65 protein-coding genes (1 of these 65 running past the window's edge) are annotated in these 112,760 nt (G+C 38.7%); 46 read left to right on the top strand and 19 right to left on the bottom strand.

The window, feature by feature from the left end; all coding sequences use genetic code 11:
• Positions 1-341 precede the first annotated feature (341 nt).
• The 6 genes from HCR01_RS16050 to HCR01_RS16025 all read left to right on the top strand — a co-directional run bounded on the left by HCR01_RS16050 (position 342) and on the right by HCR01_RS16025 (position 7,584).
• Positions 342-1,394 carry a glutathione S-transferase family protein gene (locus HCR01_RS16050; RefSeq protein WP_226889372.1) on the top strand — a complete coding sequence of 351 codons (1,053 nt, stop codon included), beginning with the start codon at positions 342-344 and terminating at the stop codon, positions 1,392-1,394.
• A 52-nt stretch (positions 1,395-1,446) separates the two neighbouring features.
• Positions 1,447-2,328, top strand: coding sequence for an aspartoacylase (locus HCR01_RS16045; protein ID WP_193197139.1), 882 nt, complete (start codon positions 1,447-1,449; stop codon positions 2,326-2,328).
• A gap of 456 nt (positions 2,329-2,784) precedes the next feature.
• On the top strand, positions 2,785-5,262 hold the full coding sequence (locus tag HCR01_RS16040) for a dynamin-like GTPase family protein (protein ID WP_193197138.1): 2,478 nt from the start codon (positions 2,785-2,787) through the stop codon (positions 5,260-5,262).
• Positions 5,263-5,795: 533 nt separating this feature from the next.
• Positions 5,796-6,992 (top strand): alpha/beta hydrolase, encoded by a 1,197-nt coding sequence (locus tag HCR01_RS16035; RefSeq protein ID WP_193197137.1) that lies wholly within the window; start codon positions 5,796-5,798, stop codon positions 6,990-6,992.
• A gap of 68 nt (positions 6,993-7,060) precedes the next feature.
• A complete protein-coding gene (locus HCR01_RS16030; RefSeq protein WP_193197136.1) occupies positions 7,061-7,306 on the top strand; it encodes an HNH endonuclease in 246 nt (81 codons plus the stop codon).
• Between the two features lie 35 nt (positions 7,307-7,341).
• Positions 7,342-7,584, top strand: coding sequence for a hypothetical protein (locus HCR01_RS16025; protein WP_193197135.1), 243 nt, complete (start codon positions 7,342-7,344; stop codon positions 7,582-7,584).
• 41 nt (positions 7,585-7,625) lie between these two features.
• Here HCR01_RS16025 and HCR01_RS16020 read toward each other — a convergent pair whose 3' ends face one another.
• From HCR01_RS16020 to HCR01_RS16010, 3 genes are read right to left on the bottom strand one after another with little or no spacing between them, the layout of a single operon-like run.
• Positions 7,626-8,450 carry an ABC transporter permease gene (locus tag HCR01_RS16020; protein ID WP_193197134.1) on the bottom strand — a complete coding sequence of 275 codons (825 nt, stop codon included), beginning with the start codon at positions 8,448-8,450 and terminating at the stop codon, positions 7,626-7,628.
• Positions 8,450-9,151, bottom strand: coding sequence for an ATP-binding cassette domain-containing protein (locus HCR01_RS16015; protein WP_193197133.1), 702 nt, complete (start codon positions 9,149-9,151; stop codon positions 8,450-8,452). The genes HCR01_RS16020 and HCR01_RS16015 overlap by 1 nt, the downstream gene beginning before the upstream one ends.
• 17 nt (positions 9,152-9,168) lie before the next feature.
• A complete protein-coding gene (locus tag HCR01_RS16010) occupies positions 9,169-11,274 on the bottom strand; it encodes an acylase (RefSeq protein ID WP_193197132.1) in 2,106 nt (701 codons plus the stop codon).
• Between the two features lie 504 nt (positions 11,275-11,778).
• On the opposite strand from HCR01_RS16010, the gene HCR01_RS16005 reads away from it, so the two are divergent.
• From HCR01_RS16005 to HCR01_RS15985, 5 genes are all read left to right on the top strand, one after another.
• The gene (locus tag HCR01_RS16005) at positions 11,779-12,810 is read left to right on the top strand and encodes a FecCD family ABC transporter permease (RefSeq protein ID WP_193197131.1); all 1,032 of its coding nucleotides are present in this window, start codon (positions 11,779-11,781) and stop codon (positions 12,808-12,810) included.
• Positions 12,807-13,847, top strand: a complete 1,041-nt coding sequence (locus HCR01_RS16000; protein WP_193197130.1) for a FecCD family ABC transporter permease — start codon at positions 12,807-12,809, stop codon at positions 13,845-13,847. The genes HCR01_RS16005 and HCR01_RS16000 overlap by 4 nt, the downstream gene beginning before the upstream one ends.
• Before the next feature lie 5 nt (positions 13,848-13,852).
• Complete coding sequence (locus tag HCR01_RS15995) at positions 13,853-14,671, top strand: ABC transporter ATP-binding protein (RefSeq protein WP_193197129.1); 819 nt, start codon at positions 13,853-13,855, stop codon at positions 14,669-14,671.
• 134 nt (positions 14,672-14,805) lie between these two features.
• Complete coding sequence (locus HCR01_RS15990) at positions 14,806-15,816, top strand: methyltransferase (RefSeq protein WP_193197128.1); 1,011 nt, start codon at positions 14,806-14,808, stop codon at positions 15,814-15,816.
• Positions 15,817-16,030: 214 nt separating this feature from the next.
• The gene (locus tag HCR01_RS15985) at positions 16,031-17,842 is read left to right on the top strand and encodes an ABC transporter ATP-binding protein (protein ID WP_193197127.1); all 1,812 of its coding nucleotides are present in this window, start codon (positions 16,031-16,033) and stop codon (positions 17,840-17,842) included.
• A gap of 181 nt (positions 17,843-18,023) precedes the next feature.
• Here the strand turns inward: HCR01_RS15985 and HCR01_RS15980 are convergent, their stop codons facing one another.
• From HCR01_RS15980 to HCR01_RS15970, 3 genes are read right to left on the bottom strand one after another with little or no spacing between them, the layout of a single operon-like run.
• Positions 18,024-18,401: a DUF1636 family protein gene (locus HCR01_RS15980; RefSeq protein WP_193197126.1), complete on the bottom strand. Its 378-nt coding sequence runs from the start codon at positions 18,399-18,401 to the stop codon at positions 18,024-18,026.
• Positions 18,402-18,406: 5 nt separating this feature from the next.
• Positions 18,407-19,354 (bottom strand): ABC transporter substrate-binding protein, encoded by a 948-nt coding sequence (locus HCR01_RS15975; protein ID WP_193197125.1) that lies wholly within the window; start codon positions 19,352-19,354, stop codon positions 18,407-18,409.
• A 14-nt stretch (positions 19,355-19,368) separates the two neighbouring features.
• Positions 19,369-22,200 (bottom strand): TonB-dependent receptor, encoded by a 2,832-nt coding sequence (locus HCR01_RS15970; protein ID WP_193197124.1) that lies wholly within the window; start codon positions 22,198-22,200, stop codon positions 19,369-19,371.
• 1,080 nt (positions 22,201-23,280) lie between these two features.
• On the opposite strand from HCR01_RS15970, the gene HCR01_RS15965 reads away from it, so the two are divergent.
• From HCR01_RS15965 to HCR01_RS15850, 24 genes are all read left to right on the top strand, one after another.
• Entirely contained in the window at positions 23,281-24,189 is a 909-nt protein-coding gene (locus HCR01_RS15965; protein ID WP_193197123.1) for a cupin-like domain-containing protein, read from the top strand.
• Between the two features lie 49 nt (positions 24,190-24,238).
• Positions 24,239-29,785, top strand: a complete 5,547-nt coding sequence (locus HCR01_RS15960; RefSeq protein WP_193197122.1) for a non-ribosomal peptide synthetase — start codon at positions 24,239-24,241, stop codon at positions 29,783-29,785.
• A gap of 78 nt (positions 29,786-29,863) precedes the next feature.
• Positions 29,864-35,806, top strand: a complete 5,943-nt coding sequence (locus HCR01_RS15955) for a type I polyketide synthase (RefSeq protein WP_193197121.1) — start codon at positions 29,864-29,866, stop codon at positions 35,804-35,806.
• Positions 35,807-35,858: 52 nt separating this feature from the next.
• Positions 35,859-41,465, top strand: coding sequence for a non-ribosomal peptide synthetase (locus HCR01_RS15950; protein ID WP_193197120.1), 5,607 nt, complete (start codon positions 35,859-35,861; stop codon positions 41,463-41,465).
• Positions 41,466-41,523: 58 nt separating this feature from the next.
• Positions 41,524-44,784 carry a non-ribosomal peptide synthetase gene (locus tag HCR01_RS15945; RefSeq protein WP_193197119.1) on the top strand — a complete coding sequence of 1,087 codons (3,261 nt, stop codon included), beginning with the start codon at positions 41,524-41,526 and terminating at the stop codon, positions 44,782-44,784.
• Positions 44,785-44,798: 14 nt separating this feature from the next.
• On the top strand, positions 44,799-50,852 hold the full coding sequence (locus HCR01_RS15940) for a type I polyketide synthase (protein ID WP_193197118.1): 6,054 nt from the start codon (positions 44,799-44,801) through the stop codon (positions 50,850-50,852).
• Positions 50,852-52,255, top strand: a complete 1,404-nt coding sequence (locus tag HCR01_RS15935) for a condensation domain-containing protein (protein ID WP_193197117.1) — start codon at positions 50,852-50,854, stop codon at positions 52,253-52,255. The genes HCR01_RS15940 and HCR01_RS15935 overlap by 1 nt, the downstream gene beginning before the upstream one ends.
• A gap of 134 nt (positions 52,256-52,389) precedes the next feature.
• Positions 52,390-53,271 carry a cupin-like domain-containing protein gene (locus tag HCR01_RS15930; protein ID WP_193197116.1) on the top strand — a complete coding sequence of 294 codons (882 nt, stop codon included), beginning with the start codon at positions 52,390-52,392 and terminating at the stop codon, positions 53,269-53,271.
• Between the two features lie 50 nt (positions 53,272-53,321).
• Positions 53,322-54,578 carry a diaminobutyrate--2-oxoglutarate transaminase gene (ectB, locus tag HCR01_RS15925; RefSeq protein WP_193197115.1) on the top strand — a complete coding sequence of 419 codons (1,257 nt, stop codon included), beginning with the start codon at positions 53,322-53,324 and terminating at the stop codon, positions 54,576-54,578.
• A 54-nt stretch (positions 54,579-54,632) separates the two neighbouring features.
• Positions 54,633-57,395, top strand: coding sequence for a non-ribosomal peptide synthetase (locus tag HCR01_RS15920; protein ID WP_193197114.1), 2,763 nt, complete (start codon positions 54,633-54,635; stop codon positions 57,393-57,395).
• A gap of 24 nt (positions 57,396-57,419) precedes the next feature.
• Positions 57,420-62,072, top strand: coding sequence for a type I polyketide synthase (locus HCR01_RS15915; protein WP_193197113.1), 4,653 nt, complete (start codon positions 57,420-57,422; stop codon positions 62,070-62,072).
• Between the two features lie 152 nt (positions 62,073-62,224).
• Positions 62,225-63,901: a pyridoxal-dependent aspartate 1-decarboxylase PanP gene (panP, locus tag HCR01_RS15910; protein WP_193197112.1), complete on the top strand. Its 1,677-nt coding sequence runs from the start codon at positions 62,225-62,227 to the stop codon at positions 63,899-63,901.
• Positions 63,902-63,935: 34 nt separating this feature from the next.
• The gene (locus HCR01_RS15905; protein WP_193197111.1) at positions 63,936-68,306 is read left to right on the top strand and encodes a type I polyketide synthase; all 4,371 of its coding nucleotides are present in this window, start codon (positions 63,936-63,938) and stop codon (positions 68,304-68,306) included.
• Between the two features lie 33 nt (positions 68,307-68,339).
• The gene (locus HCR01_RS15900) at positions 68,340-72,926 is read left to right on the top strand and encodes a type I polyketide synthase (protein ID WP_193197110.1); all 4,587 of its coding nucleotides are present in this window, start codon (positions 68,340-68,342) and stop codon (positions 72,924-72,926) included.
• A 140-nt stretch (positions 72,927-73,066) separates the two neighbouring features.
• Complete coding sequence (locus HCR01_RS15895) at positions 73,067-73,825, top strand: class I SAM-dependent methyltransferase (RefSeq protein ID WP_193197109.1); 759 nt, start codon at positions 73,067-73,069, stop codon at positions 73,823-73,825.
• A gap of 209 nt (positions 73,826-74,034) precedes the next feature.
• Entirely contained in the window at positions 74,035-78,147 is a 4,113-nt protein-coding gene (locus HCR01_RS15890) for a non-ribosomal peptide synthetase (protein ID WP_193197108.1), read from the top strand.
• Positions 78,147-79,532: a cytochrome P450 gene (locus HCR01_RS15885; RefSeq protein ID WP_193197107.1), complete on the top strand. Its 1,386-nt coding sequence runs from the start codon at positions 78,147-78,149 to the stop codon at positions 79,530-79,532. The genes HCR01_RS15890 and HCR01_RS15885 overlap by 1 nt, the downstream gene beginning before the upstream one ends.
• 68 nt (positions 79,533-79,600) lie before the next feature.
• Positions 79,601-80,488, top strand: a complete 888-nt coding sequence (locus tag HCR01_RS15880) for an SDR family oxidoreductase (RefSeq protein ID WP_193197106.1) — start codon at positions 79,601-79,603, stop codon at positions 80,486-80,488.
• Between the two features lie 55 nt (positions 80,489-80,543).
• Positions 80,544-81,575, top strand: a complete 1,032-nt coding sequence (locus HCR01_RS15875) for a sucrase ferredoxin (protein WP_193197105.1) — start codon at positions 80,544-80,546, stop codon at positions 81,573-81,575.
• A gap of 25 nt (positions 81,576-81,600) precedes the next feature.
• Entirely contained in the window at positions 81,601-82,974 is a 1,374-nt protein-coding gene (locus tag HCR01_RS15870) for an MATE family efflux transporter (RefSeq protein ID WP_193197104.1), read from the top strand.
• Positions 82,975-83,075: 101 nt separating this feature from the next.
• On the top strand, positions 83,076-83,303 hold the full coding sequence (locus HCR01_RS15865; RefSeq protein ID WP_193197103.1) for an MbtH family protein: 228 nt from the start codon (positions 83,076-83,078) through the stop codon (positions 83,301-83,303).
• A 129-nt stretch (positions 83,304-83,432) separates the two neighbouring features.
• The gene (locus HCR01_RS15860; protein WP_193197102.1) at positions 83,433-84,320 is read left to right on the top strand and encodes an oxidoreductase; all 888 of its coding nucleotides are present in this window, start codon (positions 83,433-83,435) and stop codon (positions 84,318-84,320) included.
• 1,069 nt (positions 84,321-85,389) lie between these two features.
• Positions 85,390-87,363, top strand: coding sequence for an AMP-dependent synthetase/ligase (locus HCR01_RS15855; RefSeq protein ID WP_193197101.1), 1,974 nt, complete (start codon positions 85,390-85,392; stop codon positions 87,361-87,363).
• A 40-nt stretch (positions 87,364-87,403) separates the two neighbouring features.
• A complete protein-coding gene (locus tag HCR01_RS15850) occupies positions 87,404-87,853 on the top strand; it encodes a YlqD family protein (RefSeq protein ID WP_162394967.1) in 450 nt (149 codons plus the stop codon).
• Between the two features lie 141 nt (positions 87,854-87,994).
• Here the strand turns inward: HCR01_RS15850 and HCR01_RS15845 are convergent, their stop codons facing one another.
• Positions 87,995-88,516: a hypothetical protein gene (locus HCR01_RS15845; RefSeq protein WP_193197100.1), complete on the bottom strand. Its 522-nt coding sequence runs from the start codon at positions 88,514-88,516 to the stop codon at positions 87,995-87,997.
• Between the two features lie 773 nt (positions 88,517-89,289).
• On the opposite strand from HCR01_RS15845, the gene HCR01_RS15840 reads away from it, so the two are divergent.
• Positions 89,290-90,588 carry a dihydrolipoamide acetyltransferase family protein gene (locus HCR01_RS15840; RefSeq protein ID WP_193197099.1) on the top strand — a complete coding sequence of 433 codons (1,299 nt, stop codon included), beginning with the start codon at positions 89,290-89,292 and terminating at the stop codon, positions 90,586-90,588.
• Between the two features lie 113 nt (positions 90,589-90,701).
• On the opposite strand, the gene HCR01_RS15835 is transcribed toward HCR01_RS15840, so the two are convergent.
• From HCR01_RS15835 to HCR01_RS15825, 3 genes are read right to left on the bottom strand one after another with little or no spacing between them, the layout of a single operon-like run.
• Positions 90,702-91,514 carry a class I SAM-dependent methyltransferase gene (locus HCR01_RS15835; protein WP_193197098.1) on the bottom strand — a complete coding sequence of 271 codons (813 nt, stop codon included), beginning with the start codon at positions 91,512-91,514 and terminating at the stop codon, positions 90,702-90,704.
• 36 nt (positions 91,515-91,550) lie between these two features.
• Positions 91,551-92,432 (bottom strand): ATP-grasp domain-containing protein, encoded by an 882-nt coding sequence (locus tag HCR01_RS15830; RefSeq protein ID WP_193197097.1) that lies wholly within the window; start codon positions 92,430-92,432, stop codon positions 91,551-91,553.
• 54 nt (positions 92,433-92,486) lie between these two features.
• Positions 92,487-94,634 (bottom strand): RtcB family protein, encoded by a 2,148-nt coding sequence (locus HCR01_RS15825; protein ID WP_193197096.1) that lies wholly within the window; start codon positions 94,632-94,634, stop codon positions 92,487-92,489.
• 98 nt (positions 94,635-94,732) lie between these two features.
• On the opposite strand from HCR01_RS15825, the gene HCR01_RS15820 reads away from it, so the two are divergent.
• A complete protein-coding gene (locus HCR01_RS15820) occupies positions 94,733-94,948 on the top strand; it encodes a hypothetical protein (protein ID WP_193197095.1) in 216 nt (71 codons plus the stop codon).
• Between the two features lie 28 nt (positions 94,949-94,976).
• Complete coding sequence (locus tag HCR01_RS15815; protein WP_193197094.1) at positions 94,977-95,729, top strand: SDR family oxidoreductase; 753 nt, start codon at positions 94,977-94,979, stop codon at positions 95,727-95,729.
• A 119-nt stretch (positions 95,730-95,848) separates the two neighbouring features.
• Here the strand turns inward: HCR01_RS15815 and HCR01_RS15810 are convergent, their stop codons facing one another.
• Together HCR01_RS15810 and HCR01_RS15805 are read right to left on the bottom strand one after the other, a co-directional pair.
• Complete coding sequence (locus tag HCR01_RS15810; protein ID WP_193197093.1) at positions 95,849-96,100, bottom strand: RNA-binding S4 domain-containing protein; 252 nt, start codon at positions 96,098-96,100, stop codon at positions 95,849-95,851.
• Positions 96,101-96,367: 267 nt separating this feature from the next.
• Positions 96,368-96,913 (bottom strand): hypothetical protein, encoded by a 546-nt coding sequence (locus HCR01_RS15805; protein ID WP_226889370.1) that lies wholly within the window; start codon positions 96,911-96,913, stop codon positions 96,368-96,370.
• 62 nt (positions 96,914-96,975) lie between these two features.
• Between HCR01_RS15805 and HCR01_RS15800 the strand changes: the two genes are divergently transcribed.
• The 6 genes from HCR01_RS15800 to HCR01_RS15775 all read left to right on the top strand — a co-directional run bounded on the left by HCR01_RS15800 (position 96,976) and on the right by HCR01_RS15775 (position 102,502).
• Positions 96,976-97,896, top strand: a complete 921-nt coding sequence (locus HCR01_RS15800; protein ID WP_193197092.1) for a class I SAM-dependent methyltransferase — start codon at positions 96,976-96,978, stop codon at positions 97,894-97,896.
• Positions 97,893-98,621, top strand: a complete 729-nt coding sequence (locus tag HCR01_RS15795; protein ID WP_193197091.1) for an HAD family hydrolase — start codon at positions 97,893-97,895, stop codon at positions 98,619-98,621. Before HCR01_RS15800 ends, HCR01_RS15795 begins: the two co-directional genes overlap by 4 nt.
• A 240-nt stretch (positions 98,622-98,861) precedes the next feature.
• Positions 98,862-99,440, top strand: a complete 579-nt coding sequence (locus HCR01_RS15790; RefSeq protein WP_193197090.1) for a hypothetical protein — start codon at positions 98,862-98,864, stop codon at positions 99,438-99,440.
• A gap of 185 nt (positions 99,441-99,625) precedes the next feature.
• Positions 99,626-100,111: a TIGR00725 family protein gene (locus HCR01_RS15785; RefSeq protein WP_193197089.1), complete on the top strand. Its 486-nt coding sequence runs from the start codon at positions 99,626-99,628 to the stop codon at positions 100,109-100,111.
• 974 nt (positions 100,112-101,085) lie between these two features.
• The gene (locus tag HCR01_RS15780; RefSeq protein ID WP_193197088.1) at positions 101,086-102,273 is read left to right on the top strand and encodes a glycosyltransferase family 4 protein; all 1,188 of its coding nucleotides are present in this window, start codon (positions 101,086-101,088) and stop codon (positions 102,271-102,273) included.
• Positions 102,274-102,328: 55 nt separating this feature from the next.
• Positions 102,329-102,502: a hypothetical protein gene (locus tag HCR01_RS15775; RefSeq protein WP_226889368.1), complete on the top strand. Its 174-nt coding sequence runs from the start codon at positions 102,329-102,331 to the stop codon at positions 102,500-102,502.
• Positions 102,503-102,873: 371 nt separating this feature from the next.
• Here HCR01_RS15775 and HCR01_RS15770 read toward each other — a convergent pair whose 3' ends face one another.
• Together HCR01_RS15770 and acsF are read right to left on the bottom strand one after the other, a co-directional pair.
• Positions 102,874-103,185 (bottom strand): RNA recognition motif domain-containing protein, encoded by a 312-nt coding sequence (locus HCR01_RS15770; protein ID WP_162394977.1) that lies wholly within the window; start codon positions 103,183-103,185, stop codon positions 102,874-102,876.
• Positions 103,186-103,551: 366 nt separating this feature from the next.
• Positions 103,552-104,628, bottom strand: coding sequence for a magnesium-protoporphyrin IX monomethyl ester (oxidative) cyclase (gene acsF / locus HCR01_RS15765; RefSeq protein ID WP_193197087.1), 1,077 nt, complete (start codon positions 104,626-104,628; stop codon positions 103,552-103,554).
• A gap of 440 nt (positions 104,629-105,068) precedes the next feature.
• Here acsF and HCR01_RS15760 point away from each other — a divergent pair, with 440 nt between their 5' ends.
• A complete protein-coding gene (locus HCR01_RS15760; protein ID WP_193197086.1) occupies positions 105,069-105,563 on the top strand; it encodes a TM2 domain-containing protein in 495 nt (164 codons plus the stop codon).
• Positions 105,564-105,635: 72 nt separating this feature from the next.
• On the opposite strand, the gene HCR01_RS15755 is transcribed toward HCR01_RS15760, so the two are convergent.
• Positions 105,636-106,313, bottom strand: a complete 678-nt coding sequence (locus tag HCR01_RS15755) for a DUF2996 domain-containing protein (protein ID WP_193197085.1) — start codon at positions 106,311-106,313, stop codon at positions 105,636-105,638.
• A 445-nt stretch (positions 106,314-106,758) separates the two neighbouring features.
• Between HCR01_RS15755 and HCR01_RS15750 the strand changes: the two genes are divergently transcribed.
• The gene (locus tag HCR01_RS15750) at positions 106,759-107,889 is read left to right on the top strand and encodes a hypothetical protein (RefSeq protein ID WP_193197084.1); all 1,131 of its coding nucleotides are present in this window, start codon (positions 106,759-106,761) and stop codon (positions 107,887-107,889) included.
• A gap of 264 nt (positions 107,890-108,153) precedes the next feature.
• On the opposite strand, the gene HCR01_RS15745 is transcribed toward HCR01_RS15750, so the two are convergent.
• From HCR01_RS15745 to HCR01_RS15730, 4 genes are all read right to left on the bottom strand, one after another.
• Positions 108,154-109,203, bottom strand: a complete 1,050-nt coding sequence (locus HCR01_RS15745) for a low specificity L-threonine aldolase (protein ID WP_193197083.1) — start codon at positions 109,201-109,203, stop codon at positions 108,154-108,156.
• Positions 109,204-109,312: 109 nt separating this feature from the next.
• Complete coding sequence (locus HCR01_RS15740) at positions 109,313-109,588, bottom strand: MoaD/ThiS family protein (protein ID WP_193197082.1); 276 nt, start codon at positions 109,586-109,588, stop codon at positions 109,313-109,315.
• Positions 109,589-109,706: 118 nt separating this feature from the next.
• Positions 109,707-111,011, bottom strand: coding sequence for a threonine synthase (gene thrC / locus HCR01_RS15735; protein ID WP_162394983.1), 1,305 nt, complete (start codon positions 111,009-111,011; stop codon positions 109,707-109,709).
• Positions 111,012-111,196: 185 nt separating this feature from the next.
• Positions 111,197-112,760, bottom strand: partial view of an adenylate/guanylate cyclase domain-containing protein gene (locus HCR01_RS15730; RefSeq protein ID WP_193197081.1) — the 3' portion only. 767 nt of this gene lie beyond the right edge of the window; the window shows 1,564 of its 2,331 coding nt (coding positions 768-2,331); the start codon falls outside the window, past its right edge; the stop codon is at positions 111,197-111,199.

Below are 112,760 nucleotides of genomic sequence, written 5' to 3'. Positions count from 1 at the left end.
ATTTCAAAGTTTTTCGATGTACCACCGAGACTTGAGATCCCCCCTAACCCACGCCAGTCGCTCCACTTGGGGAGACCCCATCGCATGATTGCGTCTCTCCTTCTCTACGAGACGCTACTTCGCGTTGGGAGAAGACCGCGCTGGCTCCCCTTTTTAAGAGGGGAATTAGAATCGAATGCCCCCTTTTGAAGGGGGTTGGGGGATCTAAAACTACTGTAAATTGAGTGTTTGAGCTGAAGTTGACACCAATGGGGCACTGCCCACTCCAGTAATTTATCATACAAGCCTGCTATTAGCGGGGCGTTTAGCCCATCCTGAGTCCTGTAAGGGAGACTGTCGCCATGACCAACTCAACTCCAATGGATGACGGCAAAAATTTTAGAAAGAAAAAGGGTAAGTCACTTCCTCCAAAGCTGATAATCTGGCTGGGGAAGTTTGTCTGGACTACTCTCTGGCACATAATGATGTCAAACCTGGCTCCCCGCAATCAATCGGGAGCGTACATCCGTCCCAACAGCCAGTTCCGAAAGTTTATCGGCGCAGAAGTAGGAAATCCGTATCCACCAGCCGCGGGGCGCTATAAACTTTATGTTGGGCTAGGCTGTCCCTGGGCGCATCGAACCTTGGTTGTGCGATCGCTCAAAGGACTCGAAGCTGTAATATCGGTATCAGTTGTGTCTCCTTCTTCAACAGAAGGAGGTTGGGTATTCGACCAAGAAGACGAAGGTTGTCGCACACTTGCGGAGTTATATCAGCTAGCAGAACCCGGCTACAGTGGACGCGCTACAGTTCCAGTATTGTGGGATGACCAAACCAAAGCGATCATCAACAATGAGAGTGCAGAGATTATCGTCATGCTAAACTCTGAGTTTAACGAGTTCGCAAACAATCCTACACTAAATCTCTACCCAGAAGAACTTAAAGAGAAGATTGACTGGTGGAATGAGAAAATTTACCACACAGTGAACAACGGCGTTTATCGTTGCGGTTTTGCCCAAACCCAAGAGGCATATAACCAAGCTTGTAATGAACTGTTCGTAACTCTTGATGAGATTGACACAGCATTGCACACTAATCGATATTTGTGTGGTCAAAATCTTACACTTGCAGATATCCGTTTATTCACAACGTTGTTTCGTTTTGACAGTGCCTATTATGGGTTATTTAAGTGCAACCGTCAGCGAATTCGAGACTACGAAAATTTAGGAGCTTACTTACGTGACTTATATCAGCTTCCAGGTGTGGCTGATACTTGCGACGTAGAGAGTGTCAAGCGGGACTACTACGGTAACTTGTTCCCACTGAATCCCGGTGGAATCATCCCTAATGGGCCTAATATGGCATACCTTTATGAACCACACAATCGCCAAAATGTCGGCGTAGAGGCTTCATAAGTTATCTTGAGAACATATTCCTCGATAGCTGATGTCCGAAGTGGGTGCAATTGTGAACCAAATTAATCGAGTGGCAATTGTCGGCGGAACTCACGGTAATGAATTCACAGGGGCTTATCTAGTCAAAAAGTTTAACCAGTTTCCTGACTTGATTGCTAAGCCTAATTTTGAAACTGTGACTCTGCTAGCAAATCCTAAAGCTTTTGCAGTAGGAAGACGATACATAGAGAAGGATTTAAATCGCTGTTTTCTTAAGCAAGAACTGCAAAATCAGACTCTTGAAAGTTACGAAGAATTACAAGCTAAATCAATTCAAAATATTCTAGCTTCGAGTGCAAAAAAGGTAGATTTTATCTTGGATTTGCACAGTACTACAGCCAATATGGGTCTAACGATTATTCTGGTAAATAATCATTCTTTCAACTTGAAATTAGCTGCTTATCTAAACTATATCAACCCTTTAGTTAAGGTTTATCGCTGCTCTTTTCAATCATTTGAAGAAAATCCATTTCTCAATGCTCTGTGTGAATTGGGCTTTGCAATTGAGGTTGGCCCCGTTGCTCAAGGCGTCTTAAAATCGACACTGTTTCAACAAACAGAAAAACTTGTTCATGAGATCTTAGATTATCTAGAACGATTCAATCAGGGTGAAATTCCCTCAACCAACGAAACGTTAATCATGTATCAGCACTTATCCGTTGTAGACTACCCAAAGAAAGAGGATGGCGCAATCTTTGGGATGATTCATCCAAAGCTACAAGATAGGGATTATCAAGCCCTAAACCCAGGAGATCCGATATTCTTAACTTTTGATGATGAAACAATTTTTTATCAGGGTAAATCTACCGTTTGGCCTATTTTTATTAATGAAGCAGCTTACTACGAAAAAGGGATTGCAATGTGTTTGACACAAAAGCTGCGAGTCAATCTCTAAGACTTTTTTGTATTCCCGGTAACTATAATAATTAACCTTGACCAATCCTATAGATGGAGGGAATAAGTTTACGAATAAAGATAAATTTATTTCTAGAATGGTCTATTATTCCAATGTCTTTGCTAATATCCTTCGGGAGTACCCCATCCCCGGAGGGTATTTTTTTGCGATTACCATGTCTGATATCAGTTATCACTTAAAAACAGTGGCTTGGGACACTGGTAACTGTTCATTGTTCGCTGATTTGGTATTGTCTTTTTTGGTAAAGTTATTGAAGCCTTGCATCAAATATTTGTTGAATTTTAATCTGATATTAATGACTTTCATCTGTCAATAGTTAGAAAGTTAGTTAATAGCAATACTCTAATTAAAACTAATTATTTTGTGCGTGATATTACGGTACTCAAAATAATTTAATAGTCAATAAAATATACAGTAATATTTTGGGTGCTAAATATGTCAGATATGCTACCTCAGTGCAAAAATTTGAAAGAGCAAGTTGAGTTCATATTACAACTTTTACAGCAAGAAGCAACGCTACGTTCCCAAGACATTACATCTGTACAAACTTCCCTTAGTAAAGCGATTGCTCCCAAGTTTGAGATTGTGTTTGCAGGTGCATTTAGTGCAGGTAAGTCAATGTTAATCAATGCACTGTTGGAGAGGGAGTTACTATACAGTGCAGAGGGACACGCTACAGGTACAGAATGCAAAATTGAGTATGCAGAATTAGATAAAGAACGTGTTGTTTTAACATTTTTAAGTGAAGCAGAGATTCGAGATCAAGCAGTTTTGTTGTCTCAGCAGATGGGATTTAAGACAGTAGCTAATATCAATCAATATGATGTAATTAATTTGCTACGTCAAGGTTGTGAAACTATTATCCAGCAGGAGGGTGGTGAGAGTAAATCGGAACGGGCAAAACAAGCGAAAGCGTTGATACTGTTATTGAAGGGGTATGTAGCAAACCGCGATCGTATCCACACGGTTAATAATGCTACATATTCAATGGAACAATTTAACTTTTCCAATCTCAAGGAAGCGGCTGGGTATGCACGTCGTGGTAGCAATAGCGCTGTTTTAAAACGGATAGAATATTACTGCAACCATCCTCTATTGCAAGATGGCAATGTAATTATTGATACTCCTGGAATTGATGCACCTGTGGATAAGGATGCACAATTAACTTACGCCACAATTCAACATCCCGATACTTCAGCGGTGGTATGTGTGTTGAAACCTGCTTCGGCTGGGGATATGACAAAGGAAGAAACGGAACTTTTAGAAACGATGCGGGAGAATGGGGGAATACGCGATCGCGTTTTTTACATTTTCAACCGGATTGATGAAACTTGGTACAACACCCAGCTACGGCAACGATTGGATGATTTAATTACTGGGCAGTTTCACAATACTAGCAGAGTTTATAAAACTAGCGGATTATTAGGATTTTACGGCAGTCAGATTAAACAGACAAGCGAACAAGACAGATTTGGTTTAGATTCTGTCTTTGCAGAAAGTATTAAAGGTTTGGATGGTAGAGAAGAAACACCACAATTTATTAACGAATTTAATCGTTATTGTGCTAACTCAGGTAAATTGTCAGCTAGTAAATTCCGCATTTCGGTAAACAGCTTTGAAACCTCAAATGAGAACTATGTACGGATTTTAACTGAACAAGGAACGCCATTAGTTAACCAGCTAATTCAAGATAGTGGTATTGAGGAATTCCGCACAGCTATTACTCGCTATCTTACCGAAGAAAAGCGTCCGCAATTATTTAAAAATCTTGCTGATGATTTGGAAGATATTTGTATTAAGTTGAAAAAACATTATCAGGAAGTGCTGCGAAATTTATATAGTCAACCGCGAGAAATTGAGGCGATGAAGGCGCAAGAATTACAGCGCCTCAACCAACAACTCCAGGAATTTGGTAAAGATTTTAGCCAACACATCACAGAAGAAGTTAATCAATTAATTAATAATTCTTGTGAGGTTTTTGAAACAGACTTTCGGCAATTACAATCACGAATGATTCGCCGTTTAGATGAGTTGTTAGACACTTTTTCTGTTGCTTATGCTTATCGACGTGCAACCCTCAGCCATCCGCGCAATGCTACTGCGCCTTTAATTGCCATTTTAGTAGAGGCATTTTATTACTTAGCAAACCAATTAGAAGATATCTTAGTTGATTCGTCTCAGCAAATTATTGTGAATTTTTTCCAACGATTAATCGAAAAGGTTCGTAAGTCAGAGTACTATCGTCAATTGTATCGCTTATTAGGTAATGATGGCGGAATTGAACAAGAGATCAGAATTGTAGAAAAACAAGTTACTCAGACGTTAGTGAGTGCGGCTAGTGTAGAGTGCGATCGCTTTGTACGTGAAAGTCCCAGATTTTACGATGAAGGCACTTTTTCTATATATCAATTTCGCCAGACTTTGCTACAAACTTCCCAAGGTTACGACTGCGAAAGCATAGTGGAAGCAGAACCCGCAATAAGGCAATTATTGAAGTTAGATTTTGAGCCAAAAGTTTCCCAAACCATTCGTAAATCTTTCCGTCAAACTGTTAACCAAACCCTCAAAACTCTATTGTTGCCAATGGCTGATAAGCAAACAGACGAAATTTTGCAGCAGTACTCTCATGCACGTACTTTTTTAGAGAAAATACTAGAAAAAGAAGCTGAAGATAAGATTGCTCATAATCAGCGATCGTTGAATGTTATTGAGGAGAAGATTGAGATATATAATTCAGCAGCATCTAATATTAATAGTTGTTTGCAAGCAATGCAATTGTATGACCACTTGCTACCTGTAATTGGCGATGCAGACTCTCTGAATTTAGCAACTGATTCACAACTCGATAATATCTTGTCAAATAACGGTATTGTTATTTCAGATGGTTTATTGCGTGGAATAACACAAAGTTAATGTCTATGGTTCTAATACGGTTTGGATTAGCACTGTTCTACTTTTTTTGTCTGGGTAAAAGGTAAGGGAGAAAGAAGAAGGGTAAATTCAAACATTTCCTCTTTAACCGAACCGTATTATAAAGATCGCGCACAGAAAAGCTTAAAAAGTGAACTCTAATTCTAACTCAGTCTTCTAAAGAAGACTTTAGCTATTAGCCTGAGAATGAATTCTCAGGCGGTTTTGTAACTAGGTAGGTATAATTAAATATAAAAACATCTTAGTTCGTAGTGAGCGATTCATCGCTCAAGACAAGGATGATCAGGACTAAAGTCCTTACTACAAACTTTAATTTATTTACGCCTAGCTACTTAAATAATGCCAATTATTAGATAACAATTTTTGTTTATTTATTAGGTATTGGCAATTACTAAACTTTTGATAAAGGGAAAAATTAAAGAGTAAAAGAATTTCTTCTTCCCTTTTCCCGTTCCTCCTTTCCCTTTTCCCAATCCTAATCTTTAGCCCTAAATACTGTGCCCCTTTTATCGTCTATGTCCTATAAAAGAGTTTTATCATGGCTTGCATTATTATTAAGTTTTATTAGTCTGTTTTTCAGCTCTTGGATTATTATTCCTGCTCCAAACATGCTTTTACTTAGGCTAGCAGTGGGAGCGCCAGAAATGAGTCCTTGGTTATTTGGATTAAATTTGCTTTGTTTGCTGCTTTCTTTTTTCTGCATCCGCCAGCATCAACTAAAACGTCTAGTCTGCACTTTAAGTCTAATTGGATTGCTAATTTGCGCTTCGGTGCTAGTGAATATACCACTAACTCAAATGCAAATGGCGAAAGCTATGAAACAAGGATTAGGTAAAGATTATCTAGAGCAAATTCCAGTCCAAATAAGCGCTAAGATGCAAAGCGATCCCTTTTCCTTAGTTAATACTTTTCGGGGTATTCCATCAGGTAAAACGCGTCATCAAACAGGTATTATCTTTGCTACTTCTGCGGGAATACCATTAAAAATGGAAGTTTACCAACCCCCAGCAATGGGGAAATATCCAGCAGTGATTGTAATTTATGGTGGAGCTTGGCAATATGGGAATCCTCGCGCCAATTCTGAGTTTAATCAATATATAGCAAGTCGGGGATATACGGTATTTGCAATTGACTATCGACACGCACCAAAATATCGGTTTCCGGCTCAGTTAGATGACGTACGTACAGCCCTCAGCTTTATTCACAAACACGCAGTTGAATATGAAGCTGATCCAGAACGCATGGTACTGTTAGGGCGTTCCGCAGGCGCACACCTGGCAATGCTGGCTGCTTATCAACCAGATGCATTACCTGTCCGTGCTGTGGTGAACTATTACGGGCCTGTTGATTTAACTGAAGGATATAAAACACCACCACGTCCTGATCCCATCAATTCCCGCGCTGTTTTAAAGGCATTTATCGGCGGTTCTCTAGAAGAATTACCTAATCGGTATCAAATTGCTTCGCCGATAAATTACGTGACGCGCTCTTTACCACCAACTTTATTAATCTACGCCAGACACGACCATTTAGTACAAGCACGATTTGGTAGGCAAATGTACGAACGGTTACGTAACTCTGGAAATACTGCGGTTTTTTTAGAAATTCCTTGGGCAGAACACGCTTTTGATGCCATTTTTAATGGTGTCAGCAATCAATTAGCGTTATATTACACCGAGAGATTTTTGGCTTGGGCATTGTTTAGTCAATAATTTCATCATTATGAATTATTAATTATGAATTACTTTGACCTTCGCCGCATAATCAACGAGGAAAACTCATGACTAAAACTCCCCGCATTCGTATCCCGCCTGAAGTGAGAAAATATGTCTTTCAACGTGATAAATACCAATGCCAAAGCTGCGGTAAAACAACTTTAGAAACTGACCTCACTATTGACCACATCATCCCCCTCGCTCAAGGTGGTCAAAACGATATCAGTAACTTACAAACTCTTTGCTTCACCTGCAACCAGCAGAAAACAGATAAAACTGACCACCGCTTCCGGCGATATTTTGATCTTTAGGTTAGGTTAGGAGCGACTGTTAGTTTCTAAGGTCTATGTCTCCAAACGTCAACAGCAATTCCCGAAGATTCGCCCAAGTTAAAACTAAGATGCTGTACCTCTCTGCTGCGATCGCTATTTTAGTGGCAGCCTTTCCCTGGCTATATGAAGTTAAAACGAAAGCTGGAATCAACATATCACGTAGCCGCCACGCTGGAACCTTTTTAGAGAAACACACCCACGGACTTTTTAGGTGTGAGTGGCTTTATCCCTACCGTTGCGATCGCCCTCAAGGCTAGATATTTAGAACCACAGATAAACACCGATAATTTATTAGTGTTTATCTGTGGCTGCTTTTTAGTTTTGTCGAACTCGCGTGACGTAATAAATCTGTGAGCTGGTGATCTCGATTAAAGAGAACAAGAAAAGCCAGAATAACAACTCCCATTGTGGCGATCGCAACTCCTGCTGCCTGTGCAAAAATAATTACAATCTGGTAGCGTATAGCATCATTAGGATTTGCTCCAGCGAGAATTTGACCAGTCATCATTCCCGGTAAGCTAACTAATCCCATCACCATCATTGAGTTTATAGTCGGAATCATTCCTGTTCTCAGAGCTTCTTTAATAGTTTGATGTGCAGCTTCCCAACGGGTTGCACCTAGAGTCAGTAGGGCCTCTATTTCCCCCCGATGACTAATTAAGTCCTCCATAAACCGATCCAAACTCAAAGAAGTACCCGTGAGGGCATTACCCAACACCATACCCAACAGAGGAATAAGATACTGTGGTTCGTACCACGGCTCTACGCGTACAATGCCAGTAACTATTATCCCTGTAACTAAAAAGGAACCGCTGAAAAGGGAAATGAAATTGTTCCAATAAATACTTGTAAACCGTCTACGCGTACGGTTGACACTAGATACACCAGCTATAACCGTCATGCCCAAAGCCAAAAGTATGATCAATAGAGGGTTGCTGAGAGTAAACACCCACTGCAATATGTACCCTACCAGCAACAACTGTACTACCATGCGTAGCGAGGCTATCCCCAGACTTTGCTCTAGTCCCAACCGCAAAACCAAGGAAAGCCCTATATTGATCAGAATAAACAAAGTCGCCAAAGCTAGTTGTCCATAACTAATCTGGATATAATTGGCTTCCATCAGTCTTCTTCCTTCAAGGTAATTTGGCGGCTGGTAATGCGTTTTAACTGGGTTGAGTCATGACTTGTCCACAGATATGCTCGTTGTGGGTCTTGATGTTGCCAAGCTGCAACTAAAGCCTCTAAACTTTGGGCAGTTCCACCATCCAATGAGGCAGTAGGTTCATCCAGTAGTAGTATTTTTGGTGAAAGTTGTAAAGCTCGCAAAAAGGCGAGAATCTGCGCCTCACCACCAGAAATAGCGCTCACCGGACGCTGCAAAAAGTCAGCCGTTTTATGCAAAAGATGCAGATAGTCTAGAATTAACTGACGGTTGTAAACTTGATGGCGGTGAACTGCTAATCGATAAACTTTCTGGAGATTTTCCTCTACAGTTCCTTCCCACAAGGCTGGTCGCTGATGTAAGTAGATAATTTGGGAACGATAGCTGGGTATAAACCAGGAATTCATCGGCTGCCCCTGAAAAATAATTTGCCCTGCTTGTACTGGATCTAGACCAGCTAATGCTCGTAGCAGTAAGCTTTTACCAGATCCAGAAGCACCGATCACTGCTACTCGTTCCCCTGGAAACAATTGAAAACTTAGGTGATTCCAGATCCAGCGTTTCTCAACTGTTCGACCTAAGTCTTGTACAGAGAGAATAGGGTTGTTGGGAGACAATTTTAGCTCACTAGTCTGGCTTTGGGTAAGGTGATTTTTCATGTGTCTCCCCAGAATCCTCAGAATATTTTACGTTGTTCTAAATGGGCAAGAATATCTGAGCGATCGCGCCACACAGGACGTAATTTTTTGTTGGCAAACATCTCTAACTGGTCGCTAATGTGTGACGATCCAGGTTGAGTCGCATTCCCGTAACTGGTAAGTGCCATTGCTCTTACAGGGTTGGAAAATTCAATTGCAGCAACATAGGAATCACCTGCAACGGCTTGGAATTGACCGCTTTCTCCTGGAGCAAAATTGAGTACACGAAAAATTCCCAGGTCGTCATCCCCACCATTAGCAGGCAAATCCACATCACCCAACTGAATCCGAAAAACCTTACCCCACGGTACATCAAGCGCCCCATAAGTTTTTTCTACCTGTGCGGCTACTGCTTCGAGTGTTGCAACTGCACTTTTGGGATTTGCTAAGCCATCGGGTGTGGTACGGGGAGAATTTTCATTCCAGGGTTTACTAAATGCTTTATCTAAGTCCATCTGTTCTACCCAAAAAGCAAATAATACCGCCCCCCGACTATCTGCATTGGCTTGCCGATCCCAGGCTTCTAGGACACTAGCTGCTTGTCGCCCTATGTCCTGACCATACTTGCGTGCAGCCGGAATTAAATCATCCAACAAGCGATCAGCCAATTCCATGCGGGTAGAATGCTTGTATGCAACCATTTCATCAAAAGAGATTTTGTCATCCTCAGCCAACATCCTTGCAGAACGTTGTGAGCGGAAATCCATGAAACGAGGTGCTATGTAAGGCGGGTAATTATCTGCTTTAATGGCGGATGGAAATGTAGTTGTCCAAGGTGGATCATTGGTATTTTGCAACCAGCCGCTCTTAGGGTCAACTATGCGCGGTAAATCTTGATAAGGATGAATTTTTGTCCACAAGGTTTTAGATGTATTTCCTGGGATCAGTCCTTCCCAGTATGCAAAATCACCATTTGATCGCACTGGAACTTGACCGTTGAATAGGTGCATAATATGCCCTTCTCTATCTGCATACATCACCGTAAACATCGATAGTTGTAGGCGCTTGAGTGCGGTTTCAAACTGGTTAAGGTTCTGGGAACGTGCCATATCCCACCACTGTTGGAGTACACCAGGTTGGTCAAGACCTGCAACTCTCAGGGCTACAGCTTTATCATTTTTCTCGGCTACTACAGGCCCGTGGACAGAACTTTTCACTACTAATGGTTGCTCTTGTAAGGAGCCATCTTTTTGTTTCACCTTTAAGGAAAAAGTTTTTGTGTGGAACTTACGAACTTTGTCATCAAAGCGATAACCATTACCTGCAAGTGTGAGTTCATAAACATCCCAACCATCATAAGTATTAACGGTGTGAGTCCAACCTAAGTTGTTGTTAAATGCGATCGCTAATACGGGAATACCTACAAGTGTTGCTCCATAAGCATCAATTCCTGGTGCGGTGATTTGGGCTTCGTACCACAAAAATAAATCTGACCAAGGTAGGTGTGGGTTTGCTAGCAACATTGCTTTCCCACTAGCAGAATGATTTGGTGCGATCGCCCAACCATTAGATCCCGCTTGCAACTTTTGTTTACTCAGGTCTAATACTTGCTCTGGATTGACCACAAAGGTGAAATTGAGCACCCGATGTAAGTGAGCCATGACATCTTCTGCCTTGACTGGTAGCACCGCTTCAACTTGATCATCAATCAAGTTAGAATTTTGGGAAGCATAAGCATTGATCCCACTAGCAAAAGCATCGAGATAGCTACGAAAAGTTGGACTCTGTGCTTTGTACCAAGAACGAGCGCGTTCTGGTACTCCGGTAGTTTGTACCCAACGATCTGACTCTAAATACTCCTCTCCCCAATATTCGGCCGCGCGTCCCCGTGCTTGACCATAGAGACGTAAAAGCAAATCTCCATGACTTTGCATTTGTGCCCAACCGAAGGCGTAAAATGCACTCCGGTCATCTTTCCCGTATATATGCGGTACACCGTATGTATCCCATAATATCTCTGTAGATTTTGTTGGTGTGGCTACAGTGTGGCTTCCTACAAACAAAACCATTATCAAACTGAGTATTAAGGGTAAAACACGTATTGATTTTCTTTTACAAACCCTGAGTAAAATATCAATCCTCATTAACACCACCATGTACAGATGCAACGCCTGGTGACTGAAACTGCTATTTGTCAAAGAAGAATCAAGACAGAATCTTGACTCTGCCTCCCACCTCCTGAAGCAAGTGACTTTGACACAGCAGATTTAAGTTGATCTCACAATACCACTTTGTTGAGAAATTATATCAAGGCTGAAACCGTATCCTTGATTCTGATTAAAAATAATGAAATAGCTACAGGATCATGTAATCTATATAGTTATTAAGAAAGATTATCAACTCTTATGATTAAAAACCTGTTAAATGTTAAAAAACAGGTGTTGCTGAATTTGAATATGGAGTTTAAAAATCAACTCTTCTCAACTCTTACTCTCTGCGGCTCTGTCTTGAAAAGTTTCCTACGGCGGGAAACCCGCCTACAGAACTTTTCGCTGCGCCTCTGCGTGATACAAATTCATATTTCTACTCAGCAACGCTAAAAAACAAATAACCAGCAAAGCGTAATATTTTCAAGTGACAGCAGGATCATGACAAAAGCGACCACAATGTCACCTAGAGGATTGAAAAAGCCACAAATGTCAACCTTATTTGGTCTGGTTTTGGGACTGTGTATCCTGGTAATTTGCCTGGTATACAGTGTGATGTTAGGTGCAGCAGAAATACCTCTAGGTAAGACTTTGACATCTTTTATAGCCTTTGATGGTTCATACCAACACTTAGTTATTCAGACCGTGAGATTACCGCGATCGCTAGTTGCTATCCTAGTAGGTTCAGCCTTGGCTGTCTCTGGAGCATTGATGCAAGGTTTGACACGCAACCCCTTAGCAGATCCAGGTATTTTGGGTATCGAGTCAGGAGCAGCACTAGCTGTTGTTGCAACAATTTTTGTTTTTGGCAGCTCGTCCTTAAGTGTTTTAACCATTGTGGCCTTTTTAGGTGCAGGAGCCACAGCGATGTTAGTCTACTTTCTTGGTTCTCTGGGACGAGGAGGAGCCACCCCATTGAATTTGACAGTAGCAGGTGCAGCACTCACGGCTTTGATTTCTTCTCTAACCACTGCTATTCTGATCGTCAGTCAACGAACATTAGAAGAAATTAGATTCTGGTTAGCTGGTTCATTGGCTGGTAAAGATATCAACATATTCTTCCAAGCATTACCTTTCGTCGTCATTGGATTAGTGGTGGCTTTTACTCTTGGTAGACAAATTACCACCATGAGTCTTGGTGAAGATGTGGCCAAAGGTTTAGGTCAGCAGATAACCTGGATTAAAATCATCACAGCCATCAGCGTTGTTTTACTGGCGGGGAGTTCAGTATCTCTTGCAGGGCCAATCGGCTTTATCGGCTTAGTCGTTCCCCACATTGTCCGATTTTTTATTAAAGCTGATTATCGTTGGATTTTGCCTTATTCCGCAGTTGTGGGCGCAATTTTACTGTTAGTTGCAGATATTGCCGCGCGTGTGTTGCTCAAACCCCAGGAGTTACCTGTAGGTGTAATGACAGCAATAGTTGGCGCTCCATTTTTTGTGTACCTGGCTAAGTCAAAGGTGAAAAAATGAAGGTTGATTGGCTAGTCGTCCGTTCGCAGGCGATATCTTTTCGTATAGACCGACGTGTACCAGTCATGCTGCTGTGTTTGGTAGTAGTGATTGCAGTGGCGATGGTGATGAATGTAGGCCGAGGTGAATATCCAATCTCGCCTTTAGATATCGTCAAAACTGTATTGGGTTTAGATACGGGAAACCCAGACCATGCCTTTGTGATTCACAATCTGCGTCTACCCCGCACACTTGTAGCTTTTATGGTGGGAGTAGCGTTTGCAATTTCTGGCACTATCTTTCAAGGGCTGACACGTAATCCCTTGGCAGACCCTAGTATTATCGGCATCAATGCTGGGGCTAGTCTAGCAGCAGTTGCAGTAATTGTACTATATCCATCAGCACCAGTTTACACTTTGCCCTTAGCTGCTTTTGCTGGTGCTTTGCTGATGGCGGGTTTAATTTACTCGCTGGCTTGGAACAAAGGTAGTTCTCCGATTCTATTAATTTTGATGGGTATTGGCTTGTCTGCGATCGCCAGTGCTTTCACGAACTTGATGATTACTTTTGGGGAAATTTATGACGTTAGTGCTGCTTTGGTTTGGTTAGCTGGGAGCGTCTACGGTCGTACCTGGGAGCAAGTATTTTCCTTATTACCCTGGTTAATTATCTTTGTACCAATGGCTTTGACACTAGCGAGACATTTGAACGTTCTTAACTTAGGAGATGATGTCGCCAAAGGCTTGGGTACTAGTGTGGAATGGCAACGTGGTTTACTAGTGCTGGTGGGTGTAGCCTTAGCAGGTGCAGGAGTCGCTACCGCCGGCAATATTGGTTTTATTGGTTTAATCGCACCCCATTTAGGACGACAGTTGGTAGGTACAACCCATGAAGGTTTGATTCCTACTTCCGCGCTTTTGGGGGGAGTGATTGTTGTAATAGCAGACTTGCTAGGAAGAACACTGTTTGCACCTATCGAACTTCCTTGTGGGGTAGTAACTGCTGCTATTGGCGCTCCTTATTTTCTTTACTTATTAATTCGTAATCGTAAAAAATAAAGCTTATGAAAGGACTGTCAACTAAAAGTCTGTCTTTAGCTTATGATGGTGCGCTGATTATCCGTGACCTGAATTTGACAATCCCCACCGGACAAATTAGTGGTTTAGTTGGTGCTAATGGTTGTGGTAAATCAACGTTATTGCGAGGTCTAGCTAGATTGCTTCAACCCCGTAGCGGTACGGTCTATCTTGATGGAACGTCTATTTTTAATCTTTCCACCAAAGAAGTAGCTCAACAGTTGGGAATTTTGCCCCAAGGACCAGTAGCGCCGGAAGGTTTAACAGTGCGAGATTTGGTCGCACAAGGACGTTACCCTTATCAAAATTGGTTGCAGCAGTGGTCAGCCAAAGATGAAAAAATCGTACAACAAGCACTCTTAATTACAGATTTATTGGAGTTGGCAGATAGAGCATTAGATACTTTGTCTGGTGGACAACGACAGAGAGCTTGGATTGCAATGGCGCTGGCGCAAGATACAGATATTTTACTTCTAGATGAGCCGACTACTTTTTTAGATTTGGCGCACCAAATAGAGATTTTGGATTTGTTGTATGAGTTGAACCAAACTCAGGGACGAACAATTGTGATGGTGCTGCATGATTTAAATCATGCCTGTCGTTATGCTGATTGCTTAGTTGCTGTCAAAGATGGGCGAATTTTTGCTGCTGGCGAACCAAAGCTAGTGATGACTCAAGAAATGGTTCAGGAGGTTTTTGGGTTGGAATGTCGTATTATTCCTGATCCAATTGTAGGGACACCGATGTGTGTGCCGATAGGACGTAAAGCGAAAGCAAATAACAAACAAGTTTCTTTAAATTCCTGATTTGATTTAAAATCCTCGACTTCTAAAAGAAGTCGAGGATTTTGTAAAATTCGACAGCAGTATGCGTCAATAAATCCGTCGTTAATGATAAGTTGAGTTGACCGTCATATCTTGTTAACTTTTAAAGCAAAATTATGGATACTAAAATAACTCCTGACGCAATTATGCAGATAGGAATGGGTTTTTGGAGCGCAAAAACCCTGTTAGTTGCAGTTGAACTCGGTTTATTCACTCTGCTTGATTCATCGCCTCTTGATGCTCAAACCCTGGCTGAACGCTTGGGAATACATCCACGTTCAGCGCGAGATTTCTTTGACGCCTTGGTAGCTTTGGGTTTGTTAGAACGACATAACGAGCAATACTGTAATACTCAAGAGACTGAGCGATTTCTCGTTCGTGGTAAGCTTGAGTATGTCGGCGGCTTCTTAGAAATGGCAAATGCACGGTTATATCCATTTTGGGGTTCTCTAACTCAAGGATTACAAACTGGACAACCTCAAAACGAAGCCAAGAATGGCGAAAACTTTTTTACTGCACTTTATGCTGATAGCGATCGCTTAAAGACTTTTCTTAAAAGTATGACTGGTTTGAGTATAGGAGCAGCGAAGGCGATCGCCGCAAAGTTTCCTTGGAGTGAATACAAAACTTTTATCGACATTGGAACAGCTCAAGGTGGCTTACCAGTGCAAGTAGCATTGGCGCATCCTCATCTATCTGGGGGTGGGTTTGATTTACCTGTTGTGCGTCCAGTTTTTGAGGAATACGTTAATTCTAATGGTCTGAGCCAACGGTTACAATTCTTTGCGGGTAACTTTTTCTCTGACTCACTACCTGTTGCTGATGTCTTAGTTATGGGACATATCTTGCATGACTGGAATCTTGACGAAAAACTGATGCTACTAACTAAGGCCTATGGGGCCCTTCCCTCTGGTGGTGCGCTGATTGTTTATGACGCTATTATTGATGACAATCGATGCGAAAATGCCTTTGGACTTCTGATGAGTCTGAATATGTTAATTGAGACTCCAGGAGGGTTTGATTACACTGGCGCTGATTGTATTGAATGGATGCGTTCCGTGGGATTTTGTGAACTGCAACAGCAGCATTTAACTGGCTCCGAGTCGATGGTTTTTGGTATTAAGTAACAAGAAGCAAGAAATAGGTTTGGTTTTCTCATATATGAATACTAAACTAATTAACTTTTTTGTTTTCTATTAGATTTTGCTCATCTGAAAGTAATTAAATATTAGTTTTACTATGTAATCTTTGTTGGCATTTTTAGTTTTGTCAGTAGTATCAGTTCTTGAGTTGTCCGTTCTTAATATCGCATCAATCACTTAACTACAAACAATACCAGTCGTGACAATCACATCAAAATCTCCTAGAGTATCTGAAAATCGGAGAAATTCAGCCCATCCTTTGCAACGTTTGCTAAACTATGGAAGCCAATATCGCCAACAGATTTGGCAGGCTACATCATTTTCTATCATCAATACGATTTTAGACTTAGCACCACCGTGGTTAATTGGTATTGCGGTAGATATTCTCGTAGAGCAGCAAAATTCTGTATTTGCCAAGTTGGGTGTCAAAGAGATATTTTGGCAATTTTTACTGCTTTCATTGATCACTATCATTGTCTGGATACTAGAATCAACTTCTGAGTATGCATACAATAGACTTTGGCGTAATTTAGCCCAAAATATCCAGCATAATTTACGCTTGGATGCCTATAATCATGTACAAGAATTAGATTCAGCTTACTTTGAAGAAAGCAGTACAGCCGGTTTGATGTCTATTTTAAATGATGATATCAATCAGCTAGAAGATTTTTTGAATTTTGGAGCTAATGAAATTATCAACATTATCACTTCATTGCTCATTTTAACTGGTGGTGCTTTCTTCATTTTACCTGCCTCTATCACCTTGGCAGCAATGTTGCCAATGCCATTTATTGTTTGGGGTTCCTTTACTTATCAAAAGCGTCTGGAAACTCGTTATGCTGAGGTGCGAGAAAGGGTAAGCTTTCTGAACTCGCGACTAGCAAATAATCTCAGTGGTATTACCACAATTAAAAGTTTTACTGCTGAAGATTATGAAAGTGCTAGATTGGCAGGAGAAAGCGAAGCATATAGAAAAAGTAACATCAAAGCAATAAAACTTTCCGCTGCATTTGTGCCCTTAATCAGAATGCTAGTTTTAGCAGGGTTCACAGCCTTATTGTTTTGGGGAGGTATGGCAACATACGCTGGTAAGATATCTATTGGTAATTACAGTGTTTTACTAGTTCTAGTACAGAGATTATTATGGCCTTTAGTAACATTAGGAGAAATATTTGACAAATATCAAAGGTCAATGGCTTCTACTAATCGTGTCATGGATTTATTAGATGCTCCTATCAATATTACTGGAGGAAACAAATTTTTATCTATTGATAAAGTGCGTGGTGAAATTGACTTTAAACAAGTTACTTTTGCTTATCGAGATAGAGAGCCAGTAATTAAAAAATTATCCTTACATATCCCCGCAGGCAAAACGATCGCTATTGTTGGTTCTACGGGTTCTGGTAAAAGCACTTTAGTGAAATTATTATTGCGATTGTATGATATTTCTTCTGGAACGATCGCGATTGATGATATTAATATTCAAAAATTAAATCTACGTGATTTGCGTCGTAGTATCGGCCTGGTCAGTCAAGATGTATTCTTATTTCATGGTACTGTTGCTGAAAATATCGCCTATGGTACTTTTAATGCTACCGATGAACAAATAATTGAAGCTGCGAAAATTGCTGAAGCTGATGATTTTATTATGCGGCTACCCCAAGGTTATGAGACGATAGTCGGAGAACGAGGTCAAAAATTATCTGGTGGACAACGCCAAAGAATTGCGATCGCTAGAACTGTTTTAAAGAATCCGCCAATTTTGATTTTAGATGAAGCCACCTCAGCAGTGGATAATGAAACTGAAGCTGCTATTCAGCGTTCTTTAGAACGGATTACTGTGAATCGAACCACAATTGCGATCGCTCATCGTCTTTCCACTGTCCGTAACGCTGATTGCATTTATGTGATGGAATATGGAGAGTTAGTTGAGTCGGGAACCCATGAACAATTGTTGGATAAAAATGCAATTTATGCTGGTTTATGGCGGGTGCAATCGGGGGTGAGATAAAAAGTAGAATCTTGCTTAATTTGGGTATGAATTATTTATTATTTTTAGAGTAAATTGATACCCCAATAATATGCTTCATTTAAGAAATAGATTTAGGTAGAGGGTTTTATTTTCCTGTTACCTATTGCTTGTTAAGCCAAGTAAGTTCAAAAATCAAAGCGATTTTTATGTATTACCGAAACTATAATTTTATAGGTGGAATTTGTGCGAAAATAGCAGACTGCAAAAGTTCGGGAAGCTGTTTCCAAAGAATTGCCCCTTTGCTACTGTTGATATACATTTTTAGAAATTCTAGTAATGCTACTGCGCTTGGTTCTGGAGTAAGGTTAGTAAATAAATAAGTGGGTTTCTCTGAGCAACAAATAGATACAACACAACCCTGACTGCAAGCCCAAAGGCATCCAACTGGCTGAATTTCTAGTTCTTCAGGTGAGAAATTTTGGATGCATAAACCGTTTAGTTGGTCAATAAAAAAATCGCCATCGAAAGGCGGATTTTTGGGTCGTTCTTCAGATGAACGGTGACAAGATTTACAGACGAATAAGGTGTGTTTGATCATGAAAATTAAGGAGTGTTAACGAGATATTTGTAGAGATCATCAATTACTGCATCAGTTCCGAGCATATTTGTCGCACCCCATGACATAAATTCAACATAATAAACATGATTTTCTTTAACAGCTTTCAGGTTTTTCCAAAGTGGCTCTTGTTGTTTTTCTTTAAGAAATTCATTGCCACCACTTGAAAAAGTTGTCACAAATAAAATATCGCCATCTGCTTTTTCTAATTCCTCTAAGGAAATTTTTACTGAACCATAGGGTGCGTCGATGTTTTGTGAAGCTGCACGCTGCAAAAGAGCATCGCTAATAATGGAGCCAGCGAATGAGTTTCTAGTGTCAATTGATATTTGCCCACTCCCAACATATATGAATGATATTTTTTTGTTCTGATAGCGAGTTCCTAATGCTAGTTTTAGCTGTTCTATTCGCTGATAGTAGCGATCCCAAAGTGCTTTTTCAGTCTCTTGTTTTCCTAATGCTTCAGCAACAAAACTCAAATGCTTTTCCCATGTAGGATAATAAAGTTCACCCAATACCGTAGGGGCAATTTTAGATAGTAGAGGATAAATTGGTTTGAACCAATCTACCCCTATAATCAAATCTGGTTTAAGTAGTAATATTGCTTCTAAATTGGGTTGAGACAGTCCAATTAGTTTTATTCTCTCTGTTTGATCTTTAACAGATGTCAATTTGCCTTTATGATGAACTTCGTTTGTAGTACCGATGGGTTGAACACCGAGTGCAAGGACATTGCCTAAAGTAGATAAAGATAAGGTGACAACACGCTGGGGGTTAATCGGAACACAGCTTTCCCCCATTGTGTGTTTAACTATGCGACATTCTGCGGCTGGCATAGAGGCAGAGGATATATTTTGAGATGCGTTATGATTGCAAGCCGTAACTAAAGTAAATCCTAAGATACTCAATATTAGCCAACAGAAAAAATTTCGCATTCTTGTCTCAATTATTAAAACTGCCAGGAAACCGTTCCTTGAACTGTAAAAGGCTGTCCGTAGTTAACACGAGTAGCGCTAGAGCCATTTTCAAAATATTCTACGTCAAATAGGTTCCTGAAGTTAAGTGCAACTCTAAATCTATCTCTGTTATAAAAAATAGCTGCATCAGTCCGAACATAACTAGGTATCTCGTAAGTATTACCCAAATCTCCAGCGCGATCGCCCACAAAAAATAAGCCCAGTCCAGCCCCTAAACCTTGTAATTCACCTTGTTGAATTTCATAGGCTGTCCATAAGTTGAAAGAATGGTATGGGGTATTTGGCAATTGGCTCCCAACATCAAGAGTACCATCTTCCGTAATGCGTGCGTCGGTATAAGCATAGCCTGCATAAATATTCCATCCCGGCAAAATTTCGCCCGCAATATTCAGTTCAATACCTTGGCTTTTTTGTTCACCTGTTTGGATTTGAAAACCTGAACGATTGGGATCGGGATCATCTACCAAGACATTGGTACGAGTTAAATCATAGAATGCAAGCGTTGCTGAAAGGCGATCGCTTAAATCTGCTTTCACCCCAACCTCATATTGACGTCCGCGTTCTGGCTCAAAGGAGTTGTCCAAACTGCCACCAAAAAGAAATACACCGTTTGCTGGAGTAAATGAACTGATATAGCTGGCATACAAAGAAATTGCAGGGATGGGTTGATAGACAATCCCAAACCGAGGACTCAATGCACTATCTGATTGGCTAGTTTCTGTGTTAGAAGAGAAATCTTCAGATGTTTGGTCAAAAGTATCAAACCGCGCACCCAACAGCACCTTCAAACTATCTATCAGTGTAATTTGATCTTGAAGATAAATTCCTAATGAGTTTGTGACTGTTGTATTACTAATTTCTGGACTAAGCGTACCTCGTGGTTGACCGTAAACAGGATTAAAGATATCAATTTGTGCAGCACTAGTAGAAGTAAATTTTGGTACTCTATTTTCATAACTGTTCAAATCAATCCCAAATAGTAGCTGATGCTGAATTGAACCAGTAGAAAAATTGCCAACAACATTTGTACTTAGATTATAAGACGTGCTTTCAAAGTCGAATTCTCGGTAAGAACGATTAAGCAACGTTAGATTGTCTGGATCTAACCTTAAAGGAAGCGTTCTTTTGTCACTGGAAGCACGAAAATTGAACGCAAAAGCATTACGTAACGACCAGTTGTCATCAAATTTGTGTTCTAGTTGGTATCCAAGCCTTGTAAGAGTTGTGTTTATTTCATCTGTCGGTTCACCAACGTTGCGATTACGGGGTATTTTACCATTGGGGTTAGGTAATACAGAGCCAATGATAGGTACAAAAGGTGTAAATCCAGAATCTCTTGTCTCAATATAGTCTCCCTCTATGATTAGGTTAGTTGTCTCGCTAATTCCTACACTGATAACAGGCGATATACTCAAGTTTTCACTATTGTAGAAATCGATAAAACTACCTGAATTTCTGTAGGCTGTATTGAGACGATACAATACTGTTTTCGAGTCATTTAACGGCCCCGATAAGTCAACTGCACCTCGATAGTAACTATAACTGCCAACAGTTGCATCAATGGCATAAAAAGGTTCACTTAAGGGGCGTTTAGTAACTATGTTGATGCTTCCGCCTGGATTACCCAAGCCAAATAGTACTGATGCAGGCCCCTTGAGGACTTCAACTCGCTCAACACTGGAAAGTTCAACTGATTCCCCAGCCCCCGCGTCAACTTGCCCATTCCTGAGCAAATTATTATTCAATGCCTCAAATCCACGAATTCTATAGGTGGCGTATGGGCCAGAGTTAAAATCTTGAGTTACACCAGGAACATTTCTGAGCGCATCATCTAAGCGAGTCACCTGTTGGTCGCGCAACACTTGTTGTGGTACTACTTGAATCGATTGAGGAATGTCACGCAAAGGCGTATCGGTTCTTGTCCCAGTCGTAGTATTTGGTACGCGATACCCATCTTGCTCACCCGTCACCACCAACTCAATCGGCTCATCCTGCTGTGCTGCTGGTTCCTCTTGCGGCGTCTCACTTGCTGGCTTCTGTGCTTCTGGTGTTTGGGGCTGCTGTGATGGCTGCGTCGCTGTTGCAGTAGAATTTATCCCAAAAACCAGCCCTGCATTATCATCAAATAACTCAACTGTCGGCAACTGTGCATCACCTACCACCGTCACTCGAACAGTTTTCGCATCAATGTTTGTAACAGTGATTTCCGTAATTCCTGCAAGCGGTTTTTCTGAACGAAATGTAAAAGCATCGCCGTTAGGCAAACGCAATTGTCCGCCTGAAACATCAACAATAAAATTATTACCTGTACTACGATTTGTAACTTGCAGTTGTTCTCCAAGAGCCGTTTCTAAAATTACCTCTACACCTTTGTCAGTGGGATTTGCCTTTACTCCCGTGATTGGTATGACTTGTTGATCTCCAATTCCTTGTTCTGGGTTAGGGGAGTTGGTTGGTGTTGGTGACTGTACCAGCATTTGGGCGCTAGTAGCGGGAAGTTCAATTTCGCTCAGTTGACGAATATTTTTACTTTTATCCGACTTTGCCCTTTGCAGTGAACTTGCAATTTGAGACTTAAAGAGTCGGTATTTTTTAGTACTGGGAGTTAATTTCAGAGATTTGCTGCTTGTAAATTTTTTATCTGTAACTGCAACTGTCTCATCTAATGCAGACTTCCCTATCCTCTGGCTAGAAAATTTACTTTGAACATCCTCTTGTACTTCTTTACCTTTAGCAGGAGTGTTCATAACAACAACAACTGCACTTGTCAGCAGCAGGCTTTGAAAAAATTTATCTAACTTCATTTATCCGCTTACACTCAATCACACTACTTGGTCGTACCCGAAGACACAACGACAATCTTTGAAATAAATTGTCATTTAGATTTAAGTTAGTTGAATCATATTATGAAGTGATGCAAGACACAAGATAATTAATAATCTTTTTTCTTTAATTAAGAATACTAAGCAATAATTATTCTTATAGGCAGGTGTTTGCTTGATACATAACCAGAGATTGCACTAGTAGCTAAAACTACTTTACTAATAAGTATTTCCAAAAGCTAAAATAGCCTTTTTAACTACGGAGTTAACCGAAATAGGACGGAATTTATATTATGTAGTTATATGCAAAACTTATATATCTGCCTTAAAAAGAGACTTCAAAAAACTATATTGCTGGTTATCTACCTAAAGATATAAAGAAAATTAGATAATAAAACCTAATGCTTAGTACTTCTTTTAATAAAGACTATCTATAATTACTCTATTGCTAAAGCGAACAATTCTCGTTAATCTAATCAAGGATAAATAAAAATTAATTGCAATAACGGAGATGTTTATCCAAATAAACCACGATTAATTAGCATTTAGACAATCTTAAAGGATGTTTGTAAAGTATCAAGTTGTATCAATATCTCCTTAACCCACACTACTTGCTCTACTTGAAGAGAAGTTGGAGCGGCGGCTCCTCTTTTTAAGTTGAAAGCGGGAAGATAGATTAAAATTCCTGTTTTTAATGAAAGCCAGCCCGTTGTAAATTTTAACAACGTTGCCGTACCTCTGACCTTGAGAGCTTGCTACACGCAGCGTCTTTGCCAGGAAAAGCGTAAGAATCAGTGTAGTTTAGGGGGTTATGGAAGTATTTAATACATTACAAACAACTTTTAAAATATGCTATTGGTTAACTAAATTAATTCAGCGGAAATAGAAAATCATTAGATACGGCTCAATAAAACGAGGAGAGCCAACACTATCGCCAATGTAATTGAACTTAAAACTGCTTTAATAATTCCTAAATGAATGAATATTGAATTCATTCTATGTAGCAAGATTTTTAAAAAATGCAAAACTTCCAGTTCAAAATGTAAGCATATTGGAGTTTTTATGCAAATCCAAATTAGTAGTTCAATTTTAAAAATCAAGAATCCTAGTATCAAAGAGTTTTCAGAGATGTGTAAACAATATCAGCCTTTTATAATTGAAGATGTTGCTAAAAATTGGGATGCTTGTAAGAATTGGTCTCATGATTATCTGATAAACCACTGTGGGAATAATATTGTTCCAGTAAGGTTTTATAAAAAAGATTTTTGGGATGATCATAAAAATTTTTCTTACGAAGATGGTTATAATCCTAAACAAGAAATGAAATTTAAGGAGTATATAAATAACCATATAGAAAATAGAGTTAATCAAAATGACAATGCTCAGTATTTAGAATGTTATTTATCTGAAGCGCATTTTGAAGAACGTTTTCCTGAAATTGTTGGAGATGTAGCTTATCCAGAATACTTCAACAGGAAAGCATTTGTGACATTATGGTATGGTTTTTCAAGTAAAAACTTTTCTTCAACTACTACCCTTCACTTTGATCCATTACATAATATTTTTGCTCAAATTCGAGGTAGAAAAAGAATACTCTTATTTCCACCTTCAAATTATTTGTCATTCTATCCACCTCTTGAAGCGAGTTCTGGCGCAGCATATAATAGCAAAGTAAAGCCAGACATCTTCAATTTGGAATTATTTCCGAAGTTTCCTTGGCAAGAAAGAATAGAAGTTATACTTCAACCAGGAGAAATACTTTATATACCACCTTTTTGGTGGCATCATCTTACCGCAGTCGATGAGAATATATCATTATCATTTTGGTATGATCTAAAAATTCAAGATTTTTGGTGGCAGAAAAATATGTTATCAGTTTTTTTTAACATTGCACCTCATTATTTATCTCATACAATTTCTGCGGGAAATCTCAAAGATTTTATAGGATTTTTTAAAAGTATGTTTAATTGAAACTGTTGTAAACATATAAGTTGCACATTGCCTTGAGTTGAAAATAACAATGAATGGTTTTTATCATAACTTATCTGACATTGATGGCGACTTTTCAACAGTTGTCGAAGTCCTGCGTTTAAGAAGCTTTACGCAGCCAAATAGAGACGCTTTTACCTTTTTGTTAGATGGAGAAACAGAACAAACAACGCTAACATATCAAGAATTAGATAGGCGATCGCGTCAAATAGCTGCTCAATTACAAGCATTGGGTTTGACTGGAGAACGCGCTTTACTACTTTATCCAGCCGGACTAGATTTTTTAGTTGCTTTTTTCGGTTGTTTATATGCGGGAGTTGTGGCTGTAACTGCATATCCCCCCAGAAATGAGCGCAACACACCGAGAATAAAAGCTATTTCTATCGATGCACAAGCAGCGATCGCTCTGACGACAACAGAAATCCTCTCTACAGTGCGGTCTTTAATGTCACAAAAGACTGACTTAGAATCCTTACAGTGGTTAACTACCGACAATCTTGTAGAGGGAATAGAAGATACTTGGCAAGAACCCTCTATTGATCAAGATACCTTAGCTTTTCTGCAATACACCTCTGGTTCTACAGGGACACCCAAAGGTGTAATGATTAGTCATGGAAACCTACTGCACAATGCTGACACAACTTACCAATTTATGGAGCATTCTCCAGAAAGTAAGTTCGTGACGTGGTTGCCGATGTATCACGATATGGGTCTGATTGGGGGAATACTACAACCTTTGTATGGAGGTTTTCCTTGCATTATTATGCCTCCAACTTCCTTTCTCCAACGTCCTTATCGTTGGTTGCAGGCCATATCTCACTACAAAGGTACAACAAGTGGGGGCCCTAATTTTGCTTATGAATTATGTACTCAAAAAATTACTCCTGAACAAAAACAAACTCTTGACTTGAGTAGTTGGAGTGTTGCATTTAACGGCGCTGAACCGATTCGGTATGATACTCTGGAGCGGTTTGCAGCAGCTTTTGCAGATTGTGGCTTCCGTAAAGAGGCATTCTATCCTTGTTACGGAATGGCTGAAACAACTCTGATGGTTTCTGGTGTGCAGAAGGCAACATCACCGATTATCAAGACAGTCCAGAAGCCTGCATTAGAATCTAATCGGGTAGTAGAAGCATCTGTTAACGATGAGAATATTTCTTATTTCATCAGTTGTGGTCGAGTCATACCACAACAGGAAGTAGCGATCGCTCATCCAGACACATTCAGTAGTTGCAAACCTAATGAAATTGGTGAAATCTGGGTATCTGGGCCAAGTGTTGGTCAAGGTTATTGGAATCGTCCTCACCAGACAGCAGAAACCTTCGATGCTTATCTATCAGACACAGGTTTAGGCCCTTTTCTACGGACGGGAGATTTAGGGTTTTTACAGAATGGCGAGCTTTTCATTACAGGTAGAGCCAAAGATTTAATAATTATTCGCGGTAGAAATCTTTACCCACAAGATATAGAATTAACCGCAGAACGCAGCCATTCATCTTTGCATTCCGGTGCTAGCGCAGCATTTACAGTCGAGGTTAACAACGAAGAACGGCTGGTAATCGTACAAGAATTGAAGTTTCGCGCCAAGCCAAATTTAGAAGAGGTTATATCTGCAATTCGCCAAGCTGTTACTGAAGAACATGAGGTACAAGTTTATGCTGTGGTTTTGATTAAACCAGGTAGTATTCCCAAAACTTCCAGCGGTAAAATTCAACGTCGTGCAATTCGCACCCAGTTTCAGAATGGTGAATTAAATGTAATTGGCAGTGATATTTTCAAAATTAGCAATATTGTCAGAAAAGAAACTCGATTAAAGCGTTCCGAACTTTTGACGCTTTCCCCAACGCAATGTCAACCGCTTTTAGAAGCCTATCTGATTGAACAAGAAGCCAGAGTACTTGCGATCGCACCAGATAATATCAATCCTGAAGAACCATTAAGCGCTCTGGGGTTTGATTCTTTAAAAGTATTTGAGTTAAAAAACCGGATTGAGGTTGATTTAGAAGTAGAAGTATCGATAGCAGATTTCTTTGAAAGAATAAGTACGCTCAAGCTTGTCACCAAGATACTGGCTCAAATAACAACAGATGTAATACCATCAATATCCCTTACCCAATTAGAAAAAACTACATCCACTCAGCCTCTATCTTATGCCCAGCAGGGATTGTGGTTCATCAATCAGCTAAATCCACATACTCCTACATATAATATTCCTATAGTTATGAGCTTAAAAGGTTACATTAACTTAGTAGCCTTACAAGATAGTCTTAATGAAATTATCAGACGACACGAAGTTTTACGGACAAGCTTTGTAGTAATTGAGGGGCAACCAGCCCAAATTATAAATCAAGCGACACCTTTAACTTTAATGGTTGAAGATTTACGTGTCCTATCAGAAAATGAACGCACTCAAGAAGCACAACGTTTGGCTATAGAATTCGCACAGCAGCCGTTTGACTTATCTTGTCAATCGCTTTTGCGTGCTAAAATTTTGCATTTAAATGATAAAAATTATCAATTTTTGGTCACTCTGCATCATATAATTGCGGACGGCTGGTCTATTAGTATTCTGATCAAAGAACTAACTGCACTATACGAAGCATTTTCTACAGGCAAACTCTCTGTGCGTTCGCGCAGCGTTTCGCAGACAGACACTACGCGAAGCTTGCTTCCCCAAAGGGGTACACCACTTCCAGAATTACCCATTCAGTATCAAGATTTTGTCAATTGGCAACGACAATGGCTTGATTTTGAGCGCATTCAATCTTTATTGACTTATTGGAAACAAAAGTTAGGCGGTGATCTGACTGTATTAAATTTACCAACTGACCGTCCGCGTAGAAGCTTTACTTCTTGTCATCAGACATCGCCAGTTCAGACCTTCAAAGGCGCTCAAGCCAAATTAGTTCTTTCTCAAATTCTGATAAAAGAACTGAAGAATTTGAGCAATCGGCAAGGAGTAACTCTGTTTATGACCTTGCTTGCAGCCTTCAAAGCCTTGCTGTATCGTTACACAGGTCAGACTGATATTTTAGTCGGTTCGCCAATAGCCAGTCGTAACAGAGCAGAGATTGAGTCGTTAATCGGATTCTTTGTCAATGTTTTAGTACTGCGTACAGACCTTTCTGGCGAACTGAGTTTTCAGGAGTTATTAGCGCGGGTAAAGTCAACAGCTTCAGAAGCATATATTCACCAAGACTTACCTTTTGGAAAGTTAGTACAGGAGTTACAGCCAACCAGAGACTTGAGCTATCATCCACTGTTTCAGGTAATGTTCGTTCTTCAGAATCTTCCAAAACCCAATTTAAGTCTATCGGATGTATCAGTGACTTATGAAGAAGGTTACAACGGAACATCAAAGTTTGATTTGACATTGTTTATAGAGGATTCAGCGCAAGGATTTATTGCAACTTGCGAGTACAACACGGATTTATTCAATGCAGATACTATTACCCGGATGCTTGGACACTTCCAGACTTTACTAGAAAGCATAGTTAGCGATCCCAAACAATGTATTGCAGACTTGCAATTACTGATGCCATCTGAAGTACGACAGTTATTAGTTGAGTGGAATAACACCAAGACAGACTATCCACAAGATAAATGCATTCATGAGTTATTTGAGGCGCAGGTAGAGAAAACGCCGTCTGACATTGCTGTTATCTTTGTAGACGCGCATAGCGGAGGCAGCCACGGGGGCGGGTTCCTCGCGCCACTTGCTACAACGGGGGGAACCCCCGCAAGGCAGCGGCTTGACTTAAGTGGACTGCCGTCGGCTTCTCGCAGAGTAAACCAACAATTAACCTACCAAGAATTAAACAGCCGAGCAAATCAGCTGGCACATTACTTGCAGCAGCTAGGCGTGAAGCCAGATGTTATGGTTGGTATCTGTGTGGAGCGTTCTATTGAAATGGTAGTAGGATTACTAGCCATTATGAAGGCAGGGGGTGCTTATATGCCCTTAGATCCAGCCTATCCTAAAGAACGCTTAGCTTTTACCTTGGCTGATTCTCAGGTGTCAGTATTGTTAGCAAATGCTCATTTAGTTAATGATTTGCCACTACATTCGGCACAACTAGTATGTATTGACATCGACAGTACAGCGTTTGCTGATTACAGCGCAGAAAATGTAGTCAGTAATGCCAGCCCAGAAAATTTAGCCTATGTAATTTATACATCTGGTTCTACGGGAAAACCCAAAGGAGTACAAATTCCCCACAGCGCTGTGGTTAACTTCTTAACCACCATGCATCAAATTCCAGGGCTAGCTAAGGAAGACATCCTTCTATCTGTCACTACTTTATCTTTTGACATTGCAGCACTAGAATTGTATCTACCGCTGATTGTTGGCGCTCGTTTAGTATTGGTCAATCGGGAGGTTAGCACCGATGGCATCCAGTTATCAAAACACTTAGTCTCCAATGGCATAACAGTTATGCAAGCCACCCCTGCTACTTGGAGAATGCTAGTAGCTGCTGAATGGCAGAGCAAGAATACCATGAAAATTCTTTGTGGTGGTGAAGCCTTAGACTCTTCACTTGCTTATCAGTTGTTAGAACGAGGTCAAGAAGTGTGGAACTTATATGGCCCTACAGAAACCACTATTTGGTCGGCAGTACAAAAGGTAAACTCTCAAGAGCAACAGCACGGTATTAACTCTATTGGTCGTCCCATTGCTAACACCCAATTCTATATTTTAGATCCACATCAGGAATTAGTTCCTATAGGAGTTCCAGGTGAATTGCATATTGGCGGTGTTGGGCTAGCGCGAGGTTATTGGAATAGACCTGAGTTAACTGGAGATAAGTTTATTCCTAGTCCTTTTGAATCAGGAAAACGCATTTATAAAACTGGAGATTTAGCGCGTTACCAAACAGATGGCAAGATTGAATTTTTGGGTAGAATTGACCATCAAGTGAAAATTCGCGGTTTCCGTATTGAACTAGGAGAAATTAAAGCTTTATTAGAGCAACATCCAGATGTACAAGAAACGGTAGTAGTAGCTAGGGAAGATATACCAAATGACTATCGTATAATTGCATATCTAGTTACTCATAAAGAAGTTACTCTTTGTGTCAATCACCTACGGGATTTTCTCAAAGAAAAACTACCTGAGTATATGCTTCCTTCTGCCTTTGTTGTGTTAGATATTTTACCTTTAACACCTAACGGCAAAGTAGACCGTCGTGCATTACCTGCACCTGAAAATCTGCGTCCAAAGTTGGCAACAGCTTTTCAGTCACCTCAGTCTGAAATAGAAAAAACAATTGCTCAGATTTGGCAACAGGTATTACATTTAGAGAAAGTAGGCATTCATGATAACTTTTTTGATTTAGGTGGACATTCATTACTAATGCTGCAAGTAAATAATCAATTGCATACAATTTTGCAGCAAGATATACCAGTTGTCACCATGTTTCAAAATCCAACTATTTACTCTTTAGCTCAATATTTAAATCAAACAACAGAAGAAAAATCTATGTTTGAACCAGTGCGCGATCGCGTGCAAAAGCAAATAGAAATACGTCAGAAACAAAAACAATTATTTATGAAACAACCCAGGAATAATTCTCGTTGAACAAGGCTGATTGTGTAATGTATTTCAAGTATAGTTAGAAAATCATTAATAGGTAAAAAAACTAAGTTTTACAATATTATGGATAGCCAAAAACATTACGAATCAATACAAGGAATAGCCATTATAGGAATGTCAGGACGTTTTCCTGGAGCTAAAAATATAGAATTGTTTTGGCAAAATTTGCAATGTGGTGTAGAGTCAATATCTTTATTTACGGATGAAGAGTTAATAGCTGGTGGTATTACTTTGAATTCTCTAAATGATAATAATTATGTCAAAGCTAGCGGTGTCTTAGAAAATATAGATTTATTTGACGCTGCATTTTTTGATATTAATCCGAAAGATGCAGAAACCACAGATCCCCAACACCGTCTGTTTTTAGAATGTGCTTGGGAGGCTTTGGAAAATGCTGGATATGACTCCACTAAATGTGAAAGTCGTATCGGAGTTTATGCTGGTGCTAGCTTAAATAACTACTTATCTATTGATTTGAATGATGACCAACTAGGGTCAGCGCAGTTATACCAAAAGTTAATTGGTAATGATAAAGATTTTCTCTCTACCCGTGTATCTTATAAATTAAACCTGAAAGGGCCAAGTATTACAGTTCAAACGGCTTGTTCTACATCATTAGTTGCTACCACCCTGGCTTATCAAAGCTTGCAAAGCTACCAATGTGACATAGCTTTGGCAGGAGGAGTTTCCATTCGAGTGCCACAGAAAACGGGTTATTTGTATCAACAGGGAGGGACACTATCTCCTGATGGTCATTGTCGAGCTTTTGATGCCAAAGCACAGGGAACAACTATTGGTAATGGTGTGGGGGTTGTTGTTCTGAAGCGGTTGGAAGATGCGCTCGCAGATCGTGACCACATCTATGCAGTTATCAAAGGTGCAGCAATCAATAATGATGGTGCTGTAAAAGTTGGTTTTACAGCGCCTAGCGTAGACGGTCAAGCAGAAGCGATCGCAGAAGCGATAATGTTAGCAGAGGTAGAGCCTGAGACAATCAACTATATTGAAGCCCACGGTACTGGGACAGCTTTAGGCGATCCAATTGAAATTGCGGCACTGACGAAAGCCTTTCGTACTAGTACAGAAAAGAAAGGTTTTTGTGCGATTGGTTCAGTCAAAACAAATATTGGTCATTTAGATGCGGCGGCTGGAATTACCGGATTAATCAAGACAGCTCTAGCCCTTAAACATGAGTTAATTCCACCTAGTCTCAACTTTGAACAGCCTAATCCTGAAATTGATTTTGCTAATAGTCCCTTTTTCGTCAATACAAAACTAACAGAATGGCAAGCAAATTCTACTCCACGTCGCGCTGGTGTTAGTTCTCTCGGAATAGGGGGAACCAATGCCCATGTCGTTCTAGAAGAAGCTCCAATACTTCCAGCGTCTAGTCCTTCTCGTTCTTGGCAATTATTACTACTCTCTGCTAAAACCGAGTCGGCGCTACAAACTGCTAGGCAAAATCTTGCCCAACATCTAATGTTGCATCCTCATGAAAACCTTGCAGATGTGGCTTATACCTTGCAAGTGGGGCGCAGAGACTTCAATCATCGCCAAATACTGGTTTGCTCTGATATCCAGGATGCAATTCATGAATTAAGTCAACTAGCCTCAAAACGAGTTTTCACTCAATTTCAAGAGCCAGGTAACAATCGCTCCATCGCTTTCATGTTTCCTGGACAAGGCTCCCAGTATGCAGACATGGGTAAAGAACTCTATGAAACTGAGCCGATATTTCGTGAGCAAGCAGAGCGGTGCTGTCAGATACTAACACCCTATTTAGGTTTAGATTTGCGATCGCTCATTTATCCCAATCAGTCTGAAAAAATAGCCGCAGCAGAGAAACTTAAACAAACCTGCTTTACTCAACCTGCATTATTCGTCATTGAGTATGCCCTGAGCCAGTTGTGGATATCGTGGGGTATTTCTCCCCAAGCAATGATCGGACATAGTATCGGAGAATATGTAGCTGCTTGCCTTGCTGGAGTCATGACTCTTGAAGATGCTTTAGCTTTAGTTGCTATACGTGGACAACTCATGCAGCAATTACCCTCTGGAAAAATGCTCTCTGTACCTTTAAAAGAAGCAGAAGTTGAACCTCTTGTTGATGAAAACTTATCTATAGCTGCTTGCAATGCACCTAACTCGTGTGTGGTTTCAGGAACCGATGAAGCGATAAGTGCATTTAAAGAACAACTGGCACAAGGTGTAGAATGTCAGCTTCTACATACCTCCCACGCCTTTCATTCTCAAATGATGGAATCTATTTTGGAACCATTCATTACAGAAGTTAAAAAAGTCAAACTTAATCCTCCCCAGATTCCTTTTATCTCCAACCTGACTGGAACTTGGATAACAACCCAAGAAGCAACAGATGCAAATTATTGGGCAAAGCATTTACGGCAAACGGTGAGGTTTACTGCGGGTATATCTACATTGTTAGAACAGCCAAATCTTATCTTACTGGAAGTTGGCCCAGGGCGTACTTTGTGTGCTTTTGCCAAACAACATATCCAACAAGAGCAGCATATTATACTTTCTTCTTTGCGCCATCCTAAAGAAGAACAAGCTGATATTGCGTTCTTGCTGAATACTCTGGGTCGTCTATGGCTAACTGGAATTGCCGGATCATGGGAAAATTTTTATACTTTTGAGCGCCGTGATCGCCTTCCTTTACCGACGTATCCATTTGAACGAGAAAGATATTGGATTGAAGCACAAAAAATATCCAGAAATTCTCTTGCAACAAACCACAAAAAGCTAGATATTGCAAACTGGTTTTATATTCCAGTTTGGAAACAATCCACTACACCTCAATCTACCCAACTTAGAAAAAAGGTACTAATTTTTATAGATGCTTGCGGAGTAGGGGAAGAAATAGCGAAACACTTGGAAAGTAGTGGATGTGATGTTATTTCTGTAGATTTAGGAGAACAGTTTAGTAAAAAGAGCGATCGCAGATACACCATAAATACTCAATCCCTCGAAGATTACGATGCCTTAATTGCAAATTTACACGAGTTGGATCAAGTTCCAGATTTAATATTACATTTGTGGAGCATTACGCCAAGTGAAGAAACACAATCAGAAATTGAGTTATTTGAAAATTCCCAAAATCCGGGTTTTTACAGTCTCTTATTCTTAGCAAAATCCTTTGATAAAAATGATATTACTAAGTCTATAGATATTTTGGTTGTAACCAATAATTTATACGATGTCATAGGTAGTGAAAATTTGAATCCCGAAAAGGCTACTGTTATGGGGATGTGTAAAGTTATTCCTCAACAATATCCAAACATTACCTGTCGTAGTATTGATATTGTAACTCCCGCTTCTCATACTTTCTTAAAAAACCAACTGATACAGCAACTACTGACAGAATTCAATACTAAGTCTTCTGATATTACTGTTGCATATCGTGGGCATCATCGCTGGGTGCAAACCTTTGAATCATTCGACTATGAACCTGCTACATCTCCATTACAGCAAGAAGGGGTATATTTGATTACTGGTGGTTTAGGAGGTATCGGGCTTGAACTGGCAGAATACTTGGCTCAGACAATACGAGCAAAATTAGTACTTACAACTCACTCAATTTTTCCCGCAGCAGAAACATGGGACGAGTGGTTAGCTACTCATGACGAAGAAGATAAACACAGCCGTAAAATACTAAAAGTGCGTTCTCTTGAACAACTAGGCGCAGAAGTTTTGATATTGAGTGCTGATGTTAGTAATGAATTACAAATGCAAGCTGTTATTGATGAAACTTTGCAGCGTTTTCTTCAAATTAATGGAGTCATCCATGCAGGCGGGATAAAATTATTCAAAACAATTTCTGAAATAACTAGGAGTGAATGTGAACAGCAACTAAGAGCAAATGGGCATGGACTTTTTATATTAGAAAAAGTTTTGCAGGGGATAGAACTTGATTTTTGTATATTAATATCCTCGTTATCATCTGTTGTTGGAGCCTTGGGGATGGCGGCTTATCCAGCAGCACATCTTTTTGCAGATGCCTTTATTTACAAGCATAATCAGAGAAATATTATTCCTTGGATAAGTGTCAACTGGGATAACTGGTTAACCAGTGAATTAGCCGCTGAATTAGCGACAAAACCCGAAATTTCTACTGATTTATTTATGACAAGCAAACAAGGATTAGAGGTATTTGAGCGTATTTTGTCTATCAAAAAAATTAATCAGATAATAGTTTCAATCACAGATTTACAAGCTAGAATTGAACGATGGATTCAGCCAAAAAAAGTTTTTCATAAAGAAAATTGTCAACAGCTTTATTTGCGACCAAATTTAAGCAATAATTATATTGCTCCTCGCAATAAAATTGAACAAAAAATAGCCGATATCTGGCAAGAAATTCTTGGTATTCAACAGATAGGTATTTATGATAATTTTATTGAGATAGGAGGTGATTCTCTTTTAAGTATTCAGATTGCTGCTAGAGCGAACAAAGAATGCTTGCGATTTACTAATCAGCATTTATTGGAATATCCAACGATCGCACAATTAGCAGAGATTGCAAGTAGTACAAAAGCCGTGGTTGCTGAACAGGGAATAGTCCAAGGTGAGCTAGCTCTAACACCTATTCAGAAATGGTTTTTTGAACAAAATATTCTTGACTCTCACCATTGGAATCAAGCTATTTTATTGGAAGTACAACAACCTCTTAACCCTGTATTTTTAGAGCAGGTAATACAGCAGTTGCTAGTACATCACGACGCTCTGCGTCTGCGTTTTGAACTCTCAGAATCTAACTGGAAGCAGATTAACACAGATATCAAAGCAGTCATACCGTTTTCACAAGTAGATTTATCGGCGCTTTCACCGCAATTCCAAGAAACTACATTTGAAGCATCTGCTAACGAGTTACAAGCAAGTTTAAATCTATCAGATGGGACACTTGTCAGAGTTGCTTATTTTGACATGGGAGAACATCAGCCAAATCGTTTGTTGTTTATTATCCACCACTTAGCTGTAGATATTAGTTCTTGTCAGATTTTATTAGATGATTTGCAAACAGCATATCAGCAAATAAGCCAAGGACAAGCTATTAAGTTACCTTCAAAAACCACATCTTTCAAACAATGGTCACAACGTTTAATTGAATACGCGCAATCAGTTGAGTTAGAACGCGAGCAAGTTTATTGGTTAGCTGCATCTCGTGAATCGGTATTACCGTTACCAACAGATTATCTAGATGGTACTAACATTATTGGGTCAGCTCAAACTATATCAGTTACACTAAGTGCTGAAGAAACCAAGGCATTACAGGATGAAGTCACAGCAACTTATCGAGTGACAATGGATAATGTATTGCTGACCGCCTTGACTCAAGCTATTACCAAATGGACTGGAACTTCATCGTTATTAGTTGACTTAGAAGGTAATAGTAGAGAAGTAATTTTTGATGATGTAGATTTATCAAGAACCGTGGGCTGGTTTACTAATATTGCTCCTATACTTTTAGAAATAGGGGATGTATGTGAGCCTGTGGAAGCGCTTAAGGTGGTTAAAGAGCAACTGCGTAACTTTCCGAATCAAGGGCTTGATTATGGTGTTCTAAAGTATCTAAATAATGATACATTAGTTACAGAGAAAGTGCGATCGCTACAGCCAGCAGAGGTTATTTTTCTTTACCTGGGAAATCTTGAGCAAACCTTACCTCAATCTTCTTTATTTAAATTCTCCAAACAATCAAGCGGTTTATCCCGAAGTGTGCGTGGACAGCGAAGCCATTTATTAGAAGTTAATGCTTTAGTTATCCAAGACCAATTAAAAGTCGATTGGATTTACAGCAATAATGTACACCGACAAGAAACTATTGAGTTGTTGGCTAACAATTTTGTAGCAGCACTGCGGTCAATAATTAAAGACTACGAGTTGTCTTCAGTTCAAAAGTTTACTCCTTCAGACTTTGCTGAATTTAAATCTAGTCAATGGAATCAAGATGATATTGATAATATCCTGTCATCTCTGAACAAATATTAAGGCTTTCTAAGTCTTACCAAGTTGGGATTATGTGAAAAGGTTTTGCAGCGTCATGAAAAATAGCGTCCAAAAAAACATCGAAGATTTTTATCCACTTTCACCGATGCAGCAGGGCATACTATTTCACAGTCTTTATGCCCCAGAGTTAGCTGTCTATTGCGAAGTTTTAAGCTGTAATCTTCAGGGAGAACTAAATATTTCAGCATTCAAGCAAGCTTGGCAACAATTGCTAGAGCGCCACCCGATTTTACGAACCTCATTTGTTTGGAAAGGTTTGAAAGAAGCGGCTCAGGTTGTGCATAAACAAGTCAAATTGCCCTGGGAGCAACAAGATTGGTGTGGAATTATAAGTATTACGCAGCAAGAGCGTATAAAAGCTTTTTTAGTCGCAGAGCAACAGCAGAGTTTTGAAATTTCTCAAGCTCCGTTGATGCGTTTAACTCTGATCAAATTAGCCGCAAATAACTATCAATTTGTTTGGAGCCGTCATCACTTGCTACTAGATGGATGGTCTTCATCTTTGCTGATGGATGAAGTTTTTGCGTTTTATAAAGCATTTAGCCAGGATAAAGATTTATGTTTGAAACAACCTCGTCATTACCGAGATTATATAGCTTGGTTGCAACAGCAAAATCTTTCTCAAAGTCAGGCTTTCTGGCGACAGCGTTTGCAACAATTTACTGCAACTACTCCTTTGAGCATAGACCATACATCCAATCATTTGCCCGATGAAAACAAAGACTATAAACAACAACAAATTAAGCTATCAACAGCGGAAACATTAGCATTGCAGTCTTTTGCAAGGCAGCAACAGTTAACTTTCAATACTTTAATACAAGCTGCATGGGCTATTCTCTTGAGTCGTTACAGTAGTGAGAATGATGTTGTTTTTGGATCTGTTGTTTCTGGTCGAGGTGGTTTAGCAGGAAGTGAATCAATGGTAGGAGTGTTAATTAACACTGTGCCAGTACGAGTGTATGTCAATTCTGAAGAATCTCTTGTCTCTTGGTTAAAGCAACTGCAAGTACAGCAAAATCAAACACGTCAGTACGAGCAATGTCCATTAATAGAAATTCAAAAGTTGAGTGATATACCAGTTGGTCAACCTTTATTTGAAAGTATAGTTAATTTTCAGAATTATCCAATAGATTTTTCTAAATTACAGCAAGTCAACAACTTAAAAATATCTAATATCTATAGTTTTATGCATCCTCATTATCCACTTACGGTATCGGTGAAAGTGGATTCAGAATTATTGTTAGAGGTTTTCTATGAAAGCTACCGATTTGAATCAACTACAATAGCTAGGATGTTGGGACACTTCCGTACATTATTATTAGGTATGGCAGCCAAGCAACAACAGCGTGTTAAAGATTTACCATTGCTGACTGCACAAGAACAACATCAAGTGTTGCTAGATTGGAATGATACCCAAGTCAATTATCCTCAACAGTGCATTCATCAGTTATTTGAAACGCAAGTAGAAAAAACACCTGATGCGATCGCATTAGTATTTGAAAATCAGCAATTGACTTATAGTGAACTCAACACCAAAGCAAATCAACTAGCGCATTATTTGCGATCGCTGGGAGTAAAACCAGATGTATTAGTAGGGATTTGTGTAGAGCGAAGCTCTGGAGGAGCCGCTTCGCTAACGCTCGATATGGTCATCGGACTATTAGCCATCCTCAAAGCAGGTGGTGCATACATCCCACTAGACCCAGCATATCCTCAAGAGCGATTGGCATTTATTTTAGAAGATACCCAAGCACCAGTATTACTAACTCAAACGTCCCTCTTACAAGCAATACCACAACATCAAGCTCAAGTCGTTTGTTTAGATGCACATTGGCATTATATTGCCCAACAAAGCCAAGAAAATTTATTATCTGAGCTAACTCCTGACAACCTAGTTTATGTCATCTATACCTCTGGTTCAACAGGCAAACCCAAAGGTGTACAAATTCCCCACAGTGCTTTGAGCAACTTTTTGTACTCCATGAGGGAAACACCAGGGTTAACTCAGGAGGATACTTTACTAGCGGTTACAACTTATTCCTTTGATATTGCGGCGTTAGAAATTTTTCTGCCAATCATAGTTGGTGGTCGTTTAGTAATCGCTAGTCGTGAAGTAGCCTCAGACGGAACGCAGTTATCAGCTTTACTGACAGATTCCAAAGCGACAGTTATGCAAGCCACACCAGCGACTTGGCAGTTACTTCTAACAGCAGGCTGGAGTGGCAATAAACAATTAAAAATCCTTTGTGGTGGAGAAGCTTTACCTGGACACTTAGCCAATCAATTATTGCATCGGTGTGCCTGTTTGTGGAATATGTACGGCCCGACAGAAACTACTATTTGGTCAGCAGCATCCCAAGTAGAAATAGACAGCGCGATTGTACCAATTAGTCAGGCGATCGCAAATACGCAACTTTATATCCTAGACCAATATACTCAGTTAGTTCCTGTAGGTGTAGCAGGCGAATTACATATCGGTGGGGATGGACTCGCAAGAGGCTATTTCAAGCGTCCTGACTTGACAGCAGAGAAATTTATCCCCAATCCATTTAGTCAAAAGGCTACGCGTCTTTATAAAACAGGAGATTTAGCCCGCTATCTACCAAATGGAGAAATCGAGTACATTGGTCGCATTGACCACCAAGTAAAAGTCCGTGGTTTCAGGATTGAACTCGGTGAAATTGAAGCACTCATCAACCAATACCCAGCAGTCCAAGAAACTGTAGTTGTAGTACGCAAAGATTCAGTAGATTCTCAACGAATAATCGCCTATTTAGTCCCTAAAATCGAGCAAGCACTGACAACTACTGAACTGCGTGGCTTTTTGGAGTCCAAGTTGCCAAGCTACATGATGCCAACAAGTTTTGTAATATTAGAGGCACTCCCACTTACACCCAATGGCAAGGTTGACCGCAAAGCATTACCTGCACCTGATAGAGTAAGTCCAGAATTTGAAGAAACCTTTGTTGCTCCTCAAACGCTTGTTGAAAAACAGATGGCGATGATCTGGATGCAAGTACTTGGCTTAGAAAAAATAGGAATAAACGATAACTTTTTTGAATTGGGTGGACACTCACTGTTAGCCACCCAAGTTATATCCCGCATTAATAAGATATTTGATGTTGAATTACCATTGCGCCGAATTTTTGAATTACCGACGATAGCAAAATTAGCCAAAGTTTTTGAGAATAAACAGCAAATCACTAAGTCAATTCCACCAATTGAACGAGTTTCACGAGAGATGGAATTACCCCTATCTTTTGCCCAAAAAAGATTGTGGATTCTAGATCAATTGGAAAAGGAAAATTCTACATATAATATGCCAGCTGCCGTTTACCTGAACGGAGATTTAGACATAAATGCTTTAGAGCAAAGTTTCAAAGAACTTTTGCAGCGTCAAGAAGCATTACGTACTAATTTTAGGAAAGTAAATGGAGTTCCTGTACAAATAATTGCTCCATTTACTTCAATGTCTCTGCCAATAATAAATTTAAGTGAAATTTCAAAAGAAAAACAGTTTGTTAAGGTACAGGAGTCAATCCAAAAAGAAGCTCAAAAACCTTTTGACTTAGCTAATGATCCATTGCTGCGAGTTAGTTTATTGCGCTTAGATGAAGAAACTTACGTATTGCTGTTAGTGATGCATCATATTATTTCTGATGGCTGGTCAATTGGTATACTTATTCGTGAATTTTCTGCGCTTTATACAGCTTTCAGCAAAGGAGTACCTTTACCTTTACCAGAATTGCCAATTCAATATGCAGACTTCGCCTATTGGCAAAATCAGTGGCTACAAAAAGAAGTTATGGAGAAACACTTGTCTTATTGGAAACAGCAACTTGCTAACTTACCTGTACTAGAATTACCTACCGACTATCCGCGTCCTGAAATCCAAACTTTTCGTGGTACTAAACAACATCTAGAACTGCCAAAAGAACTTTGTGAAGAAATTAAAACACTTAGCCACAGGGAAGGAGTCACTCTATTTATGACTTTAGTGGCAGCATTTAAAATCTTAATGCATTACCACACAAAGCAGGATGACATCGTTATAGGTACTGATGTTGCTAACCGTAATGTTCCAGAAACAGAAAATATTATTGGTTTTTTTGTTAATCAGTTAGTATTACGTACCTACCTTGGAGGTAATCCAACTTTTCAAGAGTTTTTGAAGCGTATTTGTGAAGTGACATTGGCTGCTTATGAACATCAGGATATGCCATTTGATCAGTTGGTATTAGCTCTGAAACCAGAACGGGATTTGAGCCGTACACCTCTGTTTCAATCCAAATTTGTTCTACAAAATGCCCCAACACTTCCACTGGAATTAGAAGGTTTGAAGTTGAAAATTATCGAAGATATTGATAATGGTAGAGCTAAATTTGATTTATTGCTTACTATGTGGGAAAGCAAACAAGGTTTGAGTGGTAGTTTGGAATATAGCACAGACTTATTTAATGCTTCTGCGATCGCTAAATTTATTACAGATTATGAAATAATTTTACGTGCCGTTATTGCTCAACCTCAGATTAAATTTATAACCATAAAAGAAATATTGACAACAGCAGATAAGCAAAGACAAGATGCAAAGCAACAGGAATTTCAACAAGCCCGGCGCCAAAAATTTAAAGCATTTAAGTCACAACCAAAACCTACAGTAATTAACTTATCCCAACAAGAATTAATAACAGAATCTTTTTTGCAATTAGAAGGAAATGTACCTTTGGTTATTACGCCTAAATTTAGTGATTTGAATTTACCAATTTGGGCTGAGAACAATCAAGCATTCATTATCAATAACTTGTCGAAATCTGGAGGAATTTTATTTAGAGGTTTTGCTATTAATCAAAAAGAAGATTTTGAACAATTCGTTAGTGCCGTATGTCCTCAATTAATGCCTTATACAGAATCTTCTACACCTCGTACTAAGTTAAGCGAAAAAGTTTATACGTCTACCGAATTTCCCGCTGACCAAACCATTGCTTTACATAATGAATCATCCTATGCCAGTACCTATCCAATGAAGATATGGTTTTGCTGCATTGAACCTGCAAATCAAGGAGGAGAAACTCCAATTGCTGATGTGAGAAAAGTATTTCAACGTATTCACCCTCAGATTAGAGAACGCTTTCAAGAAAGAGGGTGGATGTTAGTTCGCAACTATGGTCATGGATTTGGTTTGCCTTGGCAAAAAGCTTTTCACACAACAGATAAAGCTGTGATGGAAAAATATTGTCGTAACGCTTGCATTCAGGTTGAGTGGAGAGATAACAACTGTTTAAGAACTCGTCAAGTTCGCCCAGCCATAGCGCAACATCCAAAAACAGGTGAAATGGTTTGGTTTAATCACGTTGTTTTTTGGCATGTGTCGAGTTTACAAACACAATTTCGAGAAAAATTTTTCAACGAGTTTACAGAAGAAGATTTACCCTACAACACTTTTTATGGTGATGGTTCTCCAATTGAAAATTCGGTTATTGCAGAAATTCGTGAGGCTTATCAACAAGAAATTATTATTTATCCTTGGCAGAAAGGGGATATATTAATGCTGGATAATATGTTGACCGCTCACGGACGTAATCCTTACTCTGGTTCTAGAAAAATTTTAACTGCAATGGGTGAGCCTCAGCATTATTGTTAAATAATTATAGGTAGGACAAATAATTATTAAATAATTAATACTCTTCAAATTACATATCATGAATAATACATCAATTTACGGTTTTCAACTTTCGCCACAACAAAAACATTTATGGCTACTACAACAAAATAAACATAGTCTTGCCTATCGTTCATTTTGTCTAGTGGAAATTACAGGTAATCTAAATATCGAAGCATTAAAAATTGCTTTACAAAGTGTTGTAAATAGACATCAAATTCTTTGCACCAGTTTTCGTTGTTTGCCAGGGATGAATATTCCACTGCAAACGATTGAAAGTGATAGCAATCTATTAATAAAAGAATACGACTTGAGCGCACTTAAATCTGAAGAACAAAAAAATGCTGTTGAATTAGCTATTGAATCAGCTAAACAGCAAGTTTTTGATTTTGAGAAATCGTCTTCATTACAGGTATCTCTAATTACTCTATCCGTATCTCAGTATGTTTTACTATTAAACTTACCTGCTTTATACGCAGATGCAACTTCACTTAGTAACTTAGTGCTAGAAATAAGTCGTGCTTACACTGAAGATTTGCATAATATTAGTATCAAAAAGGAACCAGTACAATATAGTGTTTTTTCAAATTGGCAAAATGAATTATTGGCATCAGAAGAAGCGGAAATTGGTAGAAAATATTGGCGAAAAAAAGATATCACTCATATTTTCAACTTGAAACTGCCAAATGAAAATCTATTTCCTAAAAAAACTCAATTTCAACCTCAAATTTTTACTCAGATAATTCCACCTCGATTAGCAGCAGAAATAACCGCGATCGCCAAAAATTTTAATACTACAGAATCAACATTTTTACTAACATGTTGGCAAATATTACTATGGCGGTTGACCAATATATCAAATATGGTTGTTGGTAGTAGTCGCGATGGTAGATCAGAAGAAGAACTTCAAGAAATGCTAGGACTTCTTGCTAAATATGTACCAGTGGATTGCCATCTCCAAGGTAGCTTAAAGTTGAGTGAAGTTTTAGAACAAATTACTTTTACTCAAAATCAAGCAGATGAATGGCAAGATTGTTTTAATTGGGAATTAAGTTCAAGACTAGATAAAGTTATCAACGAAGTACCTTTCTTCCCCTTCTGTTTTGACTTTATAGAGCAAAATTGTAAATTTTTGACTACAAACGCAGTCATATTTTCTCTCTCACAGCAATATATTTGTTTCGATAAGTTCAAAGTAAAATTATCACTTAGACGTACAGAAAGCTTTCTTAACGCCGAGTGGTACTATGATTCAGAATTATTTTTACCAGAAGATATTGAACGTTTATCTGGACAATTTTTTACTCTCTTACAAAGCGCAATTAATCATCCAGATGCATTGCTAAGTGAATTAGAAATACTCAGCGATATTGAACGACAAGAACTGTTAGTTGAATTGAATCAGACACAAACTATTTTTCCAAGAAATAAATGTTTTCATCAACTTTTTGCAGAACAGGTAGATCGCACGCCAGACAACATTGCTATTATTTATAAGAATCAGCAATTTACCTACCGAGAATTAAACACCCGTGCTAACCAACTAGCTCATTATTTACAACAATTTGGTGTGAAACCCGATGTAATGGTAGGACTTTGTGTTGAGCGATCGCCTTTAATGCTGATTGGACTTTTAGGTATCTTAAAAGCAGGTGGTGCATACATACCCATTGACCCTAGCTATCCCTTAGAAAGAAAAGCTTTTATACTAAACGATTCTCAAATGCCAGTGCTGCTGACTCAACAGCATTTAATTGCAAATTTAGCTACAAATGGAATTAAAGTAATTTGTATAGATAGTGATTGGCAAGCGATCAACCAACAAGAAATTGAAAATCTAATTACTAAAACAACCGCGCTAAATCTAGCCTATGTTCTTTACACCTCCGGTTCCACTGGTAAACCTAAAGGAACTCTAATTCCCCATCAAGGATTAGTTAACTACTTAAGGTGGTGTACTAAAACCTATCCAGTAGAACAAGGAGTAGGAACTTTAGTTCATTCACCTTTGGGTTTTGACTTAACAATCACTAGTCTTTTTCCACCTTTATTAGTTGGTCGTACAGTAGAATTACTATCAGAAGAACAAGGTATTGAAACCCTTTCTCAAGCTTTAAGTAAAAGCTCGAATTTAAGTTTAGTGAAAATTACCCCCGCTCACTTGGATTTACTTAAACAACAGTTATCCAAAGAAGAGATTGCAAATAAAACTAGAGCTTTTATTATTGGTGGAGAAAATTTATTAGCCCAAAGCATTACTTTCTGGCAAGATGTAGCTCCAGATACGATATTAGTAAACGAATACGGCCCTACAGAGACAGTGGTAGGCTGTTGTATTTATCAGGTTCCAGTCGGGAAACATTCTACAGGTTCTATACCAATTGGTAAGCCGATCGCTAATACCCAGTTGTACATTTTAGACCAATATTTGCAACCAGTACCAATGGGAGTAGCAGGTGAATTGCACATTGGCGGACTTGGATTAGCTAGGGGTTATCTAAATCAACCGGAATTAACAGCCCTTAAATTTATCCCCAATCCCTTTAGTAAAAAAGCAGGCGATCGCCTTTACAAAACAGGTGATTTAGTTCGCTTTTTAGCGAGTGGAGATATTGAGTATATAGGCCGCATTGACAACCAAGTTAAAATACGAGGTTTCCGTGTTGAACTAGGAGAAATTGAAGCAGTTATTAATGAACATCCATCAATATCGACAAGTGTAGTTATCCTTCGGGAGGACAAATCTGGAAATCAAACTTTAATAGCCTACACAACTCTCCACCCAGATAAAACACTAACAATTCCTGAACTACGCCGCTTTTTGCAAAATAAATTGCTTGACTATATGCTACCAAATGCTTTTATGATATTAGAAGTATTACCATTAACATCTAATGGCAAAGTAGACCGTCAAGCATTACCGATGCCCGATGCCCTGCGCCCAGAATTAGAAGTTGCTTATGTAGTACCGCAAACTGAGGTGGAAAAGACAATAGCCTCAGTTTGGCAAAAAGCTTTAAATCTTGAAAAGATAGGCATTCACGATAATTTCTTTGAAATTGGCGGTCATTCATTACTTTTAGTTACAGTTCACAGCCAATTGCAGGAAATATTAAAAGCAGAACTGTCAACTCTTGATTTGTTTAGATATCCTACCATCAATTCTTTAGCAGAGTATTTAACATCTCCAAATACCACAGAATTCTTACAGGAGAATAATACTCAAACAGAGAAAATTTCAGCTGGTAAAGCGCAACAAAGAAAACGCCTACAAAAAATGAAATCAGTTGAAAATAATTAAGGAATTAATAAACAATGAATATTCCAACTGGTGCATATCCTACTAACGGTTCAGAAATAGCAATTATTGGATTAGCAGGAAAATTTCCTGGGGCTAAAAATGTTGACGAATTTTGGCATAATCTCAAAAATGGCATAGAATCAGTATCTTTTTTCAGTGATGAAGAACTACTGAAAGCAGGAGTAGATGCAGAACTTCTAAGTAAACCAAATTATGTGAAAGCTAATGCTGTAATAGAAGATGCAGAACTTTTTGATGCTAACTTTTTTGGTTTTAATCCCAGAGATGCAGAAATGACTGATCCGCAACACCGGATTTTTTTAGAGTGTGCTTGGGAAGCGCTGGAAAAAGCAGGGTATGATTCCGAAACATACAATGGTTCCATAGGTGTTTTTGCTGGTTCTAACTTGAGCGGCTATTTATTAAACATTTATTTTAATCAAAATATTAGAAACTCAGTAGACGAACGGCAAATAGCGATCGCTGGCGATAAAGATTACCTTGCTACACGTACTTCTTACAAACTTAATTTGACGGGGCCTAGCTATACAGTTCAAACAGCTTGCTCAACCTCATTAGTAGCTGTACATTTAGCCTGCCAAAGTTTACTAAACGGTGAGTGTGATATAGCTTTGGTTGGCGGTGTTTCGATCAGTGCATCAAGAAAAACTGGCTATCTTTATCAAGAAGGAGGTATCAATTCTCCTGATGGACATTGCCGTGCCTTTGATGCGAAAGCGCGGGGTACTGTGTGTGGAGAAGGTGTAGGAATCGTTGTTTTAAAAAGATTAGAAGATACTTTAAATGATAGAGATTTTATTCATGCTGTTATTAAAGGTTCGGCTATTAATAATGATGGTTCAAACAAAGTTAGTTACACAGCACCGCGCATAGAAGGTCAAGCAAAAGTTATCAAAACGGCTCAAGTTGTTGCAGAGTTAGAACCAGAAACAATAACTTATATTGAAGCTCACGGGACAGGGACATCTTTAGGAGATCCGATTGAAATTGCGGCACTGACGCAAGCATTTCAAAGCAGTACAAAAAAGAAAGGTTTCTGTGCAATTGGTTCCTTAAAAACAAATATTGGGCATTTAGATGCGGCTGCTGGTGTTGCAGGTTTAATTAAAACAGTGTTAGCTCTTAAACACAAACAAATTCCCCCTAGCCTGCACTTTGAGCAACCAAATCCTCAAATTGATTTCGCTAACAGTCCCTTTTATGTCAACAACAAACTTTCCGAATGGAAAGCAGACAAATATCCTAGACGGGCAGGCGTCAGTTCTTTTGGAATTGGTGGTACGAATGCTCATGTGATTTTAGAAGAAGCTCCAGTTTTTACAACCAAAGAGAGTATTTCTCGCCCTTGGCAGTTGTTAGTTATTTCTGCAAAAACTCAAACGGCTCTAGAATCTGCGACAACTAACCTTGTTAATTATTTAACACAGCATCCTAATACCAATCTTGCTGATGTAGCTCATACTTTGCAAGTTGGTCGCCGAAATTTTAGCCATCGTCGAGTGTTGCTATGTCAGGATATTCAAGATGCTATCGAGGCACTAACAGCGCCAAACCAACAAAGGGTTTTGAGTAATTTTTCAGAAATCCGTAACCATTCAATTGTGTTTATGTTTCCCGGACAAGGAGCACAGTATGTAAACATGGGACGGGAATTATATGAAATAGAACCGATTTTTCGACAACAAGTTGATGAGTGTTGTGAATTACTTAAACCATATTTAAAATTAGACCTCAGAGATATACTTTATCCCTCGACGGGAGAAACCACACAAGAACAACTTAAACAAACTTCCTTAACGCAAGTTGCATTATTTGTGATTGAATATGCTCTTGCTAAACTTTGGATGGCGTGGGGTGTGCATCTGCAAGCAATGATTGGTCACAGCATTGGTGAGTATGTAGCCGCTTGTATTTCAGGTGTCTTTTCTTTAGAAGAAGCATTGACTTTAGTGGTAATTCGCGGACGACTGATGCAACAAGTCGAATCAGGGGCGATGCTTTCCGTTTCTCTTTCTGCCAAAGAAATACAACCTATGTTGGGTTCAGAACTTTCTTTAGCAGCTAGCAATGCACCATCCCTGTGTGTGGTTTCTGGTGCAACTAATGCAATAGAACTATTACAGAATCGATTGACAGAGCAAGGTGTTGATTGTCGCTGTCTGCATACATCTCATGCTTTTCATTCCCAGATGATGGAGCCGATTTTAGAGCCATTTGTACGGCATCTTAAAGAAGTCAATCTGCAATCACCTCAAATTCCTTTTGTTTCCAACGTTACGGGAACTTGGATTACGGCAGAGGAGGCGACTAATCCTGACTACTGGGCTAGACATTTACGACAACCCGTATTGTTTAACGAGGGCATCGCCGAACTGCAACAGTCAGAGCGAATACTATTGGAAGTTGGGCCAGGACGAACATTAACTACCTTAGCTAAACGACAGTTAGTTTCACAGACTGTAGTTTTAACTTCGTTGCGACATCCCCAAGAGCAAATTTCTGATGTAGCATTTTTGCTTAATACTCTCTCCCGGCTTTGGCTATCAGGATTGCAAATAAATTGGGCAGGTTTTTATGCAAAAGAGCAACGCAGACATATTCCTTTGCCTACCTATCCTTTTGAGCGTCAGCGTTACTGGATTGAAGCTGACCCCGAAACTGCGTTATCAGAAGCATGGCAAAAATCATTAGGTAAAAAGTCAGATATTGCAGATTGGTTTTATATCCCAATCTGGAAACAATCTACACCACTTGAGTTTTTCCAAGGGAAGGAATTAGCAACTGAGCAAAATACTTGTTGGTTAGTTTTTATCGATGAATATGGAGTTGGAAGCGAAGTTGCTAAACGACTGAAACAGCAAAGCCATGATGTTGTTACAGTTAGGGTTGCAGATAAATTTACTAAGCTGAACGAGTATACATATACCATTAATCCCCGGCAAAGCGATGACTACGATGCCTTGCTTCAAGAACTCCGAAAACATAGTTTGATTCCAAATGCATTAGCTCACTTTTGGAGTATTACGCCCAATGATACGTTACCTTGCAAGGAGTTAAAAGAACAAACTTTTGAAGATTGTCAGAATCTTGGCTTTTGGAGTCTGTTATATTTAACACAGGCATTAGGAAGGCAAAATATTAGCGATTCTCTGAAGCTGAGGGTTGTAACTAATAATCTATATCATGTTATCGGCGATGAAAATTTATACCCAGAAAAGGCAACGATATTAGGACCGTGTAAGATAATTCCCAAGGAATATCCAAACATTAATTCTTGTATTATCGATGTAGTAATTCCTGCTTCTAACATTGCGCCAACACAAAAGTTTATCGACTATCTGATTACGGAACTGACAACACAGCAAACTGATAATATAGTTGCTTACCGTGGATATCATCGCTGGATTCAAACCTTTGAAACTGTCCGCTTGGATGAAAGTACCCCCGGTAAAACTAAGTTAAAACCAGGAGGAGTTTACTTAATTACTGGTGGACTTGGTGGTATAGGTTTGGTGCTGGCGGAATATTTAGCGAAGACAGTACAAGCCAAGTTAATTTTAATTGGAAGAAAGGGATTACCGGAGCGATCGCAGTGGGAGCAATGGCTAGAAACTCATGATAGTCAAGATAATGTTAGCCGCAAAATCCAAAAAATACTAGCGCTTGAAGAGTTGGGGTCAGAGGTTGAGGTTAAAAGTGCCGATGTAGCCAGTTACGAAGAAATGCAGGTAGCTGTTGCTGAAGCCGTAGAAAAATTTGGTCAAATCAATGGTGTCATCCACGCAGCAGGTATTGCTGGTGGTGGTATTGTTCAACTAAAAACACAGGATATAGCAAACAGCGTATTAGCACCAAAAGTAAAAGGCACATTAGTATTAGAGGAAATTTTAAACTTACAAAATATTAATTTAGATTTCTTAGTACTTTGTTCATCGCAAAGTTCTATATTGAGTGAATTTGGACAGGTTGATTATTGTGCAGCTAATGCATTTCTGGATGTTTATGCACATTATCGCACTTTGAAATCTGAACAATTTACAGTGGCAATCAACTGGGGTACTTGGCAAGAGGTAGGGATGGCAGTAGAGACAGCACTACCAGAACAATTAAAGCTCCAACGTGAAGAAGATATCAAAAAAGGAATATTATCTCATGAAGGTGCTGAAGCTTTTAATCGCATTTTGCTAAGTAGCTTGCCTCATGTTGTTGTCTCCCCGCAAGATTTCCAAACGGTAATTGAGCAGAACAATTCTTTCAATTATTTAGAACAAGAATTAGCGCTTTTGTCAGAGACATCAAAAACCAATTCCCAGCTAAGCCATCCACGTCCAAACTTGGCAAATGCTTATGTTGCTCCTCGTAACGAAGTTGAGCAGACTCTTACTGACATTTGGCAACAATTCTTGGGAATTGAGAAAGTTGGTATTCATGACAACTTTTTTGAGTTGGCGGGAGATTCAATTGTTACGATTCAAATTGTTGCCAAAGCTAACCAATTAGGTTTAAAGTTAACTTCTCAACAAATGTTTTTGCATCAGACTATTGCTGAATTAGCAACAGCAACAGGTATGATTGAAACTAACCAGGCTGAGAATAGTTCAATAACTAAAGAAGTATATCTGACACCTATTCAGCATCGTTTCTTTGACCAAAATCAATCAGATGAACATTCTTTAAACCAATCTTTAGTACTAGAAATGCAACAAATATGCAATCCCAAAGTATTAAAGCAGGCTGTAGAATATGTGATAGACCATCACGATGTATTCCGTCTACGTTTTCTTCAAAAAGAATCTGGCTGGCAGCAAATTAAAGCTAATACCAATGATATAATGGTATACAAGCATTTAGATTTGTCTTCACTTTCAGAGAATAAGCAAAAATCTGCTTTTGAGTCTGCGATCGCAGAACTACAAAGTGACTTAAACTTAAGTGAAGGGCCGCTTGTAAAAGTTGCTTTTTTAGAATTGCGATCGCAACAAAATAGCTATCTAGTAATTACTATTCATCATCTTTTAATAGATGCTATTTCCTGGCAGATTTTGCTAGAAGATTTACAAACAGCTTATCAGCAACTCAGCCAAGGTAAAGCGATATATTTATCTGAGAAAAGCACTTCATTCCAGCGGTGGACACAGTATGTCCAAGAGTACGCTCAGACTTCAGAAAGAATTCATGAGCAAGATTACTGGTTAGCAAAAGCCCAAAAACCTTTCCGCAGTCTACCTGTTGACTATTCTACAAAGGCAAATACAGTAGCTAACGCCGAAGTAATATCAATTTCTCTAGATAAAAAGGAAACGCAAGCTTTATTAAAAAACATCAATAAGGCTTATAATACGCAGATAACCGATGTTCTACTAACAGCATTAGTCCAATCTTTTGCTAAATGGACGGGAGAAAAACAACTATGGGTAGATATAGAAGATAATAGCCGAGAGGCAATTTTCAAGGATGTAAATGATATATCCCTATCCCGTACAGTTGGTTTATTTACAACTTGCTTCCCAGCCATTTTAGATATCACAGAGGCTTCCGAGCAAGGAAGTGCATTGATAGCAGTCAAAGAGTATTTACGAAGCATTCCAAATAAAGGAATTGGGTACGATATACTGCGTTACATAACTAGCAATCCCGAAATCAATTCAAAGCTAAAATCTTTTCCACAGCCTCAAGTAAGTTTTAAATACTTAGGTGATTTTGACCGTGTTAAATCGCACTCATCTTTATTTAATTTAACCAGCCAGCCTATTAAATTTAGTCAAAGTCCCGGCGTCAATCGATTTTACCTGGTGGAAATAATTGGAATTATTGCTCAAGAACAACTGCAATTGAATTGGACTTATAATGCAGCGGTTCATCGTCGAGAAACAATTAAGACTTTAGCCATAAGCTTTATTAAATGTCTGCGAAATATTATTGCTCACTGTCAGTCTCTTGAAACAGAAAAATATACACCTTCTGATTTTCCTAGAGCTAACTTGAGCCAACAAGACTTAGATAAATTCCTGTCAAAAATTAATCGAGCAAGTGAGAAAAAAGCATAATGAAAGCAGAAAATGTCGAGGACATTTATGAACTTACACCCGTACAAAAGGGTATGCTCTTTCATTGTTTGTATGCCAGCGAGTCAGCATTATACTTTTTTCACCATACCTTAACTTTGTATGGTAATCCAAATGTAGAGGCTTTTGAACAAGCATGGCAACAAGTAGTAGATAGACACACAGTTTTGCGGACAGGATTTTATTGGGAAGACATTGATAATCCGTTACAAGTTGTCTATAAAAAAGTCAAAATTAACTTAAATCAATACGATTGGCGTGATGTTGAAGAAGCAGAACAACGACAGCGATTCAAATCATTTTTAGAGAGCGATCGCAAATTATGTTTTGACTTTTCCCAACCATGTCTAATGCGTCTAACTTTAATTCGTCTTGCTGACGAACGCTATGAATTTATTTGGAGTAACCACCATATAACCACAGACGGATGGTCTGGCCCGATCATACTAGAAGAATGCTTACAAATTTACAAAGCACTGTGTGAATGCAAAGAAGTGACCTTAGCGCCAGCACGTCCTTTTAGGGATTACATTGACTGGTTGCAGCAACAGAATATAGCTAAGACCGAAAATTTTTGGCGTCAAGCATTACAAGGAGTTAAAACACCAACTCCCCTAACTTATATAGAAAATAATCAATTATCTAATCAAGGAGAAAGGTACGATGAAGAAAGAATTCAGCTATCAGAAGCAACTACCAAAGCACTGCTAGCTTTCGCAACAAAAAATCGTCTAACTCTTGCCACATTAGTTCATGGAATCTGGTCTATTCTTCTAGGTCGTTACACTTGTCGTAACAATATAATCTATGGATGTACTGTCACAGGAAGACCAGTTGACTTAGCCGAAGTAGATTCAATAGTTGGTATGTTTATAAATACCTTACCAATTAATGTCAAGTTAAATCCTGAGCAACAATTGTTGTCATGGTTACAAGATTTTCAGACTCAATTAGTAGAAGCTCGTCACCATGAATATACTCCCCTTACGCAAATTCAAGGTTGGAGTGAAATACCTCGAAATTTCCCCATATTTGAAACCATTGTTGTAGTTGAAAACCTTCCAGTCAGTCAATTTGTGCAAAACTGGAAAGGAAATATAAAATTCAAACAAACTGGAACTTATTACAGAAACAACTACCCTTTGAATTTAGTTATATATCCAGAAGCCGAAATTATAGTAGCAATTTCTTACGATTCTCGGAGATTTGATATTACTACAATTACTGGGATAATTAGAGATTTTCAAATTTTGTTACAAGAAATAATGATTAATCCTTCTGTTCAAATTAAGGACTTATCATTTTTGACACCACAACAACAGCAAATATCAATAACTTTAGAAAAAGCAGCATCATTTGATTTGGAATTAGCTCCAATGTTGTAAGTAACTGATAACACGCCACATTCATCTCATGAAAATAATGATTTAGTGATTCGATTTTTAGAGGAATTCAATGCTAATGCGTAAAAGTATTTATCACCTTTATAAGAATTGACAATAATTAAAAGGATAAAACTATGATTGTTTCATCTGCAATAGAAAGAAGATATAAACTTTCAAGTGACGAATTCAAGAAAGATTATGTTGCGTTAGGAAAACCAGTCATAATTTCTGGAGTAATTTCAAGCTGGAATGGTTTCGATAAATGGTCTTTAGAGTGCTTTAAAGATTTATCCCCTTCTCTAAATATTTACGCAAAGAAATTTAGCGATCAGGGAATTGAAGTATGTAGTTTAACAATGGAGAGATATATAGAATTAATAGAAAATTATGAAGAATATCCTCAAAATAATGCTCGACCGCCATATTGCCATGACCTACCTTTATTTAGCTTAATACCTTCTTTAGTGGAAGATGCTCAACCATTTCCTTTTGATTATTTGCCAGAATGGTATTGGTATAAATGGTGGCGTTACTGCCAGTTTTTCTTAGGTTCTTCTAATAGTATTACACCACTACATTTTGATTGTCTTCTGACTAATAATATTTTTTTTCAAGTTGTTGGACGTAAACAATTTACTATTTTACTGCGTGAAGATGCTAAATATTGTTATCGCAAAGGCTGGCGATGGTTTCTTGTTAATCCAGAAAATCCAGATTTAAATAAATATCCTGAATACAAAAATGCTAAACCAATTAAATTTATTGTAAATCCTGGGGATATTGTCTATATGCCTCCCGGAACGCTGCATCATGTTCGGAGTTTAGATAAGTCAATTTCATTTAATATCGATTGGCATACTCAAAAAAGTTCACTGAATGCTATAGCAGCTATTAGAAAAGGTATGCCAGTTCAAAATTTATACTATAACTTTTTATTAGCTATGGGTTTAGTATTAAAAATACCTCCTCAAGTAATTTTTAAATTCTATAAGTCTTATCTAAATTATGTTTCTTAGAAAATATGCAGCGTCCATAATTCAGTTTGTAATTCAAATAAAAGCATCTCATGAATATATTTGAAAAGTGTGAATCCAATGTCAGAAGCTATTGCCGTAATTTTCCTGATATATTTCATAGAGCCAAAGGTTCTATAATTTATTCAGACTCAGGCAAAGAATATATTGATTTTTTTGCAGGGGCAGGTGCTTTAAATTATGGACATAACCATGACTATATAAAACAAAAGGTTATGTCATATTTAGATGCCGATGGGATTGCACATGGTTTAGATATGTATACTTCGGCTAAAGAGAAGTTTTTAGCTAAGTTTGATGAGGTAGTGCTAAGTTCAAGAAAACTAGATTATCGGATTCAGTTTTGCGGGCCAACAGGAACAAATGCAGTTGAAGCAGCTTTAAAGTTAGCCAGAAAAGTCAAACAAAGATCAGGTATATTCTCCTTCATGGGAGCATATCACGGCATGACTTTGGGTAGCCTATCGATTAGTGGTAATGTTGGAATTCGAGCCGGGGCAATTGGGACATCAAATAATGTAACATTTATGCCTTATCCCTATGGCTTTATGGAAAGTTTTGACACAATACAATATATAAAATCGGTTTTAAATGATATCAATTCTGGAATTGAAAAACCAGCAGCAATAATTTTTGAAACAGTGCAAGCTGAAGGTGGAGTTGTTATAGCTCCTATTGAGTGGATGCAAAGACTAAAGAATTTATGTGAAGAGAATGATATTTTATTAATTTGTGATGATATTCAAGTTGGCTGTGGTCGAACAGGGCCTTTCTTTTCTTTTGAAAGAGCAGACATTGTTCCTGATATGGTAGTACTCTCTAAATCTATTAGTGGGTATGGTTTTCCAATGTCACTATTATTAATCAAGCCAGAATTGGATATATGGGAACCAGGCGAACATAATGGTACTTTTAGGGGTAATCAATTAGCATTTGTAGGGGCTACAGCTGCTTTAGAGTATAGAGAAAGTTGTAATTTTGAACAAGATGTTAAAGCTAAAGAGATTTTCCTGAAAAATTTTCTAAATCAACAAATATTACCAATTAGTGAAAAAATAGCAATTCGTGGAATTGGGATGATTTGGGGGATTGATGTTAAAAACTTTGGCGGTAGCAGTTTAGCTAAAAGTATTACATCACGTTGCTTTGAACTGGGGTTAATAGTTGAACGAGCCGGCAGAAATGATACTGTGATTAAAATTTTGCCACCTTTAATAATTGATATGCTCACTTTAGAAAAAGGATGTTCAATTATCAAAGAAGCTTTTAAAGATTGCATATCAAAGTAGATTGACATACTAGTATTGATAACTCGGTAAGCAATTGGTCATAAGGAGAGAACTATGGGTATATATCTATCGAATGATTTATTTTCTCAAAAAATTTATTGGATAAATAAACTATCGGGAGAACTACCAGAAACAAATCTGATGCTGGATTATGTCAGACCTTCGTTATCTAGTGGTAAAAACAAATCTCTGAGTTTTGATTTATCAAATGATTTATCTCAAGCAATCATTAAGCTAGCTAAAGGTTCTGATTTTTCGATTTACTTGATACTTGTATCTGCATTGAATATATTGCTACAAAAATATACTAGAAATAATGATGTTATTGTCGGAATACCAGTATATGAGGATATTGGTATAGATTGCGTAAATACTAAAGTTATTCCTTTGCGTACTCAAGTCACACCTCAACTTTCATTCAAAGATTTTCTTCTTCAAGTCAAAGATGCCGCGATCGCAGCTTATACCCATCAGAATTACAATTTTGATGAACTAATTGATTTATTGGAGTTACCAACAAGTCCCAATCGCCATCAAATTTTTGACATAGTAGTTTGTTTAGAAAATATTCATCTCAAAAGTGATTTAAATCAACTCAATAATGACATCACAATTTCTTTTACAGTTAACGGTGAAAATATTAGTGCTGATATAGACTATAAACAAGATTTATTTCAATGTGAAAATATAAAGTTGATGGGTAGATATTATACTAATGTTATTGAAAATGTTATAAATAACGTCAATACTAAAATATTAGATACTATTTTCTTAAAAGAGTTTGATAAACAACAGTTATTAAAACAATTTAATAACAATATTAAAAATTATCCAGTTGAACAAACAATAAATAGTTTATTTGAAAAGCAAGTATCTCAAACTCCAAATAATATTGCTGTCATTCATCAACAAACTAAACTGACGTATCAGGAACTCAATCAAAAAGCTAACCAGCTAGCTGGAATCTTGCGTAAGTTAGGAGTCGTTAAAGGAGAATTTGTAGGTATTTTTAAAGACCGCGATATTAATTTTTTGATTGCTATTCTTGCTATATATAAAGCAGGTGGTGCTTATGTACCTATTGATAGTACTTACCCACCAAATCGAATTAAATATATGCTATCTAATAGCGAAGTTAGATTTCTATTAACAGATTTTTCGCTATTTAATGTTTTATCCGAATTAGTAGAAGGCTGTTCACAGCTATCATTTGTTATTTGTTTAGATCGCATTGCTCATGAGAATACACTACTTGCCAAACAAACAAAATTAAAAATATATAGTCGATTTGATTTTGAACAGTTGCCTAATGAGAACTTAGAACATATTAATGATGCTGTTGACCCAGCTTATATGCTTTATACTTCCGGGTCTACAGGGCTACCAAAGGGGGCAATTGTCAGGCATGATGGTGCAATTAATCATATTTATGCCCAATTTGATGAGTTGGAGTTAACGCAGGAGTTTTGTTTTCTCCAAAGCGCTCCTTCTTCAACGGATATTTCTGTATGGCAATTTTTAGCACCACTTTTAATAGGTGGAAAAACAGTAATTGTAGATATAGAAACTGTTGCTATTCCTGATAAACTATTTAAGGCACTGAAATCACAAAAAATTACAGTTGTTGAATTAGTACCAGCATTATTTGGCGGCTTACTGGAATATACTTCTCAGCTAGCGATTCATGAAAGAGAATTGCCTGATTTAAAATGGATGATGGTTGTAGGGGAACCAGTATCGGTAAATTGGGTAAATAAGTGGCTCCAGATATATCCCGAAATCAAAATTGTTAACGCTTATGGCCCTACCGAGGCTGCTGATGATATTACCCAGTTTATTGTTAACAAGCCTTTGCCAGAAAATCAGCGAGCAGTTCCAATTGGTAAACCATTAGCCAACTTAAATCTCTATATTCTAGATGAGGAAATGCAACTATTACCTATTGGTGTTCCTGGAGAAATTTGTGTATCAGGAATTGGTGTAGGTGATGGATATTGGAAAAATCCCGAAAAAACTAATTTAAGCTTTGTTCCCAATCTGTTCACAGATGTTAGTCAGAATTTACCAGAAAATCGTGAAGATTTAATTTATAAAACTGGAGATTTAGGAAGATGGCTTCCTGATGGAAATATGGAATTTCTCGGACGTATTGACCATCAAGTGAAGATTCGTGGCTTCCGGGTTGAACTTGGGGAAATTGAAACATTTCTGGGTCAGCATCCGAATGTACGTGAAAATGTAGTCGTGGTTCATCAGGATGAACCAGGTAACTTACAATTAGTTGCCTATGTTGTTGCTAAGACACAAGCAGTTCCTACTATTAGTGAATTGCGTAGCTTCTTAAAAGAAAAGTTACCTGACCACATGTTACCTTCTGCATTTGTGATGCTAGAAAATTTACCACTAGCACCTAGCGGTAAGGTAGACCGTAAAGCTCTGCCCAAACCAGATAATCTTCGCCCGAAATTAGAAACAACTTACGTATTACCGCGAAATGAGATGGAACATGCAATTGCTGACATTTGGCAAAAAATACTTAAGGTGGATAAAGTCGGCATTCAAGATAACTTTTTTGACCTTGGTGGTCATTCGCTAAATGTGCTTCAGGTTTACAGCAAATTGCGGGAACTCTTTAAATCGGACTTAGTAATAACTGACCTATTTAAATATCCAACAATTAGTTCAATATCACGGTATTTAAATCAAGAGGATGATGATAGCTTTGCAAATCAAAGCAATGAATTAAATGAACAGTTAGAAGCTGGTAAAGCACGATTAAAACAACGCTTTTTACAAAAAAGACAACAGAATGTTTAACAGTTTCAAGAGTTAAAATTACTTATGGAAGACTCAGAATATTTAAGTAATAAAAATGGTTTGGAAATAGCTATTATTGGCATGAGTGGCTGTTTTCCTGATGCTGATAATATTGAGCAGTTTTGGCAAAATATCCGAGACGGGGTAGAATCAATACATAGATTTAGTGACCAAGAATTAAAAGATTTAGGTGTAGATGCGGCTTTATTGAGCGATATCAATTATGTTAAAGCAGAGGGTGTAGTCGCAGATATAGACTTATTTGATGCTTCATTTTTTGACATCAGCCCCAGAGAAGCTGAAGTGATGGATCCTTCACTCCGTTTTTTCTTAGAGTATTCATGGAAAGCACTTGAGGATGCTGGCTATAGTTCAGATATCTATAGAAAACCTATTGGGGTCTACGCTGGAACAAGTTTTGGCAGTTATCTACTTAACATTTATTCTAATTATGATCTGATAGCCTCTGTGGGTGATAAGCAGATAGAAAAGGGAACTTCTCCAGATTATGTTACGACACTTGCTTCTTACAAATTAAATTTGCAAGGGCCAAGTTATGCGGTTCAAACTACTTGCTCAAGCTCATTAGTTGCTGTACATTTAGCCTGCCAAAGTCTGCTCAGTGGTGAGTGTGATATTGCTTTAGCAGGAGGAGTTTCAATATCCACAGCAGATGGTTATTTGTATCAAGAGGGAGGTATTGAATCTCCTGATGGACATTGCCGTGCTTTTGATGCTAAGGCTGCGGGAACAGTAAAAGGAAGGGGTTTAGGTCTTGTAGTTTTAAAGCGTTTAGAAGAAGCGATCGCAGATGGAGACTGCATCCATGCTATTATCAAGGGCTCTGCGATTAATAACGATGGGTCAAACAAAGTTAGCTACACAGCACCCAGCGTCGATGGTCAAGCCAAAGTAATTAGAGCCGCTCAGGTTATGGCTGAGGTCGAACCTGATACCATTAGCTACATTGAAGCGCATGGAACCGGGACTTCTTTAGGTGATCCCGTCGAAATTGCTGCCTTAACACAAGCTTTTCGTACTAAAACTCAAAACAAGGGATTTTGTGGCATTGGTTCTGTAAAAACCAACATTGGGCATTTAGATTCAACTGCTGGTGTCGCAGGTTTGATTAAAACCGTACTAGCCCTAAAACATCAACAAATTCCCCCTAGTTTGAACTTTGAAGAACCATCGCCCCAAATTGATTTCGCTAATAGTCCGTTTTATGTCAACAACACACTATCTGAGTGGAAAACTAACGGCACTCCTCGCCGTGCGGGTGTTAGTTCCTTTGGCTTTGGTGGGACAAATGCCCATGTGATTTTAGAAGAAGCTCTGGTAATTAAATCCTCTAGCCCTTCTCGAACTTGGCAATTATTATTACTTTCGACAAAGACGAATACAGCACTAGAAACTGCTACAGAAAATCTAGTTAATTACCTACAAAAAAATCCAGATTTAAACCTTGCTGATGTTGCTCATACCTTACAATTAGGTCGGTGGACTTTAAACCATCGCCGAATGGTAGTTTGCCAAAACCAAGAAGATGCAATTAATGCATTGCAAGACCCTCAAAGAGCTTTCACCCATTACCAAGAACCTTGTAATCGCCCGATTGTATTTATGTTTTCTGGACAAGGTTCGCAATATGTAAATATGGGTCGAGAATTATACGAGAGTGAAAGCGTATTTAGAAAGCAAGTTGATTACTGCTGCGAACTACTCAAACCTTACTTAGAATTAGACCTACATACAGTTCTCTATCCCAGCGCCGAAACAGCTTTAACAGCAACACAAAAGTTACAGCAAACAGCAATTACTCAACCAGCATTATTTGTGATTGAATATGCTCTAACTCAGTTGTGGATGGCATGGGGTGTGTACCCTGAAATGATGATTGGTCACAGTATAGGGGAGTATGTAGCTGCAACTATAGCTGGAGTTTTTTCTTTAGAAGATGCCCTGGCGATCGTTGCAATGCGAGGAAAACTCATGCAGCAGTTACCTAGTGGTGCTATGCTCTCAGTTCAGCTTCCAGAACAAGAGGTACAACAACTACTAGAAAAGGAAATATCTCTAGCTGCGAGTAATGCACCTTCTTCCTGTGTGGTGTCTGGTTCAAAAGAAGCAATAGAGAAATCGCAACAGAAGCTACAACAAATCGGTGTAAATTGTAGGCGTTTGCATACTTCTCATGCCTTTCATTCTCTAATGATGGAACCCATCATTGAGACATTCATCCAGTCATTACAAAAAGTAAAACTCAATTGCCCAAAAATTCCGTTTATTTCTAATGTCAGCGGAACTTGGATTACCGCAGCCGAAGCAACAGATCCTAACTATTGGGCTAGACATTTAAGGGAACCAGTACGCTTCAGTTTAGGAATCGCTGAATTACTCCTCCAGCCAGAACCAATACTGTTGGAAGTTGGGCCAGGACGCACACTAAGTAGTTTGGCTAAACAACATCAAACAGATAAACTCATAGCACTAACCTCCATACGACATCCTCAAGAGCAACAATCAGATGTAGAATTTTTACTTAACACCTTGGGTAGACTTTGGTTAGTAGGAATTCAAATTGATTGGTCGGGTTTTTATGTAGACGAAAGGCGTCATCGCATACCCTTACCTACTTATCCTTTTGAGCGCCAGCGTTACTGGATTGAGGTAAATCGAAATGCGACCTTGGCCATGATGTCGGCAAAAACTTTAGATAAAAAGCCAGATATTGCTGACTGGTTCTACGTTCCTCGTTGGAAAGAATCTACACCACTTGAGTTTTTCCAACAAGACAAATTGGTAGAACAATCACGCTGGTTAGTGTTTGTCGATAACTATGGAGTTGGATCAGAAATTATCGAACGACTCAAACAACAAGGTCATGATTTGATTGTCGTTAGAGTTGCAGATAGATTTGCAAAACTTAGTGACTACACATATACAATTAATCCCCAACAAAGGGATAACTATGATGCCTTGCTGCGAGCACTACAAGAACAGAATTGTACTGGATGGCATCTTGCACATTTTTGGAGCGTTACCCCTGACGATATCTTACCTAGTCAACAGCTAGAACCACAAACACAACATCAGTTTTTTGAAGATTGTCAAAATCTTGGTTTTTATAGTCTGCTATTTTTGACACAAGCATTGGCAAAACAGAATATAATTGAGCCAATGAAGCTGATGGTTGTTACTAGTAATTTACATGATATAACTGGTAGCGAGAATTTATGTCCTGAGAAAGCAACTATATTAGGCGCATGCAATGTAATTCCACAAGAATATCTCAACATAACTTGCTGTTGCTTTGATATCGTTCTGCTAAATGGAACTAAGCCATCACAAACACTCATAGACTCACTGCTTACAGAATTTACAGCACCAATAACTGATAACTTAATTGCTTATCGTGGCAATCATCGCTGGGTTAAAACTTATGAAGCCGTACATTTAGATGAAGGCATTACCAACAAAACTAAGTTAAGAAAAGGAGGTGTTTATTTAATTACTGGTGGGCTTGGTCGCATTGGTTTAGCAATGTCAGAATACTTAGCAAAAACAATGCAGGCTAAGTTAATTTTGATCGGCAGAAAAGGCATACCAGAAAGACATAAATGGTTTGAATGGCTACTCACTCATGATGAATCTGATGAAGTTAGCCAGAAGCTTAAAAAAGTGATGATACTTGAGGAATTGGGTGCTGAAGTTCAGGCGATCGCAGCTGATGTAGCTAATGAACAACAAATGCAACAAGCTATAGCATTAGTGAATGAACGCTTTGGTGAAATTCATGGTGTAATTCACGCAGCGGGAATTAATGACGATGCCTATTACACTATTGAAGAAAGTTCTAAAACTCAAAGTCAATCACAATTTCATCCCAAAGTAGATGGACTATTTGTATTAGAAAAAGTTTTGCAAGGTCAAAAGTTAGATTTTTGTTTATTCACATCTTCCTCATCATCTGTTTTAGGAGGTTTAGGATTAACTTCCTATTCTGCTGCTAACATTTTTATGGATGCTTACGCTCACAAGCACAACCAGATAAACTTTCCTTGTATTAGTGTGAACTGGGATACCTGGCAATCTCAAGAAAACGACATGGAAGATCTGACCGTGGGAGTAGCGTTAGAAAAATTACGCATGACATGGCAAGAAGGGATAGAAGTCTTTAGCCGTGTATTATCCATAACTAAAACTCCTCAAATTGTTGTTTCTGCGGGAGAATTACAACCAAGAATTGAGCAATGGATAAAACGAAACTTTTTACGAAACAAGGAATTATCAAATAATCGAGATAGTTTATCGCTCCATTCAAGAGCAAACCTACAAAGTGAGTATGTCCCAGCTAGCAACAATGTAGAGCAAATAGTTGCTAAAACTTGGCAAAAAGTTCTGGGAATTGAAAAGATTGGTATTTATGATAACTTTTTTGATTTGGGAGGTAGTTCTCTAATTGGTATTGAGATAATCTCACAGCTTCAAAAAGAACTAAATGCCCATATTCCGATAATCAGTATTTACGAAAGACCAACTATCAGTTCGTTGTCTGAATTTTTAAGTAGCGATGAACAAGCTTATTTGCAAAAAGATTCTTACCGGACTCAGACGAGATCTGCCTCAATTAAGCGCCGTAAACAAGCTAGGCAAAATCATCGAAGAACATCATAACTTTTCAAAGCTAGTGAAGGGTTTGTAGTAAGCACTTTAGGGCTTAGAAAATAATGAATAAAGTCATTACTACAAACTTGCTTAAATCTAGTATTGTTGGTGGTAATTAGCAGCAAGGCAATTAATAGCTAAGATATATTCGGGAGTATAAAATGGCATTAAGTCAGCAAAGACAAGAAAAAAATAAGCAAAATTTCTTCTTTGAGAATGAGCTAACACCACAGTATGCAGTTGCAAATGAAGTTATGCAATTATTTGCACCATCTAATAACTTATCTGTAGAGTCGAAGATGGGTGTTAAAACTGACACTTTGGTTGATGATTTCTTAAGTGCAATTAACACTAACTCGGATATTAATTTTAATGACTTGGTAGAAACCTTTGGTGATAGTCAAGTTCCCATTAATCCTGCTAATTTTGATAGCTACCTTGATTATTTAGCAAATAATGTTATTAATCATTCAATACATACATCTTCACCACGATTTATCGGTCACATGACCTCTGCACTGCCTTGTTTTGTGCGACCGATCGCTAAACTAATGACAGCAATGAACCAAAATGTTGTCAAAATAGAAACAGCCAAAGCTTTTAGCCCTTATGAACGTCAGGCTTTGGCAATGATGCATAGATTGATTTATGACTTTTCTGATGAATTTTATAGCGAACATATCCAAAATAGCCAAAGCACTTTAGGTATATTGGTTTCTGGAGGTACAGCAGCAAACATTATCGCACTATGGTGCGCCCGTAACAAGTCCTTGGGTGCAAAAAATAATTTTGCTGGTGTAGAGAAAGAAGGTTTAGCAGCAGCTTTAGATTACTATGGTTATCAAGGAGCGGTGGTAATTGGCTCTGAATTGATGCATTATTCTTTTGATAAAGCCGCAGATTTATTAGGTATAGGTACAAATGGTTTAATAAAAATTCCTACTAATGGTAATAACCAAGTGGACTTACCAGCTTTACGTCAGACTGTTGCAGATTGTCATGCCAAAAATCTGCATATTATTGCGATCGCAGGCGTTGCTGGTACTACGGATTCTGGTAATATAGACTCACTTTCAGACATAGCAGAGATTGCCCAAGCTGCAAATGTCCATTTTCACGTAGATGCAGCTTGGGGTGGGCCATTAATATTTTCCGAACAACATCGACAAAAGCTTGTTGGTATTGAACACGCTGATTCAGTCACCATTGATGGACATAAACAGCTGTATTTACCTATGGGTATTGGTATGGTATTCATGCGCGAACCGTACTTAGCTTCATCCATTGAAAAAAACGCTAGCTACACCATGCGTAAGGGTTCATTCGATTTAGGTAAACGCGCTTTAGAAGGTTCTCGATCTGGTATGGCATTATTTTTACATGCTGGGCTACATCTGATAGGACTTAAAGGTTATGAATTTTTGATTGATGCAGGTATTGAAAAGACACAATATATGGCTGCTCAAATCACTACCATGTCCGAATTTGAATTACTATCTCAACCAGATATAAATCTCCTTCTTTATCGCTACATCCCGGAATCTTTCAGAGAACTTGCAGTTAAAAAGCAGTTAACCGAAACTGATAATCAACAAATCAATATATTCAATGAGCGTCTGCAAAAAACTCAACGTCAAGCTGGTCGTACTTTTATCTCACGGACGACAAAAACAATTACCTGTTTAGAAAAAGAAATTTCAGTTACGGCGCTGCGTGCAGTAATCGCCAATCCGCTCACGACTAAAGATGATATTGATGCAGTACTGAATGACCAAATTCAGATTGCTTTAGATTTATCAATATCAGATTCTTTAGAAGCTACTCAGAGCCTAGCATAATTGCTGTAAATAACTGTATTTAGGTATTTTTCCTATGAATAATTCTCAGGAATTTAATAACTTTGATGATAACGATGAAATAGCCATCATTGGCATAAATGGCCGCTTCCCAGGCGCAAACAATGTTGACAAGTTTTGGGAAAATTTGCGAGATGGAGTAGAATCAATTTCTCATTTTACAGATGAAGAACTGTTAGCTGCGGGTATAGAGCCAACTTTGCTGAATGACCCAAATTATGTGAAAGCAGGCAGCATAATGGAAGGTATTGAGTTATTTGATGCTGCATTTTTTGGATTTACTCCTAGAGAGGCTGAAATCACAGACCCACAACATCGCATCTTTTTAGAATCTGCCTGGGAAGCTTTAGAATCGGCGGGCTATGATTCCGAATCTTATAACGGTAAAATTGGGGTTTACGCTGGTGTAACTAATAGTAATTATTTATTTACAAACTTATATTCAAATCAAGACTTAATGCAGTCGGTAGATGCTTTAAATATTTTTATTGGTAATGAAAAAGACAATTTAAGCACACAAACTTCTTACAAGTTAAATCTTACCGGGCCAAGTATAAATGTTCAGAATAACTGCTCTACATCATTAATAGCTGTACATTTAGCCTGTCAAAGTTTACTAAATGGTGAAAGTGATATAGCTTTGGCTGGTGGTGTTTCCATCGCCAAGTTACCCCAAAAATCTGGTTATCAGTATCAAGAGGGAGTTCTTTGTTCGCCTGACGGACATTGTAAAACTTTTGATGCTAAAGCTAAAGGAACAGTGTTTGGCGATGGCTTGGGAATTGTTGTATTAAAAAGATTAGATGATGCTGTTGCTGATGGAGACTTTATTCATGCTGTAATTAAAGGTTCAGCTATCAATAACGACGGTTCTTTGAAGGTTGGTTATACAGCGCCCAGTGTTAATGGTCAAAGAGAAGTAATTTTAGAAGCTCTTGCCTTAGCTAATGTTGAACCCGATACTATTTCTTATATTGAAGCTCATGGTACTGCAACTCCCTTGGGAGATCCGATTGAAATCAAGGCTCTTACACAAGCTTTTCGTGCTAGCACAAATCAAAAAAACTTCTGCGCTATCGGTTCAGTAAAAAGCAATATTGGGCATCTAGATACAGCAGCGGGTGTGACAGGTTTAATTAAAACTGTGCAAGCATTAAAACATCAACAAATACCCCCTAGCTTACACTTTGAAAAACCCAATTCAGAGATAGACTTTGCTAACAGTCCCTTCTACGTCAACACCAAATTATCAGAATGGAAAACTAACGGTTTACCTCGTAGAGCAGGTGTAAGTTCTTTTGGGGTTGGCGGGACTAATGCTCACGTAATTTTGGAAGAAGCTCCAGTAATAGAAGCATCCAGTACCTCTCGGCCTTGGCAATTACTGTTACTTTCAGCCAAAACCAGCACAGCTTTAGAAAGCGCAACTGCAAATTTAGCGGCTTACCTCCAGCAACATCCCGATATCAACTTGCCTGATGTTGCTTATACCTTACAAGTTGGTCGTCGAGTTTTTGATCATCGGCGGCTAGTAGTTTGTCAAGACTGGAATGATGCTGTTAAATTACTTGAAAATAAAGACCCACAACGTGTTTTTAGTTACCATTGGAAACCAAGCCGTTGCCCTATCATTTTCATGTTTTCAGGACAAGGATCACAATATGTAAATATGGGTCGGGAACTATACGAAGTCGAACCGACGTATCGCAGACATATAGATAATTGCGCTGAAATTTTGCAACCTCACCTCGGTCTTGATATTCGTCATCTACTCTTTCCCTCAGCAGAAATTGCAGCGGCTAGCCAACAACTACAACAAACAGCGTTATTTGTGATTGAGTACGCCTTGGCTGAGTTATTGATGTCATGGGGAGTACTTCCAGAAGCGATGATTGGTGACGGTATCGGTGAATATGTTGCAGCTGCGATCGCAGGTGTATTTACTCTCGAAGATGCTTTAGCAATCGTAGCAAACAAGGGACTGCGATCGCTCAAAAAAGTTCAACTCAATCCACCACGCATCAGCTTTATTTCCAATGAAACTGGTAAGTGGATTACAGATGCACAAGCTACAAATCCCAACTATTGGAGTAAAAATTTACAACAAACTGTGAAATTTTATGATAGTATTTCTCACCTGTTAGAGCAGTTTGCAGGCGTTTTTCTAGAGGTGGGGCCAGGACAAAATTTAAGCACATTAACCAAACAACATTTAGATATCAATGCTGAACAACATATACTGACTTCCTTACCCGATGTTAAAGAGCAATCAGATGTGAGCTTTTTGTTGGAAACATTGGGGCAGTTGTGGCTTTTTGGTGTCGATATAGATTGGTCAGGATTTTTCACCCACGAACAGCGCCATCGTCTACCTTTACCTACCTATCCTTTTGAACGACAAAGGTATTGGATTGATGCTAAAAAACAAAGCAAAGATGATAATCAGACTCCAGTATTATTGAGTAAAAAACCTGATATTGCTGACTGGTTTTACATTCCTTTTTGGAAGCCTTCTTTACCTCCAGCACAAGTCGATAGTCAAGACTTAGCAACTAACAAATCTTACATAGTATTTATCGATGAGTGTGGCTTGGGTATTAACTTGGTTAAACAACTAGAAAAACTCAACCACAATGTAATTACCGTAAAAGTCGGTGAAAACTTTACCATACTAGGCAATGAATATACTATTAATCCTAAGAATCATCAGGATTATGATATTTTATTCCAAGAAATTTTCAGGCACAAGTTGCCAAAAAAAATAGTTCATTTATGGAATGTCACACCTATATGTAACCAAGAATTAGAAATTGAAAAACTTGACCAAGCCCAAGAAACTGGATTTTATAGTTTACTATATATTGCCCAAGCTTTGGGAAGGCGAGAAACTACTGATAATTTTCAAATCACAGTTATTTCTAATAACTTACAGCCAGTGACCGGAACTGAAGTACTTTGTCCAGAAAAAGCCACTTTGCTTGGGCCAATTAAAGTTATTTCTCAAGAATATGCAAATATAAATTGTCGTAGTATTGATGTTATCCTTCCTACTAAAGGCAGTTTGCAAGAAGAGAAACTTATAGAAAAATTACTGGCAGAACTAACGCTTGATAATTCTGAAAAGTTAATTGCTTATCGAGGTTTGAATCGTTGGGTGCAGAGTTTTGAGCCAGTGCGCTTTGATGAAGCTAAAATTGAAAAGCCGCGGCTACGAGACAGAGGAGTCTATTTAATTACAGGTGGACTCGGAGGTATTGGACTTGTTTTAGCAGAATATTTAGCTCGAACTGTACAAGCAAAACTACTGTTAGTAGGACGTTCTGCTTTGCCTAAAAAAGATGAGTGGTGTCAATGGCTTATCACTCATGATGAAACTGATAGTATTAGCTGCAAGATTCGCAAAGTTCAAGAACTTGAAGACTTGGGTGCAGAAGTTTTGGTGATTAGTGCAGATGTTAGCAATACAGAACAGATGCAAAGTGCGATCGCTCAAGCTCAACAACGATTTGGTAAACTAAATGGCGTTATCCACGCCGCTGGAATTCCTGGAGGTGGTGTAATACAGCGAAAAACTTCAGAAGAAGCAGAAAGTATTCTAGCTCCAAAGGTAAAAGGGACAATAGTTATTGATGCAATTGTCAAAGATATTGAGTTAGATTTCTTTATTCTAGTATCATCAAATAGTTCAATTATCGCGGAATTTGGACAGGTAGACTATTGTGCAGCCAATGCTTTTCTCGATGCTTTTGCTCACTATAATGCTACGAAAGGTCGATTTACTACAAGTATCAACTGGGATACTTGGCAAGAAGTTGGAATGGCAGTAAACACAGAATTGCCGCAACGACTCCAAGAATTGCGAAAAGAAAATCTTAAACAAGGTATATTACCTAACGAAGGTATAGATGTTTTTCTTCGTACTTTGGCAAATACAATGCCTCAAGTTGTAATATCCACCTCTGATTTATTAGAGGGATTAAAGCAGTACAATTCTGACAACAAAACACAATCACTAGAATTTTTAGAAACTGTCAATTCATCCAAATTTAAATATCCTCGACCTGAACTAAATAACGATTATATTGCTGCTCGAAATAAAATTGAACAAAAGTTAGTTGACATTTGGCAAGAAGTTATTGGGATTGAACGGATAGGAATTTATGATAACTTCTTTGAGCTTGGTGGTGATTCTCTTATAGGTATTCAACTGATTACTATTGTAAATAAGGCATTTAATTCAAATCTGGCGATCGCCAAACTTTATGAATGCCCAAATATTAGTTCTATGGCGAAGATTTTTACTCCTGAAGACTCTCAAGAAAAGACTTTTGAACAAAGGCTAAATCGAGGACAAAAAAGAAGACAGATGAAAATGCAAACTAACTAAAATCCAAAATTAATTTATCTGGTTAATAAAATCATGAGTACCGAAGTACAAAAACAAATAGCAAATCCAGATATTGCAATAGTGGGGATGTCTGGTCGTTTTCCTGGTGCAAAGAATATCGATGAGTTTTGGCATAATCTCGAAAACCAAGTTGAGTCTATCTCATTCTTCTCCGACGATGAGTTAGCAGATTTAAATCTGGAAGAGGAGATTTTACACGATCCAAACTATGTTAAAGCAGCACCGATATTAGAAGATATTGAGCATTTTGATGCTAGGTTCTTTGGTTATACTCCTAGAGAAGCTGAACTAATTGACCCCCAACATCGCCTATTTATAGAATGTGCCTGGGAAGCTCTTGAAAATGCTGGATATGACCCAGAAACATACAATGGTTTGATTGGGGTTTATGCTGGTGTTAGCACAAATACTTACTTTTTTAACAATGTATATAAAAATGTGAGTTCAAGAGATATTTCTAATAACTATACTTTTAATAAAGACTTTTTAACCACAAATATTTCATATAAATTAAATTTAAAAGGGCCAAGTGTAGGAATTCAAACTTATTGTTCTACTTCATTAGTTGCTTTACACTTAGCTTGCAAAAGTCTACTAGATCAAGAATGTGATATTGCTTTGGCAGGCGGGGTAACGATTATAGTTCCCCAAAAATCAGGTTATTTATATCAAGAAGACGGAATTTTATCACCTGATGGTCATTGTCGAGCCTTCGATGCTAAAGCACAGGGTACTGTTTTCGGTAGTGGACTGGGAATAGTCGTTTTAAAAAGATTAGAAGATGCGATCGCAGATAAAGATTACATTCATGCAGTTATTAAAGGTTCAGCAATTAATAATGATGGTTCATTAAAAGTTAGCTATACAGCACCTAGTGTAAATGGTCAGGCGGAAGTTATTGTAGAAGCTCTGGCAAATGCTGGAATAGATGCTGATGATATTTCCTATATAGAAACTCATGGAACTGGAACTGCTGCTGGCGACCCAGTAGAAATTGCTGCGCTAACTAAAGCTTTTCGTGCTTTTACACAAAGAAATGGTTTCTGCGCTATTGGTTCAGTCAAACCGAATATCGGACATCTAGATATAGCAGCGGGTATAGCAAGTTTAATCAAAACTGTACAAGCATTAAAATCTAAAAAAATACCTCCGAGCATCAATTTTAAAGTTCCCAATCCTGAGATTAATTTTGCAAAGAGTCCCTTTTATGTTAATACTAAACTAACTGATTGGAAAACTAATAATACTCCCCGGAGAGCAGGAATTAGTTCGTTAGGCTTTGGGGGAACTAATGCTCATGTGATTCTAGAAGAAGCTCCTGAAATCAAATATTGTGATGATTCTAGACCTTGGCAATTGTTGTTACTTTCAGCAAAAACTAATACAGCCTTAGAAACTGCGACTACAAATTTAGTTACGTATTTAAAACAACAACCAGATATAAATTTAGCTAACGTTGCTCATACTTTAAAAGTTGGTCGTAGAGCTTTTAATCATCGTCGAATGTTAGTGTGTCAGAGTGTTCAAGATGCTGTTAGCGTTTTAGAGACACATGAGCCACAACGAATTGTTACTGTATGTCAGGAGCATAGAGAACAGCCTGTCATTTTCATGTTTTCAGGACAGGGGTCACAATATGTAAACATGGGTCGGGAACTATACGAAGTTGAACCAACCTATCGCAGACATATAGATACTTGCGCTGAAATTTTGCAACCTCACCTCGGTCTTGATATTCGTCATCTACTCTTTCCATCAGCAGAAATTGCAGCGGCTAGCCAACAGCTACAACAAACAGCGCTCACCCAACCAGCATTATTTGTGATTGAGTACGCCTTGGCTAAGTTATTGATGTCATGGGGAGTACGTCCACAAGCGATGATTGGTCATAGTATCGGGGAATATGTTGCAGCTGCGATCGCAGGTGTATTTACTCTCGAAGATGCCCTATTTATTGTGGCAAAAAGGGGGCAACTAATGCAGCAGTTACCTCCAGGGAGTATGCTGGCGATTCCGCTTCCAGAAAAAGATGTGCGATCGCTAACTCAAAACTCTTTAGAAATCGCAGCGATTAACACTCGAACTTCATGCGTAGTGTCTGGGACAGTTGAGGCGATCGCAACCCTACAAAACCAATTATCCTCTCAAGGTGTTGAATGTCGGCTGTTGCATACATCTCATGGGTTTCATTCTCAAATGATGTCACCAATATTAAATGAGTTTGTGCAGTTGCTCAAAAAAGTTCAACTCAATTCACCACGCATCAACTTTATTTCCAATGTAACTGGTAGTTGGATTACAGATGCACAAGCCACAAATCCCGATTACTGGAGCCAACATTTACGACAAACTGTAAAATTTTTCGATGGTATATCTCAACTTTTAGAGCAGTTTGAAGGCGTTTTTCTAGAGGTGGGCCCAGGACGAACTTTAAGCACATTCACCACACAGCATTTAGATATCAATACTAAACAACACGTACTAACCTCCTTACGCCATATTAAAGAGCAACAATCAGATGTGAGCTTTTTGTTGCAGACATTAGGTAGGTTATGGCTTTTTGGTGTCGATATAGATTGGTCAGGATTTTATACCCACGAACAGCGTCATCGTCTACCTTTACCTACCTATCCTTTTGAGCGACAAAGGTATTGGATTGATGCAACTCCATCACCTTCTTTAAAGAGTAAGCCAGCAACATTAGATAATAAACAAGATATTGCCGACTGGTTCTATGTTCCTTCATGGAAACGCTCTTTCCTAACTCATTCATCCTCTGTTAAAACAGAATATACTCAAAAACAATGGTTATTTTTTGTTGATGATTTTGGATTAGGTGAAAAACTAATTAGTACATTGAAAATCCAAGGTGAAAATATCATTATAGTTAAGCATGGAAAATGTTTTGATAAACTAGCTGAAGGCATTTATACAATTAATCCATGCATAAGCGAAGATTATAATATATTATTTGAAGACTTAATTTCATTCGGTAAAACACCGCAAAATATAGTTTACCTATGGAGCATAAGCCAACTTGAAAATCATCAAATAGGGAATTATTTAGAGTTCAATAGTCTGTTGTTTTTATCACAAAGCCTCAGAAAACTGAAAACTAACGAAAGCTTGCAACTCTGGGTTGTGTCTAATCATATTCAAGAAGTTAGCGGAAACGAGATTATAGACCCAGAGAAAGCAGCAGTGTTAGGTTTATGTCAGGTAATTCCTCAAGAATATCCTAATATAACCTGTCGGAGTATTGATATCGCTTTAACTAATCACCTAGATGTAGAGAAAGAATATTACAAAATTAATATTACTAACAAGCTTTTAAGTGAGTTAACATCTGCATCCTCAGACTTAGTTGTTGCTTATCGTGGTTCCTACCGTTGGGTACAAACATTTGAGCCAGTTTGCTTAGAGTCAGTAGTTGAAGAAAAAATCCCGTTAATCAAACAAGGTGTTTACCTGTTTGCTGGTGGGTTAGAAAGTATTGAAATTATACTTGCAGAATATTTAGCGAAAACTTTCCAAGCAAAACTCATATTTATCGAGAATGTAGCTTTTCCAGAAAAGAATTACTTTTCACAATGGCTTGAAACTCATACTCAAGAAGATGAAGTAAGTTGCAAAATTAAACAATTGCTAGCCTTAGAAAAATTAGGTGCAAAAGTTTTAGTCATGCGTGCAGATTTAACAAATTATGAACAAATGCAGCAAAGCTTTTCTGATGAAAATATTGGACAAATTAACGGAGTTATTTATTCAACTGGAATCAATAGGGAAAAACTATTTGGTTCGATTCCAGAAATTAGTAAAATAGAAGTAGAAAAATTATTTAATTTGCAACTTCATAAGATTATTATATTAGAACAAGTATTACATAATAAAAAGTTAGATTTTTGTATCATTTTTTCTTCTTTATCTTCTGTTTTAGGTGGATTTGGTTTAGGTTTGTATTCAGCAGCTAATCATTTAATAGACAGCTTTACTAACCAACATAACCAAAACAATTCTTTGCCTTGGTATATTATAAATTGGGATAAATTACAGCTAAATATCAGCCCAGAAAAAACGTTAGAACAAGCATCTGGAGTTGAGTTAGCAATTACTCCAGTAGAAATCCTAGAAGTATTTAAACGAATATTTTATCTTGATGAAGGAACTCAAATTATTGTTTCTACAATAGATTTAAACGCCAGATATAAATATGCATTTAACCTTGATCCAGCAAAGGCAAAAAGACCCAATCAATCAGATTTATCCCCCCGCTATTCCCGACCTCAACTTATTAATTCATATCTTGCTCCGACAAATGAGTTAGAAAAACAAATTACAGAAATATGGCAAGAGGTACTTGGAATTGCAGAAGTTGGTATTTATGACAACTTCTATGAGTTAGGAGGAGATTCTCTGATTGCAACTCAACTAGTTTCTCGATTGCGAGCAAAATTTCCTATAGACTTACCACTGCGTGACCTTTTATTGCAAGCAATGATACCAGTTAAACAAGCAGAAATGATTGAGCAACTTTTATTGGAAAAAATTGAAGAACTATCTGAAGAAGAGGTAGAAGCTCTTTTAGCTAATAAATATTAACCTAATTTTTAGAACATTAGGGATTAGATGATATCAAAACATAACATGATATAGCTTCTACACAACTTACAATACACTCAATTAATAGTAATTCAACTATTTCATTGAAAATCTTCATTTGACAACAGGAGAAATATTCTATGTCTATGCTAAGTGATCTTCCCAACTATGAACCCATCGCTCGATTACAGAACGAATTCAAGAATACAGCCGAAGATTTGCTAAAAGGTATAATACCTGCTTTAGAGCAAATATTATTATCACAACTTCCTGCGGGATCACACATTCTCGAACTTGGCTGTGGTTGCGGACATTTAGCACAACAACTTAACATTAGAGGATTTAAAGTTACTGGAATCGATGCTTCTGAAAGGATACTGGACTACGCTCGAAAAAATGCACCCGAAAGCGAATTTATCCTAAGTGATATACGTAATTTTGAGCTACCACCTATCTTTGATGCTGTTTTGGCAAATGATGTTATCCATTTTATCCAAAACAAAGAAGATTTGAAAATAGTATTCAAAAACGTATATACCGCACTTAAAAATGATGGTATGTTTGTGTTCAACATACCAATAACAGATTGGCTACACGAAGCTGCTCAGAAAAACAACTTTAATATTGTCTATGTTAATGATGAATGCTCATTAATGGAATTATTCTACTACAAACCCGAAGAAAGGATGTGGGAAATCAAAGTTACAGGATTTGAATTGATCGAAAAAAATTGGCAGCGTTCAGACACCATTTGGTTAAGAAAAGACCACTTTTTAGAAGAAGTTGAGTCAGCTTTAAAAGAAGCGGGCTTCACAGAATTTAACTACTATAATACCAGGGACTTTGGAGAAAGCGAAGACATAGCTTGCTTTGTTTGTCAGAAAACCTCCCTTAAGTAATACAGCAATCCTAAATTGTTTGTGCTCACTCAAGATTTCTCTTATCTCTGTGTCTCTGCGTGAAATAAAATATTTTTTCACCTCACGCAGATAAAGAGTTTAAAATCATGACTTTTGTAAGAGCTTCTTGTCACCTACATTTGCAAATAACTTCATAAACTAAATAAGACTGTGATCGCAATCAATAACCTTATAATTACATATTAGCAATGGACAAACAGCACTCTAACTTATCCCCCGCAAAAAAAGCCCTTTTAGAAAAATGGAAGGGGGGAAAATTCCAAGCTAATACTATTCCCAAACGCCAAACATCTCAGAATATTCCCTTATCTTTCTCCCAACAAAGACTATGGTTTATAGACCAACTCTACCACGGGAGTTCTTTCTACAATATTCCCATTGCTTTTCATATAAAAGGACAACTAAATATTACGGCGCTTCAACAAAGCCTCAATGAAATCCTCAAGCGTCATGAAATTTGGCGCACAAACTTTAGACTTGTAAATGGAGAGCCAATACAAGAAATTGCACCACAACTAACTTGGGATTTACCTATCATTAATCTTGAGCATTTGTCTGGTAAAGATTGGGAAGGAGAAGTAAAACAACTTGTAGCAGAAGAAGCAACAAAATCCTTTAATTTAGCTAAAGAACTTTTAGTCAGAGCAACTTTACTACGTTTGAGCGCAGAAGAATACATTTTGCTTTTAACCATGCACCACATCATCACAGATGGATGGTCTTGTGGTGTGTTCCTGCGGGAGTTGTCAACGCTGTATGCGGCTTTCTCAACAAATCAGCTTTCTCCCTTACCCGAAATCCCGATTCAGTATGCAGATTTTACCATTTGGCAACGCGATCGCATCCAAGGTGAATTCCTCGCAACCAACTTAAATTATTGGAAGCAACAACTAAGCGGTGATCTTTCTGTACTACAGTTACCCACAGACCGTCCGCGACCTACTGTCACAACTTTTGCTGGTGCTAAGCAATACTTTACATTATCAACAGCCTTAACTGATGCACTCAGACAATTAAGCCAGCGAGAAGATGCCACTTTATTTATGAGTTTGCTGGCAGCGTTTAACATTTTATTATACCGCTACACAGACCAAGAAGATATCTTAATTGGTTCTCCAATTGCCAACCGCAACCGAGCCGAATTAGAAGGGATGCTGGGTCTATTTGTTAATACTTTAGTATTGCGTAATAACCTCAGTGGTAATCCCAGTTTCCGTGAAATTTTACATCGAGTTCGTGAGGTGACTCTCGATGCTTATGCACACCAAGATTTGCCTTTTGAGATACTTGTAGAAAAGTTGCAACCTGAACGAGACTTAAGCCGTAATCCCCTTTATGAAGTCATGTTTGTCCTGCAAAATACTCCAAAATCTGTGCAGGAAGTATCTGGATTAACCTTGCGGGCTTTAGAGTTTGATAGCGGTACAGCCCAACTTGATGTTTTCCTGTCGATGTTTGAATCTCAAGAGGGACTAACAGGGTGTTTGGAGTACAATACAGATATTTTTGATTCAATAACCATTACCCGATTTATTAATAATTACCAGACTTTATTAGAAAATATAGTTGCTAATCCAGAGCAATGCATCTGTGAATTATCACTACTAACTACATCTGAACAAGAGCAATTATTATTCAAATTTAATCAAACTCGTGTAGATTATCAAGATGTATCTCTGCATCAATTATTCGAGCAGCAAGTTGAATTAACGCCTGACTTTTTAGCATTAATTAGCCAATCAGAAAAAATTACTTATCGTCAACTTAATCATCAAGTTAATCAGCTTGCACATTATTTACAAAAACAAGGCGTAACAAAAGAAACACTTGTTGCTCTATGTCTTGAACGTTCTGTAAACATGGTAGTGGGAATTTTAGCTATCCTGAAAGCTGGCGGTGCATACATTCCCCTTGATCCTAGTTATCCAGTTGAGCGTCTAAATTTTATGCTCTCTGATTCTCAAGCATCGGTATTAATTAGCCACCAAGTAATATTAGAAAAACTATCATTATCTTCAGCTAAAATCGTTTGCTTAGATATCCATAAAGACGAAATTGCTCAAGAAAGTCCAGAAAATCCCATTAACATCTCTTCATCTGATAATCTTGCCTATATTATCTATACTTCTGGCTCAACTGGAACTCCTAAAGGCGTTCTTGGCACTCATCGCGGTACAGTGAATGGCTTACACTGGCTATGGAAAACTTATCCTTTTACCCCAGGAGAAGTTTGTTGTCAGAAAACAGCTATTAGCTTTGTAGATTCTATTTGGGAAATTTTTGCTCCTTTACTTCAGGGAATTCCTACAGTAATTATCAGCAATGCAACTATACTAGACCCGCAGTTATTTATAGAAGCTTTAGCGCATCACAAAGTTACCCGTATTATCCTTGTACCCTCATTACTACGCTTACTTTTAGATAATTACCATCATCTGGTCAAGAAATTATTGCACCTAAAACTCTGGATAACTAGCGGAGAAGCACTGTCTGTTAAGTTAGCTAAAACTTTCCAAAAATTGATCCCATTTGCAAAACTAATCAACCTTTATGGCTCATCGGAAGTTTCCGCTAACGCTACTTATTACGACACCAGTTTATTACAAAACCAAGCAAACAGTGTCCCTATCGGTCGTCCTATTGATAATACTCAAGTCTATGTGTTGAATCGCAATTTACAACCAACACCTGTAGGAGTTGTTGGCGAACTTTATATTGGTGGTGATGGGTTAGCAAGGGGATATTTACATCGTCTTGAATTAACCCAGAAAAGATTTATCGATAACCCCCTTATTCCCCAAACAAAGCTTTATAAAACAGGCGATTTGGTTCGTTATCTCAACGATGGTAATCTGGAATATTTAGGTCGTAATGACGAACAAGTAAAAATCAGAGGTTTTCGAGTAGAACTGCATGAAATTGCTACAGTTATTACCCAATATCCAGATGTACAAGAATCTATTGTAATTGCTGTGAATGATGTTCAAGAAAATCAATCTTTGATTGCTTATGTTGTCACAGAAAAACATGATATAGCTACACAATTATTGCTATCTTTGCAACAAAAATTGCCTAATTATATGCTACCATCTGCCATTGTTGTATTAGATGAACTCCCACTTACGCCTAATGGCAAAGTAGATAAGCGTTTTCTTCCCACAGATGAACTTATTCGACCAAATACTACTAAATCTCTCATTGCTCCTCGCAATTTTACAGAATTATCATTAGTAAAACTTTGGGAAAAGCTGCTGAATATTAGCCCTGTCGGCGTAACAGACAACTTCTTTAACTTAGGTGGTCACTCATTTTTAGCTGTACGCTTAATGGCTCAAATTCAAGATAAATTCGGGCATAATCTTACCTTATCTACTCTTTTTGAAAGTCCTACAATTGAGAAACTCGCTCTCATTGTAAGTCAGCGATCGCACGAAATTTCTAATTCACCTATTGTAGCAATTAACTCTTCTGGTTCAAAGACACCTTTCTTTTGTATGCATGGTGCTGGTGGAGGTATTAATCATTACTTTAACTTATCCAGAAGACTTGGTGAAGATTATCCATTTTATGCCTTGGAGCATACCCCTAACCAAGAAAAACCTGAAATTATCTCACTAGAACAAACAGCAAATAACTACCTCCAAGAAATTCGTAAAGTACAGCCAAATGGCCCTTATCTTTTAGGTGGACATTGTTACGGCGGTGTACTTGCTTTTGAAATGGCGCAGCAATTACAAAGACAGGGTGAAACGGTAGATTTGCTAGTTGTTATTGATGCCATACTCTCAGAAACACGCATTGAATCTACAAAAGATGACGATGCAAAATTTTTACTCCGCATGGCTGAATCGATAAAAACCGATAATAATATAGATTTTTCAATTCCCTTTGAAGAACTTCGATATTTGCCCCTAAATGAGCAAATAGATTTGATTAATAAGAAAGCAAACTTCATCTTTAGCGATACAGAGATTAAAGATTTTATTAGCTATTACAAACTTTTTAAAGCTGATGTTCAAGCCATGCGAGATTATGTTCCGCTACTTTATCCTCAACCCATAACTCTATTTCGAGCGAAGGAGGAAATTATTCATGACTTTGACAATCCAGAATGGAATACTGATGATCCCTTATTAGGTTGGGGTAAATATTCTAGTCAACCTATTCAAGTAATTGAAGTTCCTGGCGATCATTTCTCAATTTTCGTTGAGCCTCATATTCAGGAATTAGCTAAACATCTGAGAAATTGTATTGATCATGCTGTGTGCAATGTAATAAGTAATGGGAGTAAAAAAGACTGATGAAACTACCCCCACCCCCAGGGCCGAAAACACCCTTATGGCTACTAGGTTTGCAATTTGAGGTTAATCCCTTTAGTTATCTGGATGCTATTTCCAAACATTATGGTGATATCGTGACTGTAATGTCTGGCTCTACACCAATTGTTTACATCAGCAATCCTTCAGGAATAAAAGAGATTTTCACAAATACCAAGGAAATTTCCGCTACAGGTGCGTTGAATCAAGATTTCGCATTTATAACTGGAAATCAAGGAGTTCTGCAACTTGATGGTTTAATTCATAAAAATCGGCGTAAGCTTCTAATGCAGGCTTTTCATGGAACGCGGATGCAAGCCTGTGGGCGAGGTATCTGTGAACTCACAGAAAAGATGATGAGTAAACAAGTGGTTGGAAAACCTTTTGTTGCATACTCGGTCATTGAAGATATTACCTTTCAAGTAGGTATAGAGCGGGTAATCGGTTTATATAAAGGAGAACGCTATGACAAAATCAAGCATTTATTTGCATCTTTGCTTAAACTCGATAGACAATCTCTTATAGTTAAAATTCTTAGCAATATTTTTCCAGAAAAAGATTTAGGTAGATGGAGTCCACATGGATATCTTCTTCACCTACAACGAGAACTTTTTCAGTTACTATCTACTGAAGTCGAAGAACGTCGCAAACAAGCAGATTTTTCACGCACTGATATACTTTGTGATTTGATATTTGCTCGTGATGAAACAGGTGAATTATTAAGCAATGAAGAGGTGCGTGACCTTTTGTTATCACCTATATTTGCCGCTGCTGATGCTTCTGGGACTGCTATTAGTTGGTCTTTATACTGGATTCACCGTTTAAAAGATATTCGAGAAAAACTACTAAAAGAACTTGATAGTCTTGGTCAAAATCCAGACCCCATGAGCATTATTGCACTCCCCTACCTCAGTGCTGTATGTAATGAAGTTTTGCGAATTTATCCAACTCAGTTGTTTACATTTCCCAGGTTGGTAGAATCGACCGTTGAAATCATGGGGTACGAACTGCATCCGGGTACGATACTTATTGGTAATATTTATTCGACGCATCAGCGTAATGATTTATATCCAAATCCAAAGGAATTTCGACCAGAGCGCTTTTTAGAAAAACAATTTTCTCCTTACGAATTTCTGCCATTTGGTGGCGGTTATCGTGTGTGTATTGGCGGAACTTTTGCCCTATTTGAAATGAAACTTGTATTAGCAACGATTCTTTCAGGCTATCAATTAGAGTTAGTTAGTAAGCGCCCAGAACGTCCCAAATTCGCAGGTTTGATTTGTTCTCCTGCAAGTGGTGTGAAAATGGTCATGCGCGATCGCCGTCAAGATCAAGGACAATCGCAACCATTAACTGCTGGTTTAGTTTAGCCAGTGAATTTGATTTTTCATTTCGTTACTTATATTTCTAAATTTACCCTTTCTAGACATAAAAAGACATGAATAACACTAATAAAGGCACAGTCGTCATCACAGGAACATCTACAGGTTTAGGTCGAGTAACCGCACTTTTACTAGCCAAACAAGGATATCGCGTTTTTGCTGGAGTTCGCACAGAGAAAGATGCACATTCACTAAAGCAGGCTGCATCTGGTAATTTAACACCAATTATTATGGACATCACAAAAGCAGAAGAAATTAAATCTGCTAGCGAATTTGTCTCATTAGCAGTTGGCGATGAAGGATTATTTGCCTTAATTAATAATGCAGTTGTAGCAGTAGATGGGCCACTCGAATGTATTCCGATAGATGACATCCGATGGAATTTTGAAGTAAATGTTATCGGTCAAATTGCAGTTACCCAAGCATTCTTGCCAATGATCCGACAAGCTAAAGGTCGAATCATTAATATCAGCGCGATTTGTGGCAGATTAGCTCTACCTTATAGAAGTCTCTTATCTGCTTCAAAATTTGCGATCGAGGCAATTACAGATTCTTTACGAATGGAATTATCCTCTAGTGGAATTGAGGTTATTTCTATCTTACCAGGGGGAATAGTAACCCCAGAACAGGCTAACAAAGTAGAAGCTAGTTACCAGGAAACATTAGCTAATATGTTACCCGAAACTAAAGCTATATATGGCAAAAATTACAAAATATATATGCAAGGAGCAGTAGAGGACAATCGCAGCACAGGTTTACCACCTGAAAAAGTGGCAAATACAATTTTGGAGGCTCTGGAAGCTAGAAAACCTAAAAGACAATATTTTGTCACACAATCATCATGGGAACTTAGGCTATATGCCTTGTATAAAAGATTGGTACCGCATCAATATTTTTATGACAACTTATACAAGGATATGCAAAAAGGAATGGGATTTGATTAGTAATTTATCGCTATTTCATTATTTTTGAAAAACAGCTAGAGCAGAGATAGTAAATATGCCAACTCAACATACTCACCAATTTCTCATAAGTGACTGTCGTTTTTGTTCCTTGGTTTCTAAAGCTAATGGAGAAGATCTAATTGGGACAGCAGGTACTTACGATTATTGGTTGATTGTGGAAGTTGCCCAACCTTGGCCGCAAGAAATATTTCAAAAAAATCCAACTATTAAATCATTGATGGGTTTATTTGAAGAGTTAATTTTTAAGCATGGGGTTAAGTTGAAACCGATGCTAATTGCTCCTGATGGCGAGTATTCTTATCCTGGTTTTACCCGCCTGTTCTACTACTACCGTCCTGCAAAGCTGTTTTCTCAGTTTGAGAAACAGGAGTTTATTGTTCCAGAAAGCGAAACCGTTGCTTTGGTGACAGCAATATTTAAGCAGTTAATGCACCAACCTAACGATTTATCGGAATTTCAGCAATATCAACACAAAACGAGTCACATTCGTGAACTTATGGTTTGTACCCATGCTCAAGTTGACCTTGCTTGTGGCAGATTTGGGACTCTTATCTATCGACGATTACGTAAAGAATATGCTCCTGCTTCTAATGGAAAGTTAAGAATTTGGCAAACAACTCATTTTGGTGGTCATCAATTTGCTCCTACCTTAGTTGATTTACCCCAAGGTCATTTATGGGGACATTTAGAGCCAGATGTATTGGATTTATTGGTGCAGCGAAATGGTTCAGTTTTTGGCTTGCGTCAATACTATCGAGGATGGACTGGTTTAAGTGAATTTGAGCAAAATGCTGAACGCGAAATTTGGATGCAGTCTAGTTGGAGTTGGCTAGATTACTTGAAAGCAGGCAAAGTGCTGGCGATGGAAAATGTTGCCCAAGGACAGGATGCTGACTGGGCAGAAGTTCGTATTGATTTTGCAGTTCCAGATGGTAGTACATCAGGTGCTTATGAAGCCAGAGTAGAAGTCTGTGGTGACGTCATGAGTGCATTTAACTCAGCAAAAGAGATGGAGTTAGAAGTAGTGAGGCAGTATCACGTTAGCCGTTTGATTAAAGTTGAGTAAACAGAAATGATCCAAAAACTAAAAAATGACTTCACAAAAACAATCTCAAATTACAAATGAAATCCTTCAAGGTAATCTTATTAAGCTGATGTTTAAGTTATCTATTCCCAGTACTTTGGGGATATTGATGCTTAGTTTAAACACTTTTATTGATGCTTTGTTTGCAGGAAGATTCATTGGTGAAACTGCTTTAGCTGGGATTTCACTTGCACTGCCATTTACAAGTATAGTAAACGGATTTGCCCTGTTAGTTGGGGTAGGTTCTGCTTCTGTTATTAGTCGAGCTATTGGTTCTGGAGATATCAAAACTCAGTCCAAAATACTTAGCAACTTAATTGTGATGAGTGTTGTCATCTCATTTTTCATCACAATTATTGGTTACAGCTTTAGTGAAGAATTAATTGTATTCATTGGAGGAAGTGGTGAAGTTGCTTTAGAAGGTACAAAATATTTTAAGATCTATATACTAGGATCAGTATTTTTGATCATAGCGGAAGCTTGTAATCAAGTTATAAAATCAGAAGGAAAGATTCGGTTAAGCACAATATTTGACTGGCTTTTTGTCGTTATTAATATTATATTAAATTATATATTCATCAGTGTATTTCATTGGGGAATTCAAGGGATCGCTCTGGCGACAGTTATGGCGATGGTTGTTTATAGTATTGCCAACTTAGGTTATTTTGTTTCTGGTAAAAGTTCTATTTCAGTTAATTTTAAAAATTTAGCGATCGCCATAGACTTACTACGTGCAATTCTATCCGTTGGAATATCAGAATTATTTTATCCAGTAACCATATTGATTCAAGATTTTGTAATTTTTAATTTAATTTCTTACTACGGAACAAACAGTGATATTGCTTTCTTTGGAGCAACGGGAAAACTGACATCAATTGTATTTATTCCCATTATTGGTTTTGCACAAGCATTACAACCTATAATTGGAATGAATTACGGCGCAAAAAATTATGAAAGGATCAAAAAAGCATACTTGACTTTTGCAATTATTGGAACTATTTTATTAATATTAATTTGGTTGCCTTTACAATTATCTCCAAGGACATTTTTGGGTCTAATTCTGCCAAGCGTAAATTTTACACAAGATGACCTGCTAAATTTTAGAATTCTCAGTATACTAATGCCAATATGGTCTGTAGCATTCTTTAGCAATACTCTTTTTCTATCCATAGGCAAAGGTAAAACTGTATTAGTAGTAATTTTGCTAAGAAGTATAATCTTAACTGTGCCGATGATACTATTCTTTTCTCGAATCTCAGGTGTCAGAGGCATATATTATGGAATGTTTTTAGCAGATATTTTATTTATGTTAATTATATTGGTACTAACAGTTTTGGAATTTAAGTATTTGAATTTGCTTAAAGTTCAAGAGAGTAAATAGTTAGATATAAAACTAATATAATAATTAAATTTTTCCGCACCAATTATTAAAGTTAGCGCCAGATTACAAGGCATGTTTAATTAAATACCAAAAGGTTAATTATGTATCAAAATGACAAAGAAGACACAACAATTTACAAAGTTGTAATTAATCACGAAGAACAGTATTCCATTTGGCCATCTGAGCGCGAAAGCCCTCTTGGTTGGAAGGATGTCGGAAAAAATGGTTTAAAGCAAGAATGTCTAGATTACATCAAAGAAGTCTGGACTGATATGAGGCCGCTTAGTCTTCGGAAGCAGATGCAGGACACATCTGGCAACATCCAGTAAGTAGATGCACGTTGAAATCACTTATCTGGATGGGTTTTGTATGCTCACTCACAAGATATAAGCATTTTTCTGCTGCTGCAATGTCAAGTTTTTTAGCTTAGTAACGCTTGTTAAAAATGGAGAATTTCTATGGCAATATCCTCAGTTTCTCAAACACGGATATGGTTTATTACTGGTAGCTCGAAAGGCTTAGGTCGAGCATTAGCAGAAACAGTGCTTGAGCAGGGTGAGACTGTGGTGTTAACGGCAAGGAACCCACAGCATATAGAAGATTTAGTGGCAAGCTTTCCGCCGAATCGTGCATTAGCGCTGCAACTTGATGTCACTAAACCCGAAGAAATACGAGAAGCAGTGAAACAGGCAATTGCCAAATTTGGACGTATTGATGTACTTGTTAATAATGCTGGATATGGAATTTTAGGGGCAATAGAAGAAGTCAGCGATGAAGGAGTTCGCCGTCAGTTTGAAACAAACTTTTTTGGTGCCTTGGAAGTACTACGGACAGTATTACCTCACATGCGACAACAACGCAGTGGACACATTCTTAATATTTCATCAGTAGGTGGGTTTGTGTCATATCCTGGTACGGGAATCTATAATGGTGCTAAATTTGCGCTAGAAGGAATTTCCGAAGCATTAGCTCAAGAAGTTACACCTCTTGGTATCAAAATTACAATAGTTGAACCTGGTGCATTTCGTACAAATTTTGTTACGCGTTCTCTTGTCATAGCTGATATCCAAATCAATGACTATGAAACAGTAATTGGTGAGATGCGTAAAGGTGCGCGGGATATCTTGGATATGAAATTAGATTTTGAGGAACCAGGTAATCCAAAAAAAGCAGCTCTGGCAATGATTCAAGCAGTTAATAGTGATCAACCGCCACTGAGATTAATCCTTGGAGAAGATGCAATTTATGCGATTAATGCCAAGCTAGAATCGGTTAAAGCAGAACTTGATGCTTGGAGGGAAGTATCTGTAAATACTGCGTTTGATGAGGTTCTAGTAGCCAAATAGTGCTATTTTTTGCGGTTTCCTGTGTACAACAAAGAACCATACACACTTGTACGCATGTTAGGTTCTTGGCATGACTATTAACTACTAAGCTATCAACTAAGCGATCGCATCTCCTTAATATTATGAAAAACTGGGAATTTCAGAGTTAGAATCCTGTGAAGTCATGATAGACTGCGATCGCTTATTACCTTGGCTTTTGGCAGACGAAATTATAGATAGTAACTTTGGTAACGCAAGGCAGGCAACAGTATTTAGTAGAGTCAGAAATATACCATCCATCAAATTCATAGCTAATGCACCTTGAAAAAAGTTCAGTATGTACTATTTATTAGTTTGAGGCATAAATAGTACACTTGCTTCAAGGCAATATTTTATATTTCTTTTATTAGATATAAGCTAACCAAATATATCTTTTTATCTATAGTAATCATAAGTTTTATATAGTAACTCTCTAAAAAACTCTTTGACTCTATACTTCACTGAATTTAAACAACAAAAATGAATCCGTATTGAAGAGATAGTTGAAAACTAGTCAGAAGTAGAGAGACTTTACCTATCAACTATCCATTCAGTTTGGAGAACACTTGTCACAGAAACGAGGACTAAACTTACAAAATTGTCTACCCGTCAATGTGTAAACTGTACAATATGGAAAGCTGGTAAGTTCTACTCTAACTGTCTGTAGTTTGAGACGCTTCGGTGATAGTTCAGTAGATTTGGCTTTAGGAGCTAGAAGAATAGCTAAGAGCTTAGGTAATGCTAAACAAGCGGCAGTATTGACCAGTGTTAACAATATCGCATTCATTAAGTTCATAGGTAATCACCCCCTGCGAGAAATAGGCGGCAGCTGTGATCAGCTGCAAGCAAAGCTGTGTGCAATTGATTTTTTGGCAATTTATTGCTTGCAATCTATATAAATGAATCTTAACATAAATTTTTGTGAATATAACGAATGAATTTCTGAAATTATTAAACACAAAAGGCAATGTGGATAATGAAGAAGTATATTGTAGCGTAATAACAAAATTAGCTAGAAAACTAGCAAAATAGTAGATTTTGGTACGGTGTTATGTCAAAAAATCAACCTGCATATTCTTTTTTATCTAACATTACTCAACGAGAACGCCAGGCCTTAGAGCGTTTGGTAGATTATACAAATGTGGAGTCGCTACCAGAAATTTGGCCTTTAGCAGCAAAGCGATTTGGTGATACTGTTGTTCTCCACAACCCCCATGCGAAACCAGAAGTAACAATTACTTATACTCAGTTAGCAGAGCAAATTCAAAAATTTGCTGCTGGGTTGCAAGCATTAGGGGTAAAAGTTGGCGATCGCATTTCCCTGATTGCTGACAACAGTCCTCGGTGGTTTATTGCAGATCAAGGTATAATGACGGCTGGAGGAGTTGATGCGGTGCGTAGCTCCCAAGCAGAACGAGAAGAACTGCTGTTTATCATAGCCAATAGTGGCAGTACGGCCCTGGTACTTGAGGATTTAAAAACATTAAATAAACTGCAAGACCGCCTCAACGATTTATCCATTCAACTAATAGTTTTACTTTCGGATGAAGCACCACCAACACAGGAAACCATAAAGGTGCTGAATTTTTCACAGTTGATAGAAGTTGGGGGAAATGATACTTTTGTACCAGTCAGGCAAAAACGTGATGCTTTGGCAACTCTAATTTATACCTCTGGCACTACGGGTAAACCTAAAGGCGTAATGCTGTCTTATAACAATTTGATGCACCAAGTGACAACTTTTGGCACAGTAGTGCAACCGCAACAGGGAGACATTGTTCTCAGTATTCTCCCGTCTTGGCACGTCTACGAACGGACAGTTGAGTATTATTTACTATCTCAAGGTTGTACGCAAGTTTATACTAACTTACGCTCTTTCAAAGGAGATTTAAAAGAATTTAAACCCCACTATATGGTGGCTGTACCCCGCTTGTGGGAATCAATTTATGAAGGAGTGCAGAAACAATTCCGCGAACAACCGGCAAACAAGCAACGTTTAATTAACTTTTTACTGGGTATTAGTGAGAAATATATCAAAGCGCGGCGAATTGCCCAAGGGTTGAGTTTAGATAATCTTCATGCCTCATCTGTCGAGCGATTAGCAGCTAAGATACTGGCATCTGCTTTATTTCCCCTGCATGCTTTGGGAGAACGACTGGTTTATGCCAAGGTACGAGAAGCAACAGGAGCACGAATCAAGCAAGTAATTAGTGGCGGTGGTGCGCTTCCAAAACACATAGATAACTTTTTTGAAATTATTGGTGTGCAAATTTTGCAAGGTTATGGCTTGACAGAAACTTCTCCTGTCACCCATGTGCGTCGTCCTTGGCGAAATATGATTGGTACATCAGGACAACCACTCCCTGTTACAGAGGCTAAAATTGTAGATCCTGAAACAAAAGCGCCTTTACCATTGGGTAAGCGGGGATTGGTGCTGCTGAGGGGGCCCCAAATCATGCAAGGTTATTACCAAAATCCAGAAGCGACAGCCAAAGCAATAGACGCTGAAGGTTGGTTTGATAGTGGCGACTTGGGTTTGGTGACACCACAAAACGAATTGGTGCTGACTGGCAGAGCAAAAGATACGATTGTATTGAGTAATGGGGAGAACATCGAGCCGCAGCCGATTGAAGATGCGTGTTTGCGATCGCCCTACATCGATCAAATTATGCTGGTTGGACAAGATCAACGCAGCATCGGAGCTTTAATTGTCCCCAATCTCGAAGCCTTAGAAAAATGGGCACAAAGTCAAAATCTGCAACTGCGTCTACCCGAAGCAACTTCCTCAGAATCCACCACTGTCGTTGATCTGGAGAGTAAAATAATCCAGGATTTGTTTCGCCGAGAATTGAATCGGGAAGTGCAAAACCGTCCAGGCTATCGACCTGATGACCGCATTGGGCCGTTCAGACTCATTCTAGAGCCATTTTCCATTGAAAATGGCATGATGACACAAACACTGAAAACTCGGCGACATGTCGTCACCGAACGCTATCGCGGTATTATTGACGGCATGTTTGCCTGATAATTCCACCTGCAAACTATAGAGTGAACGTGAAACTTTTATGGATGTCTCCAAACCTCAATTGCTTCTGAAACGCGTCGTTAATGTCAAAGTCATCGTCACTCCCCTCTGGAAAGAGGAAGTTCAACAGCAACTACAAGCGCAGATCAATCAAAGTGATCAGCAATTGCAACAGCTAGACGTTGAAGGACAAAGAGCGATCGCCGCAATTCAAAAGCAAAGTCTGCAACCACCTGGCCCCCAGACCCTCCAACAAATTGACAATATCCAACTCCAAGTCAATCAAAAGAAAAGTGAACTGCTAGAGCAGAAGAATCAATTACTACAAAACCTTCAGCAAGTTCAGTTTCTCCAGCAGGATCAGGAAGTCAATCAATTCCAAATGGAAGGCTTTTTCCGGGTAGAACCGGGTGATAACTTGATTAGCAAAATGCAGGTCGAAATCGTTCTGCGCGATGGCATTGTAGAAGAAATTCGCGGCGATATTTAAATTTGTCATCTCTTACAAAGTTGAGGCAGTCCGTTGGCGGGGTTCCCCCGCTTAAAGGAACTGCCGTCTGTTCGCCGGAAGCCGGCGCTCAGACTTTGCGCTTTGTCATTTGTTCGTTATTCTATAACCAATGACAGATGACTAATTACAGCTTTGCGTTACTTTTTTGTAGGCGCGGCTCCCAGGCAAACATTGCTCCTGGGAGCCAACCCAGACAATTTGCCAAACTGGGGGTGAGCTAATAAAAAGCGATCGCCCAAAGGTTGTCATCTCAACCCGATATTTAATCGCACCAACTGAATCATCACTCTGCTTGATTTGCGTAATCGTCACTGAAGCATGATTTCGTTGCGGATAAACTACCTCTACCTTTCGCGTTCCTTTGACTGATGCCATGTCATCAAAAGCATTCAAGGCGAGAGTAGCAGGATCACTACCTTGTAAACCTGAGTTGATATTTTCTAAAGGTATAGTTTTATAATCGGAACGCTCTGAGTATGCCACAACTTCCTGAGACTGAGGAATTGCTTCCATCTGCTGGGATTGCTCACTAGTCTCAAAAATCGGTGCAGATAGCTGGTGCTGGGTAAGATAAACTCCAGCGCCAGCAGTAGCAAAGACACTTAGTATCAAAATCAAAAACAACTTCAACTTTACCGACATAAAATTAAACAGGAATTTCAAAAAGTTTAATTAGCAATCTTGAATTCTAGATTTAACTTCTACCCCACATCCTCTACTGTTAGGAAGCTTCTGTATTTTGAACAGTAATTATGAAGAATATAAATATATATGACAATCCTAGTTGAATTGTGAGAAACTCATGGTGGTTTTTGAAAGCCAACATTCAATGATTAAAGCGGCATATTGACTAACCATTGAGTATAGCTTTGTATATAGACCTCTAAGCGATATGTAGGTTCCTGGGGTTAGGAGTCAAGGGTCAAGGGTCAAGGGTCAAAAGTCAAGAGTCAGTATTTATTCTCCCCCTGCCCCGGTTGCTGAGTTTCGACTTCGCTCAACTGCCGCGTAGGCGTTGGCGTAGCCTCCCGTAGGGAAGCACTGCCCCCCATTGGTGTCAACTTAAGCTCAAACACTCAATTTCCAGTAGTTTCAGATCCCCCAACCCCCTTCAAAAGGGGGCATTCGATTCTAATTCCCCCCTTAAAAAGGGGAGCCAGCGCGGTCTTGGGGTCTCCCCAAGTGGAGCGACTGGCGTGGGTTAGGGGGGATCTCAAATCTAGGTGGTACATCGAAAAACTTTGAAATGCTTATCAGACTAAGCTTTCAAGTTAAGTTGACACCAATGACTGCCCCCCTGCTCCACTCTTCAGCCTAAAATATAAAATCTCCCAACCAAAATTCTCCTGTCAAGATACAATTCGATCTGGTAAAAGCTGTTAAAGTCCATAAAATATTGCTTCTAAAACCACCCTATGAGCATTCACGAAGTATTTATGCCGGCGCTTAGTTCCACCATGACCGAAGGCAAAATTGTCTCCTGGGTGAAATCGCCAGGCGACAAAGTGGAAAAAGGCGAAACAGTGGTGGTGGTCGAGTCAGATAAAGCAGATATGGATGTGGAATCCTTTTATGAGGGATACATTGCCCATATCATAGTGCCAGCTGGTGACACCGCCCCGGTAGGGTCTGCGATCGCCTTCATAGCGGAAACGGAAGCTGAAATAGAAACCGCAAAATCTCTTGCTAACTCAGGTGGCGCTGCTAGTACTGCTACCTCCTCTCCAGAACCAATCCCAGCGACAGCTTCAGTTGCAACACCTACCTTGGCGTCTAAAAATGGGTCTAACCATAGAGAGGGACGGCTTGTGGTTTCACCCCGTGCTCGCAAGTTAGCTAAAGAACTAAAAGTTGATTTAAGTACTCTCAAAGGCAGTGGCCCCCACGGTCGCATTGTTGCCGAGGATGTAGAAGCAACCATCAATAAAGGCAAGCAACCCGCTACCACCTCAGTTGCTCCAGCACCTACACCAACTACTACTCCAGTTGCGCCCCCACCCCCTCGGACACCAGCACCAGCACCAACAGTAGCAGCTGTTCCTGGTCAGGTAGTGCCCCTAACTACACTGCAAAATGCTGTAGTACGGAATATGGTAGCTAGCCTATCCGTGCCTATCTTCCATGTGGGTTACACAATTACCACGGATGGACTAGATAAACTTTACAAACAAATTAAATCCAAAGGCGTGACAATGACAGCGCTACTAGCGAAAGCTGTAGCGGTGACTTTGCAAAAACACCCACTACTAAATGCTAGCTACTCAGACCAGGGCACTATATATCATTCTGGCATTAATATTTCCGTAGCTGTGGCGATGGATGATGGCGGATTGATTACGCCCGTGTTGCAGAACGCAGACATAGTAGATATTTATTCTCTCTCACGCACTTGGAAGTCTTTAGTAGACCGCGCCAGAGCCAAACAACTTCAACCCGAAGAATACAATAGCGGTACCTTTACCCTGTCGAACTTGGGGATGTTTGGCGTAGACAAATTTGATGCAATTTTACCGCCTGGACAAGGTTCAATTTTAGCGATCGGCGCATCCCGTCCGCAAGTGGTAGCAACAGCTGACGGTTTATTTGGTGTGCGGCAACAAATGCAAGTGAATATTACTTCTGACCACCGCATTATTTACGGTACTCATGCTGCCGCATTTTTACAAGATTTAGCTAAGTTGATTGAGACAAATCCTCAATCTTTAACACTGTAATTAAAAGTACGGTTTCAACAAAAGTTAAATTCATGACTTGGAAGTTATCTAACTCCAAGTCTTTTTGTTTAATGGTATTTTAATATATACAGAGATTTAAATTACTAATAGTTTCACACCTTTCGAGCAGTTACGAAAAAAGTCAGATTTTCGTACCAAACACCTTGTTTAGTTGCTTTTGCCTCAATTTTTTTACGATAATCTGCTTTCAATTCTGTCATTTGCTCTGCCGAAACCTGGGACAAAGGATTTTCTCTAGGATTAAACCATTCTCCATTCCAGTCTCTAGCTTGCTCAAGACTGCGGTAAAAACCTAGTTGTTGAATTTTCACTTCAATATCTTGAAAACTAGCTTCTGCTAGCAGTTGATGACACTTTTCTGGAGTACCAATTTGCTCATTGATATTTGTCAACAAAATACCATGTTGATCACAAACCTCAATTATGAGTGGTGCTTCACAAGATTTTTCAGAGCAACAAGAAAATCCGACGACTCCACCATTTTTGAGAAAATGATACCATTTATTTAGAGCAGCAGGAATATCTTTAAAGTATGCGATCGCAGTGGAACAAAGAATTACATCAAAACTTTCATCATTGAAGTTTACATACTCTGCATCTGCTTCAATTAGTTCAATATTTTGCAAGCCTAATTCCTCAATTTTCTGTCGTGCTTGAGCAAGCATCCCTGAAGAAAAATCTACGCCAGTTACTTTTCCTTCAAAACCAACAATTTGTGCAGCAGCAATGGCAATGATACCTGTGCCAGTTGCCATATCCAATACTTTTTGTCCCTTCTGTAATTGAATTAGTTCTAATAGAGGCAGAGCGCGATGAATAGTGTAATCATTATCGTAAGTAGTTCTGCTATTAAAAAAATTAATTACTTTTTGCTTGTACTGTTGCTCGTATTGGCTATTTTGCATAACATGCTTATGTTTCGCTGGTAAAACATGAAAATATTAATATATGTCTTTCAACTTATTCCACAACTCAAGAGCAGAAATTTGACATAGACCAGCAAATTGAGCATCTGCTGTCTCTATTACAATCCATTCTCCACTTTCTAATTGCCCGATATCAATTGCCACATAAGGAACACCAAGGCGCTCAGAGGCTAAGATTGCCAAGCTTAAAACTTGCTTTTCCTGTTGTGTTGATAACTTACTCAAATCATCTTGACCATCCCAATAATATCCATATTTTAGAAGCTGCTGATTATAAATAAAGCATCTAAATTCTCTTTCCATTGGGAAACCATTGGGAGCTAGACGCTGGTGTCGCAACTTTACCAGCTTTCTAATAATAACTTGACCTCGCGATCGCTCTTTTAATTTTAAAAATAATCTGGCTAGTTCTATTAACTCTTCTTGATTATTTGCTATGCAAAACTTCCATCCTTGCATTTTTATAGATTGAACTGTGCCTTTAACAAACACAGGAAATCCCAATAATTCACCAGCTTCAATACATTCATCTGTCGAAGTAATTACCACACTCTCAGGTGTTAATCCCTTTAAGTGTGGATAAAACAGATTAAACTCCAAAGCTGTCTGATGTTCTAATGGAGTATTGAGTAATCTTATCCCCTTAGCTAAAGCAGCTTGATATATAGCTTCATAACGCTCCAATTTTGGGATATATTCTACCCAGATACCAGCAGTTTCTATAGCAGACTTAGGAATATGCCATAAAGCATTTTCTGCTGTACCACAGCGTTGAAAATCTCGCGGCATATAGTAGACTTTGCACCCCAATATCCGAGCAGCCTCAGTCATTAATTTATTTTCACTAGCACTGGCTGATGACTCTATTTGTTCGGTCGATTCACTTAAAGCAATCATCTATTTCTCAGCGTACCTCTGCGTTCAAAAAGTGGGCAATGCCCACTACTAAATTCAACCTTTCACACAAACAACTTGCTTGAGCGTTGCTACAACCTCAACTAAATCCGCTTGATTTGCCATTACTTGGTCTATCGGTTTGTAAGCGCCGGGAATTTCATCTAAAACGCCAGTATCTTTACGACATTCTACACCTTGAGTTTGCTCAATCAAATCATCAAGTGTGTAGACATTTTTTGCTTTATTTCTAGACATTAAACGCCCTGCCCCATGACTACAAGAGCAAAAGCTATGAACATTACCCTTACCCTTAACGATGAAAGATTTTGCCCCCATTGAACCAGGGATAATACCATAGTCTTCAGTCTGGGCACGGACTGCACCCTTGCGAGTCACATAAACATCTTCATCAAAATGCACTTCTTTTTCGGCGTAATTGTGATGACAATTAACCTGTAATAGTGGTTTAGTTGCCTTCCCACCCGCTAGATGCTTCTCGACTATGCGCTTAAACCGAGCCATCATCACATCGCGGTTGACACGCGCATAGTCTTGGGCCCACTGCAAATCGTGCCAGTATGCCTGGAATTCTGGCGTACCAGCCACAAAGTAAGATAAATCAGGGTCAGGCAATTGATTACCTGCCATCTTGGCTAATTCTTTTGCTGTATGAATGTGGCACTGGGCTAAATTATTGCCGATGTTGCGTGAACCAGAATGCAGCATCAGCCAAACTTGGTTCTCTGTATCGAGGCACACCTCTATGAAGTGATTACCTCCCCCAAGAGAACCCATTTGTTTCATTGCCTTGCCTTGTAAGTCCTGTACTCCGCGATGCAAGTCTTGAAAATCATCCCAGCGTTGCCAGTTAGTGACAGATTTTTCAACGTCTTTGTTTTCGTTAAATCCAGTGGGAATTGCTGCTTCAATATCTAAACGGATTTTCTTCAGTTTGCCTTCCAGTTGTTCAGCAGTAAATGGCGTTTTGATGGCAGACATTCCGCAGTTGTGTACAAATACTCCAGCTTTTAGCGCGAAATTATGGTATTCCGGTACTGTGAGACAGTAAACGTCGTCAGTATAATCTAGAGGAATCACTGCTACAACTTTGTGATTGCATCGATGTTCTTTTCTACGGTGGTTGTGAAGTCCAATTGGAGTTTTGACTTCTACCCCACAAAATTCACAGGTATAGTATCTATTGGCAATTTCCTTAGACCTTGCTTTACCTTTATCACTTCGATTGTACGCAATTAAATATTGCTTACCTCGAAGACCATTATCTGCAACTGCATTTTTAAAATGTTCTGGTTGCTGCTGCATATATTGAAGAATATTTTTAGTTCCTCGTTCTGCATAGTACTGATAACCTTCTGGAGTTTGTGCCTTTTGAGCGAGGGAAGTAACTCTTTTCTTCTCAAATTCGGGAGATTGCCAGTGTTGATTACGATCTATTAAAGAACGGTGATAAGCAGAATGATCGCAATCACCCATAAACTCAAGATTCTGTGGACGATTATCAAATTCTTGAAAATTGCGATGATGAATGACTGTTCTTTGCCCTTCAAATTTAGGAATTTTGCCGAGTAAACCTGATCTCGCTATAATCCAATGTGCTTTTTGCCATCTGCTAGAGTATGGCTGAGCAATCAGGGTATAGCCATCTTTGTCAGTCTGGGCGTAAAAGGGCATTAAAGAAGTTCCTGTTTGAAGTAACTCAGCTTCTTTATAGGTTCCATCCCGAAGCATAAATTGATGATCGGGAGTACAAATAATTTCCTCATAGTTATCTAAAATAACTTTTACGAGTGGAGTGTTTCGTCTAGTTAGCTTAGCAGTTGCTTGAGCAGCGACGATTTTTCCTGTAGGGGTGCAAGAATAGATGATAAATTCTTTACCCTGTGCTGCTAAGTCTTGAATACGATAAGATTTTCCATCCACTAAAGGAACTAAAGTATCTCCCACAAAGCAACCAATATCCACGCCGACAGCCGCAGGTATAATTGCCTCTTTTGTAGCAATTACAGAACCTACTAAAGCACCTTTACCTAGATGGACATCTGGCATTAAGGCTACATGTTTAAACACAAAGGGTAGCGATGCCACATTCTTTGCCATTTTGGTTTCTTCTGATCCCAAGGGATGATTCGCCCATGAAAAAACTGGTGCTAGTGTAGTAATTTCTAACTTTTCGTAGGGCATAATTTTTTCTATTTTGGATTTTTTAGTTTAGTTTTGGAGTTTGAGGCGAAATTTCGCCCTTAATCCACTAAATTATTTGTAACAAGTTAAAGATACCGTTGGCGAATTCGTCAAAGCAGTATACTAGCTGTTTACTTAGCTTCAGTGCCAACAAAACTTGTTCACTACGTAATAATGAGAACTTAGAAGCAGCTGCTTATGCTGGATTAAAACACTTAGGAGGATTTAAACGCCCTTATTTTACTGATTTTGAAGAAAAACTGTCGGATTTCATCGAGCCACAAAGTAGAGTCAATAGCTCACAAATAGACTGAATACTGGCATTATTACAGGAGAAGCAATATGACAATTATTTCAGGACGCGCCTGGATTACTGGTGCTAGTAGCGGGATTGGTGCAGCCACAGCCAAGATGCTGGCAAAGAACGGGGCAAAAGTAGTTTTATCAGCGCGCCGTACGGAGCAACTGGAACTGCTCTCCCAGGAGATTGAGCGTGCAGGCGGTCAGTCTGTGATCAAAGCGTTGGATGTGACTGATCGTGAAGCAGTGGCACAACTTGGGGATGAACTTGAAACGATGGGTGGCGTAGACATCCTAATCAACAATGCCGGTTTAATGCCTCTCTCACCCATGCTTGAAGGACGCGTGGATGAGTGGGAGCGAACGATTGACGTAAATATTAAGGGACTCCTCTACGCCATTCATGCCGTCCTTCCCGGCATGGCTAAACGCAAGCGCGGTCATATCGTAAACATTGGCTCCGTGGCTGGACGTTTTGCCTTTAAGGGAGCAGCTGTCTACTGTGGAACCAAATTCGCGGTACGCGCCATTTCAGACAGTCTGCGCCGAGAAGCAATCGAATACGGAGTGCGGGTGACTGACATTGAACCAGGAGCAGTGGCGACTGAACTTGCCGATTCCATCAAGCACGAGGCAACGAAAGAAGCTGTTACTGAACAAGGTGGTTTTTATGCCCCAGGTGCTAATATTCTTCAAGCTGAGGATATTGCCAGCGCAATTCTTTACGTGCTGAGCCAGCCCGATCGCGTTAATGTTGGTGAGCTGTTAATTCGTCCGCGTATTCAAGAACTTTAAGCCGCACAAATACTGGATGGACAGTAGATAAAGTGACGATCGCACCAAGGTGATCGCCACCTATACGAAAATCTGAGAATGCTTATGTAGGTGCAATAAACAATCCAAAATAAAATCTTTTACCCGGTTTGTTCTGGAAACACTGTTAGTACCTCTTGGTCTTGGCTGTTGTCTAAATTGACCTCAAAAGTTTGTCCTTCCACTGTCACTTGATCACCCCTTACTAGTCGCCGTCCTCGTCGGGTTTCCACCACACCGTTTAGTTGTACATCGCCACCTTGAATCAATAGCTTGGCTTGTCCTCCAGTTGGCACTATACCCATTAACTTTAAAAACTGACTTAATTTAATTGTGTTATCTCTGGGTTTCATAGTAAATAAAAGTACACTTACTTAATTGTATAGTGGCGTTATCAAGCTTAAGCAGATATTGCAAGATGCAATTACTTTTATGTTGCCCTTAACTAAAAGTGCGTAGGCGTAGCCTGTCATAGACATCGCCTCTTTTGGTAAGCCAAACAAGCAGAGGAACTGTCTAAAGTTATGCACTACTCTTTATATTTTTTTTAACAGCCTGTGATTCCAATGCTAAAAAATACTCGATTGCTGCTTTAGTTGCCGCTTGATTTTGAAAGTTATTTATAGAGCGCTCAAGAACCAAGTACTTGGTTCAGGTACTATTTTGACAACAATATCTCCAGAATTAGTATCTAATCTGAAATCAGAATCAGATTGAGGAACCTGAAAGAGTGATAAGTTGTGATTAACTGTTCCTGACAAATAAGTCTCACCTGCAACTTCACCTCCTAAATCTATTGAGCCAAAGATTTCTTGTGTAACTGTATTGAAGTTAAACTTGAAATAATTTGTGTTAGAGATACCATTTACAACGTTATTATAAGAGGCAATAACATTATTAAAAGGGTCAAAAAAAGAAATTTTTAGAGATTGTAAAACATGGGTTTTCCCAGGCCCATTCTCGGAAAAAATAGCTGGGGCTGTTCTTTCGTTATAACTAAATGAACCTTTAGCTAAATAACTTCCACTACCACTCCAAGCAAAGTTAAATGTAGCAGCTTGAGAGGCAGATATTCCCATCAGGGTGAGAGTAATAACTGTCCCTAATGTCAAGATTAACTTTAACAAAAGTTTTTTCATTATCTTACTGCTTTTTCCCAGATACATTAAAATTTGTAAAGAAAATAACTTAGATTTAAATAGCCCCTTACAGTACCCACACAATACCTATGGCAGTGCGTCAAGATACAATCTGGGAACGTTTTTTATCGCCTGTAGTGCGTCTTTTGATTGATGAGGAAGGAATGCGGCGTTACGCTGATAGTATTGACTGGGAGAAAGAGAGCGATCGCTTCCGACGAGAGGATGTGATCATGCCCCCGTACTACATTAGCCAAAACTTTCACGGTATTACAGGCGGATATCTCAAATCTAGCGCAGCAGTTACTTATGACCCAATTACTCAATACGTTCTACCGCCTAATGAAACTGTAGTACGTCAGGCTTTAATTGATGCCATTAAAGTACAACCACGACGCATACTCGATTTAGGTTGTGGTACAGGTTCCACTACCTTAATGTTAAAGCAAGCTTTCCCTCAAGCAGAAGTCATTGGTTTAGACTTATCACCTTATATGCTGGTAAGGGCAGAAGACAAAGCTAAAACTGCTGGTTTAGATGATATGGTCTGGCGACACGGGAATGCTGAGAAAACCGGGTTCAGCGATGCATCGTTTGACTTGGTGACAGCTTCTCTGCTATTTCATGAAACTCCGAATGCAGTATCTCAAACAATTCTGCGGGAAAGCTTCAGGTTATTGGTAGTTGGTGGGCAAGTATTGATTTTAGATGGTAATCAGAAGACCCTACGTCAGTTAGATTGGCTTAATGATGTTTTTGAGGAGCCGTATATTCGTGAGTATGCTGCTGGTAATATAGATGCGAGTATGGGTGCAGCAGGCTTTGAAGCAGTGCGAACTCAGGATGTATGGTGGATAAATCAGGTAACTAGTGGAGTAAAACCCATTCCTGGAGAAGATACAACTGTTCAAAAAAATGTTATACAACACTCTCCGACATCAAGAGACACCACAATAGATAATAATGATTTGGAGGGACTTGAGTCTCCAGCATTTGGCGTAATGGCATGAGTTTAAAGGCAGTTCTCTTTGATTTTAATGGTGTCATCATTAACGATGAGCCAATCCACTTACAACTGATAGATGAGATTCTCGTTCAAGAAAATCTCCAACCCCAAAGGGTCAATGAGCGTCAAGCTTCTTTAGGACGCAGCGATCGCGCTTGTTTCCAGCAACTATTTGCTAATCGCGGTCGAGTAGTCACTGAAAACTATTTAACTCAGTTGCTATACCGCAAGGCCCAAACCTATGTGTTGGAACTAGAGAAAATCGAAAAACTGCCTTTATATCCAGGTTTAGAAGACTTGATTTTTCAGGTGCGATCGCGCAATCTGAAACTAGGATTAGTTAGTGGCGCTATTCGCAAAGAAATAGAACTAGTACTTAATCGTGCCAATCTAGCTGAGTACTTTCAAATTATCGTAGCTGGTGATGATATTACTACCAGTAAACCAGAACCCGACGGTTATTTACTAGCAGTGAAACGCCTCAACCAAGAATTTCCTGCTTTGAATCTTCAACCACAAGAGTGTCTAGCAATTGAAGATACCCCAGCTGGTGTCGAAGCCGCAAAACGAGCGCAAATGCAGGTAGTTGGTGTAGCGAATACTTACCCATTTCACATGCTCCAGCGTTACTGTAACTGGACAGTTGATTATCTGAGTGATTTGGAGCTCGAACGGGTGCAAGAAGTCTTTTCCCAAAAAGAGTTTCAGCCCACAGTAAGTGAATGTTAAGATCTCACAACTAAGTCTATGTACTTGTGAAATGCCTTGGTTACTAGATATGCTTTGCAAATGAGTTGCGGTTTTTGACTAGATAATCCTTGAATTTATTTACAATAATTTTACAATAGTCCCGTATTTCTCCGTAACACGCAAAGTTTTCATCAATATTTCTAGTATCAGATCCGAAATACTACCAATTTAGTTTAGTAGTTGGTTATATGACTATACAATTTAGCCGTACCCAACTCGATGAAGCGATCGCATCTTGTCCAAATAGCTATGATAGTTCTATTTTCCATTGGCAGTCTTGGCGTTATCGGGGGAAGTTTTTTTCTGAGAAAAGCTTTTAGCAGTACCAGTGAGTCAGAGTTAATTACTGATAAGTCGCGTTATGGAGAAGTTCGTAATCAACTTTGGTCTGGTAATAACCAAGTTAGACATTTTCCTAACGAGATTCCTGCTGATGCTAAAGGCGTCCGCATTGTCTACTCCCCAGGATTTTTGCAAGGAGGCAGTTATTTTCAAGTTAGGCTGAAACAGTCACCAGAAAAGATTCAAAAATTACTTTCACAATACAGAAGTATCGCTAAACATGAATATATCGGTGGTAACACCAACGATCATATCAACTTACCTAATGGTGTACCGACAACTTTCTTTTATACTAGTGAATCTTCTGCGGAATCTTTTCCTGCTACATATCAAATATTAGTATTAGAAGCAAACGATAGAGGTAGACCTGGCTTCAAGTGGAATCACGGCGATAGTTATGGTGTAGCAATTAATAGTTCAGCTTCAGAAATTGTCTATTGGACTGAACAATGGTAGATAACTCAGATTCCCGACTTATCTAGGACTTACGCACTGAAGCCTGAAACCCTGATCCCCCTAACTCCCCTTTTTAAGGGGGGAACGTGTAAAGCCCCCTTTCTAAGGGGGTTGGGGGATCTGAGTGCGTAAGTCCTGTTATCTAAAAAGTCTGGAATCTATCTAGTTGTTCACAAAGAATTGCTATGAGAAAGATCATTATTGGGGTGATGGGTCCTAGAGAAAAGGCTACAGCAAATGAGTTGCAAAATGCCTACGCACTAGGTAAACTCATAGCTCAACAAGGATGGATTTTACTCACTGGTGGTAGGAATGTGGGGGTAATGGATGCAGCAAGTAATGGTGCAAAATCCAGTAACGGTTTAACTATTGGCATTCTCCCCAGCGATAATCGAAATGGTATTTCTGAAGCATTAGATATTGCCATTTTCACAGACATGGGAAATGCTCGAAATAATATTAATGTTCTTTCCAGTGATGTGGTAATTGCCTGTGGTATGGGTGCGGGAACTGCTTCAGAAATTGCTTTAGCTTTGAAAGGAAACAAGAAAGTAATTTTGTTGACTGACGATGAAGAAAGCAAAGTTTTCTTCAAAAAACTATTGCCAGAAAATGTTTATATTGTTGAGAGTGTAGTGGATGCGATCGCCACTGTCAAAGCAATTTTATAATAGTTAAATTTGGATAAAAGTTTGAGACTATTGAATTGTCGAAAGTTGTAGTAATCCTAAACATTTTCTCACCTAATTTTCAGGATATGCTTTTGCACCTAAAAGATTAGATTTAAGAATGGCAAAATCGCCTAGATTTTCCGAGTCTTTGTAAGCCAAAACTGCTTTGATTTGTTTCAGTTTCTTGAGTATGTTGACTTTTTTAGGTGTGCGATCGCAAATAAATTATAAACTTAAGGTTGTACTACTCATCTACACAAAGCCAAAGTGCCAACCTACAGAATTTTTTGTTACTTCATTTTCAACCTTGGTTGATGGTGTCTGTCAAAGTAGAACAAATATACTATACTGCAATTGACTTTTTATTAATCTCTTGGACAAAACAATTGGAATTAAGTCTTGCTACATTTTTCGTATATCAAATTTGTTAGTTAATAGAATTGATTTACATTTTATTAGTTGATATTCAAGCTCTCTTAAACTAATTTGATAAAAATTTTATCCATTTAGACTCTATAAATATTGACAAATAATAATATTTAAATGAATATTTGATTTTTGGCATGTGCCTTCAGATTTATTTTATTCTAAGTCTTCAGACTTAATTTATTAATTATATTTTTTTTGCTAACTTAAATAAAACTTATTAATTTTAAAATAAAAATCTAAACAAGACATAATTTCCTTATTTATGTCTTTACTAAAGAGTTGATCGCATTGATTTTTACAATGGTCTTCAATAAAAATTGCATTAGCAGCTAAGTCAAACTTAACTGTTAACAAACTGTTATATGACTTGACTGATTAATTAAATTAAATTTCATTACATATTTAATGATGCCAAAACTCGAATAATCGGTGAGTAGGGAAAAGCTGTGAGGCTGATTTAAACCCACGAAATGTAAATTCTAGCAAAAAAGATTTTGCAGATTGATGTTGATTTATACACTATTTTCACAATATTACTACTAACTATGAAAATCGCTGTGATTGGTGCAAAAGGTTTACCTCCAAAACAGGGAGGTATTGAGCATCATTGTGCGGAACTATATACTCGCATTGCAGGCCAAGGACACGCTGTAGATTTATTTGGCCGATCTTCTTACACGGCAGGTTCTTGGCTTAAGCATTACGATTTTCAGGGTGTTCGAGTTATTTCCCTACCTGGTGGAAATTTGAGAGGGATGGACGCTTTTGTTACCTCAGCCCTAGGAGCAATCAGCGCCATAGGCAAGAAATACGATATTGTTCATTTTCATGCTCTCGGTCCATCTCTATTTACTTGTTTACCCAAAATTGCCACCTCTGCAAAAGTTGTAGTTACTTGTCACGGGTTAGATTGGCAGCGTGCAAAATGGGGTAGTTTTTCTACTCGTTTAATCCAAACAGGAGAGAAAACAGCAGTACGTTTTGCTCATAAATTAATCGTGGTTTCTAATGTACTCCAATCCTACTTTTGGCAAACTTATGGTGTGAGAACAGTTTACATTCCTAACGCTCCTGCCCATTACGGTGAGTCAGACCCAAATTTTACCTACGGGACTCAGCTTAGTCTGCAACGAAAACGTTATATTATGTTTTTAGGTAGATTGGTACCAGAAAAGCGTCCTGATTTGCTTGTTGAAGCCTTCTGTGCCCTGAAACCTCTTGGATGGAAACTTCTTTTGGTTGGAAGTGTCAGCGATACCAAATCCTTTACTGCAAAACTATTAGAAAGAGTTGCAAAGAATCGAGATATTATCTTGGCAGGCGAACTTCAGGGAACTCGTCTTTGGGAAATAGTACGGGGAGCAGGGTTGTTTGTTTTACCCTCTGATGTAGAGGGACTACCTCTAGCAATGCTAGAAGCTATGCGAGAAGGTATACCTGTGCTGGCAAGTGACATCCCACCCCACAAACAATTAATTAATGATGGACAGGGAATGTTTTTTGAAGCTGGAAATTTAGACTCTTTTATTCGTTCTCTAAACTGGGCGATTTGTCACCCTCAACTGTTGGTAGCAATGGCTCAGAATGCACAAAGGAATGTGCAACTGAATTATACTTGGAATTACATTACTGCTGACAACCTAAGACTGTATGAAACTCTTTATAGTTCCACAGTTATAGATAAGCTAAGGGAGCATCCAGCTTCGGAGGATATACAAGTTCTAGAAAAATAGAAAAGATAAGTTGCTATCGTTCCAGAGTTGCCTGAATTATAAGTAGAAGCAATCGATGGTGTACCCGCCCGCTGTTGGCGATCGCACGACAGCATTAACCCAACTTCAGCAATGTCTAGAAACCCATCTAGTTGGTGCAGAAATTATTTCTTTATCTGTGAACTTGTCATCTACATCTAGCATATTGTGTCGAGGGTCTTACAGCCTCCCATGCCCACCCAGTAGATAACTCAGGCATTATAATGCTCTAGATCAACCGACGTTTTGCCGTAGTAAAACGTAAGTTCGACGAGTCATATTGTGTTCATCTAATTAGCCGTAGAAAAAAGGCCTCTCCCTAGTTTTACTAAGCAAAACCGTCCCTCTGCGAGTCGAAGAGGGACAAACTTGAACTTTAGTTCAAGGCAGGGAGAGATTCGTCTAACTCAAGTATTCTTAAGTTTTCCATATAAAAAGCCCAGGCACTAATGCCTGAGCTTATATCAAATTCTACATCATAAAAATGCGGCTATAAAGATGACCGCTGTTTTAGAAAGTTTTTAGCCTGCTAAAACTTGAAGTAGGAGACTTTTAGATCTAAAAGGGTTTAGTCTATTTGGATTAGTAACGGTTGTTGCGGTTGTAACCACCGCCACCGCCGCGATTACCACCAAACGAACCTCCTCTATCTTCTTTGGGCTTGGCCTTGTTAACTTTGAGGTCACGTCCCATCCATTCAGCACCATCAAGAGCTTCGATCGCTGCTGTTTCTTCGGCTTCTGTACCCATTTCCACAAAAGCAAAGCCGCGAAGGCGGCCCGTTTCACGGTCAGTGGGTAGTTGAACCCGTTTTACAGAACCATATTCTGCAAAAACAGCGCTCAAAGCATCTTGGGTAACTTCATAAGAGAGGTTGCCTACGTAAATCGACATAAAATGTCTCCAAAATCATAAGAGTGTAGAGATTTAGATTTCGGAGAGAAGTCTGTAAATACCAAAAGGGAAAAACCTGTCAATACTAAACACAAACGCTATCGCCGAATTAATTCTCATTTCATCATCTAGGTTAACATAACAACAAACTATCTGGGAAACTGAATCAAAAAACTGTTATAAAAAGTTATATTAACGATTTATATCTAAATACGGAAATATGATAAGCGCTGGATAATACTAAGGTTGGTATAGCTGCTTAACGAGCAACTAGTCTCCATACGGTATCATTTTGACTGAAAACCAGTTAAAAAAATGGTTCTGTTTATAGCAGAACCATGAAAGCTTTCATAAACGTGTTATGACTTAGCGAGCTGCTCCTTGAGCAGGAACAGCATCAATCGGTTTCATCAGATAAAGCCGCAAGAATTGCCAGCCATTAGAAATATAAAGGGGTAACTTCTGGAAAAATTGCAGGAATTTGGGAGTGTTGGAGTTAGCGATCGCGCTGAGCTTTTCGTTATTCTTTATACAAAGATCCAATCGTTGATAAAACTCAGGATTCTCTACGTCCAGCATGACTGGAAAAACTCTACCTGCGGTTTCGTTAGTCTTTTTAATTACGTAGATGTCGTATTCTTGTGCATCTAATCCAATTGAGGCATAAAAGTCCTTGCGTTGGATGTCATTGAGATACATTGTTACAAACACCGACAACAAGAAGAACCGACTCCACAGTCGTGCTTTCCAATCATTTAACATCTGCGGCTGAGACTTCATGATGGCATCGAAGAAATCGCCGTGACGATTTTCATCCTGACACCAGTTCTCAAAGAACCGGAAGATTGGATAAATGCGGTCTTCAGGATGTGCTTCTAAATGCCGATAAATGGTGATATACCGCCAATAACCAATCTTTTCAGAAAGATAAGTAGCGTAAAAGATAAATTTCGGCTTAAAGAATGTATAGTCGCGGCTCTTAGTCAAAAATCCTAAATCTAGGGACAGGTTAAAGTCCGACATGGCTTTGTTCAAAAAGCCAGCATGACGAGCTTCATCCCGTGACATTAAGTTAAAGCACTCTGCTAAGACGGGGCTTTTGTCCTTCAAGCGACGACCGAGTTCTTTGTACAGCAAAAAGCCGGAAAACTCAGCAGTACAAGAACGTTCTAGAAATTCAACGAATAACTGGCGAGTTTCCCCATCAATGTGATCCCAGGATTGTTCAAATTCTGTATCCCGAACAAAGTGATGGCGATTGTAATCAGCGCGAAACTCTTCCAAAATGGCTCTTAACTCGTCTTCATTGACGGAGATGTCCATCCGCGCCATTTCATCAAAATCGGTAGTATAAAACCGAGGTGTTAACAGGGTTTCTCTTGCCGGGACTTTAATCCCTGGCCGCATTTCTTCAAAGCCTGGTTTTTTAAGGGAATCTACCATGTCTTGATTGCTCTTTTGTCTTTATTATCTTGAGTTCACCAGAAAGCCAAAGGTAATGTTCTGGCAAGGCGCAACAGTTGACAATAATCCATTTGTATAAAAATCAGTCTACCAAGGTGAAGGTTAGAAACTCTAAATTAAACGTTAAGAGTTGCAACATCCTTCAATCTTTACGGAATCGAGAATTAAAGATTGTAGTCATCTTCACATCCTCGCCTTCTCAGAACACTACTGCTTCAGTAATTTTATGTGGTTATTACTACAATTAAAGTAGAGTATTTTATCATATGTTGCTCCTTTTGGAATTAATAACTGTTTCTTGATTAGCATAATCCCTGAAAACTTCTAATTATTCTAGCTAACCATGCTGATATGAAACAAAACAGTCAGAGAAAAGCATCTTTAGACAACAAGAGCGAATCTAAGGGGTTGAAAACAAGATGAATCTTGAAAACAATCAGCATAAAGACCGACTTCTTGTCTCTTACATCCTAAGTGCGGCGCTGTTTTTCGGTTTAGGAGGGCTGCACCGCTTATACAATGGCAAGATAGGGACGGGTTTGGTGTGGCTATTGACTGGGGGTCTGTTTGGTGTAGGGCAGTTCGTGGATGTATTCCTCATACCTAACATGGTTGATGAATATGAACACAACCTCAAGATCAAAGCGGGTTTATCTCCCTTGGGTGTACCCCTAAATCAAGCGGTGGTTGCCTCTCAAGTCCGCCGCCCAACTGGTAATCAACTTATGGTTGAGTTGATTGAAGCAGCAGAAAATAAAGGTGGTAGCCTAACCGTGACTCAAGGTGTGAAGGCAACGGGAGCCAGCTTTGCGGAAGTGGAAGCTACTCTTAAAGAAATGTTCAAATCAGGTTATGTGAAAATAGATAACGACCCCATTACTGGAGCCGTCACCTATCATTTCCACGAACTTTAAAAGAACTTAAGTGTAAATAAACACAGATGTCTAATTTGTCCTTTATCCAAAATAATCACCAAGGACTAAGGACTAATTTCTACCTAGCCACTTTTGACCATTCAAGCGCTGTACTAAACCAAACACTAACAGGTCAAGTGTAATTTTGCGCTCATCGATTAAGAAGGACTCAAGAGTGCTAGGTTTTTTGCCTTCATTACAGGAAAATCCCTTTTTGCCTTGAATATCTTCTTCGGGGAAATACAGGTTAAATTGACGCAGACCGTTTTCCGACCAACTGCCGATAATTTGCCAGTATTCTTCGGCTGACTCAAAACCCGTGATCGGCACTTTCTGCTTAGCAAAAGATACTTCTAAGTTTTGCACACCTTGCTGAGCGATCGCTTTTTGTAAAGCTGGCAAGTAGTCTTGCTGTATAAACTCTACAAAAGGCTTATCTTCAACAGCTGGGGCTTTTTCCTTTTTTGCAGCTTTAGCTGCGGGTTTTTCGCCTGCTTCGGATTTTTCTCCAACTGCGCCTTTAGCTGCGGCTGGGGGTTTTTCCCGTTTGGGGGGTGTAGCAGGTTTTGCAGCATTGGGGTTGGTTTCTGGGTTCGCGGCTTTTGGGTCTGGCGCGTTGGCAGTAGGAAGGTCTGTCGCTTCGGGTGAGTCTGTACTAGGAGCGTTTTCTTCAGCGACATTGGGAGCTTGCTTGTCAACAGTGCTGGGAGCCACTTCGCCAGCTTCGTTATGATTTTTTGCTTCTGCCATTGCTCAGGTCAATCCTTTGTCTAGCTTTAAGCGCGATCGCTCACCTTGAGGTATCGGGTATTTTCATTTTGACATACTAGAGTATGGCAAAAGCTAGCGAATTATATTTATCATTTGAATACCATAAATTTTTATTAAAAGAAGCCGTATATTTACTTAATATAGGACAAATATACGGAAAATTTTTGTATCATGCTTGAATATGAATGTTATTTAGAAAAATTCTATCTATTATGATAGCCAATGCTCGAACCCTGATTCAGTCTCACTTGCTAAAGCGCATATTTGAAAATTTCCGTCTAATAACTAGTTAGACCGCTGAACCGTTGGTGATAGGGGTACAGGATGGTTGCCTCCGAAAACAATACTGCAAGCTTTATATCAAAGTTTGATGGCGAGCTTATTCTTTCAATGGAGCAATTTTTCAAACAAAATTCTAAGAATTATGAAGCGATCTTTAAAGTTTCTGACTTCGTTTACAGGTGTTGTAATTACTACGGTATTCTTTGTTCTTTTTCTCACTTTTATTCCAAACATCTCAAATTTCAAATTATCAAATTGGGTAAATTCTGCTTCACTCAATAACTTTGAAGCAATAGAACAGTCTTCAGAGTATATATCAGTTTTAGATAATCGATCAGGATTAAGTCTTACTTTGCCTCAAAACGAAAGTTTTAGTGTTGGTCTTAGAATTCCACCAGGAGTAGGGAGAGCAATTACCAGATGGCTGAAATCTGTAGCAGAAGAACCAGGATTCATTAGATTACTTCTCTCACTGTTTTTGCCACTAATTAATATAATTATTGGCTTGCTCATTTTTCTTATTAATATTTTGTTAGGATTTTTCAATCTTATTTCGTTTGTCTTACTTCCAATTTGGTTGTATTTAGTGAACCTTATTCGCTCAAAGTGGGAGCAGGTTCATATGGATCTTCATTTGAAGATTACAAGTGAAGAGGAAGCTAAAAGAAGGTTCCCTCTTCAGAAGAAACAAAACATTAGTAAAGTACTCATCAAAAACTATAAGGGTTTTTTGAATAAGCTACCTATACAAATATATAAAGAGGAAACCTGCGTAGTAAGGATAGACTTGAGTTGCAAGCCTCAACAAGACACTAAAAACCAGGCTAAGAAACGACAATCGGATTCTAGCTTTTTAGATGCTTTTTATAATATATTTGAACCTCAAATTAGCGAATCCTCTTTCAGTGAAAAAATTCAATTAGATAAAAAAGAAGACTACTCTCTTGAATTAGACCTGTCTTCACCTGAATTTAAAATTCTTCCTAGCGAGAAACAAAGCCAATCACTTGATTTAGAAAAACTTTCCTACCGTTGGAATTGCAAAGCCAACAATACGGGTGAACATAAACTTGATTTAGTTTTTCGAGTAGTTGAGCAATCTGATTCTTCCAAAATCCAAAAAATTGTGGAGATGGAACGTGACGTTAGAGTTGTTCAGATATTCGGTTTGACTAAAGATCAAGCAGAAAATTTTGCAAAAGGTGTGGCAGCAGTTGCAGTAACTTACGGTCTTATCAAGGGCATTATGAGCGGGCTTCGTGCTGTGTTCTGATTTACAATATAAATTTTGCTTATTTGGGTAATCAGCTTTAGACAATTGCATCATGATAACGGTGTCATTGAGCAGGTAGGGTGAGCAATTGCCCACCTTGCTTTTCGTGTAGGGTATTATAAAGTTGGATTCCGAGGAGCTAAGGGTTATGACTTTAGCATCAAATGGGCAAGCAGCTATCATCCGTACAGAACGTGGACTTACGCGAACAGAACTTTTCGCTGCGCCTCTGCGTGTTAGCGTAGCGGGGCGTAGCCCGATAAATCATCCCGCAATTATGCAACGCCCGTTCTTGATATCACTAATTAATTCATCAATTCTAGATTTAGTTGTGTTCCAAGAGCACATAAAACGCACTCCTCCCACACCAATAAATGTATAAAATTGCCAGTTTTTTGCTTTTAAACTGTGAATTACTAACTTAGGTAATTTGACAAACACGGCATTTGCCTCTCTAGGAAACATTATCTCAACGCCTTCTATATCTAATAGTTTATTTTCTAAGTATTCAGCACATTGATTAGCATGCCTAGCATTTTTTAACCACGCGCCAGTTTCCAATAAACCCAACCAAGGAGCAGAGATAAACCGCATTTTTGAGGCTAACTGACCTGCTTGCTTGCAACGATAATCAAAATCTTCTGCTAACGCTTTGTTAAAGAAAATAATGGCTTCACCTAATGCCATTCCATTCTTTGTCCCACAGAAACACAATACATCAACTCCCGTTTTCCAAGTAATTTCAGCAGGACTTTTATTCATGGCGGCAACTGCATTTGCAAAACGAGCGCCATCCATGTGAATTTTTAAGTTATGCTTTTTCGCAACTTCTTTAATTGCAATAAGTTCTTCAATAGAGTATAAAGTTCCTAATTCAGTTGATTGAGTGATACTAATAACTTTAGGTTTTGGATAATGAATATCGGTACGTTTAATTACAATTTCTTCTATATCTTGTGATGTTAACTTGCCATTTTTACCTTGAGCAAGTAACAATTTAGAACCATTAGAAGCAAATTCAGGTGCGCCACATTCATCTGTTTCTATATGCGCTGTCTCATGACAAATAACGCTGTGATAAGACTGACAGAGTGCAGCTAAAGATAAAGAATTTGCTGCTGTACCATTAAAAGCAAAAAATACTTCGCAATCAATTTCAAAGAGTTCTCGAAAATAATCTGTTGCTTTTTGAGTCCATTCATCATTGCCATAGGCTGGAACACTGCCATGATTAGCTCTAATCATGTACTCTAAGGCTTCAGGACAAATACCAGAAGAATTATCGCTTGCAAACTGTTCTGAGAGGCTATTCATAATCTCTATTTTTGTCCCCATAATACTAAGATAGGGGAACGACAATTTCTTGCCGTGCCCCTAACGGCAAGCTTATAAGATTTATTTACTAAATTAGATTTTTTCTGTATCAACCACCTGCAACAGCAGGGACAATACTTACTTCATCGCCATCTTTTAAAGGTGTATCTGTCCCTTCCAAAAAGCGGATATCTTCGCTATTAAGGTACAAATTTAGAAATCGGCGAGGCTTTCCGGCTTCATCGCACAACCGCGATTTAATCCCAGGAAAGCTTTGTTCTAATGAGTCCAACAATTCAGCAATGTTACTACCATTACATTCTAGGGTAGCTTGATTATTAGTAAAATTCTGAAGTGCAGTAGGAACTAAAACTGTTATGGCCATAGAAGTGAAAATTTAAGAGTGAAGAGTTGGAACTTGTCTTTTGTCCTTGATTTTGACAAAGAGAGAAGTCTGAGCGGAGGCTTCCTCCGATCAGAACTTCGGGGAGAAGTGACAAATTCTAAACAAGGACTTGTTGCCATTCCAAGCGATCTAATGTACGCGATCGCTCTAGGGCACGTTCAAAACTATCGAGTTTGGCGTCAATTGTCAAAGGTTCGCCAATATAGCCTTGGACTGCTTCTTGGGTTTTCAAACCATTGCCAGTGATGTAAACCACGGTAGTTTCGTCTGGATCAATCTTGCCAGCTTCTACCAATTTTTTCAGCACAGCTACAGTTGTACCACCAGCTGTTTCTGTGAAGATGCCTTCGGTTTCTGCCAGTAGCTTGATGCCTTCAATAATTTCTGCATCATTGACTGATTCAATATTACCGTTAGTTTTCTTAGCTATCTCTACAGCATAAATACCGTCTGCTGGATTACCGATCGCGATCGACTTAGCAATTGTATTCGGTTTTACTGGTTTAATAAAGTCGCTATTTTCTTTGAATGCTTGAGCGATGGGGGAACAGCCTTCAGCCTGAGCGCCGCTGAAACGGACATTCTTACCTTCTACTAAACCAACTTCGACAAATTCTTGGAAACCTTTGTAAATTTTGGTAAAGAGTGAACCGGAAGCTAAAGGAGCAACGATATGGTCAGGTAGCTGCCAACCCAGTTGTTCTGCAACTTCAAAGCCCAGCGTCTTGGAACCTTCAGAGTAGTAAGGGCGCAGATTTATATTGACAAAACCCCATCCGTATGTATTGGCAACTTCACAACACAGGCGATTTACTTGATCGTAGTTGCCCTTTACAGACATGAGAGTCGGACTATATATCAAGCTACCCAGAACTTTGCCAGCTTCCAAATCTGCGGGGATAAAAACACAGCAGTCTAAACCGGCGTGGGCGGCAATGGCAGCTGTAGAATTTGCCAAGTTACCTGTGCTAGCACAAGAAACCGTGGAAAAACCCAACTCTCGCGCACGGGTGAGGGCGACTGACACCACCCGATCCTTAAAGCTGAGGGTGGGCATATTAACAGCATCATTTTTTATATAAAGCTTGTTTAAACCCAGGCGACGGGCGAGGCGGTGGGAACGAACTAAGGGAGTCATACCTGTTCCCACATCTATAACATTGTCAGTTGCAACAGGCAAAAAGGGGCGATAGCGCCAAATAGAATTTGGCCCAGCTTGGATTGTTTCACGAGTGACGGTGAGACGTAGAGCATTGTAGTCATACTTGACTTCTAACGGCCCAAAGCATAACTCACAAACATTGATGGCTTTGAGTTCATATTCCGCACCACATTCCTTACACTTCAAGGCTTGAAAGGTGGCAGTGGTGGTTTGGTTTTGGGTCGTTACTGCTTGAGTCATAAACTAGCTTTCCCTGTTTGTCTGGCGACTGTCGCCTGATAGTAACACGAGCCAAAATACTAGTCAAATATACCCGATAAAAATAGTCGGGTATGTTTTTGGCAAATTTAGAGAGTAGACTAAGGTCTATGCCTGAACAAATAAAGAAGCAATTACTCGCCCCTGTTCCTACTCCCCCACTCTCTTCACTTCTGTCCAGTTAACAGATAAGTTGTCATTTTCTCTTTACCTTTAACTTCTATTTCGCCTCGCTTTTCAAATAAAAATTCGTCACGCAAGCGATTATAAGTGTCTTGTGTTACCTGTATTTTGTCAGCGATTCCTTTAAATTGCATGCAATTAGCGATACTCACAATATTTGCGCTTAGAACATAAGTATCATTTTTGTCTTTAATTACTTTAGTTGCTACGCTACCGCTATGAATGCCAATACAAATACTAAAGTTTTGATGATTCTCGGCATTGAAGAGAGCAATTGCTTTTTGTATATGCAGTGCCATTTGGGCGATCGCTTGGGCATGCTCACCCACTACCATATAAGCATCGTCAATAGTCTTGATCTTTTTTAAACCATATTGTTCAGTAAGGTGATCAAAAGCTGAGAAAATTGAATTGAGTAAGTTTACCAGTTGAATCGCACTCATAGAAGCAGCAATCTCAGTCAAGTCGATGATATCTGCAAACAAAACTGTGACATCAGCAAAATCTTCAGCAATACTACCTAGTTGTTCTTTCAGGCGATGGTCGATTACTCCTGGCAAAATATTCAATAACAAGCGTTCAGTTTGTTGTTGTTGATAATGTATTACTTTCTTTGCTGCTAGTCGCTGAGTAATATTGCGAAAAATGCCACGAGTAACAACTGGATGACCTTCTACAAATTTACAGTTAATGTTACCTTCTAGAAAAATTGTTTGGCCATCTTTGGTAAGGAATGCAGTTTGAACTTGTTCCAGCTTTTCACCTGAAAGCAAACGATAAAATTTTTGACGACATTGCTGTTGAAAATGGGGATGTATGATATCAAAGAGATTCATCTGACTAATTTCAGCTTCGCTATATCCCAAAGTTTCTCGCCACGCACGATTGACATATAAAAAATGACCAGATGCATTAACACATTGAATCAAGTCATTAGCATTTTCAAATAAATCTCGATATCTTTCTTCACTTTCTACAAGGGCATCTTCTGCTTGTTTGCGTTTGATAAACTGGGCAATTTGGCTACCAATAGAACCCATCATTTGTAATAAGTCTGTATCTTTTCGTTGGATCTCTCGACTAAAGAAAACCATCACCCCTAAGATTTCATGATCATCGAGGATGGGGAAGCTAAATGCTGCGTGCAATCCAGCTTCGGCTGCGGGTTGCGATCGCTGTAAGTCACCATCTTCTGTGATATCGCTAATCCAAAGGGGGGAACGTCGTGTCCAAATCCGACCAGGTAAACCAACACCAGGAGTATAAGTAGTTTGCCAAGTAATTGCTTTAAACTCTCTAACAGAAATTATTCGACTTGACCAAATTTCTACACACCTCAGTATTGCATTAATACTGTGCCCTGTAACTGATTGACTGATGTATTGATTTGGTGTCCAAAGTTCACCTAAATCCCATCCTAAACTTTGACAAATTGATTGTAGAATTTGCGGAATTGCCTGCTTTATGCTCTGGGATTCTGATAATATACGGGTTATACTATACTGAGCATAAGTACGCTGTTCACGATTTAAACGAGTAGTAATATCT

The sequence above is a fragment of the Nostoc sp. MG11 genome (assembly GCF_014904695.1).
Classification (GTDB): domain Bacteria; phylum Cyanobacteriota; class Cyanobacteriia; order Cyanobacteriales; family Nostocaceae; genus Komarekiella.
Note: the sequence above shows the minus strand (reverse complement) of the source record. Positions and strands in the feature narration are given on the sequence as shown.

Coding starts and splice junctions, on each gene's coding strand:
- HCR01_RS16050 (WP_226889372.1), top strand. CDS start 342: ATGACCAACTCAACTCCAATGGATGACGGCAAAAATTTTAGAAAGAAA.
- HCR01_RS16040 (WP_193197138.1), top strand. CDS start 2,785: ATGTCAGATATGCTACCTCAGTGCAAAAATTTGAAAGAGCAAGTTGAG.
- HCR01_RS16035 (WP_193197137.1), top strand. CDS start 5,796: ATGTCCTATAAAAGAGTTTTATCATGGCTTGCATTATTATTAAGTTTT.
- HCR01_RS16030 (WP_193197136.1), top strand. CDS start 7,061: ATGACTAAAACTCCCCGCATTCGTATCCCGCCTGAAGTGAGAAAATAT.
- HCR01_RS16025 (WP_193197135.1), top strand. CDS start 7,342: ATGTCTCCAAACGTCAACAGCAATTCCCGAAGATTCGCCCAAGTTAAA.
- HCR01_RS16020 (WP_193197134.1), bottom strand. CDS start 8,450: ATGGAAGCCAATTATATCCAGATTAGTTATGGACAACTAGCTTTGGCG.
- HCR01_RS16015 (WP_193197133.1), bottom strand. CDS start 9,151: ATGAAAAATCACCTTACCCAAAGCCAGACTAGTGAGCTAAAATTGTCT.
- HCR01_RS16010 (WP_193197132.1), bottom strand. CDS start 11,274: ATGAGGATTGATATTTTACTCAGGGTTTGTAAAAGAAAATCAATACGT.
- HCR01_RS16005 (WP_193197131.1), top strand. CDS start 11,779: ATGACAAAAGCGACCACAATGTCACCTAGAGGATTGAAAAAGCCACAA.
- HCR01_RS16000 (WP_193197130.1), top strand. CDS start 12,807: ATGAAGGTTGATTGGCTAGTCGTCCGTTCGCAGGCGATATCTTTTCGT.
- HCR01_RS15995 (WP_193197129.1), top strand. CDS start 13,853: ATGAAAGGACTGTCAACTAAAAGTCTGTCTTTAGCTTATGATGGTGCG.
- HCR01_RS15990 (WP_193197128.1), top strand. CDS start 14,806: ATGGATACTAAAATAACTCCTGACGCAATTATGCAGATAGGAATGGGT.
- HCR01_RS15980 (WP_193197126.1), bottom strand. CDS start 18,401: ATGATCAAACACACCTTATTCGTCTGTAAATCTTGTCACCGTTCATCT.
- HCR01_RS15975 (WP_193197125.1), bottom strand. CDS start 19,354: ATGCGAAATTTTTTCTGTTGGCTAATATTGAGTATCTTAGGATTTACT.
- HCR01_RS15970 (WP_193197124.1), bottom strand. CDS start 22,200: ATGAAGTTAGATAAATTTTTTCAAAGCCTGCTGCTGACAAGTGCAGTT.
- HCR01_RS15965 (WP_193197123.1), top strand. CDS start 23,281: ATGCAAATCCAAATTAGTAGTTCAATTTTAAAAATCAAGAATCCTAGT.
- HCR01_RS15960 (WP_193197122.1), top strand. CDS start 24,239: ATGAATGGTTTTTATCATAACTTATCTGACATTGATGGCGACTTTTCA.
- HCR01_RS15955 (WP_193197121.1), top strand. CDS start 29,864: ATGGATAGCCAAAAACATTACGAATCAATACAAGGAATAGCCATTATA.
- HCR01_RS15950 (WP_193197120.1), top strand. CDS start 35,859: ATGAAAAATAGCGTCCAAAAAAACATCGAAGATTTTTATCCACTTTCA.
- HCR01_RS15945 (WP_193197119.1), top strand. CDS start 41,524: ATGAATAATACATCAATTTACGGTTTTCAACTTTCGCCACAACAAAAA.
- HCR01_RS15940 (WP_193197118.1), top strand. CDS start 44,799: ATGAATATTCCAACTGGTGCATATCCTACTAACGGTTCAGAAATAGCA.
- HCR01_RS15935 (WP_193197117.1), top strand. CDS start 50,852: ATGAAAGCAGAAAATGTCGAGGACATTTATGAACTTACACCCGTACAA.
- HCR01_RS15930 (WP_193197116.1), top strand. CDS start 52,390: ATGATTGTTTCATCTGCAATAGAAAGAAGATATAAACTTTCAAGTGAC.
- ectB (WP_193197115.1), top strand. CDS start 53,322: ATGAATATATTTGAAAAGTGTGAATCCAATGTCAGAAGCTATTGCCGT.
- HCR01_RS15920 (WP_193197114.1), top strand. CDS start 54,633: ATGGGTATATATCTATCGAATGATTTATTTTCTCAAAAAATTTATTGG.
- HCR01_RS15915 (WP_193197113.1), top strand. CDS start 57,420: ATGGAAGACTCAGAATATTTAAGTAATAAAAATGGTTTGGAAATAGCT.
- panP (WP_193197112.1), top strand. CDS start 62,225: ATGGCATTAAGTCAGCAAAGACAAGAAAAAAATAAGCAAAATTTCTTC.
- HCR01_RS15905 (WP_193197111.1), top strand. CDS start 63,936: ATGAATAATTCTCAGGAATTTAATAACTTTGATGATAACGATGAAATA.
- HCR01_RS15900 (WP_193197110.1), top strand. CDS start 68,340: ATGAGTACCGAAGTACAAAAACAAATAGCAAATCCAGATATTGCAATA.
- HCR01_RS15895 (WP_193197109.1), top strand. CDS start 73,067: ATGTCTATGCTAAGTGATCTTCCCAACTATGAACCCATCGCTCGATTA.
- HCR01_RS15890 (WP_193197108.1), top strand. CDS start 74,035: ATGGACAAACAGCACTCTAACTTATCCCCCGCAAAAAAAGCCCTTTTA.
- HCR01_RS15885 (WP_193197107.1), top strand. CDS start 78,147: ATGAAACTACCCCCACCCCCAGGGCCGAAAACACCCTTATGGCTACTA.
- HCR01_RS15880 (WP_193197106.1), top strand. CDS start 79,601: ATGAATAACACTAATAAAGGCACAGTCGTCATCACAGGAACATCTACA.
- HCR01_RS15875 (WP_193197105.1), top strand. CDS start 80,544: ATGCCAACTCAACATACTCACCAATTTCTCATAAGTGACTGTCGTTTT.
- HCR01_RS15870 (WP_193197104.1), top strand. CDS start 81,601: ATGACTTCACAAAAACAATCTCAAATTACAAATGAAATCCTTCAAGGT.
- HCR01_RS15865 (WP_193197103.1), top strand. CDS start 83,076: ATGTATCAAAATGACAAAGAAGACACAACAATTTACAAAGTTGTAATT.
- HCR01_RS15860 (WP_193197102.1), top strand. CDS start 83,433: ATGGCAATATCCTCAGTTTCTCAAACACGGATATGGTTTATTACTGGT.
- HCR01_RS15855 (WP_193197101.1), top strand. CDS start 85,390: ATGTCAAAAAATCAACCTGCATATTCTTTTTTATCTAACATTACTCAA.
- HCR01_RS15850 (WP_162394967.1), top strand. CDS start 87,404: ATGGATGTCTCCAAACCTCAATTGCTTCTGAAACGCGTCGTTAATGTC.
- HCR01_RS15845 (WP_193197100.1), bottom strand. CDS start 88,516: ATGTCGGTAAAGTTGAAGTTGTTTTTGATTTTGATACTAAGTGTCTTT.
- HCR01_RS15840 (WP_193197099.1), top strand. CDS start 89,290: ATGAGCATTCACGAAGTATTTATGCCGGCGCTTAGTTCCACCATGACC.
- HCR01_RS15835 (WP_193197098.1), bottom strand. CDS start 91,514: ATGCAAAATAGCCAATACGAGCAACAGTACAAGCAAAAAGTAATTAAT.
- HCR01_RS15830 (WP_193197097.1), bottom strand. CDS start 92,432: ATGATTGCTTTAAGTGAATCGACCGAACAAATAGAGTCATCAGCCAGT.
- HCR01_RS15825 (WP_193197096.1), bottom strand. CDS start 94,634: ATGCCCTACGAAAAGTTAGAAATTACTACACTAGCACCAGTTTTTTCA.
- HCR01_RS15815 (WP_193197094.1), top strand. CDS start 94,977: ATGACAATTATTTCAGGACGCGCCTGGATTACTGGTGCTAGTAGCGGG.
- HCR01_RS15810 (WP_193197093.1), bottom strand. CDS start 96,100: ATGAAACCCAGAGATAACACAATTAAATTAAGTCAGTTTTTAAAGTTA.
- HCR01_RS15805 (WP_226889370.1), bottom strand. CDS start 96,913: ATGTATCTGGGAAAAAGCAGTAAGATAATGAAAAAACTTTTGTTAAAG.
- HCR01_RS15800 (WP_193197092.1), top strand. CDS start 96,976: ATGGCAGTGCGTCAAGATACAATCTGGGAACGTTTTTTATCGCCTGTA.
- HCR01_RS15795 (WP_193197091.1), top strand. CDS start 97,893: ATGAGTTTAAAGGCAGTTCTCTTTGATTTTAATGGTGTCATCATTAAC.
- HCR01_RS15790 (WP_193197090.1), top strand. CDS start 98,862: ATGAAGCGATCGCATCTTGTCCAAATAGCTATGATAGTTCTATTTTCC.
- HCR01_RS15785 (WP_193197089.1), top strand. CDS start 99,626: ATGAGAAAGATCATTATTGGGGTGATGGGTCCTAGAGAAAAGGCTACA.
- HCR01_RS15780 (WP_193197088.1), top strand. CDS start 101,086: ATGAAAATCGCTGTGATTGGTGCAAAAGGTTTACCTCCAAAACAGGGA.
- HCR01_RS15775 (WP_226889368.1), top strand. CDS start 102,329: ATGGTGTACCCGCCCGCTGTTGGCGATCGCACGACAGCATTAACCCAA.
- HCR01_RS15770 (WP_162394977.1), bottom strand. CDS start 103,185: ATGTCGATTTACGTAGGCAACCTCTCTTATGAAGTTACCCAAGATGCT.
- acsF (WP_193197087.1), bottom strand. CDS start 104,628: ATGGTAGATTCCCTTAAAAAACCAGGCTTTGAAGAAATGCGGCCAGGG.
- HCR01_RS15760 (WP_193197086.1), top strand. CDS start 105,069: ATGAATCTTGAAAACAATCAGCATAAAGACCGACTTCTTGTCTCTTAC.
- HCR01_RS15755 (WP_193197085.1), bottom strand. CDS start 106,313: ATGGCAGAAGCAAAAAATCATAACGAAGCTGGCGAAGTGGCTCCCAGC.
- HCR01_RS15750 (WP_193197084.1), top strand. CDS start 106,759: ATGAAGCGATCTTTAAAGTTTCTGACTTCGTTTACAGGTGTTGTAATT.
- HCR01_RS15745 (WP_193197083.1), bottom strand. CDS start 109,203: ATGAATAGCCTCTCAGAACAGTTTGCAAGCGATAATTCTTCTGGTATT.
- HCR01_RS15740 (WP_193197082.1), bottom strand. CDS start 109,588: ATGGCCATAACAGTTTTAGTTCCTACTGCACTTCAGAATTTTACTAAT.
- thrC (WP_162394983.1), bottom strand. CDS start 111,011: ATGACTCAAGCAGTAACGACCCAAAACCAAACCACCACTGCCACCTTT.